This is a genomic window from Halorutilus salinus (assembly GCF_026242195.1).
GTDB classification, from domain to species: domain Archaea; phylum Halobacteriota; class Halobacteria; order Halobacteriales; family Halorutilaceae; genus Halorutilus; species Halorutilus salinus.
The window spans coordinates 220,932-316,034 of record NZ_RKLV01000001.1 but is presented as its reverse complement, the minus strand read 5'-3'; the positions used below and the strand labels follow the sequence as shown (position 1 = coordinate 316,034).

The 95,103-nt window shown below is 60.9% G+C and carries 92 protein-coding genes, 2 tRNA genes and 4 pseudogenes (1 of these 98 cut by a window edge); 51 read left to right on the top strand and 47 right to left on the bottom strand.

Translation table 11 applies throughout. The annotated features are described in order from the left end of the window. Window positions 1-243: transposase (locus EGH25_RS01690; protein ID WP_338071860.1), on the top strand; the 243-nt coding region annotated here is incomplete at its 5' end. On the opposite strand, the gene EGH25_RS01685 is transcribed toward EGH25_RS01690, so the two are convergent. Then, complete coding sequence (locus EGH25_RS01685) at window positions 240-899, bottom strand: DUF5305 family protein (RefSeq protein WP_266085684.1); 660 nt, start codon at window positions 897-899, stop codon at window positions 240-242. The genes EGH25_RS01690 and EGH25_RS01685 overlap by 4 nt on opposite strands. Before the next feature lie 16 nt (window positions 900-915). Here EGH25_RS01685 and EGH25_RS12065 point away from each other — a divergent pair, with 16 nt between their 5' ends. From EGH25_RS12065 to EGH25_RS01670, 3 genes are read left to right on the top strand one after another with little or no spacing between them, the layout of a single operon-like run. Then, window positions 916-1,728, top strand: a complete 813-nt coding sequence (locus EGH25_RS12065; protein WP_266085683.1) for a CARDB domain-containing protein — start codon at window positions 916-918, stop codon at window positions 1,726-1,728. 3 nt (window positions 1,729-1,731) lie between these two features. Continuing rightward, window positions 1,732-2,850: a signal peptidase I gene (locus EGH25_RS01675; RefSeq protein WP_266085682.1), complete on the top strand. Its 1,119-nt coding sequence runs from the start codon at window positions 1,732-1,734 to the stop codon at window positions 2,848-2,850. Window positions 2,851-2,895: 45 nt separating this feature from the next. Continuing rightward, a complete protein-coding gene (locus EGH25_RS01670; protein WP_266085680.1) occupies window positions 2,896-3,342 on the top strand; it encodes an acyl-CoA thioesterase in 447 nt (148 codons plus the stop codon). On the opposite strand, the gene EGH25_RS01665 is transcribed toward EGH25_RS01670, so the two are convergent. The 3 genes from EGH25_RS01665 to EGH25_RS01655 are packed head-to-tail and all read right to left on the bottom strand — an operon-like array spanning window position 3,325 to window position 6,804. Beyond that, window positions 3,325-4,116 carry an SDR family oxidoreductase gene (locus tag EGH25_RS01665; RefSeq protein WP_266085679.1) on the bottom strand — a complete coding sequence of 264 codons (792 nt, stop codon included), beginning with the start codon at window positions 4,114-4,116 and terminating at the stop codon, window positions 3,325-3,327. The genes EGH25_RS01670 and EGH25_RS01665 overlap by 18 nt on opposite strands. Window positions 4,117-4,150: 34 nt before the next feature. Next, entirely contained in the window at window positions 4,151-5,437 is a 1,287-nt protein-coding gene (locus tag EGH25_RS01660; protein WP_266085678.1) for a DUF4393 domain-containing protein, read from the bottom strand. Beyond that, window positions 5,434-6,804: a DUF445 domain-containing protein gene (locus tag EGH25_RS01655; RefSeq protein WP_266085676.1), complete on the bottom strand. Its 1,371-nt coding sequence runs from the start codon at window positions 6,802-6,804 to the stop codon at window positions 5,434-5,436. Before EGH25_RS01655 ends, EGH25_RS01660 begins: the two co-directional genes overlap by 4 nt. 260 nt (window positions 6,805-7,064) lie before the next feature. Between EGH25_RS01655 and EGH25_RS01650 the strand changes: the two genes are divergently transcribed. The 5 genes from EGH25_RS01650 to EGH25_RS12060 all read left to right on the top strand — a co-directional run bounded on the left by EGH25_RS01650 (window position 7,065) and on the right by EGH25_RS12060 (window position 12,292). Then, entirely contained in the window at window positions 7,065-8,489 is a 1,425-nt protein-coding gene (locus EGH25_RS01650) for an FAD-dependent oxidoreductase (RefSeq protein ID WP_266085674.1), read from the top strand. After that, window positions 8,486-8,626 (top strand): DUF7967 family protein, encoded by a 141-nt coding sequence (locus tag EGH25_RS01645; protein WP_266085672.1) that lies wholly within the window; start codon window positions 8,486-8,488, stop codon window positions 8,624-8,626. Before EGH25_RS01650 ends, EGH25_RS01645 begins: the two co-directional genes overlap by 4 nt. Beyond that, window positions 8,623-9,606 (top strand): MBL fold metallo-hydrolase, encoded by a 984-nt coding sequence (locus tag EGH25_RS01640; protein WP_266085670.1) that lies wholly within the window; start codon window positions 8,623-8,625, stop codon window positions 9,604-9,606. The genes EGH25_RS01645 and EGH25_RS01640 overlap by 4 nt, the downstream gene beginning before the upstream one ends. Before the next feature lie 43 nt (window positions 9,607-9,649). Beyond that, on the top strand, window positions 9,650-10,663 hold the full coding sequence (locus EGH25_RS01635) for a homing endonuclease associated repeat-containing protein (RefSeq protein ID WP_266085669.1): 1,014 nt from the start codon (window positions 9,650-9,652) through the stop codon (window positions 10,661-10,663). Between the two features lie 261 nt (window positions 10,664-10,924). Then, window positions 10,925-12,292, top strand: a complete 1,368-nt coding sequence (locus EGH25_RS12060) for an FAD-binding oxidoreductase (RefSeq protein WP_266085694.1) — start codon at window positions 10,925-10,927, stop codon at window positions 12,290-12,292. Between the two features lie 38 nt (window positions 12,293-12,330). Here EGH25_RS12060 and EGH25_RS01625 read toward each other — a convergent pair whose 3' ends face one another. After that, window positions 12,331-12,675, bottom strand: a complete 345-nt coding sequence (locus EGH25_RS01625; protein ID WP_266085668.1) for a hypothetical protein — start codon at window positions 12,673-12,675, stop codon at window positions 12,331-12,333. Window positions 12,676-13,029: 354 nt separating this feature from the next. On the opposite strand from EGH25_RS01625, the gene EGH25_RS01620 reads away from it, so the two are divergent. The 4 genes from EGH25_RS01620 (at window position 13,030) to EGH25_RS01605 (ending at window position 17,553) form a co-directional block, all read left to right on the top strand. Then, window positions 13,030-13,638 (top strand): flavin reductase family protein, encoded by a 609-nt coding sequence (locus EGH25_RS01620; RefSeq protein ID WP_266085666.1) that lies wholly within the window; start codon window positions 13,030-13,032, stop codon window positions 13,636-13,638. Next, the gene (locus tag EGH25_RS01615; protein ID WP_266085664.1) at window positions 13,635-14,849 is read left to right on the top strand and encodes a M20 family metallopeptidase; all 1,215 of its coding nucleotides are present in this window, start codon (window positions 13,635-13,637) and stop codon (window positions 14,847-14,849) included. The genes EGH25_RS01620 and EGH25_RS01615 overlap by 4 nt, the downstream gene beginning before the upstream one ends. Beyond that, the gene (locus EGH25_RS01610) at window positions 14,846-15,844 is read left to right on the top strand and encodes a hypothetical protein (RefSeq protein ID WP_266085662.1); all 999 of its coding nucleotides are present in this window, start codon (window positions 14,846-14,848) and stop codon (window positions 15,842-15,844) included. Before EGH25_RS01615 ends, EGH25_RS01610 begins: the two co-directional genes overlap by 4 nt. 143 nt (window positions 15,845-15,987) lie before the next feature. Continuing rightward, on the top strand, window positions 15,988-17,553 hold the full coding sequence (locus EGH25_RS01605) for a cryptochrome/photolyase family protein (protein WP_266085660.1): 1,566 nt from the start codon (window positions 15,988-15,990) through the stop codon (window positions 17,551-17,553). An 89-nt stretch (window positions 17,554-17,642) separates the two neighbouring features. On the opposite strand, the gene EGH25_RS01600 is transcribed toward EGH25_RS01605, so the two are convergent. Beyond that, a tRNA-Glu gene (locus EGH25_RS01600) sits at window positions 17,643-17,717 on the bottom strand. A 282-nt stretch (window positions 17,718-17,999) separates the two neighbouring features. Here EGH25_RS01600 and EGH25_RS01595 point away from each other — a divergent pair. The 6 genes and pseudogenes from EGH25_RS01595 to EGH25_RS12205 all read left to right on the top strand — a co-directional run bounded on the left by EGH25_RS01595 (window position 18,000) and on the right by EGH25_RS12205 (window position 23,581). After that, a complete protein-coding gene (locus tag EGH25_RS01595) occupies window positions 18,000-18,770 on the top strand; it encodes a hypothetical protein (protein WP_266085659.1) in 771 nt (256 codons plus the stop codon). Between the two features lie 34 nt (window positions 18,771-18,804). Beyond that, window positions 18,805-20,778: a DEAD/DEAH box helicase gene (locus EGH25_RS01590; RefSeq protein ID WP_266085658.1), complete on the top strand. Its 1,974-nt coding sequence runs from the start codon at window positions 18,805-18,807 to the stop codon at window positions 20,776-20,778. Window positions 20,779-20,808: 30 nt separating this feature from the next. Continuing rightward, on the top strand, window positions 20,809-21,120 hold the full coding sequence (locus tag EGH25_RS01585) for a transcription factor S (protein ID WP_266085657.1): 312 nt from the start codon (window positions 20,809-20,811) through the stop codon (window positions 21,118-21,120). Between the two features lie 39 nt (window positions 21,121-21,159). Next, window positions 21,160-22,935: a hypothetical protein gene (locus tag EGH25_RS01580; RefSeq protein ID WP_266085656.1), complete on the top strand. Its 1,776-nt coding sequence runs from the start codon at window positions 21,160-21,162 to the stop codon at window positions 22,933-22,935. A 52-nt stretch (window positions 22,936-22,987) separates the two neighbouring features. Beyond that, window positions 22,988-23,152: pseudogene (locus tag EGH25_RS12210) on the top strand (helix-turn-helix transcriptional regulator); the annotation flags it as partial. Window positions 23,153-23,281: 129 nt separating this feature from the next. Beyond that, window positions 23,282-23,581: a helix-turn-helix transcriptional regulator gene (locus EGH25_RS12205; protein WP_420841076.1), complete on the top strand. Its 300-nt coding sequence runs from the start codon at window positions 23,282-23,284 to the stop codon at window positions 23,579-23,581. 1 nt (window position 23,582) lies between these two features. On the opposite strand, the gene EGH25_RS01570 is transcribed toward EGH25_RS12205, so the two are convergent. Together EGH25_RS01570 and EGH25_RS01565 are read right to left on the bottom strand one after the other, a co-directional pair. Next, complete coding sequence (locus tag EGH25_RS01570) at window positions 23,583-24,737, bottom strand: M48 family metalloprotease (protein WP_266085653.1); 1,155 nt, start codon at window positions 24,735-24,737, stop codon at window positions 23,583-23,585. Further along, entirely contained in the window at window positions 24,737-25,393 is a 657-nt protein-coding gene (locus tag EGH25_RS01565; protein ID WP_266085651.1) for an HAD family hydrolase, read from the bottom strand. The genes EGH25_RS01570 and EGH25_RS01565 overlap by 1 nt, the downstream gene beginning before the upstream one ends. A gap of 73 nt (window positions 25,394-25,466) precedes the next feature. On the opposite strand from EGH25_RS01565, the gene EGH25_RS01560 reads away from it, so the two are divergent. The 3 genes from EGH25_RS01560 to EGH25_RS01550 all read left to right on the top strand — a co-directional run bounded on the left by EGH25_RS01560 (window position 25,467) and on the right by EGH25_RS01550 (window position 27,138). Next, window positions 25,467-25,540, top strand: a tRNA-Val gene (locus tag EGH25_RS01560). A 261-nt stretch (window positions 25,541-25,801) separates the two neighbouring features. After that, the gene (locus EGH25_RS01555) at window positions 25,802-26,704 is read left to right on the top strand and encodes a hypothetical protein (RefSeq protein WP_266085649.1); all 903 of its coding nucleotides are present in this window, start codon (window positions 25,802-25,804) and stop codon (window positions 26,702-26,704) included. A 62-nt stretch (window positions 26,705-26,766) separates the two neighbouring features. Next, complete coding sequence (locus tag EGH25_RS01550; RefSeq protein WP_266085648.1) at window positions 26,767-27,138, top strand: hypothetical protein; 372 nt, start codon at window positions 26,767-26,769, stop codon at window positions 27,136-27,138. Window positions 27,139-27,360: 222 nt separating this feature from the next. Here the strand turns inward: EGH25_RS01550 and EGH25_RS01545 are convergent, their stop codons facing one another. Then, window positions 27,361-27,591 (bottom strand): hypothetical protein, encoded by a 231-nt coding sequence (locus EGH25_RS01545; protein WP_266085647.1) that lies wholly within the window; start codon window positions 27,589-27,591, stop codon window positions 27,361-27,363. Between the two features lie 54 nt (window positions 27,592-27,645). After that, window positions 27,646-28,221: an AsnC family transcriptional regulator gene (locus EGH25_RS01540; protein WP_266085646.1), complete on the bottom strand. Its 576-nt coding sequence runs from the start codon at window positions 28,219-28,221 to the stop codon at window positions 27,646-27,648. A 140-nt stretch (window positions 28,222-28,361) separates the two neighbouring features. Between EGH25_RS01540 and EGH25_RS01535 the strand changes: the two genes are divergently transcribed. The 9 genes from EGH25_RS01535 to EGH25_RS01490 all read left to right on the top strand — a co-directional run bounded on the left by EGH25_RS01535 (window position 28,362) and on the right by EGH25_RS01490 (window position 38,543). Continuing rightward, the gene (locus EGH25_RS01535; protein ID WP_266085644.1) at window positions 28,362-30,971 is read left to right on the top strand and encodes a heavy metal translocating P-type ATPase; all 2,610 of its coding nucleotides are present in this window, start codon (window positions 28,362-28,364) and stop codon (window positions 30,969-30,971) included. A 156-nt stretch (window positions 30,972-31,127) separates the two neighbouring features. Beyond that, on the top strand, window positions 31,128-32,591 hold the full coding sequence (locus tag EGH25_RS11875; protein WP_276591852.1) for a 4Fe-4S ferredoxin N-terminal domain-containing protein: 1,464 nt from the start codon (window positions 31,128-31,130) through the stop codon (window positions 32,589-32,591). Next, the gene (gene nrfD / locus EGH25_RS01520; RefSeq protein ID WP_266085642.1) at window positions 32,591-33,916 is read left to right on the top strand and encodes an NrfD/PsrC family molybdoenzyme membrane anchor subunit; all 1,326 of its coding nucleotides are present in this window, start codon (window positions 32,591-32,593) and stop codon (window positions 33,914-33,916) included. The genes EGH25_RS11875 and nrfD overlap by 1 nt, the downstream gene beginning before the upstream one ends. Before the next feature lie 2 nt (window positions 33,917-33,918). Continuing rightward, a complete protein-coding gene (locus EGH25_RS01515) occupies window positions 33,919-34,164 on the top strand; it encodes a hypothetical protein (protein WP_266085641.1) in 246 nt (81 codons plus the stop codon). Between the two features lie 14 nt (window positions 34,165-34,178). Then, window positions 34,179-35,228, top strand: a complete 1,050-nt coding sequence (locus EGH25_RS01510) for an Mrp/NBP35 family ATP-binding protein (protein ID WP_266085640.1) — start codon at window positions 34,179-34,181, stop codon at window positions 35,226-35,228. Between the two features lie 228 nt (window positions 35,229-35,456). Beyond that, the gene (locus EGH25_RS01505) at window positions 35,457-35,786 is read left to right on the top strand and encodes an SHOCT domain-containing protein (protein ID WP_266085639.1); all 330 of its coding nucleotides are present in this window, start codon (window positions 35,457-35,459) and stop codon (window positions 35,784-35,786) included. A 3-nt stretch (window positions 35,787-35,789) separates the two neighbouring features. Then, window positions 35,790-36,206, top strand: coding sequence for a DUF302 domain-containing protein (locus tag EGH25_RS01500; protein WP_266085638.1), 417 nt, complete (start codon window positions 35,790-35,792; stop codon window positions 36,204-36,206). A 48-nt stretch (window positions 36,207-36,254) separates the two neighbouring features. Continuing rightward, window positions 36,255-38,057, top strand: a complete 1,803-nt coding sequence (locus EGH25_RS01495; protein ID WP_266085637.1) for a permease — start codon at window positions 36,255-36,257, stop codon at window positions 38,055-38,057. A gap of 42 nt (window positions 38,058-38,099) precedes the next feature. Then, on the top strand, window positions 38,100-38,543 hold the full coding sequence (locus tag EGH25_RS01490; protein ID WP_266085635.1) for a universal stress protein: 444 nt from the start codon (window positions 38,100-38,102) through the stop codon (window positions 38,541-38,543). Here EGH25_RS01490 and EGH25_RS01485 read toward each other — a convergent pair. The 3 genes from EGH25_RS01485 to EGH25_RS01475 are packed head-to-tail and all read right to left on the bottom strand — an operon-like array spanning window position 38,540 to window position 42,942. After that, window positions 38,540-38,848 carry a transcriptional regulator gene (locus EGH25_RS01485; protein ID WP_266085633.1) on the bottom strand — a complete coding sequence of 103 codons (309 nt, stop codon included), beginning with the start codon at window positions 38,846-38,848 and terminating at the stop codon, window positions 38,540-38,542. The genes EGH25_RS01490 and EGH25_RS01485 overlap by 4 nt on opposite strands. Beyond that, window positions 38,845-39,240: a peptide-methionine (R)-S-oxide reductase MsrB gene (msrB, locus tag EGH25_RS01480; protein WP_266085631.1), complete on the bottom strand. Its 396-nt coding sequence runs from the start codon at window positions 39,238-39,240 to the stop codon at window positions 38,845-38,847. Before msrB ends, EGH25_RS01485 begins: the two co-directional genes overlap by 4 nt. 51 nt (window positions 39,241-39,291) lie before the next feature. After that, complete coding sequence (locus tag EGH25_RS01475) at window positions 39,292-42,942, bottom strand: hypothetical protein (RefSeq protein ID WP_266085630.1); 3,651 nt, start codon at window positions 42,940-42,942, stop codon at window positions 39,292-39,294. A gap of 224 nt (window positions 42,943-43,166) precedes the next feature. Here EGH25_RS01475 and EGH25_RS01470 point away from each other — a divergent pair, with 224 nt between their 5' ends. After that, a complete protein-coding gene (locus tag EGH25_RS01470; protein ID WP_266085629.1) occupies window positions 43,167-44,330 on the top strand; it encodes an NAD-binding protein in 1,164 nt (387 codons plus the stop codon). A 9-nt stretch (window positions 44,331-44,339) separates the two neighbouring features. On the opposite strand, the gene EGH25_RS01465 is transcribed toward EGH25_RS01470, so the two are convergent. From EGH25_RS01465 to EGH25_RS01455, 3 genes are read right to left on the bottom strand one after another with little or no spacing between them, the layout of a single operon-like run. After that, on the bottom strand, window positions 44,340-44,795 hold the full coding sequence (locus EGH25_RS01465; protein WP_266085627.1) for an NAD(P)-binding protein: 456 nt from the start codon (window positions 44,793-44,795) through the stop codon (window positions 44,340-44,342). A gap of 30 nt (window positions 44,796-44,825) precedes the next feature. Further along, entirely contained in the window at window positions 44,826-45,458 is a 633-nt protein-coding gene (locus tag EGH25_RS01460) for a hypothetical protein (protein ID WP_266085625.1), read from the bottom strand. Window positions 45,459-45,506: 48 nt separating this feature from the next. Further along, window positions 45,507-45,923, bottom strand: a complete 417-nt coding sequence (locus EGH25_RS01455) for a universal stress protein (protein WP_266085623.1) — start codon at window positions 45,921-45,923, stop codon at window positions 45,507-45,509. Window positions 45,924-45,973: 50 nt separating this feature from the next. Here EGH25_RS01455 and EGH25_RS01450 point away from each other — a divergent pair, with 50 nt between their 5' ends. Continuing rightward, window positions 45,974-46,576, top strand: coding sequence for an METTL5 family protein (locus EGH25_RS01450; RefSeq protein ID WP_266085621.1), 603 nt, complete (start codon window positions 45,974-45,976; stop codon window positions 46,574-46,576). Between the two features lies 1 nt (window position 46,577). On the opposite strand, the gene EGH25_RS01445 is transcribed toward EGH25_RS01450, so the two are convergent. Further along, on the bottom strand, window positions 46,578-48,215 hold the full coding sequence (locus EGH25_RS01445; protein ID WP_266085620.1) for a rhomboid family intramembrane serine protease: 1,638 nt from the start codon (window positions 48,213-48,215) through the stop codon (window positions 46,578-46,580). A gap of 62 nt (window positions 48,216-48,277) precedes the next feature. Between EGH25_RS01445 and EGH25_RS01440 the strand changes: the two genes are divergently transcribed. Then, window positions 48,278-48,562, top strand: a complete 285-nt coding sequence (locus EGH25_RS01440) for a DNA-directed RNA polymerase subunit L (RefSeq protein ID WP_266085618.1) — start codon at window positions 48,278-48,280, stop codon at window positions 48,560-48,562. Here the strand turns inward: EGH25_RS01440 and EGH25_RS01435 are convergent. The 3 genes from EGH25_RS01435 to EGH25_RS01425 are packed head-to-tail and all read right to left on the bottom strand — an operon-like array spanning window position 48,552 to window position 50,313. Continuing rightward, complete coding sequence (locus EGH25_RS01435; RefSeq protein WP_266085616.1) at window positions 48,552-49,088, bottom strand: HemK2/MTQ2 family protein methyltransferase; 537 nt, start codon at window positions 49,086-49,088, stop codon at window positions 48,552-48,554. The genes EGH25_RS01440 and EGH25_RS01435 overlap by 11 nt on opposite strands. Then, window positions 49,085-49,882 carry a 16S rRNA (adenine(1518)-N(6)/adenine(1519)-N(6))-dimethyltransferase RsmA gene (gene rsmA, locus EGH25_RS01430; RefSeq protein ID WP_266085614.1) on the bottom strand — a complete coding sequence of 266 codons (798 nt, stop codon included), beginning with the start codon at window positions 49,880-49,882 and terminating at the stop codon, window positions 49,085-49,087. The genes EGH25_RS01435 and rsmA overlap by 4 nt, the downstream gene beginning before the upstream one ends. Then, on the bottom strand, window positions 49,879-50,313 hold the full coding sequence (locus EGH25_RS01425; RefSeq protein ID WP_266085612.1) for a disulfide bond formation protein B: 435 nt from the start codon (window positions 50,311-50,313) through the stop codon (window positions 49,879-49,881). Before EGH25_RS01425 ends, rsmA begins: the two co-directional genes overlap by 4 nt. Before the next feature lie 61 nt (window positions 50,314-50,374). On the opposite strand from EGH25_RS01425, the gene EGH25_RS01420 reads away from it, so the two are divergent. After that, the gene (locus tag EGH25_RS01420; protein ID WP_266085611.1) at window positions 50,375-51,106 is read left to right on the top strand and encodes a DsbA family protein; all 732 of its coding nucleotides are present in this window, start codon (window positions 50,375-50,377) and stop codon (window positions 51,104-51,106) included. A gap of 17 nt (window positions 51,107-51,123) precedes the next feature. On the opposite strand, the pseudogene EGH25_RS01415 reads toward EGH25_RS01420, so the two are convergent. The 3 genes and pseudogenes from EGH25_RS01415 to EGH25_RS01405 form a co-directional block, all read right to left on the bottom strand. Continuing rightward, window positions 51,124-51,591, bottom strand: a pseudogene (locus EGH25_RS01415) (ArsR/SmtB family transcription factor); the annotation flags it as partial. A 51-nt stretch (window positions 51,592-51,642) separates the two neighbouring features. Next, entirely contained in the window at window positions 51,643-52,023 is a 381-nt protein-coding gene (locus tag EGH25_RS01410; RefSeq protein WP_266085610.1) for a DUF5611 family protein, read from the bottom strand. Between the two features lie 36 nt (window positions 52,024-52,059). Next, complete coding sequence (locus EGH25_RS01405; protein ID WP_266085608.1) at window positions 52,060-52,602, bottom strand: DUF7093 family protein; 543 nt, start codon at window positions 52,600-52,602, stop codon at window positions 52,060-52,062. Window positions 52,603-52,829: 227 nt separating this feature from the next. Between EGH25_RS01405 and EGH25_RS01400 the strand changes: the two genes are divergently transcribed. The 3 genes from EGH25_RS01400 (at window position 52,830) to EGH25_RS01390 (ending at window position 55,637) form a co-directional block, all read left to right on the top strand. After that, on the top strand, window positions 52,830-54,686 hold the full coding sequence (locus tag EGH25_RS01400) for a threonine--tRNA ligase (RefSeq protein WP_266085606.1): 1,857 nt from the start codon (window positions 52,830-52,832) through the stop codon (window positions 54,684-54,686). Window positions 54,687-54,753: 67 nt separating this feature from the next. Next, window positions 54,754-55,122, top strand: coding sequence for a universal stress protein (locus EGH25_RS01395; RefSeq protein WP_266085605.1), 369 nt, complete (start codon window positions 54,754-54,756; stop codon window positions 55,120-55,122). Next, the gene (locus tag EGH25_RS01390; RefSeq protein ID WP_266085604.1) at window positions 55,119-55,637 is read left to right on the top strand and encodes a GNAT family N-acetyltransferase; all 519 of its coding nucleotides are present in this window, start codon (window positions 55,119-55,121) and stop codon (window positions 55,635-55,637) included. Before EGH25_RS01395 ends, EGH25_RS01390 begins: the two co-directional genes overlap by 4 nt. A gap of 3 nt (window positions 55,638-55,640) precedes the next feature. On the opposite strand, the gene EGH25_RS01385 is transcribed toward EGH25_RS01390, so the two are convergent. Both EGH25_RS01385 and EGH25_RS01380 read right to left on the bottom strand, forming a co-directional pair. After that, window positions 55,641-56,672: a DUF7972 family membrane protein gene (locus tag EGH25_RS01385; RefSeq protein WP_266085602.1), complete on the bottom strand. Its 1,032-nt coding sequence runs from the start codon at window positions 56,670-56,672 to the stop codon at window positions 55,641-55,643. 45 nt (window positions 56,673-56,717) lie between these two features. Then, on the bottom strand, window positions 56,718-57,377 hold the full coding sequence (locus tag EGH25_RS01380; protein ID WP_266085600.1) for an endonuclease III domain-containing protein: 660 nt from the start codon (window positions 57,375-57,377) through the stop codon (window positions 56,718-56,720). 398 nt (window positions 57,378-57,775) lie between these two features. On the opposite strand from EGH25_RS01380, the gene EGH25_RS12200 reads away from it, so the two are divergent. Beyond that, on the top strand, window positions 57,776-57,895 hold the full coding sequence (locus tag EGH25_RS12200) for an AbrB/MazE/SpoVT family DNA-binding domain-containing protein (protein WP_276591868.1): 120 nt from the start codon (window positions 57,776-57,778) through the stop codon (window positions 57,893-57,895). A 4-nt stretch (window positions 57,896-57,899) separates the two neighbouring features. Beyond that, window positions 57,900-59,138 (top strand): annotated as a pseudogene (locus EGH25_RS01375) (RNA-guided endonuclease InsQ/TnpB family protein). 17 nt (window positions 59,139-59,155) lie between these two features. On the opposite strand, the pseudogene EGH25_RS01370 reads toward EGH25_RS01375, so the two are convergent. Next, window positions 59,156-59,440 (bottom strand): annotated as a pseudogene (locus tag EGH25_RS01370) (cupin domain-containing protein); the annotation flags it as partial. 37 nt (window positions 59,441-59,477) lie between these two features. Beyond that, a complete protein-coding gene (locus tag EGH25_RS01365; protein WP_266085599.1) occupies window positions 59,478-61,265 on the bottom strand; it encodes a S9 family peptidase in 1,788 nt (595 codons plus the stop codon). 69 nt (window positions 61,266-61,334) lie between these two features. On the opposite strand from EGH25_RS01365, the gene EGH25_RS01360 reads away from it, so the two are divergent. From EGH25_RS01360 to EGH25_RS01345, 4 genes are all read left to right on the top strand, one after another. Continuing rightward, entirely contained in the window at window positions 61,335-62,684 is a 1,350-nt protein-coding gene (locus EGH25_RS01360) for a ribonuclease FAU-1 family protein (RefSeq protein ID WP_266085597.1), read from the top strand. Between the two features lie 71 nt (window positions 62,685-62,755). Next, window positions 62,756-63,160 (top strand): Hsp20/alpha crystallin family protein, encoded by a 405-nt coding sequence (locus tag EGH25_RS01355; protein WP_266085595.1) that lies wholly within the window; start codon window positions 62,756-62,758, stop codon window positions 63,158-63,160. A gap of 14 nt (window positions 63,161-63,174) precedes the next feature. Then, complete coding sequence (locus tag EGH25_RS01350; protein ID WP_266085593.1) at window positions 63,175-64,872, top strand: ABC1 kinase family protein; 1,698 nt, start codon at window positions 63,175-63,177, stop codon at window positions 64,870-64,872. A gap of 36 nt (window positions 64,873-64,908) precedes the next feature. Beyond that, on the top strand, window positions 64,909-66,393 hold the full coding sequence (locus EGH25_RS01345; RefSeq protein ID WP_266085592.1) for a menaquinone biosynthesis decarboxylase: 1,485 nt from the start codon (window positions 64,909-64,911) through the stop codon (window positions 66,391-66,393). 39 nt (window positions 66,394-66,432) lie between these two features. Here EGH25_RS01345 and EGH25_RS01340 read toward each other — a convergent pair whose 3' ends face one another. Then, a complete protein-coding gene (locus tag EGH25_RS01340) occupies window positions 66,433-66,693 on the bottom strand; it encodes a hypothetical protein (RefSeq protein ID WP_266085590.1) in 261 nt (86 codons plus the stop codon). A 153-nt stretch (window positions 66,694-66,846) separates the two neighbouring features. Between EGH25_RS01340 and EGH25_RS01335 the strand changes: the two genes are divergently transcribed. From EGH25_RS01335 to EGH25_RS01315, 5 genes are read left to right on the top strand one after another with little or no spacing between them, the layout of a single operon-like run. Next, a complete protein-coding gene (locus EGH25_RS01335) occupies window positions 66,847-67,773 on the top strand; it encodes an NAD-dependent epimerase/dehydratase family protein (protein WP_266085588.1) in 927 nt (308 codons plus the stop codon). Between the two features lie 31 nt (window positions 67,774-67,804). Beyond that, a complete protein-coding gene (locus tag EGH25_RS01330) occupies window positions 67,805-68,962 on the top strand; it encodes an alpha-1 4-glucan-protein synthase (protein WP_266085587.1) in 1,158 nt (385 codons plus the stop codon). Between the two features lie 46 nt (window positions 68,963-69,008). Beyond that, entirely contained in the window at window positions 69,009-70,142 is a 1,134-nt protein-coding gene (locus EGH25_RS01325) for an iron ABC transporter substrate-binding protein (protein WP_266085585.1), read from the top strand. Between the two features lies 1 nt (window position 70,143). Next, on the top strand, window positions 70,144-71,709 hold the full coding sequence (locus tag EGH25_RS01320) for an ABC transporter permease (protein ID WP_266085583.1): 1,566 nt from the start codon (window positions 70,144-70,146) through the stop codon (window positions 71,707-71,709). Beyond that, window positions 71,696-73,666: an ArnT family glycosyltransferase gene (locus EGH25_RS01315; protein ID WP_266085581.1), complete on the top strand. Its 1,971-nt coding sequence runs from the start codon at window positions 71,696-71,698 to the stop codon at window positions 73,664-73,666. Before EGH25_RS01320 ends, EGH25_RS01315 begins: the two co-directional genes overlap by 14 nt. Here the strand turns inward: EGH25_RS01315 and EGH25_RS01310 are convergent. Beyond that, window positions 73,623-74,351, bottom strand: a complete 729-nt coding sequence (locus EGH25_RS01310; protein WP_266085579.1) for a dolichyl-phosphate hexose transferase — start codon at window positions 74,349-74,351, stop codon at window positions 73,623-73,625. The genes EGH25_RS01315 and EGH25_RS01310 overlap by 44 nt on opposite strands. An 86-nt stretch (window positions 74,352-74,437) precedes the next feature. Between EGH25_RS01310 and EGH25_RS01305 the strand changes: the two genes are divergently transcribed. Then, a complete protein-coding gene (locus EGH25_RS01305; protein ID WP_266085577.1) occupies window positions 74,438-75,475 on the top strand; it encodes a lysylphosphatidylglycerol synthase transmembrane domain-containing protein in 1,038 nt (345 codons plus the stop codon). On the opposite strand, the gene EGH25_RS01300 is transcribed toward EGH25_RS01305, so the two are convergent. The 10 genes from EGH25_RS01300 to EGH25_RS01255 all read right to left on the bottom strand — a co-directional run bounded on the left by EGH25_RS01300 (window position 75,472) and on the right by EGH25_RS01255 (window position 85,752). Beyond that, on the bottom strand, window positions 75,472-77,073 hold the full coding sequence (locus EGH25_RS01300) for a GMC family oxidoreductase (protein ID WP_266085575.1): 1,602 nt from the start codon (window positions 77,071-77,073) through the stop codon (window positions 75,472-75,474). The two genes, EGH25_RS01305 and EGH25_RS01300, sit on opposite strands and share 4 nt — an antisense overlap. Next, window positions 77,070-77,582 carry a gluconate 2-dehydrogenase subunit 3 family protein gene (locus EGH25_RS01295; protein ID WP_266085574.1) on the bottom strand — a complete coding sequence of 171 codons (513 nt, stop codon included), beginning with the start codon at window positions 77,580-77,582 and terminating at the stop codon, window positions 77,070-77,072. Before EGH25_RS01295 ends, EGH25_RS01300 begins: the two co-directional genes overlap by 4 nt. Window positions 77,583-77,626: 44 nt before the next feature. After that, window positions 77,627-78,796 carry an ACR3 family arsenite efflux transporter gene (arsB, locus tag EGH25_RS01290; protein ID WP_276591851.1) on the bottom strand — a complete coding sequence of 390 codons (1,170 nt, stop codon included), beginning with the start codon at window positions 78,794-78,796 and terminating at the stop codon, window positions 77,627-77,629. Between the two features lie 57 nt (window positions 78,797-78,853). Then, the gene (locus EGH25_RS01285) at window positions 78,854-79,267 is read right to left on the bottom strand and encodes an arsenate-mycothiol transferase ArsC (protein ID WP_266085573.1); all 414 of its coding nucleotides are present in this window, start codon (window positions 79,265-79,267) and stop codon (window positions 78,854-78,856) included. After that, the gene (locus EGH25_RS01280) at window positions 79,264-79,644 is read right to left on the bottom strand and encodes an ArsR/SmtB family transcription factor (protein WP_266085570.1); all 381 of its coding nucleotides are present in this window, start codon (window positions 79,642-79,644) and stop codon (window positions 79,264-79,266) included. Before EGH25_RS01280 ends, EGH25_RS01285 begins: the two co-directional genes overlap by 4 nt. 39 nt (window positions 79,645-79,683) lie before the next feature. Then, complete coding sequence (phoU, locus tag EGH25_RS01275) at window positions 79,684-80,346, bottom strand: phosphate signaling complex protein PhoU (RefSeq protein ID WP_266085569.1); 663 nt, start codon at window positions 80,344-80,346, stop codon at window positions 79,684-79,686. Continuing rightward, complete coding sequence (pstB, locus tag EGH25_RS01270; RefSeq protein ID WP_266085567.1) at window positions 80,346-81,275, bottom strand: phosphate ABC transporter ATP-binding protein PstB; 930 nt, start codon at window positions 81,273-81,275, stop codon at window positions 80,346-80,348. Before pstB ends, phoU begins: the two co-directional genes overlap by 1 nt. Further along, complete coding sequence (pstA, locus tag EGH25_RS01265) at window positions 81,272-83,428, bottom strand: phosphate ABC transporter permease PstA (protein ID WP_276591850.1); 2,157 nt, start codon at window positions 83,426-83,428, stop codon at window positions 81,272-81,274. The genes pstB and pstA overlap by 4 nt, the downstream gene beginning before the upstream one ends. After that, on the bottom strand, window positions 83,425-84,465 hold the full coding sequence (pstC, locus tag EGH25_RS01260; protein ID WP_266085565.1) for a phosphate ABC transporter permease subunit PstC: 1,041 nt from the start codon (window positions 84,463-84,465) through the stop codon (window positions 83,425-83,427). Before pstC ends, pstA begins: the two co-directional genes overlap by 4 nt. A 147-nt stretch (window positions 84,466-84,612) precedes the next feature. Continuing rightward, a complete protein-coding gene (locus tag EGH25_RS01255; protein ID WP_266085563.1) occupies window positions 84,613-85,752 on the bottom strand; it encodes a PstS family phosphate ABC transporter substrate-binding protein in 1,140 nt (379 codons plus the stop codon). A 341-nt stretch (window positions 85,753-86,093) separates the two neighbouring features. On the opposite strand from EGH25_RS01255, the gene EGH25_RS12055 reads away from it, so the two are divergent. After that, complete coding sequence (locus tag EGH25_RS12055) at window positions 86,094-87,095, top strand: phosphate uptake regulator PhoU (protein ID WP_266085562.1); 1,002 nt, start codon at window positions 86,094-86,096, stop codon at window positions 87,093-87,095. Window positions 87,096-87,226: 131 nt separating this feature from the next. Here the strand turns inward: EGH25_RS12055 and EGH25_RS01245 are convergent, their stop codons facing one another. The 8 genes in view from EGH25_RS01245 to eno are tightly spaced (at most 52 nt apart) and all read right to left on the bottom strand, a layout consistent with a single transcriptional unit that may run on beyond the window. Next, complete coding sequence (locus EGH25_RS01245; protein WP_266085560.1) at window positions 87,227-88,912, bottom strand: glutamate--tRNA ligase; 1,686 nt, start codon at window positions 88,910-88,912, stop codon at window positions 87,227-87,229. Then, window positions 88,912-89,823: a polyprenyl synthetase family protein gene (locus EGH25_RS01240; protein WP_266085559.1), complete on the bottom strand. Its 912-nt coding sequence runs from the start codon at window positions 89,821-89,823 to the stop codon at window positions 88,912-88,914. The genes EGH25_RS01245 and EGH25_RS01240 overlap by 1 nt, the downstream gene beginning before the upstream one ends. A gap of 45 nt (window positions 89,824-89,868) precedes the next feature. Next, entirely contained in the window at window positions 89,869-91,212 is a 1,344-nt protein-coding gene (locus tag EGH25_RS01235) for an RNase J family beta-CASP ribonuclease (RefSeq protein ID WP_266085557.1), read from the bottom strand. Window positions 91,213-91,264: 52 nt separating this feature from the next. Continuing rightward, window positions 91,265-92,323 (bottom strand): type 2 isopentenyl-diphosphate Delta-isomerase, encoded by a 1,059-nt coding sequence (fni, locus tag EGH25_RS01230; RefSeq protein ID WP_266085555.1) that lies wholly within the window; start codon window positions 92,321-92,323, stop codon window positions 91,265-91,267. A 1-nt stretch (window position 92,324) separates the two neighbouring features. Next, on the bottom strand, window positions 92,325-93,029 hold the full coding sequence (locus tag EGH25_RS01225; protein ID WP_266085553.1) for an isopentenyl phosphate kinase: 705 nt from the start codon (window positions 93,027-93,029) through the stop codon (window positions 92,325-92,327). Further along, a complete protein-coding gene (gene mvk, locus EGH25_RS01220) occupies window positions 93,026-93,892 on the bottom strand; it encodes a mevalonate kinase (protein WP_266085551.1) in 867 nt (288 codons plus the stop codon). The genes EGH25_RS01225 and mvk overlap by 4 nt, the downstream gene beginning before the upstream one ends. A 6-nt stretch (window positions 93,893-93,898) precedes the next feature. Then, window positions 93,899-94,621 carry a 30S ribosomal protein S2 gene (rpsB, locus tag EGH25_RS01215; RefSeq protein ID WP_266085549.1) on the bottom strand — a complete coding sequence of 241 codons (723 nt, stop codon included), beginning with the start codon at window positions 94,619-94,621 and terminating at the stop codon, window positions 93,899-93,901. A gap of 3 nt (window positions 94,622-94,624) precedes the next feature. Beyond that, on the bottom strand, window positions 94,625-95,103 hold the 3' portion of the coding sequence (gene eno, locus EGH25_RS01210) for a phosphopyruvate hydratase (RefSeq protein WP_266085547.1). It continues 718 nt past the right edge of the window; 479 of the gene's 1,197 nt are visible here — the last part of the coding sequence; its start codon lies off the right edge, out of view — the gene reads right to left on this strand; the stop codon is at window positions 94,625-94,627.

Genomic DNA, 95,103 nt, shown 5'->3' with positions numbered 1-95,103 from the left:
CGCGAAGAAGGTGTGAGACCGCTGATCAAACATCGTGAGTTCCATCCCATCGATCACGCGCATAACGCGCGGATCGATACGGATGACTACGGTCAGCGAGCACTCTCGGAAACAGTATTTTCGTCGATTAAACGCACGCTCGGCCACGCCGTGCGTTCCCGAACTTGGTACCGTGAATTCCGCGAAATCGTTCTCATGTGTTCAGTCTACAACATCAAACGAGCTGTTACACACCCGAATTAACTCATGTATGGCGATTCACCAGAGCCGTCAACTATATCTTCGAGGCTGTCGAGACGTACCTCGCCGTCGGCGTCGAACCGTGAGACGGAGCCACGGGATATCCAGTCGTCGAACTCGTCGCGTTCCTTGTCCGACTCCAGACGTTCGACTGTCTCCGTCGGGAGGTCGAAGACGCCCTGACGCCGTGCGACGAAGGTCGCCGAGGCTCCGAAGATACAGAAGAAGGCGACTATGAAAGAGACGTACGCTTCGAGGAACGACGGCTCAACCTCGTTTACGACCGTCTCCGTGGACGGATAGCTACGTCTACCGTCCGTCCGGGGTGCGACCGAGTAGGTACCTGCGCCGGGTTTGATTACGAGGGTTTCGTTCCTCGCCTCTGAGAAGTTCTCCCCGGCTACCCGTGTCTCTATCGCCGAGGTGGCGGAGACGAGAACCTGAACCTGACCGGGGGTAGCTCCGAGGTCGGTCTGTATCTCGTTTATGCTTTCGAGTAGCTCAGGGACGTCGGCTGAGAAGTTGACGGAGAGCGACTCACCCGGCTGTAGCTGTTCCGCCTCGGCGGATCGGCTGTCCTCGATAGATGTCCAGTACTCCACGGTTCTACCGTCGTCGTTTCCGACGGCGCGTATAAGGCTCGTTATCGACCGTATCAACCCGCAGGCGGAGACGGTGATCGAAGAGCTGTTCGTCGTCGGCTACGACGGCGAGGGAACCGCCGAGATCTGGATAGAACACGGCTCCGACGCGGTTACGTTCTACGACACCAACGGCTTGCCGATAGAGAATAAGACGGAGACGGACAGGATACTCCTCTCCAACAACGAGACGGAGCCTGTGGGTATGTCGGTCAAGACAGGCTCCTCAGGAGTAGCCGTGGACGAGGTTACTCTGATCGCCCTGCTTCCCGAACAGGATGGATTGGAGGTCGATATACCCGGAGGCGGTGGAACGCCCGCCACGGAGCCTGCTCCGCCCGAACCCGACACCCCTGAAACGGGGGACAGGGAACGTCTGTCGGTCGACATGGGCGAACTGAGCGTCAGCTTCAGACAGCCGGAGTTCGAGTTCACCACCTCCGTCTCCGATACCAACGTAGATATAAGAGCCGCGGGTATCGCAGGACAGGTGGCTACGGTGGTGAACGAGAGAACGCCCGATACGGAGGAGGAGATCGTCGTCGAGTCGACGGTACGGAACACGGGCACGGCTTCGGGTACCGTTACGGCGGCGTTACGTCTCAACGGACGTGTTGCCGACAGACGCCAGCTTGAGATCGGATCCGGACGGTCGAGGAACGTCTCTTTCAACGTCGGCTTCGACGAGCCGGGACGGTACGAGGTTGCTGTCGGGGATTCGGAGCCGGTTACGGTAACGGTTTCAGAGGTTGGCTCCGGCGTTCTGCCGTTAGCCGCCGTCGCTTTGCTCGCCTCGGTGTTCGCCGTCTACATGACGGTTCGCCGCCGGAGACAGGGGGATGAGTAGACGGTGCTAACGCCGAAGAGGATCGTTACAGCGATCTTCGTCGTCGCCGTAGCGGGGCTTCTCGCAGGACAGGTACTCGGATACCCTATCATACTGGGCTTCGTCGAGACGGGAAGCATGTCACCGTCCGTAGAGAAAGGAGACGGCTTCGTTGCCATACCTTCTTTCGTGACAGGATCGCCGTCGGTCGGCGACGTCGTTGTCTTCGAGGCGGAGGAGGTTCAGGACGGGGGTCTTGTTACACACAGGATAGTCGGTGAGACGGAGGAGGGTTACATAACAAAGGGCGACGCCAACCCGTTCACCGATCAGGACGGCGGCGAGCCGTACGTTACAGAAGACGACGTGCTAGCGGAGGCTCTGAGTATCGGCGGAACCGTCGTCGCAGTCCCACGTTTAGGTGTCGCGGTCAGAACGGCGCGTGGTACCGTGGCGGGTATCTTAGGCTTAGTCGGGATCGGTACCGCCGCGGGTACGCAGATAAGCGGCGTCGCTCTGTTCGTCTTCGGCGTCGCGCTCGTCGTGATCGCCTCCGTGGAGGAACGGGCTGGTGCGAGCGACAGGGACAGGAAGAGATCACGTAAACGCGGGTCGGTTATAGATTCGCGTCTGGTATTCCTCGGCTTCGCCGCCCTCATTCTCGTACCAGCCAACTTCGTGATGGTGGGTCAGAGCGGTGTACAGGAGATATCCACGGACGCGGGCGTGGAAGGTGTCGAACCGGGCGGAAGCCTCAACAGGGAGGTGACCGTACGTAACGACGGCTACATAGCGATGCTCGTGATCGTGGAGCCGACAGGGGAAGCCGAGGTTGAGAGGGGGTCGGTAGGTCTACCCGCGGGCGAAAAGACAACTGTGACCGTTACGACGCCGGTTCCCGAATCCGGAGGCAAGAGAACCGACGGTATACGCGATAACAGATACTTCCTACTGCTTCCCGAACCCGTGCTCCGGAGCCTCTACTCAGTAAACCCGTTGCTCGCACTCGTCGGTGTAAACGCCGTCCTCGTGGTCGGTATTGCGGGTCTCGTTGTCGGCTTACTCGGATACGGTAAGGTTCGTCTACGTGAGACCGAAAGCCCGAAGCCGTACGCAAAAGGTCTATGGAGCTTTCTGAGGTAGAACGGCGGTCTACAAGATTATAACAGAGCGTAACCTCCATACCGTATGCCGACCGTCACAGAGACGTACATAGAGAACCGCGACATCGTACAGCCTAACGACACGAACAACCACGACACGGCGCACGGCGGCGTCGTTATGCGTCTTATGGACGAGGCGGGCGCGATGAGCGCGATGAGGCACGCGGGTGAGACGTGTGTCACGGCGCACGTCGAAGGAATCGACTTCGCAAAGCCCGTTCCGCGCGGTAGTATCGCCGTCGTCGAATCGTGGGTGTACGACGTCGGCACGACGAGCGTACGTGTCCGTCTCAAGGTCGACAAGGAGGAGCCGCGGACGGGTGAGAGGGAGCGCACCGCGGGTTCGCGTTTCACCTTCGTCGCCGTCGACGAGGACGGTAGACCCGTCGAGGTTCCGCGTCTTGGCGTTGAGACCGAACGCGACGAGGAACTCCGTGAACGCGGTCTCCCCGACTCAGAAAAGACGGCGTAGAGCCATGTCACGTACCTTCGAAGGTAGGTATCCCGACGCAACCAGAGGCTTCGACGCCGGACCGACGGTGTAACGCGCGTCGGGGTCGTCCGCCTCCGCCGCCTCTACGACCGTCTCGGCGACATCCTCAGGCGACGACGCGAGTGTACCGCTCATAAGGTCGTTGGCGCGCTCCTTCAGACGGTCGTGTAGTTCGGCGTACGGTTCATCGGTGTCGAGGCTCTCCTCGACGCCTTCCTCAAAGCCCGTCTCTACACCGCCGGGTTCGACGAGGACGACATCGACGCCGAAGGGTGCGACCTCAACACGGAGGGCGTCGCTCAACGCTTCGACGGCGCTCTTCGACGCGCAGTAGGTTCCGACGCCGGGGAGTGATACGCGTCCGAGTACGCTCGACATGTTTACGATCGTACCGTCGCCCTGTTCACGCATGTACGGTAACGCCGACCGTACCAGCCTGTGAGGTCCGTGGAGGTTGACGTCGAACTGGTCGCGCGCGTCCTCAACGTCGATCGTCTCGACAGCGCCCGCGAGCGGATCGCCGGCGTTGTTGACGATACAGTCGAGGCGTCGCGTGTCGTCGGCGATACGGTCGACGGCTTTGTTCGCGTCGCCCTGTTTGGTAACGTCGAGTGAAAACGAAACGTCGCCCGCATCGACCTCGTCGGCGTCAAGATCGGTCGCGTAGACGCGCCATCCACGGCGGTCGAAGAGGCGCGCCGTCGCATCGCCTATACCCGACGCCGCGCCGGTCACGAGAACGGTGGGTTCCATACGGTTTCAGGGACGGCGCGCGACAAGAAGCTGTCTACTCCCAGTGGTCGTCGAGATGCGGGTTCCGTATACTGTCGCCGTTGGACACCTCCCCCGCGTCGTCCAAACCGTCGCCGAATGACCCGCCTTCGTCGTCGCCCCGGTTCCCGTCTCCGTTTCCGTTGGCACGATCCTGAGGAGGATGGTAGACGCTCGAAGCGTCGTCGGAGACAACGCCGAGGGGGAGACAGAAACGGCAGAAGTCGACGCCGAAGGGCGTAAGATGTATGCTCCTACGTACTACCTTAGGACGCGTGCATTCGTCGCGCGCCTCCATCACCTTCGGCTGAGCCTCGACGAGCTGGTAACGTCGTACGTCGTCGACCTGCTCGTCGGAGAACCAGACGAGTCCGAGACGTTGGAGGTTGTTGAGGTACGCCTGTGTCCTGTCCTCGTACCGACATCCCGCCTCTGTGCCGACCATCGAAAGACCCGCACCGACGAGTTCGGAGGTGACAGGTAGCCATCCGGAGTCACGTACATCGACGACGGGCTGGGGTCCTTCGGTAGCGAGGTAACGGAGCATACGCGCCTCGTCGGGCGAAAGCTGATCGAGTATGTCGGGGTACGCGGGATGTACCGACTCCTCGTACTCGACATCCGCCGAGAGTTCGAGGAGATGTTCGCCCCTCTCACGGAGGTCGGTGACATCCACGGTACCCTCTTGCCTACCGTTCTTCGCCCTCCGTTCCTCGGAGAAGTCGACGCCGACGCGATCCATCTCTTCGAGAGCGACGCGTTGCGACTCGGCGAGGAACTCGTCGAGCGAACGCGACGTGCCTACAGCTTGGAGCATACGCGCCCCTGTACGCACACCCGAACGGAGCGAGTAGCCCGCGAGACGCCGCGTGGTCGAGACGGCGATACGCGCGACCCACAGGGCGTCCCTGACGACATCGAGCAAGGACGGCGCTTCATCGACCTCCGACGGTTCGCGCGCGGGTTCGACAAGCGCCGCGCCGAAAGCCGAAAGGCTCCCGTCGATACGATCCGGTTCGACAGCGACGGGAAAGGTATCGGCGTTCCGTGCGACGGAGACGAGCGCCTCGGACTCTTCGTCCCCAAGCGGCGGTTCACCGCCTGCGAGGACGGCTTCGACGACAGACCGTGCGCGTTCCGTCAGGTCTGCGCCGCTGTCGATGGCGTCGTGCCCGGAACCCCGCTCGGACTCCCGTGTGCGCGAACCGAAGCGCCGGACGCGCACGTCAACGCCTTCCGCGCCGTCCGCGTCGCCTTCGCCGTCGGCGGCTTCCGTCGGCACGTCCTCGTTCCCTTCGGTCATAGACCGGTCACCACGAGTAGCTGTATCCATCCCGCGACGAATCCAAGGACTGCGCCGACCGCTATAAGCAACCATTCGTCCTCCTCGAAGGCGGGGCGTAGCATCAGGACGTACTCTTCGGGCGGAAGCTTCTTCATCTCTTTGGCGATCAGCTCCTTCATACGTATGCTCCTTTCGCGGTTGAACTCGGGATCCTTGAGGAGTTCGTAGCCGTACTCTATGGGTTCGGTGGCGAGCGCCTCACGCATCGCCTCGTAGCTCTCATCGCCAGTCGTCGCGCGGACGATCGGCTGTGCCGCGCCGACCGAACGGTCTATCTCAGGACGTAGAGAGTCACGTATCATCTTACGCGTCCTGTCCGACTTAGGACCGTACAGGAGATGGCGCGCTATGTTGCCGACGGTCAGAACCTCCTTGGCGACGATGGAGGCGTACTTGTCGACGCTCTCGTCCTGACGTTTGATAAACAGACCCTGTATACGGAAAGGTCCGACCTTGTACTCGTTTACGGGGTTGAATATAGCCTTGATAGCGATGAAGTTGGTCATATATCCGACGAGAGCGCCTGAGACGGGAAGAACCCACCACTGGTCGATATAGACGAACAGCGGTATGGATATACATCCGAGAAGTGTACCGAAGATGAGACCCGAGTTGATGAGGAACTTGAGTTCCCTGTCACCGACCTCCAGAAACATCCTGTTGAGAAGCTTGGGGTTGGCTTCGAGATGGTTGATTATCATCATCTTGACGTTCATCAGCTCGTTTATGTTCTTACCCGTCTTCTCGAAAAGACGGCTGGAGATCTCGGGCAGACGCGACTGTGTGTGTTCGTGTATCACGCGTTTGACGGATTCGGGTGCTTCGTCCCACAGGTCGGGGTACTCGGTTCTGAGTATGTCGTCTACGAGGGAGTGTATATCCTCCCTCCCCTCCTGAACGACGTACTGGGCGACGACATCCGGATCGAACTGCTCGTAGAACTCACGCTGACTCGCCACCTTCTCAACGCTGTTGTCGTAGGCTATACTACCCATCTTGGCGGCGCGCGAGGGGACGATACCCTGCCATCCGAACTTCCCCTCCATCATACCGGGTATCTGCTGTATCTTCCGCGGCATGAACTGCGAGATCTGATCCATTCCGGGTACCTTGAACCCGCGGAACTCTATAGGGTTGAACATCAGACGTATACCGACCCAGTTGGTGATGTAGCCGATGATACCCGTGATAGGAGGTATGAGGAGGAGACGTAGGTTGAGACCTGAGACGAAGGAGGTTATGTCCTCGACACCCGGAACCGACAGAGGAACGGTGTACGCGAGGCTGTCGACGACGGCGGACAGAGCCGGTTCGATAGTTTGCATCAACATACGACCACCCGATCCTTCGGCTACGAGCCTTCGAGCGCGCCGACGTTCGGTAAACGACCCCTGCCCCGTCCCCCGCCCGTGTGGGTTCGTCGTCCGTCGACACCCCGCCCGATTCCTGTCCGGGACATCCTCTCGTTGGAGCATAAAGCCTTTGATGTAGGTGGCGTGTTCCGCGCCGAGGTTAGATGTTTGTCGATATGACATTACCCTGCATTATCGTACGTTACAAGTAGACGCGGGGCTTATCCGGGGGCATGAAGCCTTTTGTTGTAATCGGCGGGGATGCCGCGGGTCTGAGCGCCGCGAGCAAGCTCAGACGTGACGACCCCGACCGCGACGTGATCGTCTTCGAGAAGGGTAGGTGGGTTTCGTACGCGCACTGCGGAACGCCGTACTTCGTCAAGGGTGACGTGGATCACCTTGTCGATCTACAGTCGCTGTCGCCTGAGGAGATAGACGGACGTGGTGTCGACCTGCGTAGGGAACACGAGGTCATCGATGTCACGACCGACGACAAGACGGTGACTGTCGAGGGATCCGACGGCAGGTTCGTTCAGGAGTACGGCGACCTTCTGGTTGCGACGGGTGCGCGCGCTTTCGTACCTTTCGACGGCGCGGAACTCGACCGTGTCTTTACGCTCCACGGTCTCGGCTCCGCGGCGAGGGTGCGCGCACTCCTCGAAGAGCCTGAGGGGTTCGACGTCGGTTCGTTAGGCGGTGGCGGCTACATAGACGAGGAGGAGGTGGCGCGGTACGGGAACGCCGAACCGCCTGAGACGGTCGCCGTGGTCGGCGGGGGTTACGTCGGTGTCGAGATGTGTGAGGCGTTCCGCGCCTATGACGTCGACGTAGATCTGTTCCAGCGCTCCGGTGAGGTTCTACCAGACTTCGGCGACGCCGTCGCCCAACGCGTGGAGGGGGTTATGCGGGAGAACGGCGTCACCGTACATACCGACACCGAGGTCGAAGCCCTCGTAGACGACGGCGAAGGCGGTGTCGGTGGGGTGGAGACGCCGGAGGGCACCGTGGGTACCGACGCGGCGCTCGTCGGTGTGGGTATACGTCCCAACTCCGAACCCGTCCCCGACGAGGTCGAGACAGGGGAAAGCGGTGCGATCGCCGTAGACAGGTACGGAAGAACGTCCGCCGAGGATGTCTACGCCGCGGGCGACTGCGCCGAGGCGCATCACGTCGTGACGGGAGGGACGACATGGGTACCGCTCGGTCTGACCGCGAACCGCGCAGGTCGTGCGGTCGGCGCGACCGTAGCGGGCGAACCGACGCCTACCGGGGGCGTCGCAGGCACGGCGACGGTCAAGGCGTTCGAACTCGAATGCGGACGTACAGGGCTGGTAGATGAGGAGGAGGCGCGCGCCGCGGGGTACGAACCCGTCGTCGAAACCGTCGACACGCGTTCGCGTGCGGGATACTACCCCGGCGGTTCGGAGATAACCGTACGTCTCGTCGCTGACCGCGGTACAGAACGTCTGTTAGGCGGCGCTACCGTGGGCGAGGATCGGTCGGCGATCCGTATCGACACGGTTGCGACCGCCGTCGAGGCGGGTATGTCGGTCGAGGAGGTCGAACGTCTCGATCTTGGGTACGCTCCGCCGTTTAGCCCCGTCTGGGATCCGGTTCTCGTCGCCGCGAAGGTACTCAACGGGAGGCTCCAAGGATGACCGTCGTATGGCTCGCCGAACGTACGTACTCCGACGACGAGGATCTCGCGTCCATGATAGACGACGAGACACGTCAGAGGTACGCCGCCGAGGCGAAACGTATGAAGAAGAAACACGAACCGGGGGAGGTCGTATGACGTTTTCCCCCGAACGTCTGAGCCTCGGAAACGAGGAGTTCGAGGGCGACAACTCGTCGTACGTCGTACGCGGAGAAGGCGAGACTGCGCTGATCGACACGGGTGTCTCGACGCCTGAGACGAAACGCGGTTTCGTGGGGAGTCTCGATGCCGTCGGCGTTGATGTCGCCGAGATCGACGACGTCTTCCTTACGCACTGGCACGCCGACCACACGGGTCTCGCGGGCTACGTTCAGGACGAAAGCGGCGCGACGGTGCATGTCCACGAGAACGACGCGCCGATAGTGGAGCAGGACGACGAGGCGTGGGACTCGATGTACGACGAACAGCGCCGTCTCATCGACGACTGGGGTATACCCGACGGTAAGAGCGAGGAGCTTCTGAGCTTCATGGAAGCTATGGAGCCTGCGTACGGCGAACCGCCGTCGGTCGAGACGTTCACTGACGGCGACCGTTTCGCTGTCGCGGGCGTCGAACTCGAAGCCTTAGGTGCGCCGGGTCACACGGCGGGTCTGACGTGTTTCGCGGTCGGCGAGACGGTCTTTACGGGCGACGCACTCCTCCCCGTCTACACACCCAACGTCGGGGGTGCGGACGTACGTGTCGAGAAGCCGTTGGAGAAGTACCTCGGTACGCTCGTACGTATCGCCGAACGCGGATTCGACCGCGCGTATCCGGGACACCGCGACGTTATAGAGAACCCGACGGGACGAGCGGGCGAGATACTCCGGCACCACAGGGAGCGCGCCGAACGCGTCGCCGGTGTTCTAAACGACCACGGGGCGCTCGATGCTTGGGAGGTCGGTGCGCATCTTTTCGGCGAACTCGAAAAGATACATATACTCCATGGACCCGGCGAGTCGTACGCGCATCTCGAACATATGGAGGACGCGGGTGCTGTAACGTCGTTCCGCGACGGAACCGTCAGGTACCGTTTGGACGACGACGGGGCGGTTGAGGACAGCTTCCCCGGTATCTGACGGTTACCGGGGAAAACATGTCGGTGCGCTCGTCTTATCAACCATGGTAGACAACGGTACGGAGGAAGCCCTTATCGACGAACTCCGGCGTCTGCACGACGCGCTCGGCGTTCCGCCTCGAACCGTCGACATGGGGAGGCACGGACGTTTCAGCCCCGCGCTCTACGCCGACCTGTTCGGTTCGTGGGACGAGGCGCTGGAGGCGGCGGGTATAGACGGCGAACCACAGCGTCCGTCCGAGGACACCGCCGAGAACGCGGGGGTTGCCGGGACGGTGTCGGACGACGGTTCGGTACACGACGGGAGGAGAGAGCGAGATGGTGCGGAAGGGGAAGACGGAGAGAGAGAAGTCGATGAAGGGGAGACGGAGGACGAAGGGAACGGGGTCGGTGAAAGAGGGACGAAGGAAGAGGAGGGTGAAGATGATGGGACGGAAGGAAAGAACGGGGCGGGCGAAGCCGGTGAGGGGGGAAGAGGGAATGAGAGAGACGAGGCTGACGAGAGGGACAAAAAGGACGAGGGCTTAGACGCGGTACGGAGATGCAACGACCGCGTCGAAGGCGATCCGACACCCGACGACCTCAGGGAACGCGGCTACTCGGTCAACGCCGTCCTCGAAGAACACGGGACGTGGAAGGAGGTTCTCGAAGCCGCGGGTCTGGAGACGGAGTACGTCGACCGATCGCCGACGCGTCGACGTGGTGAGGAGGAGAAGCTTCTCGACGACGTACGCCGGTACAGTAACCTCTACGATCGGAGACCGTCGGAGGAAGACCTGCGCGGTACCGAATGGATGCCTTCCCCGGAGGAGTACCGCGAAGCCTTCGGGGGTGTCGGCAAAGCTGTCGCCGAGGCGGTCGACGGAGACGACCGTAAACCCGACACCGAAGCCGACGAACTCGTCTCGGAGGTCAGACGTTACTACCTGAGACAGGGCGACTTACCCGACGCCGACGACGTACGTGCGACCGAATGGATGTCGTCGGTGGAGGAGTACCGCGAAGCCTTCGGGGACATGAGGGGCGCTGTCGAAGCCTCCGGTGTAGACGGCGGGTAACGCCGAGACAGTCTTTTTACGCGCGGCTACGTAGCCGTAACATGACCGACGAAGACCTAAGCTTCTGGGGATGGGGGTACGCGTCCAAGCTTCCCAACGACGACGAACGACGGAGGCTCGCCGAGATGGCAGAAACCTACCTCGGGTTTCCGGAGAGAACCTTGCTCGAAACACCGAAGCTCGAGGACGTAACCGTGCCGGCTTCGGGTATCGAACCGCCGTTTTCGTTCTGCACGACCGACGACGAGGAACGCGCGCGTCATACGTACGGAAAGGGGTCACCGCGACCTCGTACGCGGCTTCCACGGCGACTTCTCGCCCGCACCCGATGCCGTCGCCCGTCCGGAGAGCGAGGAGGATACCGTAGAACTACTCTCATGGGCTTCGTCGAACCGTGTGGCTGTGGTTCCGTTCGGTGGCGGTACGAGCGTTGTAGGCGGTGTTGAATGCGACGGATCCGGATACAGGGGCGTCGTCTCTCTCGACACCCGCTCGCTCGACGAGGTGGTTGAGGTCGATCCCGTTTCGAGATCAGCGCGTATACAAGCCGGTGCGACGGGTCCGCGTCTACAGGAACAGTTAGACGAACACGGTCTACAGCTACGCCACTACCCGCAGTCGTACGAGTTCTCGACGATCGGAGGCTGGTTAGCGACGCACGCGGGCGGACATTTCGCCACCGTCTACACCCATATAGACGACTTTGTGGAGAGCGTACGTATGGTCACGCCGTCGGGTGTCGTGGAGACACGCCGGCTTCCGCGTTCGGGTGCGGGTCCGGATCCGAACGCGTTTCTTCTCGGCTCCGAGGGGGCTTTCGGCGTCTTTACCGAGGCATGGATGCGCGTACAGCCGCGTCCCGAGTACCGCGCGAAGGCGACCGTAGCGTTTGACGACTTCGGTGACGGTGTGGGCGCAACACGCGAGATAGCGCAGGCGCGTCTCTATCCGGCAAACTGCCGTCTTCTCGACAGGAACGAGGCGGTGCTGAATCAGGTCGCGTCGACCAACCTTCTCGTCCTCGGCTTCGAATCGACCGACTCACCCGTTGACGAACGGCTCAGACGCGGTGTCGAGATAGCCGAGGAGTACGGCGGCGAGGTACGTGAGACGACGGTCGGTGACGACGACGAAGAGCACGGCGGTGCGGAGGGTGACTGGCGTAACTCTTTCTTCGAAGCCCCTTACCTGTTCAACGGTCTGGTCAGCATCGGCGTTCTGGTCGATACCTTCGAAACATCGGTAACGTGGGAAGGGTTCGACGCGTTACACGACGATGTTCGCTCCGAGGTCGTCGGCACCGCCGAGGATCTCTGTGGAGGCGGCTTTCTTTCGTGCCGTTTTACGCACGTCTACGAGGACGGTCCCGCGCCGTACTACACCATACTCGCGCCCGCCGACGTGGGGAACGAACTCGAAGGGTGGCGGGAGATAAAGAAGGTGGCGTCGGACGTTCTCGACAGACACGGTGCGGCGACCACACACCACCACGCCATCGGGCGTCTACACCGTGACGCGTACGAGAAAGAGACGCCCGATGAGTTCCGCGACGCGCTCCGTGCCGCAAAGGACGTTTTCGACCCCGACGGTATAATGAATCCGGGCGCTCTTCTGAGCCGGGAGGGTTGAGAGGCGTCTGCGTATCCATTCCACGTCTCTCTGCTTCCTCAGTCAGCGACAGCCGCGAGGTTGGCGGCGAGACCGCTGAAGACGAGTAGGACGGTGACGCCAAGGTTGGCTGTCTGACTGTTAAAGACGACGGGAACGGCGTCTATCGAGCCGCTGAAACCGTTTAGGACGCCCGCGACCACCAGCGTTACGCCGACAAGACCGAGTACGAGGCTACCGATTGTACCGAGACGGCTTCCGCCTCGGCTTTTCATAACCTCGGAGACCGCCTCCTCGACGTTCTCACGTACGCTGTCACCGACGTATTCGCGGAGAACCTCCTCCTTCTCGTCGAGTTCGTCGGCGCGCTCCGAGAGCTCTCGTTCGCGCTCCTCGATAGCCACCTCCCTGTCGTCGAGTTCCTCCTCGCGCTCCTGTATAACTGACTCCCTCTTGTCGAGGCTCTCCTTACGTTCGTCGAGTTCGCCTCGTGTCTCACGGAGTTCGCGTTCACGTTCCTCGATCTCCTCCTCCCTCCCATCGAGTTCGTCGGAGAAGTCGTCGAGTCCGCGTTTCGCTGTTCGAGTTCCTTCCGTTTCTTCCTTACCTCCTCCTCGGTCTCAGGCTGATCGTCACCGGGGAACGGGGTTTCGTCTTCTCTCATGGGCGTTTATCTCTTCGGACAGCATAAAACTGTATGGGTGGGGTGACCGAAACCGATTTACACCGGAAAGGGTTAGACAGTTAGGAGATAGATCATGACTGTTTCTGACGATACCGAACTCGTGACGTTACAGCCGGATCAGGCGTTGTTCGAGACTGTGTACACGCCGGCACCGCTGGTGATAGTCGGCACACGCGAACCCGACGGTTCCGACGACCTCGCGCCCAAGCATATGGCGTTCCCTATCGGATGGTCGGATCGTTTCGGCTTCGTCTGTACACCGGAGCATAGTACGTACAGAAACGCAAGGAGAACGGGCGTCTTCACCGTCAGCTACCCACGCCCCCAGAACGTCCTCGAAGCGACACTGTCGGCGGCTCCGCGTGACGACGAAGGCGACAAGCCATCGCTTAGCGAGGTAGAGACGGAGGTCGGCGACGAGGTCGACGCCCCCGTCGTCTCGGACGCGTATGCGGTTCTGGAGTGCGAACTCGAACGTACCGTCGACGACCTCGGCGAGGCGGGTATCGTCGCCGGCGAAGCGGTCGCCAAACACGTCCACACCGACGCTTACAGGAGCGACGACGACGAGTCCGAGGAGGTTTTTCAGCGCGCACCGTCGCTCGTCTACTTCTACCCCGACAGGTTCGCCGAGGTTGACGAGACACAGGCTTTCCCTTTCCCGGAGGGTTTCAGCCGATGACGGCGTCGGGTTCCAAAGCCGACGCCTCCGTCGAGGAACGTATACGCGACAGTGCGGAGAGCCACCGCGACGCGGTAGAGGACTACCTCCTCGAACTCGTCAGAACGGAGACGCCGACGGAGAACCCCGAGACGTTCGACGGCTTCTTCAACCGTCTCACGGAAGACCTCCGCGACGCGGGGTTAGAGACGGAGCGCATCGAGGGCGATGAGACGGGCGGACGTCTTGAGGCGTGGACGGAAGGCGCAGAGGAGGCTGACGAGGTTCAGCTTATCGTAGGGCACGCCGACACCGTCTGGCCCCTCGGAACCGTCGACGAGAACCCGCCGGAGGTACGCGACGACGTGCTTGAAGGTCCGGGTGCGCTCGACATGAAAGGCGGTCTGACGCAGGCTGTCTTCGCTCTCCGTATCCTCGACGAACTCGGTCTCGATCCGCCGCTCCCCGTCCACGTCCTGTTTTCGAGCGACGAGGAGGTAGGTAGCCCCGAGTCGAAGCCACGTATAGTCGAACTCGCGGGAAGCGCCAACCGTGTCTTCGTTCTCGAACCCGCGAGCGGTCCCGAAGGAAAGATCAAGGTTGCGCGTAAGGCGGTCGGGCATTTTACCGTTACCGTGGAGGGGAAGGCGGCGCACGCAGGTCTCGAACCCGAGGAAGGGGCGAGTGCGACGGAGGAACTCGGAAACGTCATCCACAGACTACACGACATGACGGACGTCGACTCCGGGGTGACGGTCAACGTCGGCGAGGTCGAGGCGGGTCTACGGTCGAACGTCGTCGCACCTGAGGCGCGCGCAGAGGTCGATGTCCGCGCACCCACGGAAGCGTCAGCCGAGGAGATCGAGAAAGAGATACGTGGTGTAGAGGCGTCGACGCCGGGTACCCGGCTATCCGTCGAGGGCGGATTCGGTAGACCGCCGATGGAACGGACGCCGGGCAACCGTCTTCTGTGGGAGACGGTCGAGGAGACGGGGGAACGTCTCGGTCTTTCGGTCGAAGGGACGCGTTCGGGAGGCGCGAGCGACGGAAACGACGCGAGCCAGCACGCACCTACGGTGGACGGATTCGGTGCTGTCGGCGACGGTGCTCATCAGGAGTTCGAGTACGTCGATCTCGACATGCTCATCGACCGCGTCGCACTCCTCGGTGCGTGTCTCCTAAACGAACCTTTACCGAGCGATCCGGGGAACGAGACGGAGGGCGATCCATGACCGCGGACGTACACGGCTCCGTGACACGTATCGCAGACCTCAGAGAGCGCGGGTACGAGGTCGAGGCGCGTCCGAAGGACGACTGGGCGAGGGGCGACTACGTCTTGGCGCGCGTTACGCACCGTCCCGACCCCGACGTTAGGATGGAGAACCCGGTGGGTCGGCGCGTCGAACTCATGGAAGGCGAAACCGTCGTCGGCGCTCTCGGAACCCGGCGCGCAACACGTGGCTTCGTCGGGAGCTGGCGCGATGTAGGCGACGACGGGGTTATGAACGTCATGACGGGCGGTGGAGTCCTCGGCAATGTAACCTCGACATCGCCGTACAGCCCCTCGCCCATAGAGATCGTGTACGAGGGTCACGTCGTGACGGACACGGGAGCGGAGAGAATGCGCGACAACGCGGTGGAGGGCGAAGCTTCACCGTCGGATACGCCGGTGGTTCTCGTACTCGGAACGAGCATGTCGTCGGGGAAGACGATGAGCGGACGTGTCGTTACACGCGTACTCGTCGAGAACGGGTACGACGTGGCGGCGTGTAAGCTCACGGGCGCGGGAACCTACGGCGACATACTTTCGATGGAGGTCGCGGGCGCTGAGCCTATCTACGACTTCGTGGACGCGGGTCTTCCGACAACGGTCGTTCCCCAAAACCGGTACACGGAGGCTGTCAAACCCGTCCTCGGACGTATGGGGAAAGCCGATGTCATCGTAGCCGAGGTCGGCGCGAGTCCCCTCGAACCGTACAACGGCGAAGCCGCTGTGGGTATGGTCGAGGACAGTGTAGCGTTCACCCTTCTGTGTGCGACCGACCCTTACGCCGTCGTCGGTATCGAGGAAGCCTTCGGACACCCACCCGACCTCGTCGCGGGGATTGCGACCAACACGACCGCTGGCGTCGATCTCGTCGAACGTCTCACCGACTGCTCGGCGCTCAACCTTGGGGACGAGAGCGCCAAGGAGCCGCTGGCTGAGATGCTTCTGGGGTCTATCTAACTGGACACGCCGAACCGGCTTCGTGGGGCACGCGCGGTTCGTCTCGACGTAAACCGTAACACGGGTAAGCCGAGCAGTCCGTCACGGGTAGCGGAACCCGCCTCTGTCCCCGTCTATATACGTCGCGGACACGTGGTATGGGTATGAAGCCCAAGGTGGGTTCGCCACCCGACTACACGCTCGACGACGACGAGATACCGTGGGTGCTGGGTACACAGCTCAACGAGGACGCAGGACCCCTCGGTCGTGTCGACGGAGGTAAGGTTCTGATGGTGGAGTCACACGGTTTCGCACGGAGGAAGCCGTACCACGCACAGAAGCTCACGCTCGTCTTCTCCGCGATGCGGTGTTTCCGTGACCGTCTCTCGGACGAGGGGTACGACGTCGTCTACCGGAAGGGCGAGAGCTTCGCCGAGGCGCTCGGAGCCTTCTTCGACGACTACCCGGATACGACGCCGGTTGTTATGAGAAGCCCGAGCTACGGCTCCGCCGACGGTCTCCGCGATGTCGCGCGCGAGGCGGGCGGGGAGGTACGCGTCGTCGAGAACGAACTGTTCGTCAGCACACGCGAAGCCTTCGACTCTTGGGCTGACTCGACCGAATCGGACGCGTTCAGGCACGAGACGTTCTACCGCTGGATGAGACGACGCTCCGGCGTTCTGATGGACGGCGACGAGCCGGAAGGCGGGGACTGGAACTACGACGACCAGAACCGCGAGTACCCGCCGGAGGGGTGGGGGTCACCCGACGAGCCGAGTTTCGAACACGGCGAGATCGTCGACGAAACCGCCGACATGGTCGCGGAGGGTTTCGAAACATGGGGCAAGGCTGTCGACGCGTCAGGTTTCCCCTGGCCTGTGACACGCGAACAGGCTCTCGACGCCCTCTCCGTCTTCGTCTCGGAGCGCCTCGGAACGTTCGGCTCTTATCAGGACGCGATGGTCTCCGACGACTGGTCTGTCTCCCACTCCCTACTCGGCTCTTCGATAAACCTCGGTCTTCTCCATCCCGTGGAGGTCATAGAGGGTATAGAGGAGACGTACCGCGAGGGCGACGCACCCATAAACTCCGCCGAGGGTGCTATCAGGCAGATACTCGGATGGCGCGACTTCATGCGGCACGTCTACAGGCACTCGATGCCCGAACTCGCAACGGCGAACCGGCTCGACGCGGAGCACGACCTACCCGAACTGTACTGGACGGGCGAGACGGATATGGAGTGTCTACGGAGCACCGTCGAGGACGTACGCGAACGCGGCTACTCGCACCATATACAGCGCCTCATGGTGCTCGCCAACTTCGCCACGCTCTGGGGCGTCGTCCCCGAGGAGCTGAACAGATGGTTCCACGCAACCTACGTCGACGCCTACCACTGGGTGACGACGCCCAACGTGATCGAGATGGGTATGTACGGTAGCGGCGTATTCGCAACAAAGCCGTACGTCTCGTCGGCGAACTACATAGACGAAATGTCGGACTACTGCGGTTCGTGTCCGTACCACAAGACGAAGGACACCGGCGAGGACGCGTGCCCGTTCAACGCGCTCTACTGGGACTTCCTCGACAGGAACGAGGATGAACTCCGTTCGAACCACCGCATGAGCCTGATGTACGGTCACGTCGACGACAAACGCGGTTCGGGTGAGATGGAGGATATACACGAACGCGTCGAGGAGCTACGGAGGATGGAGGAAGACGGGGTGCTGTGAGTTTACGCTGTTCCGTCAGGGATTTGAACTCGGTCGCTCCGAAAGTCGCTCACTGTTCAAATCCCTTGCTCGCAAAAATCTACGGCTTTTGCTCCGTCAGGGATTTGAACCCTGGTCATTGCCTCGAGAGGGCAATATGATTGGCCGGACTACACCAACGGAGCGCTCGTGCCTCGCGCTCCGAGCCTTCCGCTTGCACGGAAGACAACGGAGCTTCAGATCCGCTCTGTTCCGCGGTCTGTGCTTTCACGCGCGGCGGCGGAACGCGGATTGTGGTATACCCGTCCGGATATTAACGCTTGTGTTTTCCGTGACAGGACGCGTCGGAGACGGTATTAAACGGTGCTGAAACGTCTAAACTGTCGCGGAGAAAGACACGTACCCTGAACTCTTCTGAACTATGAGAACTGGTTTAACCGCGACCCTCGTAGGGATACGCAAGATAGATGAGAGCTTCCACCACCGTCTTCGTCTCTCTCCTGATAGGGATCGTGCTTCTAACGGGGACTGCGGGTGCTCTTAGCGTCACCGTCGCCGAGGGCGAGAGCGATATAACCGTGGAGGTGAGCCAAGAGGGCGACGGTGTTGGAGGTGCAAACGTGACCGTCTCCGGGGTTACGGGTGAGACGCCTCTCGACGGTGAGTACGTGACCAACGACGACGGACGTGTGGTTTTCGACGAGGACGCGACCTCTCAGCTTTCGGGTGTGATCCATCTCCGTGTGACAGTCGACCACGCGGGTTCGTACAAGTCGGTTCTTACGACGTTCACGAGGGGTCCCGAAGCGGGTTCGACGCCTATCGGTCACAGGATCTCGATGAGCCTTCAGGAACCCGTGGCGGGTACACACGGGAAGATAATGGGGAGGTTGAACGCCGGCGACGAGGGAGGTTCGGAGGTACACGCGACGGCGGACAGGATCGATATACTCCTTTCTAACCTGAGCGACGCCAAGTTCCGGCGTGAGGTTCTCGGAAGGGATCTTGCGGCGGGTGAGATCTCCGCTTCGGAGTTCTACCTCGGTGCGGTCAAGAACGCGCGTCGGTCGGCGATGTTGAGGGGCGCGCTGAACGAGAACGTCGACGTTCTGACCGACTACGACGACGAACGTCTGCGTGACGAGGGTATCGATGTCAGGGAGCTTCAGGCTCTGAACGAGAGCCTGAACAGGGGTGGTGCGGTCGATACCGACAGACGTCTGTTGGAAGGGGAATAGGAAGAAAGATACGCGCCGACGGCTTTTGTCGCCCATGCGTCTGTTGGTCTCGCCCGACGGTGACGGCTACAAGGTGCTTCCGTCGAAGGGCGGCGAGACGGTGTTTCACGGTCGTCTGGAGGTGCGCGAGACGTCTAAAGGTCCACGTCCTGCGAAGCTACGCGTACGCCGCGACGGCGACGACGAGACGCGACAGCCCGACGAGTTCATAGACCTCGCGCGTATGGCTGACGGTGTCGTCTACCCCGCGAGCGCCGACGGCTTCGGCGAGATGGCGGAGCTACTCGACGCGTACGACGTCGGACTGGGAAGGGAGGAGGTCTGCCGTCTCTGTCTTGTAAACGGTAGGTTCACGTCGCTGTGGAAGAACGACGCCGTTCTGTACGACGGCGAACGTATATGCGTCGACTGCGCGCGCGACGAACTCAGACGCGAGGCGTCGTTCCGCGGTGTCTCGTCGGCGACGCGCGACCGTCTCAACGATCTACTGCGGCGCGTCGGTGAGGTAGACAAGGTCGTCGCCCTCCTCGAAGGAAGCCTCGATCCGGAGCTTACCAAGTTCGACGAGATGGACGAGAACGTCGCCGAGTCGGTACCTGTCGAGGATACGCCGTTGAGCGACGAGGTGCGCGAACTGCTGGAGTTCGACTCTCTCCTCCCCGTACAGGCGGAGAGCCTCGGAGCCGGTCTTCTCGACGGTAACGATCTTCTCGTAGCGAGCGCGACTGCGACGGGGAAGACGCTCGTGGGCGAGATCGCGGGTCTGCACAACCTCACCGAGGGGCGAGGAAAGACCCTGTTTCTGGTGCCTCTCGTCGCGCTCGCAAACCAGAAGTACGACCGTTTCGACGACCTGTACGGTGACCGTTTCGACGTTACACAGCGTGTGGGTTCGAACCGTATCTCTGCGCGCGAGAACCGTTTCGATCCCGATGCCGGGATAGTCGTCGGTACGTACGAGGGCGTCGACCATTCGCTCCGTACGGGACGCGACCTCGGAGACGTGGGTACGGTCGTTATCGACGAGGTGCACAACATGCAGGACGACGACCGTGGGCACCGACTCGACGGTCTGGTGGCGCGTCTCCACGAGGCGCACGACGCACAGTACGTCTACCTTTCGGCGACGGTCGGCAACCCGGAGGCGCTCGCCGACGCGCTCGGTGCGCGTCCCGTCGAGTACGAGGAACGTCCCGTGCCCATAGAACGTCATCTTACGTTCGCCGAGGGTACTGAGAAGGGCGACATCGTCGAACGTCTCGTAAAGAGGGAGTACAATCAAAAGTCGTCGAAGGGTTACCGCGGGCAGACGATCGTCTTTACGAACTCACGACGACGTTGTCACGAACTCGCGGGTTCGTTACCGAGCGCCTCGGCGTACCATGCGGGTCTATCAGGCGGTGAAAGGAAGAGCGTCGAACGCGCGTTCGGCGAACAGGAGGTTGCGGCGGTCGTCACGACGGCGGCGTTGGGCGCAGGCGTCGACTTTCCGGCGTCGCAGGTTATCTTCGAACGTCTCGCCATGGGGATCGAATGGCTCACCGTCGGCGAGTTCGAACAGATGCTCGGACGCGCAGGACGCCCCGACTACCACGACCGGGGTGTCGTCTACGTACTCGCCGAACCCGACGCCGTCTACCACAACAGCATGGAACGGACGGAGGACGAGGTCGCGCTTGACCTTCTCAAGGGCGAGACGGAGGACGTCGTCGTGGAGTACACGCAGGAGGCGGCGGACGAACAGGCGCTTGCGAACGTCGCCTTCGCGGGTGACGAACACAGACGTGTCTCTGAGGCGCTTCTCGGCGGGTTCGATATCGACCGCGCCCTCGGACGGCTACGCGACGCGGGTCTCGTACGCGGCGACGAGATCACGCGTCTCGGACACGTCTCAGCGTCGCGTTTCCTTTCCCTCGAACAGGCGACGACCGTCATAGAGAGCGTCGAGGCGGGCGACGACCCTCTCGACACCGTCGCCGAACTCGAACTACTCGACGCGAACGAGTAGCTTAAAGTGTACGGACGAGGTTGGGCGTACATGGAGTTCTGCCCCGAATGCGGCTCTATGATGTACCTCGAAGACGGCGTCTTCGAGTGCGGCGAGTGCGGTGCTGTCAAGGTTCAGGAGGAGGAGACGGAGTACACGTCGACCGAGGAGGGAGGACGTGACGACGTGACGGTGATGGAGGACGCCGAGGACAAGGGTCTGCCGACGACCGACGAGACGTGCCCCGAATGCGGAAACGACGAGGCGTACTGGTATCTACAGCAGACGCGCGCCGCCGACGAGTCGGAGACGCGTTTCTATATCTGTACGGACTGCGACCACAAGTGGCGGGGTTACGACTGACGGAAAGCTTTTAACTCAGCCGGCGTCTCTGTAATGTAGTTGAAACGTATAGGCGCGACCCGCGAAGCCGGTGTCTCGGAGGTGATCGGCGTTGTTCTGATCATAGGCTTAGCCGTTACGCTTATTGCAGTCCTACAGGTCTCCGCCGTCCCTATCTGGAACGAGGCTGTCGAGATAGACCACAGTAGGGAGGTGCAGGACGAGATGGTAGGTATGCGTGAGGCTATACTGACGACAGCAGGAACCGGCGGAACGCGTTCCGTATCCGTCAAGCTGGGTACGGGCTACCCCAACCGTATCGTTCTGCGTAACCCGCCCGCGTCGACGGGGACGTTGAGAACCGTCGGTGAGGGGCAGGTTTCGGTAAACAACCTTAGCTTCGGGGGCGGTGACAGTAACGCCGACGGCTACTGGAGAGACGTCGACCCTAACATACAGACGCGCGCGCTCGTCTACACCCCCGACTACAACGAGTACCTCGACGCGCCCGATACGGGTTACGGGAACACCGTCGTCTTCAATCAAGGAAACGGCGAGGCGGCGCTGTCCGATGGTGTGCTCGTCGACGGCGACGTTATAACACTCCCGGTGCTGAACGGAACCGTCTCGGAGACGGGAAGCCGTAGGGTGACCGTCGACCTACGTCCGCGGAGCGTCTCAACCGACGCCGTAACGGTCAATCGGAGCGGGGCAGGTCCGCATTTTGGGATGCCGACGCGTCTGTCTCAGGACACATGGGACTCGCTCCTCGGCGACGAACAGGGGATTAGCCACGATGTCGACGGGGGTAGGCTCGAACTCACGCTTACGGATGAAGACGAGGAGTACCGTCTCCGTATGGCGGAGGTAAGCGTCGACGGCTCCGGGGCGGATCTCGCGCCCGCTTACATCACGAAGGTCGACGCCCTCTCGGTCGACGAAAGGATAGTCGTGGAGGTACGCGACAAGTACAACAACCCTCTCGCGGGCGCGGAGGTTGAGGCTTCGAGCAACTGCGAACGGGGGTCGCGCACGACGGGTCAGGAGGGGCGCGCGACCTTCGACTGCGACAGATCTCAGGAGACCGTCCTGTCGATAAACGGAACCGACAGAGAGGGGTACGAGGAGGTGAGGGTTCCCGACGAGGATGGGGCGGTCACCGCCAGACCTGAGGTGGACTCGGCTACCCTTACAAAGGACGGCACGAGATTCGAGAATAACTCCGTCGGTGCCACACAGTACACGGTCGACTACGAGGTATTATCGGTGAGTGACGTCGGTCTCAGGAGCGTTCTGATCACCCTACTCGACGCGAACGATGACGACGACGTAATTACCTCGGCGAGCAACGTACTGAACGGACAAGGAAGCTACACGGGTAGATGGGTCTCACCGTGGCTGAAGAACGGAACCTACGAGCCGGACGATGTGAGCGCCAACATAACAGTCGTCGACGAGGCGGGTAACTCGAACTCATCCACCGTGGATGAGAACGGAGGCGTATCTCCGGATCCGCCCAACGGGGGTGAGGAAGAGGAGTTCACGAGTCTGACAGCCGAGGTCGATATACAAGAACAACAGGATAGGATAAGGAGAGGGGAGTTCAGCTACAGTCTGGGTTCGAGTAGCACGGTGGAGTTCAGCATAGTGGAATTCGATACCGAAACCGTGACAGGTTCATCGGGAGACGTGACGGTAAAGGGTTCAGGGCAGTACGACCTGCCCGCGACGCTCAGGGGTGATATTCAGGGCGGCGAATGCTTGGAGATAGAGGTGCCGTCGGGTACGGACGACGGAGTGACGTTCGATCTCGTCGCGGACGGAACCGGGTGTTAAGCACAGTAGTCCCAAACCACTATAAGCCACGCACAGGTGTGTAACACAAACGATGACACCAGACCTTTCGGAGAACGAGCGGGATGCGGTGGAGTATATCAGGTCGGCGGGCGACGCCTACCAGAGCAAGCTCTGGAAGGAACTCGACGTTACGAGCAGGACGGGAAGCCGTATCGCCAAACGGCTGGAGGAGAAGGGCGTCGTTAAACGCGAACAGACGACACACGACGGGAACAACACGTACAGGCTCGTCCTCGCCGAGGAGTACCGCGACGACGACGCCGAGGAAGAGGAGGACGAACCCGCGACAGCGGGGTACGAACTCGAATCCGTTGAGCGGCGAGCGTTGCGCCTCATAGAGTCGGAGGACGGTCTCCCACAGAGTCAGCTCTGGAAGGAGCTCGACGTTTCGAGCCGTAAAGGAAGCCGTATCGCAAGCAAGCTCGAAGACCGCGGTCTCGTGGAGCGTGAGGAGGGTGTGCACGAGGGGAACCGGACGTACATACTGTACCCCGTGGTCGAAAAGCTCGACTACTCCCTGCTCGTCGCGGGCGACATGATATCGCCGTTCATAGGAGAGGAGAACCCCGATCCGCGTTCGGGTAGCTTCACCGAGTGGGTGTACGAACTCGCGTACAGCGAGTAGGTCAGTCGCCGGGCAGTATGACCCAGACGCCCGGACGTCCGACGTTGCAGTGGACGGCGCGGGCGAGGAAGTCGAGACCCGCCCATGAGAGGTAGAGACGGACGCGCGCCGCGTTCCACGCCCCTCGGATCGGCTCTTCGTCGGTGTCGAGACGTTCGACGCGGCGTTCGACCGAAGGTATGGGATGGAAGACGGACTCGACGAGACGTGTGCGCTCCTCGTCGTCGCCCTGTGTCTCGTTTATCTTACGTATCGCGGAGCCGAGTACGTCTGCTTCTACACCCGCGTCGACGGTGCGGGCGTCGACCTCGAAGACACCCGCGCGTGTCGGTGTGGGGAGGACGAGGAGGGCGATGAACGACCAGATGACGTACCCGAGAACGAGGCTTACGAGCGAGGCTACGTCTGCGAAGCCCGCGCCGGGTACGAGGGTTACAGCGCCGACGAAGCCGACGAGGTTCCACGCGACGGCGAGGGCGACGCCGCGGCGTATACCCCCCGTCTCGACCGCTGAGGTGCGACGCGCGAGGACAGCGGTGAGTTCGTCCTGTGACAGACGTTCGAGCCACAGCGACGGTACGACGACGCCGGAGTACGTGGAGGCGCCTACGAACGAACCGTCGTCCGAGTCGTAGACGGTAACGTCGGGCGGTTCGAGTTTGAGGTCGTCGAAGGATTCGAGCGCGGATCCGAGACGGTCGTCGGTGTCGGAGACGCGTCTGTTCCCACCGACGAGACGGGAGAGGTACGTGCGTGCGACGAGGAGCGCGACGGTGACGATACCGAAGAAGGCGGTAGCTCCCGTCACGCCGGCGGCGCGTCCCGCGTACAGTAGCCCCGCACCCGATACGACGAAGACGGTCGACTGTACGCCGACGCCGCGGAGCCATCCGACGACAAACTCGGAGGGTTCGGGGTACGGTCTGCCGTACCTCTTGGGTAGGACGTATCCTCCGGCGACGTCGAACGGCGCGTTTGCGACCGCGTAAAGGGTGACGACGGTCAGAAGACCCGCCGTGTCGCCGACGGGCGTAGGCTCGAACAGCAGGACGCGTTCGGGTAGGTCGAAGACGAGAGCGACGAGGGCGGCGACTGTAACGAAGCCGACGTTGAGTATACCGACACGGAGACGTGCGCGCGAGTAGGTCGCCGCCATTACGACGCCTCCAGTTCGTCTTCGAGTTCGTGTAGGTCGCCGACCTCGTACGTCGGTTCGGCTTCGAGGGTAGCGTCGGCTCTATGCTCACGTCTCACGAACGCCGAGTCGGCGTCCGCGCCATGCGCCGCGACAACGTCCTTCGGCGAGTCACCGACGTAGAGCGCATCGACAGCCCCGATGTCCTCAAGCGCGCGCTCGACGTAGTGGGGCGACGGCTTCTTTCTACGGAGGCTCTGGAGCGAATGTTCGCGTCCGTAACGCGTCTCAACGTATCCCATACCGAGGCTTTCGACGACGTGATCGACCGTGGCGCGCTGGTTGTTGCTCACGACACCGACAGGGCACCGCGACGCGATACGTTCTACGACGCCTATATCGTCGTACGGCTTCTTCTCACCGGCGTCAAAGGCTTCGCGCTGTACACGCGAGACGTTGGCGTCGCGCCTTCGCCAGAACTCACCGGGGTCGACGCCGTACCGACCGCAGACATCGACCACGGTTTCGGCGTCGCATCCTACGAGACGTTCGACATCATCACGTGACGGTTCGACGCCGAACTCGGCGAACGTACCGTCAACGGCGTCGTGGATAACCTCAAGCTCGGTGAGTTCGACGAGCACGCCGTCTTTGTCGAACAGAACGGCGTCATACATCGGTTGTTCTACACGCTCGAAGGTCTTAACCGACACGAAAGATTGAAGCGACGCCAGAGGTTATTCTACACCGGGGTCGGTGGTCTAGTTGGCTATGACACCGCCTTCACACGGCGGAGATCCGCGGTTCGAAGCCGCGCCGACCCATCCTCGCTTCGCTCGGAGTGATTCGAAGTAAGGCGTAGACCCCTTATATGGGGAAGAGCCGTTTGGCGGACATCGTTTCGAAGATGTCTGCGGTTGGCGGTCAGTTCCTTTAAGTGACTACAAAAAGGCAAACATGGTGTACAAAGTATTCTGGAACCGAAGGGTGGGAGACCGTCGTCATTAGCACAGGATCCGTCTGACATTAGTATGACAAAATACCAATAGCTTATGAGGAACCATTCAGGAACATTAGGTTGAGAGATGGGCAAAAAGAGATATGACGCCGCAGATTATCTATCCTACAGACTACTTGAGCGGCTACTGAAAGCCCAGCACGACGGAAGGGATGTAACTAAGACACAGTTCTGGAAGCTTCCCTGTATAGCTGATAGATACCTACAAGACGAACTGGACATTAATGTCAAACTACCCCGGTACTGGTATCAGTACGGGGAAATTTTGAACGCCTCTGCTGTTAGCGACGGTCTATTCATGGAGAAAGAGGATACAGCATGGGAAGGTACCCGGATAGTACTCTCGCCGGGGATAGATGACAGTCAGTTTGAGATAGGGGACAGAGACCGGGTGGGCGTGGACAGGGCAGTCCACAAAGTGGTATCAGATTTCGCAAATGAGGACTCACATAGACTGAAGGGTTACCAGTACAGAAAATATTCCCCGACGGAGTTTATACGGGTATTCGATGAGTTCCGTCAACAGTTGAAGATGGAAGAACCGTCGACAACTTTGTCCGATTTCGGCGAAGGTGGTGAAGCGCCTTCCGAACTGGCTCTCAAAACCCTTGATGATGTTTACGGTACGTACCCCAAGGATATGTATGGTGAAGGATACTCCCTGTTCCTACGGTGGGAAGATACTGTCCGTATGGTTCTGGAGGGTGATGATATAGAAACCGCAAGCTCACTTACGGAGTCATTCTGGGAGACGTTCAGTAAGATAGAGCTTCGTCTCAAGCATGAGCAGAACACTCCTGAGGCACAGATGTTGAGGTGGGAGCAAGAGAAGTCCACCGTAATATCCGAGTTCCGGAACAGGCTTTCGAATATTCGCGGGGACGTGCTAGCTGAGAGAGACGATAACGGAGATAGGGTTCTCGATACTATCTCCGAATCTTACTCCGACACAGTAAGGGAGATGCTGTAGGAAAGTTATGAGCCGGAACGGGTTTCTGGATACCGGAGTAGTGATTGCGTTCTGTTTCCTCCTTGACAGTCACCACCAGAACTGCAAGGAGTATTTGGGAGAAATACTTCGCCGGTAAAGAAGAGGTTCTGGAGGAACTCCGCAACCTCTCACGCGAGATAGAGAAAAAAGCGATAGAAAGAAAGAGTGCTGTAGACTCGGCGACGGTGGAGTGGGAGAAACGAGATGAGTATCCTGAACTGCGTTCACTGCTATCAGTTATACACGGCTCAGACCGAGATATCTGTATCATGGCTCACGACTTGGCGTGTCATGCAGATGGTCAGACTGAGTTTGCTACAACTAACCCACGGGACTTCGTTGACGATGGGCGTGAAAGGTTGATACTTGAGAATACGGAGATTGACCGCGTGGTTGACTTAGCTCAACGTTAGCTTTTAGAAACCTCACGGTTCGAAGCCGCGCCGACCCAGAGCGAACGAGTTTTACGAGTGAGCGAACGGGGAGTGCGCGCGGTTCGAAGTAGTGAACGAGTGAGTAACGCGAACGAGTGACCGTAGTTCGAACCGCGCCGACCCATGAACCGTTCGGAAAACGAAGACTCGGGTAAGTAAGCTGTTCGGCAGGTACGCGAAGCGGGGGTACGTCCGTTCCGTCTACTTACGTCCGTAGTAGACGCCGGTTGCTACGCCCGCAACCACCCAAGCGCCCATCCAAGCACCGAAGAACGTCATGTTGTTCTCGAAATGCGTGTAAGGCCAAGGGTAGACCTCGTTTACGACACCGTTGTACAGCGAGAAGGTCAGGAATCCGGCTATGAAGAACGCGAGGGCTACGATGCCCACGTATGGGACGACCTCCTTCACGCTTCTCGTTTCGTTTGCCATACCTCCGGATATGAAGCCGCGCAGTTTATGTTTTCCGTTTGGTGGCGGAGGTCTTCATCCGAGTTCGGCGTACCGGTCACGGAAAGCCGATTCGCACGACGTACAGCAGAAGTGGTAGACGTCGCCCGCGATACGTGTCGTGACGCCCTCTTCGTCGACCGTGTTTCCGCATTCGACACAGTCGGGGGCGAACGAGGGTCGACGGACTGTGGGTGTATGTCTCTCGTCGACGACAACCTCGACATCTATCCGGTGTACTTCGGCGTCGGCTTCCTCGGCAAGGGATGACGCCTCGTCGGGTTCGGCGTTTGCGATAACCGTCACGGTCGCATCGGCGGAGACGTAGACGTTCTCGACGCGTCCGTCGTGTGCGAGTGTATCCGCGACGGAGCGCGTGTCGGAGGGCGAGACACCGAAACGGACGACGAGACGTGTGGTTCCGAGAACCGACGGATCGAGGCGCGCCTCGAAGCCCTCTATGACGCCTTTTTCGCGCATACCGTCGACGCGGTCGATGACCGCGGGCGACGACATACCGACCTCGTCGGCTATCTCCGAGTACGGCTTCCTGCCGTCTTCGACGAGAGCGCGGAGTATCTCGGCGTCGGTGTCGTCGAGTGTGGTTTTCATGGTTAGGTTATACGCGGGCTAAGTTAAGAAAGTTAGGTAAAAGTCGGTGTGGGACGGCTTCTAACCGAGTACCTCACGACGGCAACGGCTTAATTGGTTAGCGAAAAGAGACATTAACCTGAGGCACCTATGTACACACGATGACACGAAACACTCGTATAGGGATCACAGGGATGTCCTGCTCCACCTGCGCCGAATCGGTCGAGGACGCCGTAGGCGGTCTCGAAGGCGTCGAGAACGTCGATGTCAACTTCGCTTCGGACGAGGCGACGGTCGGGTACGACCCTGAGGTCGTCTCTCTCGCTGAGATATACGACGCCGTCGACGACGCGGGATACACAGCCGTCTCGGAGACGGTGACCGTCGGTATCTCGGACATGACGTGCGCCAACTGCGCCGAGACGAACGAGGAGGCGTTCGGATCCGTACCCGGTGTCGTTAAGCCGGACGTTAACTACGCCACCGACGAGGGTACGGTGCGGTACAACCCGGAGGAAACGTCCGTCGAGGATCTGTACGACGCCGTTGAGGACGCGGGCTACACGCCGGTTCGGGAGGAGGGGGACGGCGGCGATGGCGCGGATGCACGCGACACGGCGCGCGAGGACGAGATACGCCGGCAGTTTCGCCTAACCGTCTTCGGCGCTGTGCTCTCCGCGCCCCTTCTTTTCCTTCTCGTCGAAAAGTTCCTCCTCGGCGGTGAGATTGTCCCCGATTCCGTCTTTGGTATCGGTGTTGAATGGGTACAGTTAGCCCTCGCCACGCCCGTCCAGTTCGTACTCGGATACCCGTTCTACAAGAACTCGTACAAGGCTCTCGTCAAGAACGGGCGTGCGAACATGGACGTTCTCATAGCGCTCGGTTCCACGACGGCGTACGTCTACTCCGTCGCCGTCCTTGCGGGTGCTATCGCGGGCGGACTCTACTTCGACACCGCCGCGCTTATACTCGTCTTCATCACTCTCGGAAACTATCTTGAAGCACGGTCGAAGGGACGCGCGGGCGAGGCTCTCCGTGAGCTTCTGGAGATGGAGGCGGAGACAGCGACGGTTGTTGACGAGGACGGTGACGAGGAGGAGATACCGCTTGAGGATGTCGAGGTCGGCGACCGTATGAAGGTACGTCCGGGCGAGAAGATACCCACCGACGGTACCGTCGTGGACGGTGAGTCCGCCGTCGACGAGTCGATGGTAACGGGCGAGTCCGTCCCCGTCGAGAAGTCGGAGGGCGACGAGGTGGTTGGCTCGACCGTAAACGAGAACGGCGTGTTGACCGTCGAGGCGACCAAGGTGGGCGAGGACACGGCGTTACAGCAGATAGTGCGTACGGTCAAGGACGCCCAGTCACGTCAGCCCGATATACAGAACGTCGCCGACCGTATCTCAGCCTACTTCGTCCCCGCGGTTATACTCAACGCGGTTCTGTGGAGCGTCGTCTGGTTCATGTTTCCGGAGGCGCTCGCCGGCTTCGTCGATGCGCTCCCTGTATGGGGACAGGTCGCTGGTGGACCCGAGGTCGTCGGCGGTACAGTGTCCGCCTTCGAGTTCGCAGTAATCGTCTTCGCCTCCGCCGTCCTCATCGCGTGCCCGTGCGCCCTCGGACTCGCAACCCCCGCGGCGACGATGGTCGGCACGACGATCGGCGCGGGTAACGGCGTACTGTTCAAGGGCGGCGACATACTCGAACGCGCAAAGGACGTCGACACCGTCGTATTCGACAAGACGGGGACGTTAACCGAGGGAGAGATGGAGCTAACCGACGTGGTCGTCTTCGACGGTGACGGGCAAGCAGTCACCGACGGAGGTGATACAGCCGCCGATGGTGGGGAGCTGACCGCCCGTGACAGGCTCTCCGAGGACGATGTCCTCCGGCTCGCGGCGGCGGCGGAGAGCGGGAGCGAGCACCCGCTCGCCCGTGCAATCGTCGAGGGCGCGGAGGAGCGCGGCATCGACGTGACCGACCCCGAGGAGTTCGAGAACGTCCCTGGACACGGGGTTCGCGCCACGGTCGGTGAGGGCGAAGTCCTCGCCGGCAACCGCAAACTGCTTCGGGACAACGGTATCGACCCGTCGCCTGCCGAAGAGACGATGGAAAGGCTCGAAGGCGAGGGTAAGACGGCGATGCTCATCGCCTACGAGGGCGAACTCGTTGGTGTCGTCGCCGACGCCGACACGGTCAAGGAGAGCGCCGGAGAAGCCGTCTCGGCTCTGAAGAAGCGCGGCGTCGATGTCATGATGATAACCGGCGACAACGAACGTACGGCGCGCGCGGTCGCCGAGGAGGTCGGTATCGACACCGGAAACGTACGCGCCGAGGTTCTCCCCGACGACAAGTCGGACGCAGTCGAGGAGATACAGGACGGCGGTAGGAAGGCGATGATGGTGGGCGACGGTGTAAACGACGCCCCTGCGCTCGCCGTCGCATACGTCGGCACGGCGATAGGTTCGGGAACGGACGTTGCAATAGAGGCGGCGGACGTGACGCTGATGCGTGACGACCCTCTTGATGTCGTCAAGGCGATACGTATCTCCGACGCGACGCTTCAGAAGATAAAGCAGAACCTCGTCTGGGCGCTCGGTTACAACACGGCGATGATACCGCTCGCGTCCCTCGGTCTCCTCCAGCCCGTACTCGCCGCCGCGGCGATGGCGTTTTCGAGCGTCTCGGTGCTGACGAACAGCCTACTTTTCCGCGGCTACACACCCGACCATGACTACAGGCTTCTCGACCGTCTCCGGGGTCGGCGCTGAGGGTGGACGGTCGGTAGATACCGCCGTATTCATTACTATGCGTGTCGTAGCGGCAGTTTGAGGCAGACGGAGTCCCGCACGTTGGGAGTTCACAGGGACGTAAAACAACGGTTAAGTGGGATTCCCGTCAAACGTGACCAAACGGAGGACACAAGTTTGAGTACAGAAGATACAGCAAGACATTCATTCGGATCTGAGTGGGAGGAGGACGCCCGCGAGACACTTTCGGAGGTCGAGTTCGATACCGAACTCGGTGTCGAGTTAGCACGTGACGCACAGAGGCTGTCGCAGGGTAAGATCTCGGAGGAGGAGTTCTACTCACGCCACAACGACAAGGTTGGGGAGGAGTTCGGTATAGACGCGCGTCCGACCGACCCGACGAGCGCCGAACCCCTCGACGAGGAGACGGTCAGTACGGCGCTCGACGACGAGGTGGTAGCGGAACCCGTACCTAAGCCGTACGACAACGGAGGCGCTATCGGCGGCGGTGACGGCGGTGAGGGTGGCGACGGTGACGGCTTCGACGGCGGCGATGACGACGACGGCTTCTCGCGCCGCTCCGTCCTCAAGTCGGTCGGTGTCGCCGCGGCGGGTATCGCGGCGGGTACGTGGAGCAACCGTAACCCAAGCGGTATCTGGGACGACGATCAGGAGGAGCAGGTAGCGCCCGCAGGACCCGGTACGAAGAACGACAGGGTTCAGATGGGTTTCGTGATCGATGTCGACGCCTGCATAGGCGGTGCGCACTGCGCACAGGCGTGCGACTACGAGAACCAGACGGCGAACGGACAGCTATGGCAGTTCGTCTTCCAGTATCAGGAGAAGGACAGGGACGAGGCGGAGTTCCTCATACGTCCGTGTCAGCACTGCTCCAACCCGCCTTGTGTCAGCGTCTGTCCCGTACGCGCAAGGCACAAACGCGAGGACGACGGCATCGTCCTGACCGACTACGACATCTGTATAGGATGCCGTTACTGCCAGGTTGCGTGTCCGTACGGCGTCAACTACTTCCAGTGGGGAGAACCCGACGACGAGAAGATAGCCAGCTTCCGTGAAAGGAACTCGAACATGCCCGCGCTCGACAACGAGGGTCGTCCCGACGATCCCAAGTACGACAAGAACGGAAACCACACCGCGGGTCCCCAACACGAGAAAGGTATCATGGGCAAATGCGTCTTCTGTGTCCACAGGCAGGACTCGGGTAACCCCGAACTCGAAGGCACGACGGCGTGCTACGAAGCCTGTCCCACCGATGCCATACACGTCGGCGACCTCAACGACCCTGAGAGCAAGCCGCGTAAGTACCTCGAAGAGGTACAGACGAGACACAGCGAGGACGGCTCCGAGAAGGGTCAGCCCGAGGCGGGCTACGACACCACGTCCGAGGACGCCGAATGGAACGAACAGCGCCACGTTCCGCGCTGGAGGTTCCAGGAGGAGTACGGCACACGCCCGAACGTAATCTACGTCGGACACCAGCCGTCGGCGGACGCCAACGACCAGTGGGTCGACAAGCCCGGAGACTACGAGTCGTACGGTCTCCATAAGAAACGTGACGGCTTCGACCTCGACTACGGACACGGGGGCGATGACGGTAACGAGAGCGGAGGGGATCACTGATGTCGCTCGACGCCGAACCCGAAGACCTCGTACGTCCGATGAGGAAGCCGGGAAAGAAGTACATGATCGTGGGCGCGCTTGCGACGGTCGGCTTCCTCATATTCGCGGTCGCGTACGGCTTCCAGCTTGAGAACGGTCTTGCGGTTACGAACCTGTCCGACTGGGGTAGCGGAGGCGGTGTGACGTGGGGTCTCTACATAGGCTCGTTCGTCTGGTGGGTCGGTATCGCCCACGGCGGCATACTCGTCTCCGCCGCGGCGCGTCTGTTCGAACTCGAAAAGTACGAGCCTGTCGCACGTATCGCGGAGTTGCTGACCATAGGCGCTCTGTCTATGGCGGGTCTTATGATCGTCGTCCATCTCGGACGACCCGACCGTATGGTCTGGAGTACTGTACAGTCGTACCCGACCACTGTACATACGTCGCCGCTCGCGTGGGATCTAACCGTCATCACACTGTACTTCGTGATGACCGGGACGTACCTCTCTCTGACGCTGAGAAGCGACGTATACCAGCTACGTGACAAGCTACCAAACATACTCAGCCCTGTCTACTCGGCGGTTCTGTTCCGTTACGACCCCGACGAGGATCCGGTTGCGGAACGTATGGCGTGGTGGCTGTCGCTCGGCATCATCGTTCTCGCACCGCTTCTGCTACACGGCGGCGTCATACCTTGGCTGTTCCAGCTAACGCCCTCGATGCCCAACTGGTACGGCGGTCTGACAGCGCCACAGTTCCTTTCGGCGGCGCTCACGTCGGCGATGGGCGGCGTCATGTTCGTCGCCTATATCTTCCGTAGGGTATACGACTGGGAGGATGTCCTCCCCGACGAGATATTCCACGGACTCGGATGGTGGATGGGTCTGTTCGGACTCCTCTGGCTATGGTTCCAGCTACAGAAGCTCATCACGGGTGCTTATGCACCGACGCGCGACGTTGAGCCTGTGGTCAACACGATGCTCCATTCGAACGTCTACTGGCTCGCGGTCGGTCTTGTCGCCGTCCCTCTTGCGTACGTCGCGTTCCAGCACTTCGGTATACTCGACTTCAGCGTCCGCGGTACCGTTATCGCGGGTGTAGGCGTCATACTCGGTGTTCTCATCGACAAGACGCTTTTCGTCGTGGAAGGTCTCATCTACGCGTCGACACGTCTGTACGAGAACGTGCCGGGTGCGTACGTCCCGACGCCTATAGAGATGGCATCTCTATTGGGTACGGTTTCTATGATAGTGCTGTTCTTCCTCGGTATCTCGAAGCTCGTACCTATAGTAGAGCTAAAGGCTGTAAAGGAACACGAGACGGAAACAGAAACAGGAGGTGACTAAGAATGCTCGACTTAGCACTCGCGGTGGGATCGAGCGCAACCGAGTACAACGCGATACAGCCCGGCACCATAGTAATATTCGGCATCGTGTTCGTGCCGCTTTACTCGGTGCTCATAGGCTGGTTCGCGGGTGAGCCGAGCGACGCCGAGGTAGGCTTCCTCGGTGTCGGTATACTCGCCAGCTTCATAGCCTCCCTATGGGGCGGGCTGTTCGTCCTAACGATCCTACTGGGATTCCTGTTCTGGTAGGAGGAAGATAGAAAATGAACGAGGAACAGGTACACGAAGTACTGTCCGAGGTTGAAGACCCCGTTCTTGAGGACGACATAGAGTCGCTCGGTCTCGTAAAGAACGTCGAGATGGGTGAGGAGGATATCGTCAGTGTCTCGCTCGCCTTCGACGCGCCGCACTCACCCGCCGAGACGATGATGGCGGAGCGCGTGGGTAAGGTGCTCGCCAACGAGGGTCTACGACCACGGCTTAGAACCGAACCCCCGCGTATACCGTCGAAGCTCAGGGATATCAAGAACACCATCGCCGTCACGTCGGGTAAGGGCGGCGTCGGCAAGACGACTGTCGCGGCGAACCTCGCCGCAGGGCTTGACGAGATGGGCGCGGAGGTCGGTATACTCGACGGGGATATACACGGACCCAACGTTCCCCACAAGATGGCTCTGGAGGGCGAGCTTTCGGCTCTCGACGACAAGACGCTCGTACCCCCGGAGTCGAACGGCGTCAAGGTTATGAGCCTCCATTCGATGCTCCCCGACGGAGAGGCGGCGACGTTACGTGGTCCCAAGGTTCACAAGGTACTCGATACGTTCACGGAGGAGGTCGAGTGGGGCGGTCTCGACTACCTCGTTATCGACATGCCACCGGGAACCGGCGACGTCCCCATCTGGCTCGTACAGACGCTTGAAGTCACGGGTGCGGTCGTCGTAACGACGCCTCAGCAGGTAGCCGTCGACGACTCGCGCAGGGGCGTACGTATGTTTCAGGAACACGACGTCCCGGTTCTGGGTGTCGTCGAGAACATGCGCGAGTTCCGGTGTACGTGCGGTAGCGAGTACGAGCTTTTCGGCGCGGGAGGCGGTAACAGTATAGCCGACGAATACGACCTCCCCGTCCTCGAATCACTCCCGCTGTCGATGGAGATGGAGGGACGCAACGTTCCGATAGCGCGCGACTACGACTCCGAGATGGGCGACGAGATGCGTGTGCTCGGCGCGACCGTCGCCGACCATATCGGTATGGTAAACAGGATGTACGTGTCGAGAGGACGCGGCGGCGGTCCGCTCAGGGCGTCTAAGTAGCTCTTCGCCCGTCTCAGCTCACGCAGTTTCGTCTTCCGACGGACGGGCGGCGGTTTCCGACGTGGTGGTGCGTGAGCGCGGCTTTGTCTATTATCCTGAAGCCGCGTTTGTCTAACTATGTTAGGCGTTTCAGACCTATACGCATACCCATCCGGAGAAACACAGCGATGAAGCCGCCTAACTTTCTTAACAAAAAAGGAGATAAACCTACGGTTACAATATTGAGATGTGTTCAGAAGACTAACACAACTGCTGGTAGGTGCGGTTGCACTGTACCCGTTGAGCATGACGGCGGTAGCGAACGGCGCGGACGGATACCACCATGGATGGGACGGCGGTGCGATGGGAACCGGCGGCGGCTGGTTCGGTGTCGGTATGATGTTGCTGTGGATGGTCGTGCTCGTCGCCGCCGTCGTCGGCTTCGTCTACTGGGCGTTCGGAGGGAAGAGCGACGGAAAGGATAACGAAGCCATGGAGATACTCCGCGGGAGGTACGCGAGAGGCGATATAGACGAGGAGGAGCTCAGGGAGCGTCGCAGAAAGCTCACGGAGGACTGAAGAATGGGAGAAGGATACACCGTACGAACCTCCGTCGACGCCGAGTTCGACGAGGTCGTTGAGTTCGCTATCGACGCGCTCGAAGACGAGGGTTTCGGCGTTCTCTGTGACATCGACGTTCAGGCGACGTTCGAAAAGAAGCTCGACGAGGGGTTCCGACGGTACCGGATTCTCGGCGCGTGTAACCCGAACCTCGCGTACGAAGCCCTGAACGAGGAGGTGGAACTCGGCGCTCTCCTTCCGTGTAACGTCATCGTGTACGAGAAGGACGACGGCGAAGTCGTGGTGAGCGCGGTGGATCCACAGAAGCTGGTAGGAACCGCCGACAACCCCTCGCTCGACGGTATCGCGGAGGAGGTTCACGAACGTTTCGACCGTGTCGTTTCGGTGGTCGGCGATGAGTTCGGCGCGGTATCGTGAGAGCCACCGTAAGAGGGATACGGCAGGTTGGTGTGGTAGGGGTATAGTATGACCGACCCCGAGACTGAGGCTGACCAACACACAGACCACGCCCAAACAGACGGTTCGGGCACCGAGAAACCGACGGAAGACGACCACGACGGTCACGACCACGGTGGCGGTGCGATGGTCGACCATTCGGGACACGAGGATATGTTCCGTCGCCGTTTCTTCGTCTGTCTCGTCCTGTCTATACCCGTTCTGGCGTACAGCGTAACGCTTCAGAGCTGGCTTGGCTTTAGGGTGCCACCGTTTCCGGGAAGCGCGTACGTGACGCCGGTGTTTTCGGTAGTGGTCTTCGCGTACGGCGGCGTTCCTTTCCTACGTATGGGGGTCGTTGAGGCGCGCAACCGCGAACCCGGTATGATGCTCCTAATCTCGCTCGCCATCACGGTCGCCTTCGTATACAGCGCCGCGTCGGTCGTTCTCGGTATAGGCGAACCGTTCTTCTGGGAACTCGTAACTCTCGTCGTAATCTTCCTTCTCGGACACTGGATAGAGATGCGTAGCATACGTCGCGCGTCGGGTGCTCTCGACGAACTCGCAAACCTGATGCCCGAAACCGCGGAACGCGTCACCGAGGACGGAACCGAGGAGGTTCGTGTCGATGAACTCGAACAGGGCGACGTGGTTCTCGTCCGTCCGGGGTCGAACGTACCCGCCGACGGCGTCGTTGAGGAAGGCAGGTCGAGCGTCGACGAGTCGATGATAATCCCGACGGTTGCGTTCCTGATAGCATCGACAAACTTCGTCATCGGTCTGACCTTCGTCATATGGGCGCTTCTCGGCTGGGAGTTCGCCGTCGCACAGGCTGTCGGCGCGCCCATCTTCATACTTATCTCTATAACGTTCGTCCATCTCACGATATCCTACGACGAAACGGAGTGGGTGCGTGAGCGTCTAATCAAGGAGGAACAGCCCGTCGTTACCGACCCCGTCTGTAAGATGCGTATCAACCGCGAGAACGGTATCGCCGTGGAGCACAAGAACGAGACGGTCTACTTCTGTTCCGAAGGCTGTAAGAGGCTTTTCGAGCAGAACCCCGACGCACACACGAGGTCGTGGAAGGAGAAGATACGGTCGTGGAACGGATGGGTCGAGGCGGCTAACCAGACGAAGAAAGACCTCAGGATGCTGTGGAAGGAGCTCGGTATCGGCTTCCTCCTCGCAGGTATCATCGCCGCCGCTGTTCCGGACAGCCTCTGGACGGTTCTTTTCGAAGGCGGCGGTACAGGGACGGTGCAGGTCGTCTACAACAGCGTCTTAGGACCCCTCATCTCGGTCGCCACCTTCGTCGCCTCCATAGGAAACGTGCCGCTCGCCGCGGTGCTCTGGGGTTCGGGGTTCGCATTCGGTGGCGTTATCGCCTTCATCTACGCCGACCTCATCGTGCCTCAGCTGATTCTCATCTACCGCAAGATATTCGGTAAGAAGATAGGTAACAGGCTTACGCTGATACTTTTCGTCTCCATGGCTATGACGGGTATCATCGTCTACTACATTTTCTCTTTCCTCGGTATCGTGCCCGACGCCGCGGTTACGACGGAGGGCGAGGGCTTTACGATCTTCGGCGTTACGCCGACCACGTTACTCAACACCGTCTTCCTCCTCATCGGCACCGTCTTCGTCGCGCTTCTCGTGAAGGGTCGTAGAGGCGCGCCCGGCGACAGAACCGTAGAAGACCCCGTGACAGGCACGGAGATAACCGTCAGGGACGCCGACTACTGTACGGTACACGACGAGTCTATATACTACTTCGAAACCGAGGATTCGAGGGCGGAGTTCAACGAGTCCCCGGAAACGTTCGTATAAACACCGGTAGATATACTAAGCTTCGGAAAGAAGGCTGAGGATATGTACGACACAGTCGTGTTCCCGACGGATGGCGACAAAGGTACGAGACGCGCCGCGGAGAGTGCCGTGGAGACGGCGGCGGCGCACGACGCGACGCTCCACGTTCTCTACGTCGTTGACGAGGACGTGTACAAGGCGTACAGCGGCGACGAGTACGTACACGACCATGAGGGGCTGGAGACGGCGCTCGAACAGGAAGGAAACGAGGCTGTCGAAGATGTCGCCGAGAGCGCACGCGAGGCGGGCGTCGAGGTCGTGACGACGGTCGAACACGGTACGCCGCACGACGACATACTGAGCCACGCAAAGGGTGTGGACGCCGACCTGATCATCATGGGAACGAAGGAGCGTACGGGCGAGTACAGACAGCTTCTGGGTAGCGTAACCGACCGCGTCCTGCGTACGTCGAGCATCCCCGTGACGGTCGTAAAGACGCCGGTTTAGTCGAGACGCAAGACGGGTTCTTCGATACGTTCGCTCTTACACGACGGACACCGTGAAGGTCGGCCAAGAGGGTCGTCGAACCCCGAGAAGCCGCAGTTGGAGCATTCGGGAGGCACGACGAGGAGACGTTCGTCGCCCGCCTCAACCGACCGCGAAACGTGGCTCAGGCTGGCGTATACCGAACGTAGATGTAGATCGAGAGCCTCGGCGAGTTCGGACGGTGTTGCGTCCTCGTCGCGGAGATGGTCGGCGATACGTCTACGCGTCGTCTCCTCGTCAACGCCTTCGCTGTCGCCGTTACTCATTCCTCGTCGAAGCCGAGCGCGACGCTGTTTATGCAGTACCGTTTACCCGTCGGCTCAGGACCGTCGTCGAAGACATGTCCAAGATGTCCGTCGCAGGTCGCGCAGACGACCTCCGTCCGCACCATACCGTGGCTCGTGTCCTCACGGAACTCGACGGCGTCTTCCTTAGCGTCGTAGAAGCTGGGCCAGCCGGTTCCGGATCCAAACTTGGTTTCGGAGTCGAACAGCTCCGCGCCGCATCCCGCACAGACGTACGCGCCGTCGTCCTTCTTGTCGACGTACTCGCCAGAGAACTTGGGTTCGGTGCCCGACTCGCGTAGTATACGGTACTCCTCCTCTGTTAGGCAGTCGCGCCACTCGACCTCGGAAGAAGGTAGTTCGTCTTCGTCCATATAAGAGATACGTCACCGACGGTTAAGACTCCACCGACGTTACGCAGTCGTCTACCCGCCGTTGTCGTATATCCCACCTTCGCCCTCGAAAGCGACGTATCCGAGGGTTTCGTCGGTATGGCTCGTCTCGGAGTCACCGCTCGTCTCCTCCTCTATCTTGAACTCAAGACCGTACGAGTAGAGCGAGTCGTAACGCAGGTTGTGTGTGTTCTCGCCGCCCTCGTTGAACGTCTGTGTCTGGGCGACCACGACAGGCGTCGATTCGTAGTCGAAGTACGCGTCGAAGAAGGTGTAACCCCACGAGTCTCCGACGGTGTCGGATGCGGAAGCGTCCCAGACGTTACCCCCGTTGGAGCCTGTTCCTTGCTCAAAGGCGATGTATCCGACAGGTTCGGCGGGATGTCCGTCACCGTTAGTGCCGTCGCCGCCTTCCTGCTCACGTATCTCGGTTCTGAATCCGGAGGCGTCGACACCCTTGACGCGCGTCACGGCGGAGTCGTAGATGTTGTTGAGCCATCCGCCGCCCGACTCGGTCTGCGACCCCGCGATAACGACGGGCGTCGAGTCGAAGCCGGCGTCGAACGAGACGTCGTACCACCTGTTACTGCATCCGCTGAACCAGCCGGAACAGTCAGGGTGGTTGCCGCTGTTCGTGACGCCGTTACGGACGCCCGCCTCGACCGTCACCGTTCCGGAGCCGGTCGGTATCTCGTGGACGCCGCTCTCCATCACTACGTAGTTCGCAGTCTCCGTAACGTGCGAACCCATGCCGTCGTTTATCTGGTAGTCCCACTGCTCGACCTGTACGTAGAAGCCGTCGGACTCGACGCCGTTGAGACGGAAGTGTGCGGTCTGTCCGCCGTTGTATGACGCGGGCTTGACGACCACGACAGGATCGTCGTACTCGTTGTCGAACGGTACCCACTGCGTGTCGCCGACACCGCCCGCCGACTCGTCGTCGGCGGTTACCTCAACCCTGCCGGTCTCGCCGACAAGACCACGTACATCGAAGGCTTCGGAGACCGTCGTCGAGTCAAGTCGGGTGTGTCTGAACCCGTCGCTCGACAGCGCCGTGGGTTCGACAGCGGGATCGCCCTCAGCCTTCCAGACGGTGACCGTAGCGTCGTAGCTACCTGCATCCGAACCGGCGTCCCACGTCAGCGTTACGGTCTCGTTACCGCCGGCGGGGATAGCCCCGACCTCGCGTTCCTCTGCGGTCACCTCACCGTTTGAACCGTTGACGGTGAACTCAACGGTGTAGTTCTGCGAAACCTCGGCGTCGTTGACGACCGTCGCCGTTGCTTCGACCGTGTCGCCGTAGGTGTAGACGCCCGAACCTACGTCCACACCGGTGAGTTTGGCGTCGTGCTTGCGCCACTCCTCGTATACGTCCTTACCTATCCTTTCCCTCGCTGTTTCGTTTCCGTACGCGATGAGCGAGGATAGGTAGAACAGCCCCTGCTCCCAGATATGGGGCTGACCTTGTGCGGAGTCTATCTCTCCGTCGGCGTACGTTTCGCGCACCCATGCCTCACCCATTATGTAGGTGGAGTTGGATCGTGCATGGTTGTCGGCTATCCAGTTCAAGCCGTCCCTTATGTGGTCTACTTCGACAGCCGGATCCTCGGATCTCTGTGCCGCGAGACCGAGTCCGATAAGCGTCTTTGCTTCGTATTGACCTTGGTCAAGTTCGCCTTGGAACGTCGCGTTGACGCTACCCCACATGCTCGCCATATGCTCCTTCATCCTCGGGTCGTCGTACGGACGCAGGAAAGCCGGCATACCGACACGTGGACTCGGTCCCCCTTTCTTTTCGCCGTAGTAGCCTGCGGTTTCGTTCCAGTACTCCTTCTCTATCGCCTGACCGAGTTCGTCGCGGCGTTCTGCGTAGGCGCGTGCCTCGTCCGCATAGGCTTCGTCGCCTGTGATACCGTACATCTCCGACGCCGCCTTCGTAGCCGCTGAGAGACCTGCGTGTGCCGACGCTCCGCCGATTATAGTCTGTGTTTTCTTCGGGTTGTCGTCTTCGGGTCGCTGACACTGTAGTCCGGTGTCTTCGTCGACGCAGTCGTAGGTTAGACGATCGCCGACGAGCCTTATGGCAGGATAGATACGCTGTAGATAGGTCTCGTTACCCGTGACTGCATAATGATCCCAGAACGTCCATGCTCCGTAAGCCGTCTCGTCTATCTCGCCGCCTATCGGTGCCGCGACGTCGCCGTCAGCGTAGTAGTTCATCGCCCATCCGCCTTCAGGGACTGAGCTAACCTGCGGCACGAGGTCGGCGTAGTTGTAGTCCTTCATGTTGTCGTGGCAGTGTTCGGGACACGGACCGTCAGGGTTCTGCTGTAGTGACATATACCACCGGTTGTGCTGGTTGACCCAGTCGTGTCTTCCGTCGCCGGATATGAACCTGTCTATAATGTAATCGAAGTAAGCGCCGTCACGTATCCAGTCTGCTCCGTAAGGAGGCTGGGTTGTTACCGCGGCAGGTATGTTACCGCTGAAGCCGTGTTCGTTCACGGTTTCATCGTTCCACGCCTGAACTATCGAAACCAGCGAACGTCGCGCGACCTTCTTGACGTTTTCCGGTGCGTTCTCAGGCATCGGCGCGTCTTCGACGTACTGTCTGAACCATTCCTCCTTGTCCTGGATCTCGTCCTGCACCGAGAGGTCACGTGCGTTCTCTATCTTCGTTGCGACCTCATCGCTTAGATCCTTGTTTGGCTCCTTATCGTGCGCCGCGGCGAAGTATACGCGTGCGCTCCCCTGTCCGTCATCAAACCCGATATCCTTCGTCATCGCTACCGAGGTCTGCCCCGTGTAGCTTTCCTCACCGGGTAGGTCAAAGTTGCCGTCACTAAGCAATACGTAGGGGTCGTTCGGACTGTCGCCCATGTAGTCATCGCCGGCGACCTGATGCTGGGTGCTCTCGCCGTCGAAAGCCATCCCGGTCGCGACTGAGAACTCAGCGCCGCTCTCCGACCACGGATCCGTGGGGGAATGGTGCAGAACGGCGTCCGAACCCGCGTCGTACTCCGCCGTTTCGGCATTCTCACCCTCGCTACACCAGTCCTGCGTCGGTGAAAGCGAGTCCTTGTCGTCAACGAGATTGAAGTTCTCGTACGAGACAACTTCAACTTCTTCTACGGGCGATCCATCGCGTGCGTCAACATATACGTCACGTATAAAGACATCGTGCTCCTTGGGCACAAGGTTCGTGACGGTAACATCGAGACCGAGTCTGTCGTTGCCGTACCGGGTTATCAATGTATCACTGAACTCCGATGCCCAGGTCTGGTTCACATGATCCCCGTAGTCAGGGTCGGTGGTGTTGAGAGGTCCCCATTCACGGAACCAGGTAGACTCCTGAGTCCCGTCTTCCTTGGTGATTACTGCCCCTAGGAATGCGCCTGAGTTGGGATCAGAACCGTAGTAGTCTTCGCGTCGGTCGAAGGCGTGGTGCTTTATCTGATCCGCGTAGGAAGGGTTCGGGTACTTGAACAGCGTCATCGTACCTTTCTGGTTCGTGCCTACCGCGAGCCTCTGGTTGCTTATCTGTGAGTTGAGGTCGGTCGGTCCCCAGACCTCGCTTCCTTGATGACCGTACTTTTCATCATTCGAAAATGTTCCGAGTATTCCGCTACCCGAAGCGCGGCATAGAACCTCGGGTGCCTCAACCTGTTCGTACGTGTCGACCACCGATCCATCTTCAGGTGCTACGGTGGCTCCTGCGGTAGTAACTACCGTCAAAGAGCCGGCTACTAAGACACACGTTAAGATAATCGCCCTTCTGTTTATCCTTGTGTATGAGTCGCTCATCTTCCACCCTAAGCCATCGGTAAATTCCTCAATATATAGATTTTTCTTTCATATTCGACATCTGTCGCAGGGGTTATTTATGTAAAAGGGAAGGTTAAGTACGTATGCCTAGGCGCGAGACAGCCGCCGTCGCACTCACGGCGATCGTCGGTATAATCTCCGTGGTGACGGGCGTCGTCTCACTTTCGTACCAGCCATACGTGACGCCGCTCGCGGCGTACGTACCTGATACCGTCCGGTCGCTCGTATCTTTGACGGGTGCCTTCACGGGGTTTGCGATGCTCCTGAGCGCGTGGGGTCTGAGTCACCGTCTGCGCGTCGCATGGTACACGTCGCTCGCGCTTCTTCCCGTTACGGCGCTCCAAGGCGTCGCGCAGTCGAACGTTCTGTCCGTGCCTCTCGTCGTCCTTTCGGTCGTCGCTGTTCCGGGTGTAGCGGCGGGTCGGTCGGGTTTCTCGCGCCGGTTGACGCTCGACCAGGGGCAGTGGGCGGCGGTGGGTGCGCTCGTCTCGGCGCTCGTCTACGGAACAGTGGGGAGCTATGCGTTACGTGACGGCTTCGGGGGTATCGAGACGCCCGTCGACGCTCTCTACTACACGGTCATAACCGTCAGCACCGTCGGGTACGGTGACGCCGTACCGACAAGTCAGTTAGCGCGGACGTTCTCCATCTCGTTCGTCGTCGTCGGAACAGCGGCTTTCGCGTTCGCTCTCGGTTCGCTCGTAACGCCCGCGATAGAGGCACGTCTTTCGAAGGCTCTCGGAAGGATGACCGAGCTACAGCTGGAGACGCTCGAAGACCATGTGATCGTTCTCGGATACACGGGCGACACGTCGCCTATAGTCGACGAGCTTGGTGAGAGGGCGGGGTTCGTCGTTCTGACGCCCGACGACGACGTGGCTTCGAGGCTCCGTGACCGTGGAACCATGACGGTGACTGCGAACCCGAGCAACGAGTCGGCGCTGGAGAGGGCGCGCGTGGAGAAGGCACGTGCCGTCGTGGCGGCTACCGCCGACGACGCCGACGACGCACTCGCGGTTCTCACGGCGCGCCAGATGAACCCCGACCTGCGTATAGTCGTCTCCGCCGCCGACGAGGAGAACGTACGTAAGCTACGGCGTGCGGGCGCGGACACGGTTATCAGCCCCGCGAGTATTGTGGGGGATCTCCTCGTCGAGTCGGCGCTTACCGGCGAGGACACGGGCACTGTCGCAGATGAGGTTCTGGGCGAGGAGCTTGAGGGGGACGACGGGGAAGGAGAGGGGTGAGACAGACGCCTATCTCCGGGCGATCCTGTCGCGCATCTCCTCGACTATCCTCTCCGTATCTTTACCCGTCAGAGCCGACTCGACGAGTAGCTTACCGACGATATCGGCGGGGCTGACGACGGTATCGGCTCCTGCGCGTCTGAGCTTTCCGGCGTTCTCCGAGCTGGAGGCTACGGCTATCACCTCGACATCCGGGGAGGCTTCGTTCACCGTCAGTATGGCGAGTGCGTCGTCGGCGTCGTTCTCGCTCGCGACGACCACGGCGCGCGCGTCCCTGACACCCGCTTCGGCGAGCGCCTCCTCGTCCACGGCTTCTGTCTTGACCACGTCGTAGCCTCTGTCACGGAGACGGTCGGCGAGTTCGGGATCGGTGGCTACGACGACGTACCGCGTTCTTTCACCGAGCTTGTCAAGAACGGGACGTGTGAGTGAGCCGTATCCAAGAACGACGACGTGGTTCTTCATCGGGACTGTATGAGTGGACGACGGCTGATATTACTTCCGCCGGAGTGCGACGAGCGCGGTGGCGACGAGGGCGACGAGAACACCGAAGCCGGGTAGACCCTGCGGCTCCTGTTCCTCACCGTCGGTGGCGTCTCCGCCCGCGGCTTCTGTCTCGTTGAGACGTTCGGACAGGTTGTTGCGCGTCTCACGGAGTTCGTTCCTGCGCTGTTCAAGACTGTCTATATCGTCCTCAATTCGATCCTTACGGTTCTGAAGACGTTCGACCACACGTCTCAGTTCGCGCGCCGTCGTAGCCTCCTTGTGGAAGTTGACCGTGTGGCGCTCAATGACCCCGTCAACGTCCTCAGCCACGACGGAGTACTCGTTGGGTCCGACACGTGTTTCGAGGACGTGCGACGTGTTGTACGAGTTACCCGTCACACCACGTATTATCGACCTGCTATGGAGCGTGGATCTGAGAACGTTGAGTTCGTTCTCCGACTCAACCGTAACGTTGACCGTGAGTTCGTCCTCGTCAACGTCGACGCGTTCGCCGTCGTCGTACGTCTCACTCGCGACAGAGACCTGTACGGAGATGCCGGCGTCCTGCGCGGAAACCGGTGGCGCGACAGCCGCCGAGGTAGCTAAGACGGCGACGATGGCGATTACTGCCGTGCTTTTCATGGACGGTAGTATGGAACGCCCGCATATACAGTTTCCGTCAGTCGTATGTCAGACATCGCGGAAACGCGGCGTCGACATGGGTACGACGAAGACGGGGATCGAGAGACGGTTTATGAGCGACTCGGCGGTTGTGCGCTCCGTGCCTTCACGCACCTTCGTGTGTCCGACGAGGACGGCGTCGTACGCCTCCGCCTCGTCGGCTATAACGTCCGCAACGTCGGCGTACTCGACGGGTTCGTCACGGAGTTCGGACGTGAACTCGGTATCCTCGCCTTTGAGACGCGTCTCAAAGCTGTTGAACGCGTTTCTGTGATCCTCTACATCCTGTCTTCCCTCGTCCGAAAGCGTCAACGAAAGGACGTGTACCGAAGCGTCGAAGCCCGACGTTATTCCAACGAGGTGATCCGCGAGTTCGTTGTGATCGAGCAGGTAGAAGCTCACCGGGAACAGTATCTTGTCGTACATACGGTGTGTAGAACGACCTGCCTTTTTAGCTTTGGGCGCGTACGCCGTATATGCGCAGACAGGTCGAGATGGGTCTTCAGGTTCTCGCAGGCTTCGAGGATCCCGACGCGTCGCTGGAGCAGTACGAGACGCCCGCGGGGGTTGCGAGCGATATACTCCAGTTCGCGTGGGGTAACGGCGATCTTGACGGGACGGTTCTCGACCTCGGATCCGGCACGGGTGTTCTCGGTATAGGCGCGGCTATGTACGGCGCGCGGGTGGTCGGCGTCGACATCGACAGGGATGCGCTCACCGTCGCGCGTCGTAACGCGGCGTCCGTAGACGTAGAGGCGCGAACCGACTGGGTACACGCCGACGTACGGAGCCTTCCGGTTACGCGCGTCGACACCGTGGTTATGAACCCGCCGTTCGGTGCGCAGAACGAGGGTGCGGATCGCCCGTTCCTGCGCTCAGCCGACGTTGCGGACGTGGCATACACGGTCCACAACGCGGGTAGCCTCGGATTCGTCGAGTCCTTCTTAGACGATAGCGCGGAGATAACCGACGCATTCGGGACGACGCTCGTTCTTCACCGGAGTTTCGGCTTCCACGACGACGACGAGCGCGAGATAGATATAGAGGTGTACCGTATCGAGTTCGGCAGGGATGTCTGACTCAGCCGAGATCCTGACGAGCGCCCGTGATACGTCCGACGGCGGCGCGTGTCTCGTCGCCGACGCCTGCGAGTATACGACCGTCGCGGGTGGTGAAGGTTACGCCTTCGACGGTGAACGACGTGTTCCTGAGAGGTACGGTGCGCGTCCGATCGCCGCGGCGCATCCTTACTGCACGTTCGCCGCCGTCGACTGTCAGGTTAACACCCCAGCCGTCTACTGTCGTCGCCGTCGGCGCGGGCGGTGAGTCGTAGACGGCGCGCGTCTCGTTCCGCGTCGTAACGAGAACCGAGTAAGACGTGTTACCCGTCGAGGACTCAAGACCGACGCGTTCGACAGTAACCTCGTCGTACCATCCCAAGCCGCCCACGAGGAAGGAGCGCGACGGATCCGTGCGCAGACGTCCCTTCGATGCGGCGCGGTACCATATACCCCGGTCTTCGTTGGTGACGATAACGCCGCTTACTGTGAAGTTGACGGGTGCGGCGTCGATGAACGGTACGGAGACGACGCGTTCGTTCTCAACGTCCTCGCCGTACCAGACGGAGTATCCGTCCACCTCGACCGTGTCGACGTCGTCGACGGTCGAGACGGTGCCGAGACCCGTTACTAATCCGATGACGCAGATAACGACAATAGGTACGAGTAACGTCGAGACGGAGACCGTACGCCGCGGGGCGAAGCTGTCGAGCTGGGTAAACGGGGGCGACGACGACTCGATCTCGACGAAGTAGGCGACGAGAACAGCGAGGAGTGCGACGAACGCGACGCCGAAGGCGCGGTACAGCACGTAGGTGGAGCCGTCGACAGTCCAGACGGCGTACAGACCCTGAGCGAGTCCGAGCACGAAGACCGCCGTGCCGACACGGTAGGCGTCAAGGTTCGCCCCACGGCGTCGTGCGACGAGTACGGCGACACCGACGCCGACGAGAAGACCGAGTACGTGTCCGTCGAGTGCGATGTTAGCCCACGACGGCGTGATGTAGCTCTCGCCCGCCGTAGACGCCGTCACGGGACGGCGGAGAGCGCCGAGGAGGGTTCGGAAGGCGTCCGTAACTACGAGGAGTCCGACGGATACGACGGGGTAGAAGACGACGGCGAAGCCGAAGAAGAAGTAGACAACGCCTGAGAACCCTATGGAGGGTCCCCACGAGAAGAAAGACACGAAGACACCGACGCCGTACCACGCCAGAGGGACGCCGACGAGAGCACGGACGAGAGGGTGGAGCGCCCGTTCGCCCGACAGGTCGATCTTATGTCCGACGACATACTCGACGACGGGTGCGAACACGACTGTCGCCGTCAGGTTGCCGACGATATGTGGGACGCCTGCATGCCCCACGGGTCCCGTAAGAAACCCCGTCGGGTAGACGTACGACCACGAAAGGTACGGTACGGTGAGAACGTCGCCCGTGTATGCGCGTTGGGCGAAGACGAAGAATACGACGTTGACGGAGACGATAACGAAGGTGCCGAGGGGAAGACCAGCGACGAACCTCTCGCGCGCACGACGGGCGGTCGTATGCAGAACCGACGGACGTGAGACGTACGCCGTGACCGCGAGGAGTATGAGAACGACCGACAGGGCGACGTACGAGATCTCCTGTATCACGTCGGTCTCTTGGGTTTCTGCTTCCATATAACCAACGACGCGGACGGACGACCGCAAGCTTGAAACTCGTAACCCGCCTAAACACAACGATGAACGTCAAGATACTGTCGAAGACGGACGACGAGACGGAGGTGGAGGTACGTGGCGAGGATCACACGCTGATGAACGTCCTCAAGGACGCACTTCTGCGTATCGAGTACGTCGAGGCGGCGACGTACGACATGAACCCCGAACAGAGCGGAGGGCAGACGGAGCCTCTCCTGTACATCAAGACCGACGGCGGCGACCCGCTCGACGCATTGGGGGATGCGACCGACGAGATACAGGAAGACGCCGCCGAGTTCCGCGACGCCTTCGAGGACGCTACGGCGTAGGGCGCATACGTAGGACGACGACCTCCTCGAAGAAGTAACGTTCCGACGCGACGCGTTCGGCTTCGTAGCCTTCCCTCTCCTCGAACGCCTCGACGCCGGACAGCGACGACGTGACGAGAAGTATACGTCCGTCGGGGGCGAGTACGCGCGGAACCGTGTCTAGGAAACGTTCTGCGACCTCGCGTCCCGTCTCGCCGCCTCCGAGGGCATCCGCCATCGCGTCGTCGGGCGTCGTGTCGTCGTCGGGGAGGTACGGCGGGTTGAAGATGACGAGGTCGAAACGCGCGTCAAGCGCGGCGACGAGGTCGGTTCGGACGGCGGATACGCCGCGTTCGCGTGCGGCACGCACCGCCTCGTTGCTGATGTCGGTTGCGACGACGGTTCGCGCCTCGTCGGCGAGGGCTTTGGCGACAAAGCCGCTACCCGTTCCGACCTCAAGAACCGTGTCGTCGCGCCGTACCTCACCGACCGCGGCGTCCCGTAGAAGGTAGCTGTCCTCCGAGGGCGGGTAGACGCTGTCGGTCATACCTCGGCGTCACCGCGCAGGGCGTCCGTGGCGCGTTCGAAGCCTTCGGGCGTCATCTTACCGGGACGTTTCGAAAGGAGTTCTTCGGGGACGTTGTACACGTCCTCCTCGTCGATCTCTGTCATATGCGTCGTGTTACGGAGTGCGTTTCTGAGCGTCTTTCTACGTTGCGTAAAGACGGCGCGCACGATGTCGTCGAAGAAGCCGTCGCCGCGTACCTCGTGGGGTTCGAAACGGAGTACGGCGCTCTCGACCTCCGGCGGGGGCGAGAAGGCGGAGGGGGGCACTGTTTCGAGTATCTCCGCGTCGGCGTACCTGCGTGTCGTTACCGACAGGCGTCCGTAGTCGTCACCGCCGGGTTCGGCGACTGCGCGCTCGGCGAACTCTTTCTGTACGGTGACGACGAGAGGAGCGCCATGAGGGAGTAGACGGAAGAGAATGGGTGACGACGCCGAGTAAGGCAGGTTGGAGACGGAGACGTCGAAGTCGGGAAGGTCGACCTCCGTGGCGTCGCCGTGTACGACCTCGACGGACTCACCCCCGAACTCGTCGTTGAGAAAACGCGCGAGTTCGTGATCGACCTCAACCACGGTCACGCTGTCGTACCTCTCTGCAAGACGGGCGGTGAGGTTACCGACGCCGCCGCCGATCTCAAGGACATGTCCGCCGTCCGTTTGGGGCGCGTAGCCGACCACACGGTCAAGCACACGGTCGTCGACGAGGAAGTGCTGGTCGGTCGAACCGTCGGGACGGACACCCGCCCTGCGCATAAGTTCGCGCGTCTCGGTCTTCATCTAACCCGCGCTACGACGGGCAGGAGGAAAAGCACCGTGATAATACCGAACGCCGTAAGGCTCATCTGGGGTATCGTAACGCCGTTGAACAGGGTGAACCCACCGATCCCTAATCCGGGGAACGAGTACTGGACGACTGTACACGGCACCTCGCTCGTACACGCGCCTGTCGCTGGCGTCATCTGTAGGTAGTTGTGGTAGAGTGCGACCGCGAAGCCGCCGACGGAGAGGGGTAGAACGTACGACGCGAGGCTGTCGTTTCGCCACAGACCGACGGCTATGAAAGGGACGAGAGGGTACATGAGTATACGCTGGTACCAGCAGAGGTCGCAGGGAACGAGACCCATGACGAGACTGAAGTACAGGCTCCCCGACGTCGCAACCATGGCGACGATGAGGGCGGCGTGGCGGTGATCCGGCTTGGCGTCCATCGTGCGCCCGTACGGAACGAGGCAACAAGAGTTTTGTCGGTCAACGACATACCACAGCCATATGTCGAACGATAGCAGGATAGAAGAGAAGAAGAAAGAGAGGAAACGCGGCGGTGACGGTGAAGGCTCCGAACTCTGGTCGTACGTAGCCCTGCTTGCGGTTGTAGGGATCATAGGCGTCTTGGCGTACTTCCTTTTCTTCACGGGAAGCTCCGCCGAGGTTGAGGAGTGGGAGACAGTACGCGCCGCAGGAGGCGAGGATCCGACGCTCGTCTCCGCGAACGCGACAGACGAGGAGATCGACGGTATGGTAGAGGTTGTCTACGTGGGCGACTTTGCGTGTCCGCACTGCGCGAGCTTCGAACGTAACAGCTTCCCCGACCTCAAGGAGGAGTACATAGCGACAGGGGATGTCAAGTTCACGTTCAAAGCCGTCGACTTCATAGGAAGCGACGACTCCGCGAACACTGCACAAGCCGCGGCGGCGGTCTGGGAGAACGACCGAGGAAGCTACTGGAGATGGCACCGTCTGACCTTCCAGAACCAAGGCAACGGGGCGACGTGGGGTAGCGCGAACAGTATCGCCGAGTACGCGTCTCAGACGGATGTGGACGCCAACGTCGCATCGGCTATCAGTTCGGGCGAGTACACAGCGACAGTACAGCGCCACAGGAGCGAGGCGAACGAGATGGGGATAACCGCGACACCGAGCTTCTACATCAACGGGACGGTCGTGGAGGGTAACGACTACGCGGCGGTACAGGACGCCATAGAGGACGAACTCGAAGGCTAACCGTCGCCGTTCCGCGCACGGTTTTCATCGGCTTCCTCTTCTATACGTTGCATTACCTCCTCCATACGTGACTGCACGTGTCTCTGAGCCACGGAGAGTTCGTTCTTTATCTTTTCGAGACGTTCGAGACGCGCTGTGAGATCTTCAACATCGTCGTCAACACCGTCTATCTCGACGTGTTCGTAGCTAACCTTCGTCCTACACCGCGACGGGTAGGCGCTCTTCACACCGAACCTGTACGGCGAGACATCGACCTCAAGACGTAGGCTACGTGATATATGGAAGTACTTCCTCCGGCGGTCGTCGACGTGGCTCTCGACCAAACCGGCTTCCTCAAGCATCTCCAGATGGTCGATAACAGCCTTGGGCGAGACGCCGATGTACTCGCTTATCTCAGTGACGTAACACGGCTTCTGAGACAGGAGACGTAGGATGCTCCTTCTGTTCTGGTTTCCGAGTATATCTAACAGCTCGGACGAGTCCATCGGTTTTTCCTTAGCCAAGGTAAACCCTGCTTGTGTATAAACCCAGCGGCGCTAGACGTCCACGTCCTCGTCCGGCTCCACGTCGCGTTTCATCGACTCGCGGCGTGACTTGGCGTCGCGTCCTGTCACGTCTTTGAGGAAGGAGTTCTTAGCTTCGCGCGCCGGTCCCGCCTCGTCAAGAAGCCCCTCTTCCTGTAGTGTCGACACGTCCTTCTCCTCAAAATGGACGGCGAGACGATCCTTCGCGTTCGACCGCTCGTCGACGCCGACCTCGACGCGGTCGAAGACCATCGTATCCTTGACGACGTACATCTCAACGCCGTCGCGGTCGTCGGTACCGCCTATACCGCCGAAGTACTCCTCGACCTTCTCACGCATATCGGGTACGCGTTCGTCGATATACTCTCCGCGGCGCATCTTGTAGTAGCGCATGTACGCGAAAAGCGGGGGTGCGACAAATGCGTTGCGCTACGTCTCTTCGAGGTATCCGCCGCAGTCGGGGCAGATGTCGCCCGCGCGGAGAGAGGGGTCGGAGGTGGAGAATCCGCAGTCGGGGCAGACGTAGTCTTCGTCGCCGTCGGGTGTAGTCTCGCGCGTGACCTCCGCGCCCGTCGACTCACGTACGCGGCTCTGTACACCGTCTTCGTCGCCCTCGACTTCCCCCGGTTCGGTCACGCCTTCCATCTCCGTATCTTCGATTATGGCGGCGTCCTCCGTCTCGTCGGTATCGAAGCCGTCGGACGGCGCAAACGTCGACTTCTCCTCCTCCTCCATCTCAGTCTGGGCGTCGGAGGCTTCGGTTTCCTTGACCGGCGTTTCGTCCGTCTCCTCTCGGTTGTCGGCGGTGGGACGCACCTCTGTGTTCTCTGAGATGATACGCCGTTCGCCGCAACGCGTGCATTCGCGGTACTCGCGCTCCGTGACCGCAACCTGTCCGCGTGCCTCGTCGCGCTCCGTCTCAACGCGCTCCTCCCCCCAGTCGTGACCCGCGAGAGAACATACCAAGCTCATTAGGGTTACGTCGGACGGAGGCGACAAAAGTGTCACGGGTCGCGGAACGTTCGTCTCTTACCTGTCGGGGTCGGAGCAGTCGCGGACGTATCCGCAACGTTTGCACCGGTACTCACAGTGAACGTGTACGACACGACCGCCGCAGAGGTCGCACGTCGTATGATCGTGGCGCTCCATACGTCTACATGATACGGAAGCTACTTAGTTCTGGGCGGAAACTTCGGGGTATGAAGCTACTGCTGATACACTCGGACTACATCGAGTACGAGGCAAGGGACGAGACGCCCGTCGCGGAGGACGAACCGGCTCTCGAAGGACGTCTCGAAGAGGCGTTGACGGCTTTCATCGCCGTCGAGGAGGGTGACGAGGAGGATGTCGACGGTGTCGTAGAAGGTGCGGTCGAGGAGATCGTCGACGTTGCGGACGAACTCGGCGTCAAGGGCGTCATGGTCTACCCTTACGCACATCTTTCTCAGGATCTCGCGTCGCCCGAAACAGCCGTCTCAGCCCTGAAACGTATCGCGGGCGCGCTTCGAGAGGGACACGGATACGAGGTTCAGCGCGCGCCGTTCGGCTGGTACAAGTCGTTCGAGCTTTCGTGCAAGGGGCACCCCATGTCGGAGCTTTCGCGCGTCGTCGAACCGCGTGAGGTGACGGCGGACGAGGAGGACGAGGAAGACGAAGAGGAGACGGAGCCGAGCGACTACCTCGTTATGACGCCCGACGGCGAGGTACACGACGCTGAAGGGTTCCGCGACGAGGGGGACGACGACCTACGTACGCTGATAGACGACGAGATAGGTGAAGGAGGAGGCGGCGAAGAAGGAGAGGAGGACGCACATATACGTATGATGCGGGACAAGGAGTTCGTGGGCTACGACGGGCTAAGCGACCCCGGAAACTTCCGTTGGTACCCGCGCGGCAAGTGCGCGCGTGACCTTCTCATCGACTACGTTGACGATCTCGTCGTCGATTACGGGGGTATGCCCGTCGAGACGCCTATCATGTACGACCTCGGCGCGCCTTGCATACACGAGCACTCGGAGAAGTTCGGTGAGCGTCAGTACAGGTTCGAGTCGGGCGACCGCAAGATGATGCTACGTTTCGCCGCCTGCTTCGGACAGTTCTCCGTGATGCGTGACATGCATATCGCGTCGAACGACCTTCCTCTACGCGTCTACGAGATGTCGAAGTACTCGTTCAGGCGCGAACAGCGCGGCGAACTGTCGGGTCTCAAACGTCTCCGTGCTTTCACGATGCCCGACATGCATACCGCGTGCGCCGACATGGAGGAGGCACAGGACGAGTTCAGGAAGCAGGCGGTACTCGGATACCGCACGGGCGACGACCTCGGTCTGGACTACACGGCGGCGTTACGTACGACGCGCGACTACTTCGACGACCACCGCGGATGGTTCGAGGATATCACCGACGAGATAGGCGAACCCGTTCTCATCGAGGTCATACCTGAGCGCAAACACTACTGGAGCGTCAAAATCGACCTCGCGGTCACCGCGGGCGGCGAACCCATGGAGAACCCGACGGTTCAGATAGACGTGGAGAGCGCCGACCGTTTCGATATCGAGTACTACGACGACGAGGGTGAACACGAACCCGTTCTTCTCCATTACTCGCCGTCGGGAAGTATCGAGCGCGCCTTCGCCGCCCTGCTCGAAACCGCGGCGGAGAAGAAGGACGCCGACGGCGAGACCCCTTCGCTTCCCGTCTGGATGTCGCCGACTCAGGTTCGTTTCGTACCTATAGGCGACGAGCATACCGACCACTGCGCCGAGGTGGCGGAGACGCTCTCAGAAGCGGGTATACGCGCCGACATCGACGACCGTGACGAGACAGTCGGTAAGAAGATACGTAAGGCGGAGCAGGACTGGGTGCCTTACATCGCCGTCGTCGGTGACGAAGAGGTCGAAGACGGTATGTTAAGTGTCCGTGTGCGTGAGGAAGGCGAGGAGCGGACGGAGACTCCTCAGGAACTCGTCGACGAGATAAACGAACGCGTCAAGGGCATGCCGACACGCGAACGGTATACGCCTCTGCTTCTGTCCGACAAGCCTCAGTTCGTTTGAGCCGAGAGGTCGTTCACCGGCGACGGTAGTACACACACTTATCCGGTGCGGACACGAAGCGCCTACGATGAAGACAGTTCTGGGCATAGGAGGCACCGACGACTCAATACGTGCTCTGGAGCATACGCTCGACAGGGTAGCGGAGACCGGAGACGAGCTTACGGTCGCCGTCATCGAGAACCCGGACAGCACACCCGCCGGCGACGAGGTGGAGGAGCGCGTCGAAGGTATAATCGAAGAATACGGTGTAGACGCGGACGTGGTTCGGCTTTCGGGCGATCCTGGAAGCGCCCTCGTCGAGTTCGCGGAGAGCAACGGATACGACGAGATAGTTCTCGGCGGGGGGGAGACGAGCGCGATGGGTAAGATACAGGTTGGACGCGTCGCCGAGTTCGTCCTCCTAAACTCACATACCTCGGTGAAGTTAGTTCGATGAACGGGGAAGGTATAACCGACGTGTCGGGGTTCCCGGAGACGCCTTTCGAGTTCGACGACGGCGAAGGGCGCGCGATCGAAGTCCGTGAGTACGACGGCGAAAGGGAAGCGCTTCTGAGCATGTACGAGGAGTTCGACCCCGGCGACCGTGCGCAGGGGATACCGCCCGTACGCGGCGACGCGCTTGAGCGGTGGCTTGACGGTATACTCGAAGGCGTCAACACCGTCGCGTGGGACGGCAACGACGCCGTGGGTCACGCGACGCTCGTGGGTGACGAAGGTATGGACGCGCACGAACTCGCCATATTCGTCGCACAGAGCCACCAGCACGCGGGTGTGGGTTCACGTCTGATACGCGGTGTTCTCTCGCTCGCCTACGACCGCGGCGTACGCGATGTCTGGCTCAGCGTCGAAAGATGGAACCGCGCGGCGGTGAGGCTGTACAACGGCGTCGGCTTCGAGAAGACGAGACGCGAAGGCTTCGAGATAGAGATGGGGACGCGTCTAACCGTCTGAGCCTTACGAGTCGGTCAGGTCAATCTCGGCTAAGTCGTCGTCCTGACGGAGCACGAAAGGACCTATCGACAGCGTGTGCTTGGTGACGGTAGCGATCCTGAGAACGTACGCCAGAAGTATCATGAACGGCGAGACGGCTACGGTCACGGCAGATACGATCAAGAGAACGAGCGTGTCGTTGCCGATATGTGTGTAAGCCGTGGCATCGAAGAAGAGTACCATGACCGCCGATACGACGAGTGCGGGTACCGCGGCGACGAGTATACGTCTCGACAGGTTGATCAGGCTCCACTGGAAGTAGAGCGTCTTGAAATGCTCGCGCGCCAGCCCGAACGTCTTGAGTAGCTTGACGAGGCGTTCTATCTCCTCCACGGAGTCCTCACCGAGTCTGTCGCCGTACTGTTCACGGATACGTTGCGCCGCAAAGATCTTTCCCGAGTAGTTGAAGTTGAGGGCGGATGAGACGACATCGAACTCGCCGAACTGCGCGCCGTCGAGTCCCTGTGAGACGCGTTCGGCGTTCTCGACGAGACCCGCGGTCAGGTTCTCGACATCGTCGGCAATCTCCCCGTCGTCACCGACGGAGTCGAGGAGGCTCTTAGCCGAGCTTCCCGACTCCTGAACCAAGGCTCGGAGGAACTTCGACGGCTTGGCGGGGCTGACGGTCACGTCCAGTGTATCCGCGGTGTCACTGCGGAACTCCAACGCACCTTCCATACGTTCGCGCTGGTCGCTCACGGAGCCGAGTTCCTGCGACAGAACGAGCTGGTTGAGCGTAAGGACGAGCGTAACACCGGTTATGGTCGCCGTCAGGAAGCCTTGGAAGACCGTGTCGACGGAGTCGGTGTTTAGGAGTGTTTTCTCCGCAGAAGGTAGGAGGTAGCCCGCGGCGGACAGCGCGACGAAGACGATCAGCATGAAAACCGCGGTCACGAGCCAGCGGTCGGCTTCGAGAAGGAACCAGAGCTTCCTGCGCCCCTCTCCCGCGCGTTCACGTAACAGGTCGCCCGGCTTACCCTCGTCCTGCGTTGGCATGGACGGTCTTGTCGGGACAGCCGGAAAGCTCTTAGGGCAGGTCGTCTATGAGCAGACTTCGCACGAGCAGTAACGTGTACAGACGGGATTGTCGCAGTCGGGGTTACGTGCGGTACAGAACCCACGCCCGTGGTTTATCATGAGGACGTGTAGCTCGTACTTGATACCGTCGGGTACCCTCCGGTTCATAACGCGGTGGACGCGTTCGTTCGTCGCCGTCTCGTCCACGAGACCGAAACGTTTGGAGAGACGTTCGACGTGTGTATCGACGGCGAACGACGGCTTCCCGAATCCGAAGCTGAGGACGACGTTGGCTGTCTTAGGTCCAACGCCCTTGATATCTTCGAGCCACGTCTGCGCCTCGTCGGTGTCCATCCCGTCGAGAAAGCCGAGCGAGTAGCCGCCCGTCTCCTCACGTACCGCGGTGAGTGCGCGCTGTATCCTTTCCGCCTTCTGGTTCTTGAGACCGACGACGGAGATCACCTCGGCGAGCTCGTCGGTGTCGGCGTTCTCGATCGCCGCGTAGTCGGTGTAGGCTTCGAAAAGCGCCTCTGTGGCGCGTGCAGTCTGTGTGTCGGCGACGTTCTGTGAAAGTATGGTCGTCAGAAGCTGGCGTACCCCCTCGCCGTTACCGTGTTCGACCGGGGCACCGTCGGGTTCGCCGTGTAGGTCGACAAGCGCGGCGTATAGCTCTCTTATCTCCACGTATAAGATACGCCTGCACCGTACGAGAGGGTTTCGTTATCCGCCTATCTCCAACGTGTTACCGCAGTCCTCGCAGGTGAGTTTGAAGGCTCCGTCAGCGAGTTCGACGCCGTGTGGCTTCCTCTCGCCGCAGTCCGTGCAGGGCACGAGTGATTCGAGTTCGTCCCAGTCGTGGGATGCGCCGGGTGCGCCGAGTGCGAAACCGACGACGCGTTCGTTTCCGTCGCCCTCGTCGGGGTCGTTGTACAGGCGGCCAAGGCGACTGCCTAAGGGTCTTCGAAAAGGGGAGCTTTTCGGGATACGGGAAATCTTTGATTTCCCTTGGCTTGACCCCCGAAGGTGAAGCCGACAATCGTTATATTTAATATGATTCAGTAAGAATAATCGTATTGAGTACGATGGAATGTTACCCAAAACTCAGAGACAGGGGGCAGGTAACGATCCCCGAAGATGTCCGTGACGGGCTTGATCTCGAATCAGGCGATCAACTGAAACTCACCGTGAAAAAACTGGACTAACTCGATGCAAGCAACGCTTCGCTTTCGCGCGTATCTCCCCAATGGGGTCGCTAGCGAAGCATGGCGGCAGATCGACATCCTCCGGCAGATTCGGAATCACGCCGTCAGAGATTACTATCAATCTGACCATAGCCACCGACCATCAGATTATGACCAACATAATAAGCTCACTGAATGGGTAAACCGGTGACCGATCTTCGCAGAGCCATCCCGACACGCCGCACAACAGGCGATTAGCCAAATCCACAGCGATCTTGAAACGCTGTCTGAACGTCGAGACAATGGCTATGATGTTGGGCGGTTACGGTGGCAAGGTAGTGGTGAATTTCGGTCAGTATCGTACAACCAATCCAGCCGTTTCAACGTGGATCACAACACGGACGGTGAGAGGTTCGTGCGACTCCGACTCGAAAAGGTCGGCTGGTTCAACATTCGCGCTAATCGACCTGTTCCCGATGCCGATGAGATTGACGAAGTTATACTGAAAAAAGAGCCAACCGGCGAATGGTATGTTTCACTCGTCGTTGAGGTGGACGAGGCACCGGAAAAACCAGCCCTCAGTGAGATAGAGCCAACAGATTGCGTGGGTGTTGATCTGGGCATCACCAGCTACATCCACACATCTGATAACCTCGCAGTCGGGACGCTCGGTCTCAGTGACGAATATGAGCGGTTGCGGCGCGAGCAACGAAACCTCTCGCGGAAGCAACATGGATCGAACAACTGGGAGCAACAACGCCAACGGGTGGCGAAAGCCAACCGAAAGATCAAGCGCAAAGTGCAGGATTTCCAGCACAAACTCACAACGTGGTTGGTCACTGAATACGATCTTGTGGCTGTCGAAGACTTGGATGTGAAGCCAATGTTGGAAACATCCCAGAACGCGAAAAACAAGCAAGATGCCGCATGGTCGCGGTTTCTCGAACTGCTGGAATACAAGGCTAACCTACACGGGACGCACGTTGTGAGTGTTGAACCAGCCGGAACGACCAAAGAGTGTGCATCGTGTGGCGTAGCCACGGATAAACCGTTGTGGGTGCGTGAACACTCTTGTCCGGCCTGCGGTCACACGCAGGATCGAGATTTGAACGCGGCGAAGAACATTCTCAGTCGCGGGTTGAAGCAGGTAGGAGAGGGACGCTCCGAAGTGACGCCCATGCAGACCGCGCTCCCTGCGTCGTCGCCTCAGCGGGAGGCAGTCGATGCAAAGCGTGTCGTTGAACTGGGAAGCCTCGGGACTTGACCCTCCGAGGTAGTTCACCCTTTCTGGTACTCGCCCGGAGCGAAACGTATGAGTTCGCCTTCCCTGACAACGGGTTCGCCGTCGGGCGTCTCGAACGTCGCCGTCCCTTCCTGAACGTAGAACACCTCCTCCTGATCGTGGTGGGTATGCATACCGCCCGAAAACGACTCGCCGGGTTCGAGTTCGAAGTAGTTCATGGCGAAATGTTCGGTGCCGAGAGCGCGTGAGACGGGGCGGCGTACCGAATGGAAGCGCATCGGGTTCACCTCGTTTTCGACATCTTCGATAGCTACCTTCTCCATGGCTGAGGTTGGCGTGTCACCCGTGTAAGCCTTAGGGTCAGACGTGTTCGTTGAGGAAGTCGACCATCGTCGTGTACGCCTCTATACGGTTCTCGCGTTTTGAGAATCCGTGCCCTTCGTCGTCGAAGATCAGCTTCTCGACAGGCGCGTGCTCTGATACCTCGTCGGCTATCTGCTCCGCCTCGTCGACAGGTACGCGCGGATCGTTCGCACCGTGCATGACGAGCAACGGCGCGCGTATCTCATCCGCGTTGTTGATAGGGCTGATCCTTTCGAGGAACTCACGGTCTTCGTCGAGCGAGCCGTACTCCGCCTCGCGGAGCGAGCGCCTCCATTCGCCCGTGTTTTCGAGGAAGGTAACGAAGTTTGCGATACCGACGACGTCGACACCCGCCGCCCAACGTTCGGGGTACTCAGCGAGTGCGGCGAGCACGACGAAGCCGCCGTACGAACCGCCGTACGCCGTCACGCGTTCCTCGTCGGCATCGTTCCTTTCGGCGAGGTAGTCAAGCGCCGCACCGATGTCGCCGACGGCGTCCATACGTTTCCGGCGATCGTCGAGCGTCGTGTACTCGCGCCCATACCCCGTCGAACCGCGTACGTTGGGTTCGAGAAGCGCGTACCCCGAACCGAGCAGGTACTGACGGAGTCCGGAGAAGGATGGACGGCGTTGGCTCTCCGGACCGCCGTGTATGTCGACGACGACGGGGTACGGCGGTTCGTGGCGCTCCGTGTCCGGTGTCGAGAAGAGCGCGGGTACGCTCAGACCGTCGAAGGAGTCGTAACGGACTACATCCGAACCGACGAAGGTTTCGGGCGGTACACCCGCCGTCGTCGCGTCCGTCCACCGTGTCGCCTCGCCCGTCTCAAACTCAACCACGTAGATGTTCGGGTTACGTCTCCGTTGCGTGACGGTGACCGCGAAACGGTCGCCGTCGTGTCCGAACGACGTGCCGCCTACGACGCCGTCAGGCAGGTCGGGCGTAGGGAGTCCGTGTAGCTCGCCGTCGTCAAGTTCCGCCGTACGGAGTTCGGTGTAGCCTTCGACGTTCCTCCCGTAGACGACCTTACCCGTCTCGTCGTCGACGGAGACGCCGGAGACGTTTCGGTCGCCGCCGTCTACGACCTTCTCCATCTCGCCCGTCTCTATGTCGAGACGTCCGAGGTACAGCGTATCGTTGCCCTCGTCGGTCGAGAGGTAGAGCGAACCGCCGTCGGGCGACGGGTTGATGCTTCTGTAACGCGTCTCGCGTTCGGCGTCGGTGACGCGTTCGAGTTCGCCGCCGTCGGTGCCGACGGTGTAGATATCGTGGTCGAAGTTCGAACGCGCCTCACGGACGACGAGAGCCGAGTCGTCGGACAGCCATCCGACGACCGAGTACCAGCCGTCTGTTTCACAGACGAGGGTGGCATCTTTCTCGTCGCGTCCCTGAACATAGAGATCGAAGACACGGCTGTCACGTCGGTTCGACGCGAAGGCGAACCGTTCTCCGTCGTGCGACCATCCGCCCCAGCGGTGTTTGGCTTGGGGTTCGTCGGTGAGAGCGACCTCGTCCACACCCGTGGCGTCGACGCGGAAAAGCTGTGTGCGCTCGTTTCCACCCTCGTCGCGTCCGTAGATTAGCTCGTTGCGTTCGGGCGAAGCCACGGCGAAAGAGACGGGTTCGTCGCCGAAGGTGACCTGAGACTGCCAGCCGAGTGGTTCGTCGACGCGCCAAGCCTGAGCCGCGCCCGTGGCGTCGTTCATGTACAGTAGAGAGCCGTCGTGTAGGAAAGACGGCGCGTACGCGCTCCGTATCCTTAGGTAACGTTCTACGTCGTGCATATCGGTGGTTCGTGCGCGTGTGACATACGTCTTCGGACGTTATTTGAACGGCGCACCCGAAGAGGATGTATGCGAGTAAAGGTACGTGGCGTCTACGCCACAGCCGCAACGCGTCTGCTCATCGACGCAGGGCACGAGGTCGTGGAGCCTTCGGATCCTATACGCGACCGTTTCGGTGCCTCGTTCGGGGAAGGTGATCCGGATGTCAGGCTCCGGTCGTCGGACGACTACCTCGGCGTCTACGCCGTCGGTGAGGGCGCGTCCGGTGTCGCCGAAAGCCTCGCCGTCGGAACCGACTCGTTCGTTTTCGACGCGGTTCCCGTGGGGGCTGTCCGCGACGCGACGGTGGAAGAAACGGCGGGTTCGGGTGCATTCGTGGGTTTCGATAACGGGCGCGGCTTCCTGCCGTACTCGAATACGGAAGGACGCGTGGAGGAAGGCGACGAACCCCGTGTCACGGTCGTCGACGAAAAGCCTCCGTGGAGCGACGGTTCACCCGTCGTCGCCGAGGGCGAACGTGTCGGGAACGGGATGGTAACTCTCGTCCGGAACGGAAGCGGTGTACGTGTCAAGGGAGGAACGGAGGAGGACGCGACGCAGTTGTCACGTACGGTCTCGACGCTCGGCGTCGAACCGCCGTCGGGATGGGGCGTTATCTACTCACGCGACGCCCTCGACGCGGGCATGGACGAGCTTAGCGCGGCGGTTGAGGACGCGGTTGAGAAGACAGGTTCGGAGGGGACGGAAGACGAAGCCGTATGGCTCTGGCTCGGACGCGAGGGACGGTGTGGGTACGACGAAGCACGCGGTGAGGAGACGGCGACTGTTCCGGGACACCACCGTCTGAAGGCGACGAGCAACGCCGCCGCCGGGGGCGTGGATATAGCCGAGAGCCTCGTCGACAGCCCTGACCCCTCGGATACGTTCCCTTTCGGTGTAGTCGCGCGCAGATTCGGACCCAACGAGGGCGACCAGACCGAGATACTACACGGGAAGCCCGACGGACGTTTCCCCTCTCTCGGACGCGGCGAGGTAGTTAAGGCGGACGGCGACACCGGCGAGGTCACCGTCGAACGCCGTATAACGTCGTCAGGGGAGTACGACGCACTCGGTGTCGAACGCGAGGACGGCGACATCGCGCGTACGCGTTTCGAGGAGGGGGCGTGGGCATACCCGACGGTGTACGAGTCGTCCGACGGCGAAGCCAAAGGGACGTACGTAAACGTCTGTACGCCTCTCGAACTCTACCCCGATACCGTCGTGTACGTCGATCTGCATATCGATGTCGTGAAGGTGGACGGCGAGGTACGCGTCGTCGACGAGGACGAACTCGCCGAGGCGGTCGGTAAAGGACGTGTCGACGAAGAACTCGCCGAGAAGGCGAGGGACGTAGCCGGTAAGGTCGCTGAGGATCTGTAAACGCCCGAACGGGTTTCGTCGTGGGGTACGCAACATAAAGAACTATATGGAACAAACCCTATTCTGGTTCCATGATTGATACAGACGGTCTTCTGCGACGTCTCGAAGAGGAAGGCGCTGAACTCATGCGCGTCGTCGGCGAACGTATACCCGTCTTCGCCGACGTTCTCGAAAGCGACGACGAGGTACTGGTTCTCGTCGACCTGCCGGGATGCGAGAAGCACAGCCTTGACCTGACGTACGATGAGAAGGGAGCTGTAGGCGAGGAAGGCGGTGTACTCGGCATCGAGGCGCGGCGCGAGAAGCCGCTTAAGGAAGGCTTCGAGTACGTCGCCGAGGCGCGTTCGGACTTCGTAAGCGGCAGGGTGCCCATACCCGTCGAGGTCGACTACACGGGGTCGGAAGCAACGTACGAGAACGGTCTTCTACGCGTCACGTTACCTAAGAAGGAGACGAGCGAGATAGATCTGGAGTAGACTGGTAAGCCGGGATGGCGAGGGCTTACTGGCGTCTAATCAAAGCACTCCTGCGGTTCCTCCCGCTCGCGCTGACGTACGCACGCGACAGGAACAGATGGCTGTTCTTCGGACCCGGACGCGACGTCACCCCTGAGATGCAGGACAGGAGGGCGCGACGGCTTACGGACACTCTCCTGTCCCTCGGTCCGACCTACATCAAGCTTGGACAGGTTCTTTCGACACGTCCGGATGTCGTCCCACAGACGTACATAGACGAGCTAATCGAGCTACAGGACGACGTACCGCCCGCGCCGTACGATGAGGTCGAACGTATAATCGAGGAAGAGATAGGGCATCCGGACGCTGTCTTCGAGACGTTCGAGCGCGACGCCGTATCGGGCGCTTCGCTTGGACAGGTACATACCGCCTACTTCCACGGCGAGAAGGTCGCCGTCAAGGTTCGCCGCCCCGGCGTCGAGGAACTCGTCAACGCCGACCTGCGCGCACTAAACTTCCTTCTGCCCGTCGTCCAACGTATAGCACGTATCGCGGGGGAGGACGCCCACGCCGACTCGATGGAAGGACTCGCAGGCGACTTCGAGCGCCGTATCAAGCAGGAGATGAACTACGGGCGCGAGAAGGCGATGTTGGACGAGATACGCGGTAACTTTGAGGGCGACGACCGCGTCCGTATGCCCGAGACGTACGACGGCGTCTGCTCGCGGCGCGTCCTCACGATGGAGTACATAGGCGGTACGAAGATAAACGACGTGGAGAGCCTACGCCGTCTCGGACACGACACGGAGAGGCTAGCGCGCGACCTCGAAAAGATATACCTCAAGATGACGCTCGTAGACGGCGTCTTTCACGGTGATCCCCATCCCGGAAACCTCGCCGTCGACGCCGATGGACGTATCGTCATCTACGACTTCGGTATGAGCGGGAGGCTTTCGCCGTCGTTGCAGGAGACCTTCGTCGACTTCTACCTCGCCGCTTCGAACAAGAACGCCGAGAAGGTCATCGACGCGATGATAGACATGGGTACGTTGGATCGCGACGTCGACCGCGAGCTTATGGTAGAGGTTATCGAGATAGCCATAGAGGATCTTTCGGGCGGGGATGTCGACGAGATGCGCGTCCAGCAGTTACTTAACGAGGTCGAGGAGACGGTCTACGAGTACCCGTTACGTATCCCGTCGTACGTCGCACTCGGTCTACGTGTCTCGACGATCATCGAGGGCGTCTGTCTCGAACTCGACCCTGAGTTCGACTTCCTCGACGTTGCGCGCGAGTTCTTTATCGAAGAGGGCTTCGTTCAGAAACAGATACGGGGGCGTGCGGTACGTGCGTGGGAAGGGTTCAAGCAGGCGTTCAGATCGGTGGCGCGCACACCGTCGAAGCTCGAAGCCAGCCTCGACAAGATAGGACGCGATAACGTTGAGGTCGTGGCTGACTTCGAGGACTCGCGTAAACATATCGAGAAGTTAGGGAAACGTCTGTCGTACGCCCTCGTCGGTAGCGCGTCGATCGTCGGCGCGACGGTTTTGGCGCACGGCGAGACGGGCTACGCGCCGTACCTCGCGGGTCTGGGTATCGTCTCTCTCTACCTCCTGCGCAGGTCGTTCAAGACGAAGTCGGGAACCGTAGGACCCAAGTACTACGCGGCACGGCACGAGGGCGGGTTCGACGGCAAGGACGATGAACGGACGTACGGCGATACGGATACGTGAGACAAGAGTTAACCGCCGTGCGCCCCCATGTAGAGCATGGCTTACGACGACCTCCGTGACTTTACCGAAACCCTCGACGAAGAGGGCGAACTCGTCCGCGTGGAGAAAGAGGTCGACCCTGTTCTCGAAATAGCCGAGATTACGGATCGCGTCTCCCGGCGCGAACGTGAACACAACAAGGCGCTTCTTTTCGAGAACGTTGAGGGAAGCGACTTCCCCGTGCTGATCAACTCGATGGGGTCGGTCGAACGTATACGTCTCGCACTCGAAGTAGAAGAACTCGATGAGATAGCCGAACGTATCGAGGAGATACTTAGCTTCCGCCCCCCCGACGTGGGCGGGGTCGTCGGCGCTATAAAGAACTGGGGCGATGTCAAGGAGGGTATAGACCTTCTCCGTGAGTTCCGTAACTACCCGCCGACGAAGACGAAGGCGCGCAAGGCGGCGTGTAAGGAGGTCGTCGACCACGACCCCGACCTTTCCGACTATCCGATACTGAAATGTTGGCCTGAAGACGGCGGGAGGTTCATCACCCTCCCGCTCGTGATCTCGGAGGGTCCTGAAGGGAAACGCAACGTCGGCGTCTACCGTATGCAGGTCTTCGACGAGACACATACGGGGATGCACTGGCAGATGCATAAGCACGGCGCTAAGCAGTACCGTGACGGCGACGAGGAAGGTATGGAGGTTGCGGTCGCAATCGGCGCGGATCCCGCGACGGTCTACTCAGGTACTGCGCCGCTCCCGTTCGACATAGACGAGTTCCTTCTCGCGGGCTTCCTACGCGACAAAGGAGTGCCTCTGGTTGAAGCCGAAACGGTCGATCTGCGCGTGCCCGCGAACGCCGAGATAGTTCTCGAAGGACGCGTACTTCCTGAGAAACGTCCCGAAGGACCCTTCGGCGACCACACGGGGTACTACACGCCCGTCGAGGAGTTCCCCGTCTTCGAGGTGGACTGTATAACGCGGCGCGAGGATCCGATGTACCATACGACGATCGTGGGGAAGCCGCCGCAGGAGGACGCCTACCTCGGCAAGGCGACCGAACGTATCTTCCTCCCTCTGGTACGGACGCAGTTCGACGAGGTGGTCGACATGAACCTACCCGTCGAAGGTGTCTTCCACAACCTTCTCGTCGTCAGCATCGACAAGGCGTATCCGGGGCACGCGCGGAAGGTGATGATGGGTATGATGTCCCAAGGGATGCTTTCGCTCACCAAGACGGTCGTCGTCGTAGACGAGGAAGTTGATGTACATGACGAGGCGGAGGTGCTCTGGGCGGTCACGTCACGTATGGACGCGGCGCGCGACGTCGAGATAATAGAGCGCGCGCCTCTCGATCATTTAGAGCACGCCGCACCGAGGAAGGCACACGGAGGGAAGATGGGTATCGACGCGACGCGCCCGTGGGAAGGCGAAGGGTTCGAACGCGACTGGCCCGATGAGATAGAGATGAAAGACGATGTACAGGAACGCGTCGACGAGAACTGGGGCGAGTACGGTATCGTCAACGGAGGATAGGAACCGTCGTCCAACCGAGATACAGTACCGGCGCGGGACTCACCTCCTCGTCCAGCCGTTCAGTACGAGCGTGTCGCTGGCTACCGACCACAGCGCGAGAGCGGCGATCAGCGCGGGGACATGCGCGACGACGAGCAACGGAACTGTCAAACCGCCGAGACTGAACGCCCCGCCGACGGTTCGTGAGAGGGTTCCCAAGACGGGTAGGGAAGCGATGGTGAAGACAGCGATTCCCAGACGAACCTTCGTCGGTCTCGTATCGATACCGTGCCACAGTTCGTGAAGATGTTCGCGTATCATTTTTAGGGCTACCTAAACTACGTTGCTACCTTTTCCACGCGGAGTATTCACTCTTTCCCCGAACAGGTTCGTCTACCGTCATCCACGCGAACGGTTCGGTATCGCCCCGACGTATTCAGGAAGCTACTTAGGCGCGGAACGGCGCTCTGCGGTATGGAACTGTCGGGTAAGACGGTCGCCGTCACAGGCGGCGCGGGGTTCATCGGCGGCAGACTCGTCGAGACGCTCATAGACAGGAACGAGGTACGTGTCGTGGACGACCTGAGCGCCGGAGACTGCGGTTACGTCCCCGAAGGCGCTTCGTTACACGTCTCGGATATCCTCGACTACGACGCCGTACACGACGCCTTCGACGGTGCGGACGCCGTCTTCCATCTCGCCGCCAACCCTGACGTGCGTTCGGGTGCCGAGGAGACGCGCGTACATATGGAACAGAACGCCGAGGCTACCAACGTCGTCCTCGACGCCGTGCGCGACGCGGACGTGGACGTCTTTGCCTTCGCGTCGTCGTCGACAGTCTACGGCGAGGCACCGACGCCGACACCTGAGACGTACGGACCGCTCGAACCCATATCGCTCTACGGCGCGTCGAAGCTCGCGGGCGAAGGTCTATGCACCGCGTACGAGGGTACGTTCGGCTTAGAGACGTACGTCTACAGGTTTGCGAACGTCGTCGGAGGGCGCGGACACGGTGTCGTACCCGACTTCGTGCGCAAACTGAACGACGATCCGTCGACGCTCGAAATACTCGGCAACGGCAGACAACGCAAGTCGTACACGCATGTCACCGACTGCGTCGACGGTATGGTACACGTCGTCGAGAGCGACGCGTGCGATGAGACGTTCTACAACATAGGAACGCAAGACACCGTCTCGGTGACGCGTATCGCCGAGGTCGTCGCGGATACGGTGGATGCCGAACCCGAGTTCGAGTACACGGGCGGTGAACGCGGATGGAAGGGCGACGTTCCTCGTATGCGTCTCGACGTGTCGCGTCTGTGCGCGACGGGGTGGGAGCCGTCGCACGACAGCGAGGACAGCGTACGGCGCGCCGCGGAGGAGGTTACGGGAAAACGGTAGTTACATTTAGGTAGCCCTAAAAGGTCGTCGCATGACGAGCAAAGACGTATGCGTCGTCGTCCCGACTATACGCGAGTACGAATGCGTGCGCGACTACGTCGAGAACGCGCGCGAACACGGCTTCGACCTTGGGCGCGCCGAGTTCGTTCTGGTCACGGAGGACTTCTGTGAGACGGAGGAGATGCGGTCGATGCTCCGCGAACTCGGCGTTGATGGACGCGTCTTCGACGGGACGGCGCGTGAGATCTGGTACGAGGAGAACGGCGTGGACGAGTACTCCGACGTCGTTCCGGCGGCGAGTCATGCGGAGACGACGTTCGGCTTGCTCTACATCTGGGCGAAGGGGCACGACTACGGCGTCTTCATAGACGACGACACACTGCCGCACGACGGTACCGACTACTTCGGTACGCATCTGCGTAACCTCGGTTACGAAGGCGGTATCGAGGAGGTTTCGTCGGACGAGAGCTGGGTCAACGTCCTGTATCAGGGGTACGACGACCTGTACCCACGCGGCTACCCGTACTCGGCGATGGACGAGAGGATCGAGACGGACGAAACGCGTGTCGAGCGCGGCGACGTGGTGGCTTCACAGGGTCTCTGGACAAACGTTCCCGACCTCGACGCCGTACGTATACTGATGGACGGCGACCTGAACGGACAGGCGCAGACGCGTACGACCGCCGACGACTTCGACCGCGACTTCGTCGCCGGGCGGGGTAACTACCTCACCGTCTGCTCCATGAACCTCGCGTTCCGCAGGGAGGTGGTACCCGCGTTCTACCAGATGCCTATGGACGACAACAAATGGGACGTCGGCAGGTTCGACGACATATGGAGCGGCGTCGTTCTCAAACGCGCGTGCGACGTTCTCGGAAGACGCGTCTACAACGGCGCGCCCCTGTGCGAACACAACAAGGCTCCGCGTTCGACATTCGACGACCTGACGAACGAGGTTGCGGGACTCGAACTCAACGAGCATTTCTGGGAGATAGTCGACGGTGCGGGCGAGGACGCATCGACGTACGCCGACGTGGCACGCGACGTTGCCGACCGTCTCGTATCGGGCGACTGGGAGGAGTACAACAACGGTGCGTTCCTCAACCACGTGGGGGAGATGACGCACGACTACCTCGACTGTCTCGACGCCCTCTCCCCCGTCGAGGAACGCGCAGTGGCGGACGACTGAAAAGGACAAGTTTTAGGTTTACCTAACAAATCTGGTATGGTAAGCCATGGACGACAAGATCAACCGACGGCGTCTTCTCAAATACGCGGGTGTGGCAGGGGCGGCGGGAGCCACGGGGTGCATAGGACCGCTAAGCAACGGCGGAAACGAAACCGGCGATGTGCCGAGCATAGGCGGCTTCATAGGTTCGGGACCCGGCTCCGACCGTCCCGCACCCGAAGGGACTTCCGTCGACGATATGCCCGACCTCGAAGGGACTCTCACGGTCTACTCGGGGCGTGGTCAGCCCCTCGTCGGTGACCTGTTCGCGTTCCTCGAATCGACGTACGACGGCTTTGAGATAGAGCCTGTTTACGGTGGCTCCGCCGACCTCGCCAACCAGATAAACGTCGAAGGGTCGAACAGCCCCGCGGACGTCTTCTACACGGTCAACGTCGGCGCTCTCGGTTCGCTCGCCGAAGCCGGTAGAACCGTACCGCTTCCCGACGGTGTTCTCGAACTCGTACGCGACGAGTTCCGCGACCCCGACGGCGAATGGGTCGGTACCTCAGGGCGCGCGCGCACCATACCGTACAACACGGAGGAGTTCGACGAAAGCGACGTCCCCGACGATATCTTCGCTTTCCCCGACGACGACCGTTTCGACGGTGCGATGGGATGGGCACCGACGTACGGCTCGTTCCAGGACTTCGTGACGGCGATGCGTATACTCAACGGCGAGGAGGAGACACGCGCGTGGCTCGAAGGTATGGTTGAGAGCGGCGTGAGCGAGTACCCGAACGAACAGGTGATAGCGAGCGCTGTCGGTGACGGGGAGATAGTCGCGGGGTTCGCCAACCACTACTACATACAGCGTATACTTTCGGGGAACCCGGGCGCTTCGCTCGGAACCGCGTTCACCGACGGCGACGCGGGTTCGCTGTTCAACGTTGCGGGCGCGACCGTGATGGACACGGCGAGCGACGAGGAACTCGCCGCAAACTTCGTGCGCCATCTACTCTCGGCGGAGGCACAGGAGTACTTCGCCGTACGGACCGGGGAGTATCCCCTTATACCGGGCGTCAACCCTCTCGGAAACCTACCTACGATAGACCAGCTAAACCCGCCTGATCTCGACCTGACACGTCTCTCCGATATAGAACCGACACTTGAATTAATGCGCGACGTCGGTATACTGTAAGGTGCAAGAAACAGGACGCCTCTCCAGCCGTCTTCCGACCGCCGCGAGTATCGCGGTGGTTCTCCTCGTCCTGTTCCCTCTCTACTGGGTCATACGGCGCGCCGTCGCCGTCGAAGGGGCTACCGAGCTTCTTCTCCGCGCCGAGAACCTGCGCGTCTTCGGTAACACAGTCCTTCTGGTCGGCGTCGTTACGGTTGCGTCGATCGTCATATCCGTGCCGCTCGCGTACGTAACGACGTTTACGGATATCCCTTTCCGACGCCTTCTTACCGTGCTCGTCGCTCTCCCTCTCGTAATACCGAGCTACATAGGGGCATTCGGCTTCGTGACCGCGTTCGGTCCACGCGGTGAGCTACAGTCGGTTCTCGAACCTTACGGCGTCGAGTCGCTCCCCGAAATCTACGGTCTGACGGGTGCGGCGCTCGTCATCACCCTGTACACGTACCCGTACGTCTTCATAACCACGCGCGCGGCTCTGCGCTCGGTAAACCCGTCGGTCGTCGAGGCGGCGCGGACGCTCAACAGCAAACGCGGCTCCGTCTTCCGTCGTGTGGTTCTGCCTCAGGTAAAGCCCGCTGTGGGAGCGGGTTCCCTGCTCGTCGCCCTTTATGCGCTGTCCGACTTCGGCACACCCGCGATAATGCGTTTCGACGTTTACACACGCGTAATCTACGTCAACTACAACACGTGGAGTCCCGACTCCGCCGCGCTTCTTTCTTTACAGCTCGTCGCTCTTGCCGCCGTCGTTCTGGTGGCTGAGACGGCTCTACGCGGCAGAACGGAATCACGCGGTAGCGGTGTTTCGGGAGGTGGCGAGTCGGTCGTGGAACTCGGTAGCTGGAAGACGCCCGCTGTCGGTGCGTGTCTCGTACCTCCGCTTCTCGCACTCGCCGTACCCGTCGGCGTCCTTTTCCTCTGGCTCATCCGCGGCGAAGCATCGTACGCGTCAGGCGGAGGTTTCAGCGCCGGAATCGTCTCCAACTCGGTATACGTCGCAGGACTCGCGGCGTTTGCGGCGGCGGTGGCGGCGATACCCATCGCGTACACCTCGGCACGCGGTGGGAGGATCGGAAGGCTCGCCGAGAAGGCGGTCTACTTCGGCTACGCCCTACCTGGCGTCGTCCTCGGTCTCGCGCTCGTCTTCTTCGGCTCTCCGACGCCGCTATACCAGACGGTTCCCCTGCTCGTCTTCGGGTACCTCGTACGTTTCCTGCCCGAATCCGTGGGAGTAACAAGGGCGTCGTTCGTCCAGTTCGACGAGCGCCTCGCGGAGGCGTCGCGTACGCTCGGCGGTTCGGCGCGTAAGACGTTTCTGCGCGTAATGCTACCTCTCGTCACCCCCGGTATCATAGCGGGTGCGGCGCTCGTCTTTCTTACGACGATGAAGGAGCTACCCGTGACGCTTTTCCTACGACCCGCGGGGTTCGAGACGCTCGTGACACAGGTCTGGTCGGCGTACGAGGAGGGTTTCTTCGGGCAGGCGGCTGTTCCGGCGCTGATACTCGTCGGCATATCGGGGCTGTCGATGCTCGTCATACTCTCGATGGAGAAGTATGAGGTTGGATAGGTCACGTCTCCGGTACGCGGTTATGAGCGTAGCGGCGACAGCGGGTCTGATCGTCGCGGTCGTCTCGTCGCGCGTCTTCCCCTACCACTCGTCGAACCACGACGAGGGTGTCTACCTTCAGCACGCGGATATGCTTCTAAACGGGAAGCTACGTATACAGACGGGGGAGCTAACCGAATCCGTACGCCCTTGGTTCTTCGTCGCCGACGGCGGAGCAGTCTATCCGAAGTACACGCCCGTAACGGGTGCCTTGTTTGCGCTGGGCGAGGCGCTGTACTCGTACCGCGCCGCGCTCGTCGTTATCGCTGTGGTCAACGTCCTTCTCGTCTACGCCGTCGCCACGGAGGTGTTCGACAGACGTGTTGGTGTCGTCGCGTCGTTGGCACTCCTGCTCTCGCCGCTTTTCGTTGTGCAGTCGTCGCTTTTCCTTTCGTATGCACCCACGACGGCGCTCAACCTCGGCTTCGCTCTCGCGTACCTCCGTGCGTGGAGGAGACGGGACGTACGTTACGCCGCCGTCGCCGGTGTATGCGCGGGTATCGCCTTCTTTTCGCGCCAGTACACGGCGGTCGTCTTCGCCGTGCCGTTCGTCGTCCACGCCGCCTACGTCGTACTGTCCGAAAGGAAACGCGAGACGGTCGCACTCTACTCGACGACAGCGGCGCTGGGTCTCATCTTCGTCGGCGTCGCGCTCGCCTACAACGAGGTCATGACGGGCGATCCTTTGGTCTTCCCTTATCTTGAGTTTGCGGCGAACGACGGCGTCGGCTTCGGTGAGAGGGCGATACTCGGCTACTCGCGTGACTACACGCCCGAACTCGCGCTGGAGGCGAACGCGCACGTTGTCTACCGTTTCATCGTCGACTGGGGTCCCGGAGGCGTCGTCGGCGCGGCGCTCGCGGGCGTCGGCGTATTACGCGTCGCGCGCAGAAGGAGCACCGAGGGTATACTGCTCGTCGGTGTCGCCGTATCGGTGATCGTCGGCAACGTCCTTTTCTGGGGCAACCTGAACATACTCGCCGACATATCAGACCCTGCGGACGGTCTGATATATCTGTACGGGACGCACTACCACTTCGACCTTCTCCTGCCCGCGTCCGTCCTCGGTGGCGCAGGTCTCGTCACTGTCTACGAGACGGCGGGGGGTTTCGACAGACGCACCGGTATCGCCGTCGTCCTCGGTCTCGCACTCGTCTTTGCGGGCGTCGGGGCGGCGAACACGGCGGACAAGATAGACGAAAACCTCGACGTGACGGAGAGCTACGAAACGGCGTACGAGCCTTTCGAGGAGAGGGAGTACGAAGGCGTCGTCTTCCTGCCGACGCCGTACGGCGACTGGCTCAACCATCCGTTCCAGTATCTGAGAAACGACGCCGACCTGAACGGGACGACCGTTTACGCTCTCGACCGCGGGGACGAAAACTTCGAGGTTGTCGACGCGTACCCCGACCGTGACCTCTATAGGTACGCGTACAGGGGCGACTGGGCACCGACAGGAGGTTCGGTGGTCGAACCCGTGGTCGAACGCCTCCGTATCGTGGAAGGTAGCGCCGTACGTCTTACGACGACCGTCCCGGTTCCCGACGGCGTGACCTCGGTCGTTGCGACGGTTCGCGGCGACGAGGACACGACGTACACGACCGTAGACGCCGAGGGCGGTAACGCGACCGTCGAGTGGTGGGTCAACGAAACCTCGGTGGCTCTCGACGGGGCGGGCGCGGTCGATGTCGACGAAAGCGGCGAAGCCGTCCTCGAACTCGGCGTGACACAGAGGTACGACTCGTTCAGGTACAGACAGGCGTTGAGCTACGAGGTGTACGGCGACGGTGTCCGTGTCCTTACACCGCCGTACACCGAAAGATGCTACTCGTTCAGACGTTGCGGAGGCGAAGCGGCGGTCGTCGACGGAGGGGTCACGACCGAAGCCGTCGCCACCGCTCCTGAAGAGGCACCTTGAGAACCGACTTACCTATCGCCGCTCCGCCCGCGAACGGATCCAGCTTGGTCTCCCCGAGACGGTCGTCGTACTCTATAGGCACCTCCGTAACGTCGTAGCCGCGCATCAACGGACGTATCAGGAGTTCGGCGGACAGTCCCGTGTTCTCCGTCCATTCGATGTCCTCGACGACCTCGCGCCGGTACGCGCGCATCCCCGTGGTGGTATCACCGACGCGGCGGAGCATGAGAGTGGACGCCGTGAGCGCGAAGAGACGGTTCCCGAACTCGTTTAGCGGGGGCATCGCGTCCGCTCCACCTGAGACACGGTCGCCGCTGACGACATCGTAGCCGTCGTTGATGAGTTCGAGGAAGTCGGGTAGACGTTCCATCGGGTACGTGTCGTCGCAGTCGGTGGTAACTACGACGGGACGATCCGGGGTGAGGAGCGCCTCGCGGACGGCGACGCCGTAGCCCTGTGGCTCCTGTTCAACGACGTGCGCGCCTCTGTCGCGCGCTATTTGGGGCGTTGCGTCCGAAGAACCGTCGACGCAGACGACCTCCGCGCGTCCGTCGGTGATACGGTCGATATCGGACAGAACCGCTCGTATAGCCTCTTCCTCGTTGTACGTCCCCATAACGACGCTCAGGTCGTCGAACGTGTAGCGGGGGTCTTCGGTGCTCTCGGCGACGGGTTGGGCTTCCATACGTTACTTGTTCTCATGGGCTGGTGTCTTTTTAGGTTTACCAAAAAATTCGGAAGCTTGATTGGGGGAGCGCCACACGGTGACGTATGCGCGGAACTGCGCGCGCTCTCCGTCCGTGGCTCAGGTTCACGGCTCTGCTCGCCGTCGTAGCCGTGGCGGCGGCTTTCTTCCTCGACGGCTTCGATATATCCGGGTTGGTCGAACGTATCGCCGACGCCGACGGTGCGCTCGTAGCGGTTGCGGTCGTCGTCTACGCCGTCTCATGGATACCGAGAGGTACACGGTACAGGAATATACTCGGACGTATGGGGTACGGATGCAGGGCGACGGCTATGACAGGTGCGGTATTCGTGAGCCAGACGGCGAACCTCGTGTTTCCCGCACGCGCGGGTGACGGGGCGCGCGCTTATGTCGTTAAGAAACGCAACGGTGTACCGTACTCCGAAGGTGTAGCATCGCTCGCCGCGGAGCGCGTCCTTGACCTCGTCGCCGTCGTCGCTCTCGGATGTGCAGGGGCGGTGTGGACGTTCACGGTCTTCGGTTTCGAGCCTGCGAAAGGGAGCGGTGCGCTCGTAGCCGCAGGTGGTGTAGGAGGCGTGACGGTCGCCGCGGTCGGTGCGGTCTACCTTCTGAAACAAGGCTCCGGCGTCGTTCCGACGGGCGGGGAAGGCGTCTTGGGCAAGGTAGCCGACGGTGTCGCCGACTTCCTCGGCTCCCTTGGCTCCGTCTTCGACGACCGCGACGGTATCGCACGTCTCGCGGGAGCGAGCCTCGTGATCTGGTTCCTCGATGTCTCTACGGCTGTGGTGCTTTTCTACGCGGTTGGCGCGGAGTTCTCGTCGGTCGGCGGCGTCGTCGCCCTCTCACTGCTCGCCGTCAGCGTCGGAAACCTCGCAAAGGTGGTACCCGCAACACCCGGCGGCGTCGGTCTGTACGAGGCAGGATTCTCGTCGGTCGTTGTCGGCGCAACGTCGATCGGATGGGAGGTGGCGGTTGCGGTCGCGGTTCTCGATCACGCCGTCAAGAACGGCGTTACGGTCGTCGGCGGCATCGGCTCTGCGCTCGCACTCAACGTCTCACTGACGCGTCCGGCGGATGCGGATGTCGACGTTAATCAGGCTTAGATATCGTCGTCGATATGGTCGGCGGTCTTGAGAGCGAGCGCCGCGATGCTCAAAGTCGGGTTCATAGCGCCGGCGGTGACGAAGACGCTACTCGACGATATGTACAGGTTTTCGAGGTCGTGCGCCTTGGTTCGGTGGTCGACCACGCTCTCGTCGTCGTGGTGACCCATACGTGTCGTACACATATGGTGGTATGCGGGTCCCGTGTCCTCCGGACCAACCGTCCAGCCTACGTCAGCGTCCATGGCACCGAGGACATCGTTTTGTACCGTGTTTGCGGCGCGTATCGCCTCCGCCTCACGGTCGGCGACGCTCCAACGTACGTCAGGCACCGGGTTACCGAGGTTGTCGGTCGTCGTTTTGTCGAGCGTAACCCAGTTCTTCTCGGTTGGAACCTGTTCGACGAGTCCCCCCATAGAGACGTGGTTACCGTAAGAGCCACGCAGGTCTTCGAGAAGCGCGTCCCCCCATTCGTCGGCGTTCATCGCTTCGATGGCGGGTGAGGGTCCGGCGTAGTTTAGGAACTCTAACTTGGTACCGAGAGGCGTGGGATCTTCGCCGTCGTAAAGCGCGTGGCTCTCCGAGGTTATGAACCCGATATGGTTCTGACGCGTCGGCTGATCGACGGTGCCGCCTGCGCCCACGAAGAGATGTTCGGTGAAGTAACGTCCGACGGCACCGCTTGAGTTTGCGAGACCGTCGGGGTGGTCGCGCGACCTCGAAAGGAGGAGTAGACGCGGTGTCTCGACGCCGCCGCACGCGACGACGAAGGCGTCCGCATCCTGTCTGTACGTCCCGGACGGCGTCGTGTAGACCGCAGACTCGACGGCGTCGCCCTCACCATCGGTTTCGAGCCTTTCGACCTGCGCACGGTCTATGACGCGCGCGCCCTCGTCCTCCGCCTTGGCTACATGTACATCCGCTGTGTACTTAGCACCGGAGGGGCAGACGGGCTGACACGTTCCGTAGCCGACACACACACCGCGCCCGTCGTAAGGTTCGGGGTTGCGTGCGTTCGGAACCGAATGCATCTCCAAGCCGACCTCGTCGCACGCGTCCGAGAAGAGACTGTCGCTGTACGACGGTTCGAAAGCGGGGAGAGGAAACGGCTGACTACGCGGCGGCGCGTACGGGTTGTCGTCACCGCCCGCCACGCCCATCTCCTTCTCTGCGCAAACGTAGTACGGCTGTAGGTCGTCGTAGGATATGGGCCAGTCGCGTCCGACGCCGTGGCGCGTCTCCATCTCAAAGTCCTTCTCGTGGAGACGCATCACCATACCCTGCCAGTGCAACGTCGAACCGCCGACGCCCTTGACGCGCGCGGCGTTGAGCGGGTAGTAACGTTCGCCCGACGACGTGTAGGCGTCCCTGCCGTCCCCGGTCTCCATATTCCAGAGTTCGCCCGCGTCATGAGCGGGACGCAACGACTCCTCCATACGGCGTTCGTCATCGCCACGATCGAACCGCTCGCCGGCTTCGAGTACGACCACACGGTATCCGCGCGACGCCAGCGTGTAGGCTGTGAGCGCACCCGCAGGACCTGCGCCTACCACACATACGTCGGCGTCCTCAACCGGGGCGCGTCCGTCTTCGGTCAAGGCTCCCTCCTGTAGCTGTTGAGTCCACCCGGATACCCCACTGGGTTCTCGATGCCGACGAGCTTTCCGCCGACAGGGGTGGTGTACAGGGCGTACTGTAGCTCGTTGACGACGTAGTAACGGACGCGTTCGGCTTCCGTACCGTCGGGTGCAGGCTCCGCCTCGTCGACGCCCATGTAACGTAGGAGGGAGTCACGGGCGTCGGGAGGCGCATCACCGAAGCCTTCGTGACGTAGGTTGCGCGTGTACGAGTCGAGGCTGTCGAGGGCGTCGGTGACGCCTTCGAGGTAGCCGTCGCGTTCCTCGACACGTCCGACGACGTAGGTTTCGAGAAAGTCATGTGTAACATCGACCTCCGACGGGTATACAGCCTCGGCGACGTGGGATAGACGTTCGACGACAGCCTCGGCTGTGTCGTCGTCTTCGAGTCTTGAGACGGCGTACGCGCCTCCGGTTGCTGTGCCCGCGACGCCGAGGGCTACGAGCGCATCGCGCCGTGTCAGTTCCATATCCTTTTTGGTCAGCCTAAAAACAAATGCGTTGCCATACGAGTTCAGTCGTCGGCGACCGTCTCGGCAGTCTTCCCGCCCTCGTCGGCGTCGAAAAGACGACGGAGCCGGAGAGCGACGTGGACAAGACCGAGCAGAACGGGAACCTCGATGAGCGGACCCACGACGGTTGCGAAGGCGACGCCCGAACCCACACCGAAGACGGCTACAGCGACGGCGATAGCAAGCTCAAAGTTGTTCGACGCCGCCGTGAAGCCGATGGCGGTCGTTGTCGAGTAGTCTGCGCCGATTGAGCGCCCCATGCCGAAGCTGACGACGAACATCACGATGAAGTAGACGGTGAGGGGGATGGCGATAAGTAGAACATCGGTAGGCTGTGCGACGATACTCTCACCCTGTGTGGCGAACATGACGACAACTGTGAAGAGCAACGCGACGAGCGTGACCGGCGAGATACGCGGCACAAACTCCTCCGCGTACCACTCCTCGCCCTTTGCGTGGACGCCGACGAGACGCGTCGCTATACCCGCGGAGAAGGGTAAGCCAAGGAAGACAGCGATAGCGCGGAAGACCTGTGCGGGCGTGATGTCGAAGCTCTGTAACCCCACGGCGAGCGCGTCCATGCCAAGGAGAGGAGGGAGGAAAAGACCGAAGAACCAGACGTAGAATCCGTAGGTCAGAATCTGGAACAGGCTGTTGAACGCGACGAGTCCCGCGGCGTACTCCGCGGAGCCGTCGGCGAGTTCGTTCCAGACTAGGACCATCGCTATGCACCGTGCCATACCGATAAAGACGAGTCCGAGGAAGAACTCGGGACGAGCGGACAGTCCGGGTACGAGACCGCTGAAGAAGATGACGGCGAGCGCGAACATGAGAGTCGGGCCGATGAGCCAGTTCTGGACAAGCGAAAGCGATAGGACGCGGACGTTCCTGAACACGGTCGGCAGACGTCGGTAGTCTACCTTCGCAAGAGGCGGGTACATCATCAGTACCAGACCTATCTCGACGAGATATAGGTCCTGTATCGGCTGAGTCACGGACGGCGCGACGTATCCGAGACCGACGCCGATAGCCATCGCGCCGAATATCCAGACTGTGAGGTACTTGTCGAGAAAGTCCATCGAGCGTGGGTCGCCGCAGTCGGGACACGCGCAGTCAGGTCCGTGGTCGTGTCCGGTATCCGCGTTCCGGTCGCGGTCAGCCGTTTCTGTCATCGGGATACAATTGAATAGTTATTCAGATAACCTTTTCGGTAGAGGGGAGTAGGCGGTTCAGTTCCGTTCGTCGAGTTCGTCGAACATCGCGCCGATTCGGCGTTCGACCTCGTCGCGTATCTCACGCGCCTCGTCGCGTGTCGCACCGCCGGGGTCGTCGAGGTCCCAGTCGCGGTTATCGCCCGTGAACGTCGCAGGGCATACGTCCGAGGCTTCGCATCCCATCGTGACAACGATGTTGGCTTCGGCAAGTTCGCCGGCGGTTATCTCGCGCGGCGTGCGGTCGCGCAGATCGAAACCACTCTCCGCCATGACTTCGGCGACAATCTCGTGAACCTCGTCCGCAGGGCGCGTACCGCCCGTAATCACGTCGAGGTCAACGCCGCGCTCCTCCGCCTCGCGCTCCGCGAAAGCCGTCGCCATCTGACTCCTTCCAGCGTTACGGACACAGACAAAGGCTACAGTCGTCATACGTCGTCCAACGCGCTGACGAGACGTTCGGCGCGTTCGGTCGGTGAGTAGTACCTCCACTTACCCCGTTTCTCGCGCTCGACGAGTCCCGTGTCACGTAGCTCGGACAGCGCGTGGCTCGCGGCGCTCTCGGTGACGTCGAGAACCGTGTCGAACTCGCAGACGCACATACTTCCGCGGTCCGAGGAGACGAGTAGTCTGACGATACGGTGCTTGGTCTCGTCCCCCAGAACAGACAGGACGCGCAGGTCGTCGGTGTCGGTCTCGTCGTCGACACGGTCACGGAGGCGGCGCAGGCTACGCCTCCTCTCCTCAACATCCTCGTCACAGCAGTCCTCAACCTCGTCGGACACGAGTCGCTTCAGTCTGTCGCCCATCAACTATACGTATGAACGTACCCTCAGATAACTCTTGTCCTAACGGAGAAGCTCGTCTTCGTGCTCAACCATATACAGCGTCCGCGCCGCGATGTTGACGCCGTGGTCGCCGACGCGTTCGAGGTCGCGCACCGTGAGGAGGAGATTTTTGGCGTCGCTCACGGACCCGTCGGCGTCCTCGTGTGCGGCGTCCGCGAGTTCGCGGATGACACGCCGCGTCGCCCCCTCACACCGTGTGTCGAGTACGTCGTCGCTCTCCGCGACGCCGCGGCACGCCTCGATGTCCCCGTTCTCGTACGCCTCTACGGCGTCCTCAACCATCGAGGCGGCGAACGCACCTATCTCCTGTACGTCCACCTCTGCGAACCGGTCGCGGCGCGCCTCGGTTGCGCGGTCGGAGAGATTGACAGCGAGGTCACCGACGCGTTCGAGGTCGGTAACTATCTTGAAAGACGCGACAACGAAACGCAGGTCTCCCGCGACAGGTTGCTGTAACGCGATGAGGTCGACGCATTCCTGTTCGATTTCGAGGTACCTCTCGTTGACCTCGTCGTCGCCCTCAACGACACGGCGTGCGAGTTCGTCGTCCTTGTCTTCGAGCGCCACGAGTGCGTCACGCAGGCGTCCGACGACGGTTTCGCCCGTCGATACGACTTCGCCACGGAGCGTGTCGAGGCGTTCGCGGTAGTCGTCGCGCGGCATCACCCGAACTTACCCGTGACGTAGTCCTCGACGCGTTGGCTCTCAGGGTTCTCGAATATCTTGTCCGTCTCGTCGTACTCGACGAGTTCGCCGCCGGTTAGGAAGACCGCAGTCTGGTCGGAGATACGCGCCGCCTGCTGCATGTTGTGCGTTACCACCACAACGGTGTACTCCTTGGCAAGTTCTTCGATGAGGTCCTCTATCTTCGACGTAGCGACGGGGTCGAGCGCGCTCGCAGGTTCGTCCATGAGTATTACCTCAGGGTTGACGGCGAGACACCGAGCGATACAGAGACGCTGTTGCTGACCGCCCGAAAGCCCAAGAGCGTTATCGTCGAGTCTGTCATTAACCTCGTCCCAGAGCGCCGCCTTGCGCAGGGACTCCTCAACAAGTTCGTCTTCCTCTTCCTTGTCGTCGCGTCCAAGTAGGCTCGCGACGAAGCCCCGGTTTATATCGCCGTGCTTGCGTGGTCCATACGCGATGTTGTCACGTATCGACTTGGGGAACGGGTTAGGTGCCTGAAAGACCATGCCGATACGTTTTCTGAGTTCAACAAGGTTGGTGCCGTCCTGATACACGTCCTCGCCGTTGTACTCGACGGTGCCCTCGACCCGCGCCGACTTGATACGGTCGTTCATACGGTTGAGACAGCGTAGGAACGTCGACTTACCGCAACCGGAAGGACCTATGAGGGCGGTCACACTTTTTTCCGGTATATCCATGGAGATGTCCTTGAGAGCGTGGTCATCGCCATAGTAGACGTTGAGGTCGTCCACCGAGAGGATGGCATCTTCCGAGAAGCTATACTCTCTCCATTCGTCGCGCGTTCTCTCCTCGCTCTCGCCTTTCGTCGTCCGTGTATCCGTATCGCCGGAACCCACGGACGTTCCCGTTGACTGTTCCTCGGTTTCTGTCGTTGTCTCTGTCATTGTTGTAGCTTTCTCCTGAAGTACCGTCGTGATGCCACGCTAACGGCGAAGAACGAGAGAACCACGCCGAGAAGGACGAGCGCAGTACCCCATCCGAACGACTCCTCGGCACCGACACCTGCGGTGATGACGGCGTATAGCTGGTACGGCAGGGCGCTCGCTCTTTCGAGAAGCGCGGGATTGGAGACGTGTATGAAAGGCGGCTGTAGACCGAATCCGACATCGAAGCTCGAAAGAACGCCGGGCGCACTTCCCGGAAAGTTGGGTCCGTTTAGGACGAGCAGAAGGGGCGCAGTCTCGCCCGCGATACGTCCGACGCCGAGTATGACACCCGTGATGACTCCGGGCATCGCCGCGGGAACGACGACGCTCCGTATCGTCCGCCACTTCGACACGCCGAGGGCGGCGCTCGCATCGCGGTACTCGTCGGGCACGCTCTTCATAGCCTCACGGCTCGTTATGAGGACGAGCGGCAGGAGCATGAACCCGAGAACGAGCTGACTGGCGAGTATCGACGGGCTGTCACCGAAACGCGGCACTATGAAGGCGAGTCCGAAAAGACCGAAGACTATGCTCGGCGTGCTCCAAAGACCGTTCGTCGCAACGTCGACGCCGCGCGTGAATAGACTGTCCTCGGCGTACTCGGTCAGGTAGACCGCCGCGCCGACAGCGAGGGGTACGGCGAAGACAACTGCACCGAGGACTATCCAGATGGTGCCGAACATCGCGGGCATGACGCCTATCTGTATCCCGAGACCCTGGGACGGATTCATGAGGAAGGGCCAGTTGACGGTGCCACCCTCAACGATACCGACGCCCGCGACCGCTACGGCGTCGCCTGTTGCGAGAACGTGAACGGCGGCAACGACCGAAGCCCAGAGCAAGACAGTCACGGGCAGTACGCGTGGATACGGTACGTCGCGCGCGTACGAGGCAACGAGGGCGACGAGAGAAACGGCGGCAACCGCGGCGACTGCGATAGGCATGAACGGAACACCCGGAACACCTATCTCGGCGACAAAGAGTTCGACGAGCGCACCGGCGACGAGACCAGCGACGACAAGACGTGCGAGACGCGCGACGAGTTGCTCACGGTCGGTTTCGGCTGTCGACGTGTCGGCGGCGCGCGCCACGAGAAGGAGGACGCCTGAAACGACAAGGGCGGGAAGCGCCCCGACCGCAGTCGTGGGTTCGAGCGTCACGGAGCCGTACGACAGGCTCGTCGCGGTAGCGAACGCGTAACCGAGTCCTGCGGCGAGGAGAACAAACACCGCAAGGAACGCGAAACGGACGTAAGAGGAGACCGCGTCGGTGCCGGTTCCTGTCACGATGCCCCGGCGGTAGGCGCGTCTTGAGAGGAGTACGACGGGTAGCGCGACGAATGCGAGCGCCGTTCCCGCGCCGATAATCAAGTTTTCGAGGACGACGGCGACGCCGCGTTCGAAGACAAAGGCGAGAAGAAGGACGAGAATCGAGAGAACGAGGAAGACGACAAGAGATATTAGGAGGAACGCGCCGTTCTGTCTGCCTCGAGTTCCGTACCCTGCGTACGCCTTTGCGCCCGTCCATCCGCCGAGAAGCGCCCCCATGATGGTCGCCGTCGGTATGACGACGGTTCCGGGGAAGGTAGCCTCAAAAGCCTCCGACATCCACGCGCTTTCGGGCGTGACGGCTCCCGCAACGAAGAGCGCCCCCATGAACAGCAGGAAGCCTGCGACGGGAAACGTCGAGCCAATATCCTCGGACGAGACGAGAGTCGCGTACGCCAGACCGACGCCGGCGGCGAGCGCCCCTATCCATCCAACCGCACCGATGCCGACGGCTTGTGCGACGAATCCGAGCGTCAGGAACCAGAGCATCCCGAATACGACCGCCGCGACAAGTCCTGCGGAGTCATCGGGTGCTGTCTCAAACATTCCGACCCGCGACGCTACACCGAGACCGGCGACGGCAAATCCGAGCGCGACGAGAACCGCGCCGAAGTACCGTGCGGCGACGAAGCCCGCGACGTTTTCTGCGAGCGGCACCCATCCGAAGAACGTCCCTATAGCCGCGAGGAAGGCGACGAACGAGACGCCGACGACAGCCGCGGAGACGCGTTCGTAAGCCGACGAGCCTTCGACCACGAGGCTTCTTTCGTAGGCTTCGCTCATTCCTTGCCTCCTAACTTACGTTTCATACGTTGCTCGATTATCTGCGATACTATACCCAGACCCGTGACGATAACGAGAAGGAAGACGCCCGCGGCGAACAGCGCGCTCCAGAACAGTTCGCCGGGCGTGACGTGTCCGTATGAGCTTGCGATGAGCGTCGTCAGCGTCTCCGTGCTGTCGAAGACGTTGTATACGGTCGGTTCGGGAAGTTGGCGCGTGTGTGAAATCATGACCGTTGCCGCCATCGTTTCGCCCATTGCACGCCCCACGCCGAGGAGGACAGCGGCGGAGATTCCCGAAAAAGACGCGGGGACGGTGACGCTCTTCATCGTCTGCCAGTCTGTAGCGCCGACGGCAAGCGAGCCGTTCTTCATCGAACCGGGTACGGAAGAGAGAGCGTCCTCGGCGACTGAGACGACCGTCGGGAGCGCCATTAGACCGATGACGAGTCCGATTAGGAACAGCGAGCCTGGGCTGACGGAAAAAAGGTCGCCGACATACGGATTGAGTATCGTGAATCCGATGAAGCCGTATACGATGGAAGGTATGCCGGCGAGTATCTCAACCGAAGGCTTGACAAACGACTTGAGCCATTCGGGCGCGATTTCGCTTATGAAAAGCGCCCCCGCGATGCCGAAAGGCGCGGCGACGACTACCGCGACAAGCGTCGTGAGAACAGTACCCCATATCATGGCTACGAGCGAGAACTCCCCCGCGCTCGTCGACCAGTTCGCGCCGTCGAAGGGAAGGAACAGTTCAAGCCCCGTATGTCGGAAGACAGGAATAGCTTCGATTACGAGGAAGACCACTATAAGACCGAGCGTTGCAAGCACGGTGGCGGTCATCATGAAGGTCAGAATCTTAGCGGTGACAGCCTGTCTAAGCACCCAGCTTACGCCGGAGGAGACGAGGAACAGGAAGAAGAAGCTTGTCGCCAAGGATGACCTTGTGGCGAGAAGGCTGACGAAGGCACCGCCGGCGAAAAACGCCTGCGCCACGACGAGGACGAGCGTGAGACGGTCCGTCTCCTCAGCCAAGACGCGCAGTCTACTGACCGCTTCCCGAATGGCGCTACGTGGATTCCTGAGGGTTTCAAACACGGTCTGTTGCTTACAGTGTGTATGTCGTGATTATGTTTTTTGCCATTCCTCGCTACGACCGCAAACCGAGAGGCTCCGACGTTATCAGACCTGGTTGGGTAGCTTGTCGCGCTCCTCTTGGCGTCGGTCGTCGGGGAGCGTAAAGTAATTGTTGGACGCGACGAACTCCTGCTGACCGAAGTCGGACAGTATCATGTTGAGGAAAGCCGCCTCCTTCATGCTCGTGTCCCCCCACGTGTACATGTGGAGGTCACGGTTGAGCGGGTAGTCCTCAGCACCAAGGTTCTCGCCGTAGCTGTACGTCGTTCCGTCGAGTTCGAGGTCTACGGCTGGTGTCGCGCCGTCGGGTTCGACGAACGCGAGCGCGATGTACGCGATGGCGTTATCCTCCTGTTCGATGATACTGGCGACCTGCTGGTTCTGTCCGCGACGTACGTCGGGTTCGATAGGAGCGTCCGGGTCCCCGTATAGGTTCGTGCGGAACGCCGTGTCCGTACCCGAGTCCTCAGCACGCCCGACGGCGTATATCTCCCTGTCAGGACCGCCGAGTTCGCTCCAGTTGGTTATCTCCTGCATGTAGATATCACGGAGTTCCTCGCCCGTGATACTCGTGACACCCGCGTCGTATATCTCGCGCGAGACGACGAGAGGCTGACCGTCGACGCCCACGACATGGTCGACGATGCTGTCGAGCGCATCGTTGTCGGGTCCGAGTATAGACTCCGCCGTCGAACTCGCGTTGCCGAAGTCCGCACGTCCGTTTATGACAGCCTCGACGCCCGTCCCTGAGTGGCTGAGGGCTACGCTCGCCGTAAACGGCGGAACGGTACGCTCGTCGGTCGGCTCGAATCCGTAGAAGGACCCGAAGTAGTCCGCGAGATTCATGTCGGTGTCGATGCCGTACTGACCGGGACCCCAGTACTCCTCGTCGCTCGCGGGCGGGTTGCCGTTCCAGAGACGCGCCGCGGAGTTGGCGATGGGGTAAACCGTCGACGAACCGCCCGCGTTGAGCGGCGAGGTGTCCATCGAATCCGAGCCCCTCTCGTTGCTCATCTCGCCGTTACCGTTCATCTCGTCGTTACCGTTACTGCTGCTACCGTTGCCGCTACCGTCGTCGTTCCCGCCGGTGTTCAGACATCCCGAAACGATGCCTGCACCTGCGATACCGCCTGTTGTTGTCAGTACCTTCCTGCGCGAAACGCCATTGGAGTCTTTTTCGACCATCACTCGGCTATGGTCCCAGTGCACACAAGTAGGTTGCTAATAGAGGTACTTTTCGTAACAAAGTACTACATAGAACTATTTAGCAGAACATATTAGGCGAGGTTTAGCATCGTGGTGTAGGTAGATATGCGGATTGTTCAGCGCACGTCATCTACTTTTCTCCCATTTACCGAGGAGATTCGTCATGCTTCGGTAAGTACTTGTTCTCATGTATGCGCTTCGACAAGAGATATATCCCAGTCTCACCGTCGAATATATACCCAATAGTATGATATTTATGTAACGCTTAGGTACTGTAGCTATGGTTACGCCACGAAAGGCGCGTTACGGAGGTGTACGACGTGACTAACGGTGAGGAAGCCGTGGAGCGTAAGGTGCAGGTGACGGGCGGCTCCACCTACACCGTCTCGCTTCCGAAGGACTGGGCGCGCGAACATGGCGTCGAGTCGGGAACGACGGTGCGGCTCTACTCACGCGACGACCGTCTGGTGGTCTCGCACGACGCCGACGGCGAACGGCGGTCGGTGGTGATACAGGCGGAAGGGCGCGAACCCGAGGACCTCGCAAGGAGCGTCGAGTCGGCGTACATCGCCGGGTGCGAGGAGGTGCGCGTCGAGGGGATGCTCGAAAACGACCAGCGCCGCGGGATACGCGACGCCGTCACGGGTCTTGTCGGTATCGAGGTCCACGAGGAGGGCGAAGGCTCTATAGTCGCGCGCACGATGCTCGATGTCGGCGACCTTTCGCCGGAACAGACGCTCGTGCAGATGAAGCTCACGGCTCTCTCGATGCACGAGGACGCCCTCGACGCCGTCCTTGCGGGTGACGCGGAGAAGGGGAGACGCGTCGCGCGGCAGGACAACGACGTCGACCGCCTGTTCGGTCTCATCTGCAGGGAGTTCCAGCGGTCGCTCGTCAACGTCGACGTGCCGATGCGCGGCGGCGACCTGACCAAGTTCGAGTACTACACGGCGGCGCGCCAGCTCGAACGTATCGCCGACCACGCCGAGAAGATAGCCGAGGTCGCGGAGCGCGCCGCTTCGACACCGCCCGACGAGGTAGCCGAGAGGTTCGACGCCCTCGGGGAGCGGTCACGCAACCTCGTGACGCGTTCGGTCGACGGTCTGTTGGACGTCGAGGATTCAGACCTTGGCTCGATAATCGTGGACGCCGAGGTCTTCGTCGACGACGCCGAGGCGCTCGACCGCGAACTGTACGAGCGCGACGCCGATGACGGCTACCTCCTCGGAACCGTACTCGACAGTCTGGTGCGCACGTCGGAGTACGGTGTCAACGTCGCGGAGGCGGGGCTTCAGGTCGAGATGCGCGACGCTTCTCGGTAGGGCGACGTAGACGTACGGTAGGCTATTATGAAGACGTATGTACCGCGGGTACGCGGCGTAGAACGTCGGCGACGAAAACCTGTCCATGGTACGTCTCGTCGCCGCGCGCCACCGCGTTTTTCGCTATCCGTCTATCTATGAGCGAAGAAGGCGACGAAAGGGTCGTCGGAGTCGACACGAGCGAAGCCAACGCGCTCGAACTGCACGATGTCGTCGAGTTCGTCGCGCGCCGCCGGTTCGACGACGCCCGTCTCGTCGCCGTCGGGCGTCCGTAACGTCGCGTCAACAGTCTCGCCGTCGTCCGCGGGAAGCCAGTGAACGACCGACGCGTCGCCATCGCGGACGAGCGAAAGGTCGTTTCCGAGATGGCGCACGACGGGCGGGTCGGTTGAGACGACCTCTACGTTGTACAGAGACTTGAAACGTAGTTTCTCGCCATCGTCGGGCAGGTCGTCGGCTTCGAGTAGGACGGCGTCGTCGACGGCGAGTTCGCGGACGCCGCGGTCGTCGTCGGGATGGAGCGGCGGATGAGCGACGGTTTCGGGTGCGTCCTCGACCTCGACGCGTACGGGGTCGCGTACGAAGAAGTAACGGTTCGCCTCGTCGTCGACGAGCGCCCTGTTGGCGGAGTAGACGTGTTCCATGCTGAACTCTACGTCGGCGTCGCTAACGCCGAGTTCGAGGAGCGCTTCGCGTAGCGCCTCACCGCGTATACCGCGCCGGAGGAGGGCGCGCACGGTCGGAACGCGCGGGTCGTCCCATCCCTCGTACTCGCCCGCTGTGACCTTCTCGGCGAGCGACGAGGTGGACAGCGTACCGTACTCCTCTACGGAGATACGACCCCAGTGGAGGACCTCGGGGTAGTCCCATCCGAAGGCGTCGTAGACGTATCCCTGACGACCTTCGGAGTCGCGGAGATCCTTGCCGCGTATGATATGCGTCGTACCGAGAAGACGGTCGTCGATAGCCGACTGGAAGTCGAGCATGGGCCAGACGCGGTAGTCGTCGCCGGTGAGCGGGTGGGGTTCCTCAACGACGCGGAAAGCCACCCAGTCGCGCAGAGCAGGGTTCTTGTGCTCCATATCCGTCTTGATTCGGAGAACCGTGTCGGTGGCGTCGTCGTGCATACGTTCCCATTCGGCGAGGTTCTCATCGACACCGCGGTCACGGTGCGGGCACGCGACGCCCTCGGCTTTCTTCTCGCTGAACCCTTCGGCGGGACAGTCGCAGACGTACGCCTCCCCCATCTCGATGAGTTCGCGTGCGTGTTCGTAGTAGGTTTCGAGACGGTCGCTCGCGCGGTACGTCTCGTCTATACCGACACCGAGCCATTCGGCGTCGTCCTCGTACCAGCCGTACGCGTCGGGTAGAGGACGTTTGTTGACGGGGTCGGTGTCGTCGTACCGGAGGACAAGAGTCCCGTCGTACTCACGTACGTACTCGTCGTTCACGACCATGCCGCGTGCGCTACCGATGGTCGGAGGCCCGTTGGGGTTGGGTGCGAAACGCATCACGATCTCGTCGTAGTCGTCCGCCGCGGGAAGAGACGGGAGACCCTCATCGTCCTCTTCCTCGTCGTCTTCGAGCATCTCGGGCGCTTCGTCTTCGAGCACCGCGCGGCGCTCGTCGGGTTGCATCGCGTTTACGGACGCCACGACCTCAGGGGCTTCCTCCGAAACCTTCTCCGCGTTCTCACGTAGCTCCGGATGTTCGCCCATGAGGGTACCGATGACAGCGCCGGGGTCGGCGTCCGCACCGTGTTCGACGGCGTTCTGCAAGGCGTACAGCCTGACGAGTTCACGTGTTTCTTCTTCCATCAGTAGTCCCTCCTCACGAGGTAGTCGGCGACCTCGGCGAGTGCGTCGCGCGGTTCACCCTCAGGGAGGGCGTCGAGGTCGTCCTTCGCCCCGTCGACGAGAGTCTCCGCACGTTCGCGGGCGTAGCCGATGCTACCCGCTTCGCGTATCTCCTCAACCTTAGCCTCGACCTCCGCGTCGGAAGCGTCGTGGGGCAGAGACGGATCGACGCCGTTTCTGCGCGCGTGGAGTGTGACGAGCGTGTTCTTACCCTCGAAAAGGTCGCTCGCACGCGTCTTTCCGAGATCACCGCTTTCGCCCACGAGGTCAAGAACGTCGTCGTGTATCTGAAACGCCTTTCCTATCCTGAGACCGTATCCGTACGCCTCGTCGAAGATACCGCTTTCTGAGACGAGAGCGCCGATACCCGTCGAGGCGGCGAAAAGTACACCCGTCTTGAGTTCGACCATACGGAGGTAGTCGTCCTCGCTGACAGTATCCGCCTCGGCGTACTCGACGTCGAGCGCCTGCCCTTCGCAGATGAGCGTACACGTCTCCGCAAGCGTCTCCATGACACGTCTCATCGTCGCGTCGGTGGCGTCGGTTTTGAGTGCGGTCTCAAAAGCCTTCGAGTAGAGGTAGTCGCCCGTGAGTATCGCCGTCGGTACGTCCCATCTCTTGTGGACGCTCTCCTCGCCGCGTCGCAGAGGGTCGTCGTCCATAACGTCGTCGTGTATCAGCGTGAACGAATGCGTGATCTCAACCGCGAGCGCGGGGGGTACGGTGTCGCGCGGCGAACGTCCGAAGGCGTCGGCTACGAGCATGAGCAACGCGGGACGTAGACGTTTCCCCCCCGCCGTCAGGAGATGCTCCGCGGCTTCGTGGACGCGTAGCCCGCCGAGAGGCAGACGTCCGTCTATCGCTTCGTTCACGAGACGTGCGTTCTCCCGGACAGGGTCGGGAACGTTGGGCAAGGCTTACTCCGTGAGCGTGACGCTGTCGCCGTTACGTAGCAGATGGGCGTCACGACCCATCTTGTAGTCCAGCTCCTCCGCCATATCGATATACTCGCTACGGACGGAGGCTGTCTGGTGTGCGGGCACCACCTGTTCGGGCTGTAGCCAGTCGAGTAGGTCGTAATGCTCGTCGCCGCCCATATGCCCCGAAACGTGTATGTCGGGGTAGACGCGCGCACCCTGCATACGGAGTAGCTTCTCGGCTTGGTGGCGCTGTCCCTCGTTTATAGGCGAAGGTATGATACGCGCGCTGTACACGATCTTGTCGCCCTGCTCTATCTCGTACGGCGTATCGTCGCGCGCCATACGTGTCAGCATCGCGCGGGGTTCGCCTTGATGTCCCGTCACGATGGGTAGGTATTTCTCCTTACCCTCGTCCATAACGCGTTTCATCGCGCGCTCTATGCTCCTACGGTGACCGTACATACCGACATCGGGGAACTCGACGAGATCCATACGTTCGGCGATCCCGGAGTACTTCTCCATGCTCCTACCCAGGAGTATCGGACGGCGGTCTATCTCCTGCGCGAACTGAAGGAGGCTCTTTATACGCGCTATATGCGACGCGAACGTCGTGGCAACTATACCGCCGTCGTAGTCCTCAAAGGAGTGGAGAAGGTCACGTAACATCTCCTTCGCCACCTTCTCGCTCGGCGTCCGTCCGTCTTCGCCCGCGTTGAGCGCCTCAGGTATGAGCGCAAGAACGCCTTCGTCCTCGCGCCCTATCTCCTTGAGACGGTCGACATCGATAGGGTCGCCTATGACGGGCGTATGGTCTATCTTCATGTCGAGTCCGTACACGACCGCACCCTCTGGTGTATGGACGACGGGCGCGATCGCACCCGGTATCGAGTGCTGTACGTTGACGAACTCGACGGTGACCTTCGAGTTTATCTGTATGACCTCGCCAGCCTCCATCTTACGTATCGGGTTGTCGAAGCCGAACTTCTTTTCGCCCTGAACCTGCTTCTTGACGAGTTCCGCAGTGAAAGGCGTCGCCACGATAGGCGCGTCGTACCTGTGCGCCAACTTGGGTATCGCGCCGATATGGTCGAGATGTCCGTGCGTCGGTATGATAGCCTTGACATCCCCCTCGATATCGCTCATTATACGGTCGTCAGGTATACCTCCCATCTCGATGAGGTCGAGCGAATGCATCGACTCCGTCTCTACGTTCTCGTGTAGCAGAATCTTCGACAGGTCGATGCCCATGTCGAAGATTATGACATCTTCACCCAACCGAACCGCAGTCATCTGTTTACCTACCTCTTCGTATCCACCTACCGCTGTTATTTCGATCTCCATCTTGTCTTTCTCCGTTAAGTTTGATCTTTTGAAATTGAAATTTAACCGTGGTTTACCGAACCTTTTGAAGGTACTCGTCTGTTCTACCGGTTACAACAGAACGGGCTTTACTAAGTTCATCGATATCTTCCGAACCTGTGACGAACATCGCTGTCCGTAGCTCGGCGACGACCTGTTCGACGGCTTCGAGAGCCTCGTCGGATCCTTTTGCACCGGGCTTGAGGAACGGCTTGGCGAGACCACCCGCCGACGCACCCAGCGCAACCGCCTTCGCTATGTCGAGACCCGAACGGACACCGCCCGACGCGACGACGCACGGGTGTTCGTCTGAGGCGAGTACGGTGCTTGCGACCGTAGGTATGCCCCAGACGCGGAACAGTTCACCGAGGTTCTCGCCGCGTCTGTCGTCGTGCGCGGACGCCCTGTACGCCTCGACACCCGACCACGTCGTGCCGCCCTTTCCCGCGACATCGACGCAGTCGACGTCCGCTTCGGCAAGTTCACGCGCCGTCTCGTCGGAGATCCCGTTTCCCGTCTCCTTTACGATGACGGGGACGCTCGCCTCGCGCGCGACGTGTTCGATCTCTTCGAGACAGCCGCGTGCGTCGACATCGCCCGCGGGCTGTACAGCCTCCTGAAGGAAGTTGAGATGGACAGCCATCGCGTCGGCATCTATCATATCGATGCATTCCTCGACGCCTTCCACACCGTACTCGTCCAACTGCGCCGCGCCTATGTTTCCGTAGACGAAGGCGTCGGATCCTGCGTCGGAGTCACGTACGACCTCGTAGGACCGTCTGCGGTCGTCGTCTTCGAGCGCGGCGCGCTGGCTACCGACGCCCATCGCCACACCCATCTCGTCGGCGGCGTACGCGAGGTTACGGTTTATCTTCGTCGCGTTCGGATGTCCGCCCGTCATGCTTTCTATGAAGACGGGCGCACCGAGCGTCGCGCCGAGTATATCGGTCGACGTGTCCACGTCGTCGAGATGCGTACCGGGGAGGGCGTCGTGTACCAACGAAACGTCTACGAAACCCGTACCCGGCTCCTCCACGTCCTCCTCTTTGACTATACGTATATGATCGTCCTTTCTCTCTGATGTTCCTGGCATACTACCTCCTTACGAGGGTTCCAACGTCGTTTCCTCCGAGGTAAGCGTCTATCTCGTCGGCACCGAATACGTATCCTCCCGACGGAGCCGAAAGAAGACGTTCGACCTTCCCGCGTATACCCCGTGTAACGTCGTCGGTACCGTCGCCTAACTCGGTGAGTTCTTCGACCGATGAAACGCGCCCCAGCCGGTTACCTTCTTCGTTGAGGACGCCGCCCGCCGACGTACACATACCTATCCTCTCGTCTTCCTCGGCGAGCCTGACGGCGAGTTCGTCGCCCGAAAGAACCGATGCACCGCCGTGCGCGTCGGCTACTACGTCGCCGTGTACGACGGGTAGAAAGCCGGCGTCGCGGAGACTTTCGACGGCACCGGTCTGGAACCGCGTCCCCCCGTCGCGCCAACCGCACGACGACGGATGTACGGGAACCGCGTCGACGCCGTGGCTGTTGAGCGTCTCGACGACCTGACGGTTTAGACGCGCTACGGCGGCGTGTGTCTCGTACGCTCCTTCGACAGACGCCGTCCGTTCATCAATCCCGTGACGTTCGGCGTGCGGATGTCCAAAGGATCCCGCGCCGTGGACGAGAACGAGGTCGTCGGGCGCTTCCCGCGCGACGGTGGCGAGAACATCGTCGAAAACACCAGCGACCGTCTCATCACCGTCCTTCTCCGTCAGAACGCTTCCGCCTATCTTGAGTATCACTCGGAACGCACCCCTTCGGCGGGTGAGACGACGAAGGCTTCTTTCGCTGTTTCGGCGACAGCCTCCTGAGCCTCGTCTGTCGCGGGGTAGGCGAGTACACAGCCTGCTCCCCCCGCGCCGGTTAGCTTGGCGCTCGCGCCCGCGTCGCGCGCAGACCAGACCATACGTGAAAGCGACGACGATGAGACACCGAGAGCGTCGAGAAGACCTTGGTTCATGTCCATGAGCGCGGCGACGACTTCAAGATCGCCCGATTCGAGGCTTTCGACGGCGTCGTGTGAAAGGTCGCCTACCGCGGAGACGATGTCGGACGCAACGGGGTTCCGATCGACGAGACGTGCGACGCCGTCGACCATCTCGCCCGTCGGCGCGGAGCCTCCGTCGTAGCCGACGACGAAACGGGCGTCGGGTGCATCCACGGTTCGGCGCTCGTCACCATCTACGACGACGTAGCCTCCTGTCGCCGACGTGTACGTGTCAGCGGGGGACGCCTTTCCCTGTACGGCGCGTTCTACGGCGTACGCCTCGTCTGCGACCTCTTGGGGTTCCATAGGAGCACCGAACTGGCGCGATACGGCGTGTAACGTCGCCACAGAGACTGCGGCGCTCGAACCCAGCCCCGCGCCGACGGGGATGTCGGAAGAAACCTCGACGCGAACCGGCGTCGTTTCGTCGGCGTACAGGCGTGTCCTTTCGACCGCCTCGCGGACGTAAGCGGAGTCGGGTAGGTCGTCCTCGTCGGCGTCTTCGACGGCTACCGTCGCGCGTCTGTCGACGGCGAGGAGAAGAGCGGGTTCGTCGTAGACGACGGCGTGCTCTCCGACGAGAAACGCTGATCCGGGGGCGCTCGACCGCGCTGGCACCCCGCGTCAGACCTCCGGCTCGAAGTCTTCTATAGTATACTCCGTCTCGACATCGCGCGTGTCGAGAAGCTCCTCGGCGAGAAGACCGTAGACGACCGCGAGCGCCTTACGTCCCTTGTTGTTCGTAGGTATGACGAGGTCGACGTTGTTGGTGGCGTTGTTGGTGTCGCACATCGCTATGACGGGGATACCGACGGTGACCGCCTCCTTGACAGCCTGCGCGTCGCCTATGGGGTCTGTGACGACCAGAATGTCAGGCTCTATGTAGCCGTCGTAGTCGGGGTTCGTGAGCGTCCCGGGTATGAAACGTCCCGAACGGACGCGCGCACCCGTTGCCTCCGCGAACGTCTCGGCAGGATGCTGTCCGTACCTGCGCGACGAGGTGACGAGTATGCTCGAAGGCTCGTAGTTTTCGAGGAAGTTCGCCGCGGTTCGTATACGTTCGTCGGTCTTCGCCACGTCGAGAACGTACAGACCGTCCTCACGTACACGGTGTATGAACCGCTCCATATGACCCGTCTTCTGTTGAGTGCCTATATGCACACCCGACGACAGGTAGTCGTCGACGGGTATGAGTAGGTCGTCCTCGCCCTCGAACGACTCCGTGGGCTGTCTCTCCTCCTCTGCGGCTTCTTCCGCCGCGGTCTCCTCGGTCTCCTGTGCCTCTTCGGGTGCCGACGCTTCTTCTTCAACCGTCTCGTCATCAGCCTCTGGCTGTTCCTGTGACATTCGTTATCGCTCCATGTCTCTCTGTATTCTTATAACTTCGTTTAGCTTTGCTGTACGTTCGCCTCCGACGGTACCCGTCTTGATCAACCCCGTACCGAATCCGACCGAGAGCGACGCGATGGTTGCGTCCTCCGTCTCACCGCTTCTGTGTGACATAACCGTCTCGTATCCGGCGTCGCGCGCAGTCTTCACCGCCTCGTACGCTCCCGTCACCGTCCCTACCTGATTCGGCTTGATGAGGACGGAGTTCGCCGCGCCTTGGGCAACGCCGTGTTCGATACGTTCGACGTTGGTGACGAACAGGTCGTCGCCGCAGACGAGTGTGTCGGTGTCTGCGAGACGTTCGGTGAGACGTGCGAACGCCTCAAAGTCGTCCTCACGCAACGGATCCTCGACGTAGATAAGATCGCCCTCGCGGACGAGCGACTCCACGTAGTCGACCTGTTCCTCTGTGTCGCGTGTCGTGTCTCCGTAGACGTAAG

What these genes read in the sequence shown, in the direction of transcription:
- EGH25_RS01670 (WP_266085680.1), top strand. Translation starts at nt 2,896, where the DNA reads ATGCCGACCGTCACAGAGACGTACATAGAGAACCGCGACATCGTACAG.
- EGH25_RS01665 (WP_266085679.1), bottom strand. Translation starts at nt 4,116, where the DNA reads ATGGAACCCACCGTTCTCGTGACCGGCGCGGCGTCGGGTATAGGCGAT.
- EGH25_RS01660 (WP_266085678.1), bottom strand. Translation starts at nt 5,437, where the DNA reads ATGACCGAAGGGAACGAGGACGTGCCGACGGAAGCCGCCGACGGCGAA.
- EGH25_RS01655 (WP_266085676.1), bottom strand. Translation starts at nt 6,804, where the DNA reads ATGCAAACTATCGAACCGGCTCTGTCCGCCGTCGTCGACAGCCTCGCG.
- EGH25_RS01650 (WP_266085674.1), top strand. Translation starts at nt 7,065, where the DNA reads ATGAAGCCTTTTGTTGTAATCGGCGGGGATGCCGCGGGTCTGAGCGCC.
- EGH25_RS01645 (WP_266085672.1), top strand. Translation starts at nt 8,486, where the DNA reads ATGACCGTCGTATGGCTCGCCGAACGTACGTACTCCGACGACGAGGAT.
- EGH25_RS01640 (WP_266085670.1), top strand. Translation starts at nt 8,623, where the DNA reads ATGACGTTTTCCCCCGAACGTCTGAGCCTCGGAAACGAGGAGTTCGAG.
- EGH25_RS01635 (WP_266085669.1), top strand. Translation starts at nt 9,650, where the DNA reads ATGGTAGACAACGGTACGGAGGAAGCCCTTATCGACGAACTCCGGCGT.
- EGH25_RS01620 (WP_266085666.1), top strand. Translation starts at nt 13,030, where the DNA reads ATGACTGTTTCTGACGATACCGAACTCGTGACGTTACAGCCGGATCAG.
- EGH25_RS01615 (WP_266085664.1), top strand. Translation starts at nt 13,635, where the DNA reads ATGACGGCGTCGGGTTCCAAAGCCGACGCCTCCGTCGAGGAACGTATA.
- EGH25_RS01610 (WP_266085662.1), top strand. Translation starts at nt 14,846, where the DNA reads ATGACCGCGGACGTACACGGCTCCGTGACACGTATCGCAGACCTCAGA.
- EGH25_RS01605 (WP_266085660.1), top strand. Translation starts at nt 15,988, where the DNA reads ATGAAGCCCAAGGTGGGTTCGCCACCCGACTACACGCTCGACGACGAC.
- EGH25_RS01595 (WP_266085659.1), top strand. Translation starts at nt 18,000, where the DNA reads ATGAGAGCTTCCACCACCGTCTTCGTCTCTCTCCTGATAGGGATCGTG.
- EGH25_RS01590 (WP_266085658.1), top strand. Translation starts at nt 18,805, where the DNA reads ATGCGTCTGTTGGTCTCGCCCGACGGTGACGGCTACAAGGTGCTTCCG.
- EGH25_RS01585 (WP_266085657.1), top strand. Translation starts at nt 20,809, where the DNA reads ATGGAGTTCTGCCCCGAATGCGGCTCTATGATGTACCTCGAAGACGGC.
- EGH25_RS01570 (WP_266085653.1), bottom strand. Translation starts at nt 24,737, where the DNA reads ATGGCGGCGACCTACTCGCGCGCACGTCTCCGTGTCGGTATACTCAAC.
- EGH25_RS01565 (WP_266085651.1), bottom strand. Translation starts at nt 25,393, where the DNA reads ATGTATGACGCCGTTCTGTTCGACAAAGACGGCGTGCTCGTCGAACTC.
- EGH25_RS01555 (WP_266085649.1), top strand. Translation starts at nt 25,802, where the DNA reads ATGGGCAAAAAGAGATATGACGCCGCAGATTATCTATCCTACAGACTA.
- EGH25_RS01545 (WP_266085647.1), bottom strand. Translation starts at nt 27,591, where the DNA reads ATGGCAAACGAAACGAGAAGCGTGAAGGAGGTCGTCCCATACGTGGGC.
- EGH25_RS01540 (WP_266085646.1), bottom strand. Translation starts at nt 28,221, where the DNA reads ATGAAAACCACACTCGACGACACCGACGCCGAGATACTCCGCGCTCTC.
- EGH25_RS01535 (WP_266085644.1), top strand. Translation starts at nt 28,362, where the DNA reads ATGACACGAAACACTCGTATAGGGATCACAGGGATGTCCTGCTCCACC.
- nrfD (WP_266085642.1), top strand. Translation starts at nt 32,591, where the DNA reads ATGTCGCTCGACGCCGAACCCGAAGACCTCGTACGTCCGATGAGGAAG.
- EGH25_RS01515 (WP_266085641.1), top strand. Translation starts at nt 33,919, where the DNA reads ATGCTCGACTTAGCACTCGCGGTGGGATCGAGCGCAACCGAGTACAAC.
- EGH25_RS01510 (WP_266085640.1), top strand. Translation starts at nt 34,179, where the DNA reads ATGAACGAGGAACAGGTACACGAAGTACTGTCCGAGGTTGAAGACCCC.
- EGH25_RS01500 (WP_266085638.1), top strand. Translation starts at nt 35,790, where the DNA reads ATGGGAGAAGGATACACCGTACGAACCTCCGTCGACGCCGAGTTCGAC.
- EGH25_RS01495 (WP_266085637.1), top strand. Translation starts at nt 36,255, where the DNA reads ATGACCGACCCCGAGACTGAGGCTGACCAACACACAGACCACGCCCAA.
- EGH25_RS01490 (WP_266085635.1), top strand. Translation starts at nt 38,100, where the DNA reads ATGTACGACACAGTCGTGTTCCCGACGGATGGCGACAAAGGTACGAGA.
- EGH25_RS01485 (WP_266085633.1), bottom strand. Translation starts at nt 38,848, where the DNA reads ATGAGTAACGGCGACAGCGAAGGCGTTGACGAGGAGACGACGCGTAGA.
- msrB (WP_266085631.1), bottom strand. Translation starts at nt 39,240, where the DNA reads ATGGACGAAGACGAACTACCTTCTTCCGAGGTCGAGTGGCGCGACTGC.
- EGH25_RS01470 (WP_266085629.1), top strand. Translation starts at nt 43,167, where the DNA reads ATGCCTAGGCGCGAGACAGCCGCCGTCGCACTCACGGCGATCGTCGGT.
- EGH25_RS01465 (WP_266085627.1), bottom strand. Translation starts at nt 44,795, where the DNA reads ATGAAGAACCACGTCGTCGTTCTTGGATACGGCTCACTCACACGTCCC.
- EGH25_RS01460 (WP_266085625.1), bottom strand. Translation starts at nt 45,458, where the DNA reads ATGAAAAGCACGGCAGTAATCGCCATCGTCGCCGTCTTAGCTACCTCG.
- EGH25_RS01455 (WP_266085623.1), bottom strand. Translation starts at nt 45,923, where the DNA reads ATGTACGACAAGATACTGTTCCCGGTGAGCTTCTACCTGCTCGATCAC.
- EGH25_RS01450 (WP_266085621.1), top strand. Translation starts at nt 45,974, where the DNA reads ATGCGCAGACAGGTCGAGATGGGTCTTCAGGTTCTCGCAGGCTTCGAG.
- EGH25_RS01445 (WP_266085620.1), bottom strand. Translation starts at nt 48,215, where the DNA reads ATGGAAGCAGAAACCCAAGAGACCGACGTGATACAGGAGATCTCGTAC.
- EGH25_RS01440 (WP_266085618.1), top strand. Translation starts at nt 48,278, where the DNA reads ATGAACGTCAAGATACTGTCGAAGACGGACGACGAGACGGAGGTGGAG.
- EGH25_RS01435 (WP_266085616.1), bottom strand. Translation starts at nt 49,088, where the DNA reads ATGACCGACAGCGTCTACCCGCCCTCGGAGGACAGCTACCTTCTACGG.
- rsmA (WP_266085614.1), bottom strand. Translation starts at nt 49,882, where the DNA reads ATGAAGACCGAGACGCGCGAACTTATGCGCAGGGCGGGTGTCCGTCCC.
- EGH25_RS01425 (WP_266085612.1), bottom strand. Translation starts at nt 50,313, where the DNA reads ATGGACGCCAAGCCGGATCACCGCCACGCCGCCCTCATCGTCGCCATG.
- EGH25_RS01420 (WP_266085611.1), top strand. Translation starts at nt 50,375, where the DNA reads ATGTCGAACGATAGCAGGATAGAAGAGAAGAAGAAAGAGAGGAAACGC.
- EGH25_RS01410 (WP_266085610.1), bottom strand. Translation starts at nt 52,023, where the DNA reads ATGCGCTACTACAAGATGCGCCGCGGAGAGTATATCGACGAACGCGTA.
- EGH25_RS01405 (WP_266085608.1), bottom strand. Translation starts at nt 52,602, where the DNA reads ATGAGCTTGGTATGTTCTCTCGCGGGTCACGACTGGGGGGAGGAGCGC.
- EGH25_RS01400 (WP_266085606.1), top strand. Translation starts at nt 52,830, where the DNA reads ATGAAGCTACTGCTGATACACTCGGACTACATCGAGTACGAGGCAAGG.
- EGH25_RS01395 (WP_266085605.1), top strand. Translation starts at nt 54,754, where the DNA reads ATGAAGACAGTTCTGGGCATAGGAGGCACCGACGACTCAATACGTGCT.
- EGH25_RS01390 (WP_266085604.1), top strand. Translation starts at nt 55,119, where the DNA reads ATGAACGGGGAAGGTATAACCGACGTGTCGGGGTTCCCGGAGACGCCT.
- EGH25_RS01385 (WP_266085602.1), bottom strand. Translation starts at nt 56,672, where the DNA reads ATGCCAACGCAGGACGAGGGTAAGCCGGGCGACCTGTTACGTGAACGC.
- EGH25_RS12200 (WP_276591868.1), top strand. Translation starts at nt 57,776, where the DNA reads ATGGAATGTTACCCAAAACTCAGAGACAGGGGGCAGGTAACGATCCCC.
- EGH25_RS01365 (WP_266085599.1), bottom strand. Translation starts at nt 61,265, where the DNA reads ATGCACGACGTAGAACGTTACCTAAGGATACGGAGCGCGTACGCGCCG.
- EGH25_RS01360 (WP_266085597.1), top strand. Translation starts at nt 61,335, where the DNA reads ATGCGAGTAAAGGTACGTGGCGTCTACGCCACAGCCGCAACGCGTCTG.
- EGH25_RS01355 (WP_266085595.1), top strand. Translation starts at nt 62,756, where the DNA reads ATGATTGATACAGACGGTCTTCTGCGACGTCTCGAAGAGGAAGGCGCT.
- EGH25_RS01350 (WP_266085593.1), top strand. Translation starts at nt 63,175, where the DNA reads ATGGCGAGGGCTTACTGGCGTCTAATCAAAGCACTCCTGCGGTTCCTC.
- EGH25_RS01345 (WP_266085592.1), top strand. Translation starts at nt 64,909, where the DNA reads ATGGCTTACGACGACCTCCGTGACTTTACCGAAACCCTCGACGAAGAG.
- EGH25_RS01340 (WP_266085590.1), bottom strand. Translation starts at nt 66,693, where the DNA reads ATGATACGCGAACATCTTCACGAACTGTGGCACGGTATCGATACGAGA.
- EGH25_RS01335 (WP_266085588.1), top strand. Translation starts at nt 66,847, where the DNA reads ATGGAACTGTCGGGTAAGACGGTCGCCGTCACAGGCGGCGCGGGGTTC.
- EGH25_RS01330 (WP_266085587.1), top strand. Translation starts at nt 67,805, where the DNA reads ATGACGAGCAAAGACGTATGCGTCGTCGTCCCGACTATACGCGAGTAC.
- EGH25_RS01325 (WP_266085585.1), top strand. Translation starts at nt 69,009, where the DNA reads ATGGACGACAAGATCAACCGACGGCGTCTTCTCAAATACGCGGGTGTG.
- EGH25_RS01315 (WP_266085581.1), top strand. Translation starts at nt 71,696, where the DNA reads ATGAGGTTGGATAGGTCACGTCTCCGGTACGCGGTTATGAGCGTAGCG.
- EGH25_RS01310 (WP_266085579.1), bottom strand. Translation starts at nt 74,351, where the DNA reads ATGGAAGCCCAACCCGTCGCCGAGAGCACCGAAGACCCCCGCTACACG.
- EGH25_RS01305 (WP_266085577.1), top strand. Translation starts at nt 74,438, where the DNA reads ATGCGCGGAACTGCGCGCGCTCTCCGTCCGTGGCTCAGGTTCACGGCT.
- EGH25_RS01295 (WP_266085574.1), bottom strand. Translation starts at nt 77,582, where the DNA reads ATGGAACTGACACGGCGCGATGCGCTCGTAGCCCTCGGCGTCGCGGGC.
- arsB (WP_276591851.1), bottom strand. Translation starts at nt 78,796, where the DNA reads ATGACAGAAACGGCTGACCGCGACCGGAACGCGGATACCGGACACGAC.
- EGH25_RS01285 (WP_266085573.1), bottom strand. Translation starts at nt 79,267, where the DNA reads ATGACGACTGTAGCCTTTGTCTGTGTCCGTAACGCTGGAAGGAGTCAG.
- EGH25_RS01280 (WP_266085570.1), bottom strand. Translation starts at nt 79,644, where the DNA reads ATGGGCGACAGACTGAAGCGACTCGTGTCCGACGAGGTTGAGGACTGC.
- phoU (WP_266085569.1), bottom strand. Translation starts at nt 80,346, where the DNA reads ATGCCGCGCGACGACTACCGCGAACGCCTCGACACGCTCCGTGGCGAA.
- pstB (WP_266085567.1), bottom strand. Translation starts at nt 81,275, where the DNA reads ATGACAGAGACAACGACAGAAACCGAGGAACAGTCAACGGGAACGTCC.
- pstA (WP_276591850.1), bottom strand. Translation starts at nt 83,428, where the DNA reads ATGAGCGAAGCCTACGAAAGAAGCCTCGTGGTCGAAGGCTCGTCGGCT.
- EGH25_RS01255 (WP_266085563.1), bottom strand. Translation starts at nt 85,752, where the DNA reads ATGGTCGAAAAAGACTCCAATGGCGTTTCGCGCAGGAAGGTACTGACA.
- EGH25_RS01245 (WP_266085560.1), bottom strand. Translation starts at nt 88,912, where the DNA reads ATGGAAGAAGAAACACGTGAACTCGTCAGGCTGTACGCCTTGCAGAAC.
- EGH25_RS01235 (WP_266085557.1), bottom strand. Translation starts at nt 91,212, where the DNA reads ATGGAGATCGAAATAACAGCGGTAGGTGGATACGAAGAGGTAGGTAAA.
- fni (WP_266085555.1), bottom strand. Translation starts at nt 92,323, where the DNA reads ATGCCAGGAACATCAGAGAGAAAGGACGATCATATACGTATAGTCAAA.
- rpsB (WP_266085549.1), bottom strand. Translation starts at nt 94,621, where the DNA reads ATGTCACAGGAACAGCCAGAGGCTGATGACGAGACGGTTGAAGAAGAA.